This is a genomic window from Polyangium fumosum, assembly GCF_005144585.1.
Classification (GTDB): Bacteria; Myxococcota_A; Polyangia; order Polyangiales; family Polyangiaceae; genus Polyangium; species Polyangium fumosum.
The window spans coordinates 1-115,343 of the sequence record NZ_SSMQ01000035.1; the positions used below are offsets into that span (position 1 = coordinate 1).

87 protein-coding genes and 1 pseudogene (1 of these 88 running past the window's edge) are annotated in these 115,343 nt (G+C 69.6%); 47 read left to right on the plus strand and 41 right to left on the minus strand.

Annotation, left to right across the window (positions count from 1 at the left end; all coding sequences use genetic code 11):
• The 4 genes from E8A74_RS28875 to E8A74_RS28885 all read right to left on the minus strand — a co-directional run.
• A partial coding sequence (locus tag E8A74_RS28875; RefSeq protein WP_170229455.1) for an RNA polymerase sigma factor occupies window positions 1-324 on the minus strand: 324 nt, incomplete at its 3' end.
• Between the two features lie 242 nt (window positions 325-566).
• On the minus strand, window positions 567-899 hold the full coding sequence (locus tag E8A74_RS28880) for a four helix bundle protein (RefSeq protein WP_136932314.1): 333 nt from the start codon (window positions 897-899) through the stop codon (window positions 567-569).
• A 65-nt stretch (window positions 900-964) separates the two neighbouring features.
• Window positions 965-1,108 carry a hypothetical protein gene (locus E8A74_RS52825; RefSeq protein ID WP_170229456.1) on the minus strand — a complete coding sequence of 48 codons (144 nt, stop codon included), beginning with the start codon at window positions 1,106-1,108 and terminating at the stop codon, window positions 965-967.
• A gap of 162 nt (window positions 1,109-1,270) precedes the next feature.
• Entirely contained in the window at window positions 1,271-3,325 is a 2,055-nt protein-coding gene (locus tag E8A74_RS28885) for a glycosyltransferase family 39 protein (RefSeq protein WP_136932315.1), read from the minus strand.
• A gap of 150 nt (window positions 3,326-3,475) precedes the next feature.
• Between E8A74_RS28885 and E8A74_RS28890 the strand changes: the two genes are divergently transcribed.
• Window positions 3,476-4,477, plus strand: a complete 1,002-nt coding sequence (locus E8A74_RS28890; RefSeq protein WP_232379788.1) for a metallophosphoesterase — start codon at window positions 3,476-3,478, stop codon at window positions 4,475-4,477.
• A gap of 829 nt (window positions 4,478-5,306) precedes the next feature.
• Here E8A74_RS28890 and E8A74_RS28895 read toward each other — a convergent pair.
• From E8A74_RS28895 to E8A74_RS28905, 3 genes are all read right to left on the minus strand, one after another.
• Window positions 5,307-5,777, minus strand: a complete 471-nt coding sequence (locus E8A74_RS28895; protein ID WP_136932316.1) for a peroxiredoxin — start codon at window positions 5,775-5,777, stop codon at window positions 5,307-5,309.
• A 134-nt stretch (window positions 5,778-5,911) separates the two neighbouring features.
• Window positions 5,912-8,410, minus strand: coding sequence for a DUF5682 family protein (locus tag E8A74_RS28900; protein ID WP_136932317.1), 2,499 nt, complete (start codon window positions 8,408-8,410; stop codon window positions 5,912-5,914).
• A complete protein-coding gene (locus E8A74_RS28905) occupies window positions 8,407-9,540 on the minus strand; it encodes an ATP-binding protein (RefSeq protein ID WP_136932318.1) in 1,134 nt (377 codons plus the stop codon). Before E8A74_RS28905 ends, E8A74_RS28900 begins: the two co-directional genes overlap by 4 nt.
• 273 nt (window positions 9,541-9,813) lie before the next feature.
• On the opposite strand from E8A74_RS28905, the gene E8A74_RS28910 reads away from it, so the two are divergent.
• From E8A74_RS28910 to E8A74_RS28935, 5 genes are all read left to right on the plus strand, one after another.
• The gene (locus E8A74_RS28910; protein WP_136932319.1) at window positions 9,814-10,713 is read left to right on the plus strand and encodes a hypothetical protein; all 900 of its coding nucleotides are present in this window, start codon (window positions 9,814-9,816) and stop codon (window positions 10,711-10,713) included.
• A 109-nt stretch (window positions 10,714-10,822) separates the two neighbouring features.
• Window positions 10,823-11,860 (plus strand): hypothetical protein, encoded by a 1,038-nt coding sequence (locus E8A74_RS28920; RefSeq protein ID WP_170229457.1) that lies wholly within the window; start codon window positions 10,823-10,825, stop codon window positions 11,858-11,860.
• A 216-nt stretch (window positions 11,861-12,076) separates the two neighbouring features.
• On the plus strand, window positions 12,077-13,039 hold the full coding sequence (locus E8A74_RS28925) for a hypothetical protein (RefSeq protein ID WP_136932322.1): 963 nt from the start codon (window positions 12,077-12,079) through the stop codon (window positions 13,037-13,039).
• A 147-nt stretch (window positions 13,040-13,186) separates the two neighbouring features.
• On the plus strand, window positions 13,187-14,002 hold the full coding sequence (locus tag E8A74_RS28930) for a hypothetical protein (RefSeq protein WP_136932323.1): 816 nt from the start codon (window positions 13,187-13,189) through the stop codon (window positions 14,000-14,002).
• Between the two features lie 12 nt (window positions 14,003-14,014).
• Window positions 14,015-14,374, plus strand: a complete 360-nt coding sequence (locus E8A74_RS28935; RefSeq protein ID WP_136932324.1) for a YkgJ family cysteine cluster protein — start codon at window positions 14,015-14,017, stop codon at window positions 14,372-14,374.
• Here E8A74_RS28935 and E8A74_RS28940 read toward each other — a convergent pair.
• From E8A74_RS28940 to E8A74_RS28950, 3 genes are read right to left on the minus strand one after another with little or no spacing between them, the layout of a single operon-like run.
• Complete coding sequence (locus E8A74_RS28940) at window positions 14,371-15,711, minus strand: serine/threonine-protein kinase (protein ID WP_170229458.1); 1,341 nt, start codon at window positions 15,709-15,711, stop codon at window positions 14,371-14,373. The two genes, E8A74_RS28935 and E8A74_RS28940, sit on opposite strands and share 4 nt — an antisense overlap.
• A 9-nt stretch (window positions 15,712-15,720) precedes the next feature.
• A complete protein-coding gene (locus tag E8A74_RS28945) occupies window positions 15,721-17,274 on the minus strand; it encodes an alkaline phosphatase family protein (RefSeq protein ID WP_136932326.1) in 1,554 nt (517 codons plus the stop codon).
• A 9-nt stretch (window positions 17,275-17,283) separates the two neighbouring features.
• Window positions 17,284-18,042, minus strand: coding sequence for a ribonuclease HI (locus E8A74_RS28950; protein WP_136932327.1), 759 nt, complete (start codon window positions 18,040-18,042; stop codon window positions 17,284-17,286).
• A gap of 126 nt (window positions 18,043-18,168) precedes the next feature.
• Between E8A74_RS28950 and E8A74_RS28955 the strand changes: the two genes are divergently transcribed.
• Together E8A74_RS28955 and E8A74_RS28960 are read left to right on the plus strand one after the other, a co-directional pair.
• The gene (locus tag E8A74_RS28955; protein WP_136932328.1) at window positions 18,169-18,969 is read left to right on the plus strand and encodes an SDR family oxidoreductase; all 801 of its coding nucleotides are present in this window, start codon (window positions 18,169-18,171) and stop codon (window positions 18,967-18,969) included.
• Window position 18,970: 1 nt separating this feature from the next.
• The gene (locus E8A74_RS28960) at window positions 18,971-21,238 is read left to right on the plus strand and encodes a tetratricopeptide repeat protein (protein WP_232379789.1); all 2,268 of its coding nucleotides are present in this window, start codon (window positions 18,971-18,973) and stop codon (window positions 21,236-21,238) included.
• 86 nt (window positions 21,239-21,324) lie between these two features.
• Here E8A74_RS28960 and E8A74_RS28965 read toward each other — a convergent pair whose 3' ends face one another.
• The 4 genes and pseudogenes from E8A74_RS28965 to E8A74_RS28980 form a co-directional block, all read right to left on the minus strand.
• Window positions 21,325-22,254, minus strand: a complete 930-nt coding sequence (locus E8A74_RS28965; RefSeq protein WP_136932329.1) for a zinc metalloprotease — start codon at window positions 22,252-22,254, stop codon at window positions 21,325-21,327.
• A gap of 371 nt (window positions 22,255-22,625) precedes the next feature.
• Window positions 22,626-23,768: pseudogene (locus tag E8A74_RS28970) on the minus strand (formimidoylglutamate deiminase); the annotation flags it as partial.
• 28 nt (window positions 23,769-23,796) lie between these two features.
• Window positions 23,797-25,806 (minus strand): sulfatase-like hydrolase/transferase, encoded by a 2,010-nt coding sequence (locus E8A74_RS28975; RefSeq protein WP_232379790.1) that lies wholly within the window; start codon window positions 25,804-25,806, stop codon window positions 23,797-23,799.
• A gap of 13 nt (window positions 25,807-25,819) precedes the next feature.
• A complete protein-coding gene (locus E8A74_RS28980; protein WP_136932331.1) occupies window positions 25,820-27,781 on the minus strand; it encodes an LTA synthase family protein in 1,962 nt (653 codons plus the stop codon).
• Window positions 27,782-27,977: 196 nt separating this feature from the next.
• Here E8A74_RS28980 and E8A74_RS28985 point away from each other — a divergent pair, with 196 nt between their 5' ends.
• On the plus strand, window positions 27,978-29,075 hold the full coding sequence (locus tag E8A74_RS28985; protein ID WP_232379791.1) for a DUF2786 domain-containing protein: 1,098 nt from the start codon (window positions 27,978-27,980) through the stop codon (window positions 29,073-29,075).
• 10 nt (window positions 29,076-29,085) lie between these two features.
• Here the strand turns inward: E8A74_RS28985 and E8A74_RS28990 are convergent, their stop codons facing one another.
• From E8A74_RS28990 to E8A74_RS29005, 4 genes are all read right to left on the minus strand, one after another.
• On the minus strand, window positions 29,086-30,090 hold the full coding sequence (locus tag E8A74_RS28990) for a glycosyltransferase (RefSeq protein WP_136932332.1): 1,005 nt from the start codon (window positions 30,088-30,090) through the stop codon (window positions 29,086-29,088).
• A gap of 12 nt (window positions 30,091-30,102) precedes the next feature.
• Window positions 30,103-30,501, minus strand: coding sequence for an STAS/SEC14 domain-containing protein (locus E8A74_RS28995; RefSeq protein ID WP_232379792.1), 399 nt, complete (start codon window positions 30,499-30,501; stop codon window positions 30,103-30,105).
• A gap of 84 nt (window positions 30,502-30,585) precedes the next feature.
• A complete protein-coding gene (locus E8A74_RS29000) occupies window positions 30,586-31,275 on the minus strand; it encodes a hypothetical protein (RefSeq protein WP_136932333.1) in 690 nt (229 codons plus the stop codon).
• A gap of 19 nt (window positions 31,276-31,294) precedes the next feature.
• Window positions 31,295-34,000: an OmpA family protein gene (locus tag E8A74_RS29005; RefSeq protein WP_136932334.1), complete on the minus strand. Its 2,706-nt coding sequence runs from the start codon at window positions 33,998-34,000 to the stop codon at window positions 31,295-31,297.
• Window positions 34,001-34,169: 169 nt separating this feature from the next.
• Between E8A74_RS29005 and E8A74_RS29010 the strand changes: the two genes are divergently transcribed.
• Together E8A74_RS29010 and E8A74_RS29015 are read left to right on the plus strand one after the other, a co-directional pair.
• Window positions 34,170-35,561, plus strand: a complete 1,392-nt coding sequence (locus E8A74_RS29010) for a sigma-54-dependent transcriptional regulator (protein WP_136932335.1) — start codon at window positions 34,170-34,172, stop codon at window positions 35,559-35,561.
• Complete coding sequence (locus E8A74_RS29015) at window positions 35,558-36,592, plus strand: ABC transporter ATP-binding protein (protein ID WP_136932336.1); 1,035 nt, start codon at window positions 35,558-35,560, stop codon at window positions 36,590-36,592. Before E8A74_RS29010 ends, E8A74_RS29015 begins: the two co-directional genes overlap by 4 nt.
• Here the strand turns inward: E8A74_RS29015 and E8A74_RS29020 are convergent.
• The 5 genes from E8A74_RS29020 to E8A74_RS29040 form a co-directional block, all read right to left on the minus strand.
• Window positions 36,549-37,052, minus strand: coding sequence for a GFA family protein (locus tag E8A74_RS29020; RefSeq protein ID WP_136932337.1), 504 nt, complete (start codon window positions 37,050-37,052; stop codon window positions 36,549-36,551). The genes E8A74_RS29015 and E8A74_RS29020 overlap by 44 nt on opposite strands.
• A 132-nt stretch (window positions 37,053-37,184) precedes the next feature.
• Window positions 37,185-37,805 (minus strand): TetR/AcrR family transcriptional regulator, encoded by a 621-nt coding sequence (locus E8A74_RS29025; protein WP_170229459.1) that lies wholly within the window; start codon window positions 37,803-37,805, stop codon window positions 37,185-37,187.
• A gap of 38 nt (window positions 37,806-37,843) precedes the next feature.
• Entirely contained in the window at window positions 37,844-39,004 is a 1,161-nt protein-coding gene (locus E8A74_RS29030) for a hypothetical protein (protein WP_136932339.1), read from the minus strand.
• Window positions 39,001-39,921, minus strand: a complete 921-nt coding sequence (locus E8A74_RS29035) for a hypothetical protein (protein ID WP_136932340.1) — start codon at window positions 39,919-39,921, stop codon at window positions 39,001-39,003. The genes E8A74_RS29030 and E8A74_RS29035 overlap by 4 nt, the downstream gene beginning before the upstream one ends.
• Before the next feature lie 37 nt (window positions 39,922-39,958).
• Window positions 39,959-40,846, minus strand: a complete 888-nt coding sequence (locus E8A74_RS29040; protein WP_136932341.1) for a hypothetical protein — start codon at window positions 40,844-40,846, stop codon at window positions 39,959-39,961.
• Between the two features lie 562 nt (window positions 40,847-41,408).
• On the opposite strand from E8A74_RS29040, the gene E8A74_RS29045 reads away from it, so the two are divergent.
• Complete coding sequence (locus tag E8A74_RS29045) at window positions 41,409-42,017, plus strand: hypothetical protein (protein ID WP_136932342.1); 609 nt, start codon at window positions 41,409-41,411, stop codon at window positions 42,015-42,017.
• A 29-nt stretch (window positions 42,018-42,046) separates the two neighbouring features.
• Here the strand turns inward: E8A74_RS29045 and E8A74_RS29050 are convergent, their stop codons facing one another.
• The 5 genes from E8A74_RS29050 to E8A74_RS29070 form a co-directional block, all read right to left on the minus strand.
• Window positions 42,047-42,919 carry a fumarylacetoacetate hydrolase family protein gene (locus E8A74_RS29050; RefSeq protein ID WP_136932343.1) on the minus strand — a complete coding sequence of 291 codons (873 nt, stop codon included), beginning with the start codon at window positions 42,917-42,919 and terminating at the stop codon, window positions 42,047-42,049.
• 3 nt (window positions 42,920-42,922) lie between these two features.
• Complete coding sequence (locus E8A74_RS29055; protein ID WP_232379793.1) at window positions 42,923-43,621, minus strand: polysaccharide deacetylase family protein; 699 nt, start codon at window positions 43,619-43,621, stop codon at window positions 42,923-42,925.
• Window positions 43,621-44,157, minus strand: a complete 537-nt coding sequence (locus tag E8A74_RS29060; RefSeq protein WP_136932344.1) for a VOC family protein — start codon at window positions 44,155-44,157, stop codon at window positions 43,621-43,623. The genes E8A74_RS29055 and E8A74_RS29060 overlap by 1 nt, the downstream gene beginning before the upstream one ends.
• 422 nt (window positions 44,158-44,579) lie before the next feature.
• Complete coding sequence (locus E8A74_RS29065; protein WP_136932345.1) at window positions 44,580-45,308, minus strand: mechanosensitive ion channel family protein; 729 nt, start codon at window positions 45,306-45,308, stop codon at window positions 44,580-44,582.
• A gap of 120 nt (window positions 45,309-45,428) precedes the next feature.
• Window positions 45,429-46,025, minus strand: a complete 597-nt coding sequence (locus tag E8A74_RS29070) for a hypothetical protein (RefSeq protein WP_136932346.1) — start codon at window positions 46,023-46,025, stop codon at window positions 45,429-45,431.
• Window positions 46,026-46,418: 393 nt separating this feature from the next.
• Between E8A74_RS29070 and E8A74_RS29075 the strand changes: the two genes are divergently transcribed.
• The 5 genes from E8A74_RS29075 to E8A74_RS29090 all read left to right on the plus strand — a co-directional run bounded on the left by E8A74_RS29075 (window position 46,419) and on the right by E8A74_RS29090 (window position 54,908).
• Entirely contained in the window at window positions 46,419-49,568 is a 3,150-nt protein-coding gene (locus E8A74_RS29075; RefSeq protein WP_136932347.1) for a tetratricopeptide repeat protein, read from the plus strand.
• Window positions 49,569-49,718: 150 nt separating this feature from the next.
• Window positions 49,719-51,932 (plus strand): SLC26A/SulP transporter family protein, encoded by a 2,214-nt coding sequence (locus E8A74_RS29080; protein ID WP_136932348.1) that lies wholly within the window; start codon window positions 49,719-49,721, stop codon window positions 51,930-51,932.
• A gap of 19 nt (window positions 51,933-51,951) precedes the next feature.
• Entirely contained in the window at window positions 51,952-54,057 is a 2,106-nt protein-coding gene (locus tag E8A74_RS29085) for a vWA domain-containing protein (RefSeq protein WP_136932349.1), read from the plus strand.
• A complete protein-coding gene (locus E8A74_RS52835; protein ID WP_170229460.1) occupies window positions 54,042-54,212 on the plus strand; it encodes a hypothetical protein in 171 nt (56 codons plus the stop codon). The genes E8A74_RS29085 and E8A74_RS52835 overlap by 16 nt, the downstream gene beginning before the upstream one ends.
• Before the next feature lie 177 nt (window positions 54,213-54,389).
• Window positions 54,390-54,908: a tellurite resistance TerB family protein gene (locus E8A74_RS29090; protein ID WP_136932350.1), complete on the plus strand. Its 519-nt coding sequence runs from the start codon at window positions 54,390-54,392 to the stop codon at window positions 54,906-54,908.
• A gap of 625 nt (window positions 54,909-55,533) precedes the next feature.
• Here the strand turns inward: E8A74_RS29090 and E8A74_RS29095 are convergent.
• From E8A74_RS29095 to E8A74_RS29105, 3 genes are read right to left on the minus strand one after another with little or no spacing between them, the layout of a single operon-like run.
• On the minus strand, window positions 55,534-56,622 hold the full coding sequence (locus E8A74_RS29095) for a hypothetical protein (protein ID WP_136932351.1): 1,089 nt from the start codon (window positions 56,620-56,622) through the stop codon (window positions 55,534-55,536).
• Between the two features lie 16 nt (window positions 56,623-56,638).
• Complete coding sequence (locus E8A74_RS29100; protein WP_136932352.1) at window positions 56,639-57,073, minus strand: hypothetical protein; 435 nt, start codon at window positions 57,071-57,073, stop codon at window positions 56,639-56,641.
• The gene (locus E8A74_RS29105; RefSeq protein ID WP_136932353.1) at window positions 57,049-57,366 is read right to left on the minus strand and encodes a hypothetical protein; all 318 of its coding nucleotides are present in this window, start codon (window positions 57,364-57,366) and stop codon (window positions 57,049-57,051) included. The genes E8A74_RS29100 and E8A74_RS29105 overlap by 25 nt, the downstream gene beginning before the upstream one ends.
• Window positions 57,367-57,581: 215 nt before the next feature.
• On the opposite strand from E8A74_RS29105, the gene E8A74_RS29110 reads away from it, so the two are divergent.
• From E8A74_RS29110 to E8A74_RS29125, 4 genes are read left to right on the plus strand one after another with little or no spacing between them, the layout of a single operon-like run.
• On the plus strand, window positions 57,582-60,800 hold the full coding sequence (locus E8A74_RS29110) for a tubulin-like doman-containing protein (RefSeq protein WP_136932354.1): 3,219 nt from the start codon (window positions 57,582-57,584) through the stop codon (window positions 60,798-60,800).
• 15 nt (window positions 60,801-60,815) lie between these two features.
• Window positions 60,816-63,227 (plus strand): hypothetical protein, encoded by a 2,412-nt coding sequence (locus tag E8A74_RS29115; RefSeq protein WP_136932355.1) that lies wholly within the window; start codon window positions 60,816-60,818, stop codon window positions 63,225-63,227.
• The gene (locus E8A74_RS29120; RefSeq protein ID WP_136932356.1) at window positions 63,224-66,607 is read left to right on the plus strand and encodes a Zn-binding domain-containing protein; all 3,384 of its coding nucleotides are present in this window, start codon (window positions 63,224-63,226) and stop codon (window positions 66,605-66,607) included. The genes E8A74_RS29115 and E8A74_RS29120 overlap by 4 nt, the downstream gene beginning before the upstream one ends.
• Before the next feature lie 28 nt (window positions 66,608-66,635).
• Window positions 66,636-69,119: a CehA/McbA family metallohydrolase gene (locus E8A74_RS29125; protein WP_136932357.1), complete on the plus strand. Its 2,484-nt coding sequence runs from the start codon at window positions 66,636-66,638 to the stop codon at window positions 69,117-69,119.
• A gap of 10 nt (window positions 69,120-69,129) precedes the next feature.
• Here the strand turns inward: E8A74_RS29125 and E8A74_RS29130 are convergent, their stop codons facing one another.
• Window positions 69,130-69,573 carry a hypothetical protein gene (locus tag E8A74_RS29130; RefSeq protein ID WP_136932358.1) on the minus strand — a complete coding sequence of 148 codons (444 nt, stop codon included), beginning with the start codon at window positions 69,571-69,573 and terminating at the stop codon, window positions 69,130-69,132.
• 146 nt (window positions 69,574-69,719) lie between these two features.
• On the opposite strand from E8A74_RS29130, the gene E8A74_RS29135 reads away from it, so the two are divergent.
• The 3 genes from E8A74_RS29135 to E8A74_RS29145 are packed head-to-tail and all read left to right on the plus strand — an operon-like array spanning window position 69,720 to window position 71,517.
• Window positions 69,720-70,493, plus strand: a complete 774-nt coding sequence (locus E8A74_RS29135; protein WP_170229461.1) for an SDR family NAD(P)-dependent oxidoreductase — start codon at window positions 69,720-69,722, stop codon at window positions 70,491-70,493.
• A 9-nt stretch (window positions 70,494-70,502) separates the two neighbouring features.
• Window positions 70,503-71,054 (plus strand): hypothetical protein, encoded by a 552-nt coding sequence (locus tag E8A74_RS29140; protein WP_136932360.1) that lies wholly within the window; start codon window positions 70,503-70,505, stop codon window positions 71,052-71,054.
• A 52-nt stretch (window positions 71,055-71,106) separates the two neighbouring features.
• Window positions 71,107-71,517: a CBS domain-containing protein gene (locus E8A74_RS29145; protein ID WP_136932361.1), complete on the plus strand. Its 411-nt coding sequence runs from the start codon at window positions 71,107-71,109 to the stop codon at window positions 71,515-71,517.
• 3 nt (window positions 71,518-71,520) lie between these two features.
• Here the strand turns inward: E8A74_RS29145 and E8A74_RS29150 are convergent, their stop codons facing one another.
• The gene (locus E8A74_RS29150; RefSeq protein WP_136932362.1) at window positions 71,521-72,678 is read right to left on the minus strand and encodes a sialidase family protein; all 1,158 of its coding nucleotides are present in this window, start codon (window positions 72,676-72,678) and stop codon (window positions 71,521-71,523) included.
• A 64-nt stretch (window positions 72,679-72,742) separates the two neighbouring features.
• Entirely contained in the window at window positions 72,743-73,609 is an 867-nt protein-coding gene (locus E8A74_RS29155) for a PDDEXK family nuclease (protein WP_136932363.1), read from the minus strand.
• Window positions 73,610-73,719: 110 nt separating this feature from the next.
• On the opposite strand from E8A74_RS29155, the gene E8A74_RS29160 reads away from it, so the two are divergent.
• Together E8A74_RS29160 and E8A74_RS29165 are read left to right on the plus strand one after the other, a co-directional pair.
• Window positions 73,720-75,324, plus strand: coding sequence for a L,D-transpeptidase (locus tag E8A74_RS29160; RefSeq protein ID WP_232379794.1), 1,605 nt, complete (start codon window positions 73,720-73,722; stop codon window positions 75,322-75,324).
• A gap of 121 nt (window positions 75,325-75,445) precedes the next feature.
• The gene (locus tag E8A74_RS29165) at window positions 75,446-78,712 is read left to right on the plus strand and encodes a beta-propeller domain-containing protein (RefSeq protein WP_136932364.1); all 3,267 of its coding nucleotides are present in this window, start codon (window positions 75,446-75,448) and stop codon (window positions 78,710-78,712) included.
• Window positions 78,713-78,793: 81 nt separating this feature from the next.
• Here E8A74_RS29165 and E8A74_RS29170 read toward each other — a convergent pair whose 3' ends face one another.
• Window positions 78,794-82,075, minus strand: a complete 3,282-nt coding sequence (locus tag E8A74_RS29170) for a DUF2135 domain-containing protein (protein WP_136932365.1) — start codon at window positions 82,073-82,075, stop codon at window positions 78,794-78,796.
• A gap of 110 nt (window positions 82,076-82,185) precedes the next feature.
• Here E8A74_RS29170 and E8A74_RS29175 point away from each other — a divergent pair, with 110 nt between their 5' ends.
• Window positions 82,186-83,010: a TIGR02452 family protein gene (locus E8A74_RS29175; protein WP_136932366.1), complete on the plus strand. Its 825-nt coding sequence runs from the start codon at window positions 82,186-82,188 to the stop codon at window positions 83,008-83,010.
• A 49-nt stretch (window positions 83,011-83,059) separates the two neighbouring features.
• Window positions 83,060-85,333, plus strand: a complete 2,274-nt coding sequence (locus tag E8A74_RS29180) for a MopE-related protein (protein ID WP_136932367.1) — start codon at window positions 83,060-83,062, stop codon at window positions 85,331-85,333.
• Between the two features lie 19 nt (window positions 85,334-85,352).
• Here E8A74_RS29180 and E8A74_RS29185 read toward each other — a convergent pair whose 3' ends face one another.
• A complete protein-coding gene (locus tag E8A74_RS29185) occupies window positions 85,353-86,210 on the minus strand; it encodes a hypothetical protein (RefSeq protein ID WP_136932368.1) in 858 nt (285 codons plus the stop codon).
• A gap of 541 nt (window positions 86,211-86,751) precedes the next feature.
• Between E8A74_RS29185 and E8A74_RS29190 the strand changes: the two genes are divergently transcribed.
• The 7 genes from E8A74_RS29190 to E8A74_RS29220 all read left to right on the plus strand — a co-directional run bounded on the left by E8A74_RS29190 (window position 86,752) and on the right by E8A74_RS29220 (window position 96,439).
• Window positions 86,752-87,153, plus strand: a complete 402-nt coding sequence (locus tag E8A74_RS29190; RefSeq protein WP_136932369.1) for a hypothetical protein — start codon at window positions 86,752-86,754, stop codon at window positions 87,151-87,153.
• Between the two features lie 92 nt (window positions 87,154-87,245).
• Entirely contained in the window at window positions 87,246-87,548 is a 303-nt protein-coding gene (locus E8A74_RS29195) for a hypothetical protein (RefSeq protein WP_136932370.1), read from the plus strand.
• A gap of 170 nt (window positions 87,549-87,718) precedes the next feature.
• Complete coding sequence (locus E8A74_RS29200) at window positions 87,719-89,116, plus strand: 3' terminal RNA ribose 2'-O-methyltransferase Hen1 (protein ID WP_136932371.1); 1,398 nt, start codon at window positions 87,719-87,721, stop codon at window positions 89,114-89,116.
• Window positions 89,113-91,722, plus strand: a complete 2,610-nt coding sequence (locus E8A74_RS29205) for a polynucleotide kinase-phosphatase (protein ID WP_136932372.1) — start codon at window positions 89,113-89,115, stop codon at window positions 91,720-91,722. Before E8A74_RS29200 ends, E8A74_RS29205 begins: the two co-directional genes overlap by 4 nt.
• A 76-nt stretch (window positions 91,723-91,798) precedes the next feature.
• Complete coding sequence (locus tag E8A74_RS29210; protein WP_136932373.1) at window positions 91,799-93,232, plus strand: peptidoglycan-binding domain-containing protein; 1,434 nt, start codon at window positions 91,799-91,801, stop codon at window positions 93,230-93,232.
• Between the two features lie 527 nt (window positions 93,233-93,759).
• Window positions 93,760-95,340, plus strand: a complete 1,581-nt coding sequence (locus E8A74_RS29215) for a sigma 54-interacting transcriptional regulator (protein ID WP_170229462.1) — start codon at window positions 93,760-93,762, stop codon at window positions 95,338-95,340.
• 73 nt (window positions 95,341-95,413) lie between these two features.
• On the plus strand, window positions 95,414-96,439 hold the full coding sequence (locus E8A74_RS29220) for a LuxR C-terminal-related transcriptional regulator (RefSeq protein ID WP_136932375.1): 1,026 nt from the start codon (window positions 95,414-95,416) through the stop codon (window positions 96,437-96,439).
• Here E8A74_RS29220 and E8A74_RS29225 read toward each other — a convergent pair.
• The 3 genes from E8A74_RS29225 to E8A74_RS29235 all read right to left on the minus strand — a co-directional run bounded on the left by E8A74_RS29225 (window position 96,411) and on the right by E8A74_RS29235 (window position 99,208).
• Entirely contained in the window at window positions 96,411-97,103 is a 693-nt protein-coding gene (locus tag E8A74_RS29225; protein ID WP_136932376.1) for an iron-containing redox enzyme family protein, read from the minus strand. The two genes, E8A74_RS29220 and E8A74_RS29225, sit on opposite strands and share 29 nt — an antisense overlap.
• 19 nt (window positions 97,104-97,122) lie before the next feature.
• Complete coding sequence (locus E8A74_RS29230; protein WP_136932377.1) at window positions 97,123-97,926, minus strand: GNAT family N-acetyltransferase; 804 nt, start codon at window positions 97,924-97,926, stop codon at window positions 97,123-97,125.
• 337 nt (window positions 97,927-98,263) lie between these two features.
• Window positions 98,264-99,208 (minus strand): CE1 family esterase, encoded by a 945-nt coding sequence (locus E8A74_RS29235; protein ID WP_136932378.1) that lies wholly within the window; start codon window positions 99,206-99,208, stop codon window positions 98,264-98,266.
• Here E8A74_RS29235 and E8A74_RS29240 point away from each other — a divergent pair.
• The 4 genes from E8A74_RS29240 to E8A74_RS29255 are packed head-to-tail and all read left to right on the plus strand — an operon-like array spanning window position 99,207 to window position 105,522.
• Window positions 99,207-102,683 (plus strand): CHAT domain-containing tetratricopeptide repeat protein, encoded by a 3,477-nt coding sequence (locus E8A74_RS29240; protein ID WP_136932379.1) that lies wholly within the window; start codon window positions 99,207-99,209, stop codon window positions 102,681-102,683. The genes E8A74_RS29235 and E8A74_RS29240 overlap by 2 nt on opposite strands.
• Window positions 102,684-102,695: 12 nt before the next feature.
• Window positions 102,696-103,625 (plus strand): ABC transporter ATP-binding protein, encoded by a 930-nt coding sequence (locus E8A74_RS29245; protein ID WP_211365469.1) that lies wholly within the window; start codon window positions 102,696-102,698, stop codon window positions 103,623-103,625.
• Complete coding sequence (locus E8A74_RS29250) at window positions 103,622-104,455, plus strand: ABC transporter permease subunit (protein WP_136932380.1); 834 nt, start codon at window positions 103,622-103,624, stop codon at window positions 104,453-104,455. Before E8A74_RS29245 ends, E8A74_RS29250 begins: the two co-directional genes overlap by 4 nt.
• Complete coding sequence (locus tag E8A74_RS29255; RefSeq protein ID WP_136932381.1) at window positions 104,455-105,522, plus strand: hypothetical protein; 1,068 nt, start codon at window positions 104,455-104,457, stop codon at window positions 105,520-105,522. Before E8A74_RS29250 ends, E8A74_RS29255 begins: the two co-directional genes overlap by 1 nt.
• Here E8A74_RS29255 and E8A74_RS29260 read toward each other — a convergent pair.
• Window positions 105,514-107,175: a HEAT repeat domain-containing protein gene (locus E8A74_RS29260; RefSeq protein ID WP_170229463.1), complete on the minus strand. Its 1,662-nt coding sequence runs from the start codon at window positions 107,173-107,175 to the stop codon at window positions 105,514-105,516. The two genes, E8A74_RS29255 and E8A74_RS29260, sit on opposite strands and share 9 nt — an antisense overlap.
• Window positions 107,176-107,360: 185 nt before the next feature.
• Between E8A74_RS29260 and E8A74_RS29265 the strand changes: the two genes are divergently transcribed.
• Window positions 107,361-108,899, plus strand: a complete 1,539-nt coding sequence (locus E8A74_RS29265; protein WP_136932383.1) for an ATP-binding protein — start codon at window positions 107,361-107,363, stop codon at window positions 108,897-108,899.
• 9 nt (window positions 108,900-108,908) lie between these two features.
• Here E8A74_RS29265 and E8A74_RS29270 read toward each other — a convergent pair whose 3' ends face one another.
• Window positions 108,909-109,700 carry an alpha/beta fold hydrolase gene (locus E8A74_RS29270; RefSeq protein ID WP_136932384.1) on the minus strand — a complete coding sequence of 264 codons (792 nt, stop codon included), beginning with the start codon at window positions 109,698-109,700 and terminating at the stop codon, window positions 108,909-108,911.
• Window positions 109,701-110,004: 304 nt separating this feature from the next.
• On the opposite strand from E8A74_RS29270, the gene E8A74_RS29275 reads away from it, so the two are divergent.
• The 7 genes from E8A74_RS29275 to E8A74_RS29305 form a co-directional block, all read left to right on the plus strand.
• Window positions 110,005-110,439 carry a helix-turn-helix domain-containing protein gene (locus E8A74_RS29275; protein ID WP_136932385.1) on the plus strand — a complete coding sequence of 145 codons (435 nt, stop codon included), beginning with the start codon at window positions 110,005-110,007 and terminating at the stop codon, window positions 110,437-110,439.
• Window positions 110,440-110,693: 254 nt separating this feature from the next.
• Window positions 110,694-111,521, plus strand: a complete 828-nt coding sequence (gene pssA / locus E8A74_RS29280) for a CDP-diacylglycerol--serine O-phosphatidyltransferase (protein ID WP_136932386.1) — start codon at window positions 110,694-110,696, stop codon at window positions 111,519-111,521.
• Window positions 111,522-111,587: 66 nt separating this feature from the next.
• Window positions 111,588-111,983 carry a hypothetical protein gene (locus tag E8A74_RS29285; RefSeq protein WP_136932387.1) on the plus strand — a complete coding sequence of 132 codons (396 nt, stop codon included), beginning with the start codon at window positions 111,588-111,590 and terminating at the stop codon, window positions 111,981-111,983.
• 66 nt (window positions 111,984-112,049) lie between these two features.
• Window positions 112,050-112,922: a cytochrome C assembly family protein gene (locus E8A74_RS29290; RefSeq protein WP_136932388.1), complete on the plus strand. Its 873-nt coding sequence runs from the start codon at window positions 112,050-112,052 to the stop codon at window positions 112,920-112,922.
• 7 nt (window positions 112,923-112,929) lie between these two features.
• Complete coding sequence (hemA, locus tag E8A74_RS29295) at window positions 112,930-114,417, plus strand: glutamyl-tRNA reductase (RefSeq protein ID WP_232379795.1); 1,488 nt, start codon at window positions 112,930-112,932, stop codon at window positions 114,415-114,417.
• Window positions 114,414-115,310 carry a hydroxymethylbilane synthase gene (gene hemC, locus E8A74_RS29300; RefSeq protein WP_136932389.1) on the plus strand — a complete coding sequence of 299 codons (897 nt, stop codon included), beginning with the start codon at window positions 114,414-114,416 and terminating at the stop codon, window positions 115,308-115,310. Before hemA ends, hemC begins: the two co-directional genes overlap by 4 nt.
• Window positions 115,311-115,335: 25 nt before the next feature.
• Window positions 115,336-115,343, plus strand: the beginning of a protein-coding gene (locus tag E8A74_RS29305; RefSeq protein WP_136932390.1) for a glycoside hydrolase family 57 protein. Its footprint extends 1,618 nt past the window's final position; 8 of the gene's 1,626 nt are visible here — the first part of the coding sequence; the start codon lies at window positions 115,336-115,338; its stop codon lies beyond the right edge, outside the window.

Consider the following 115,343-nt stretch of genomic DNA (forward strand, 5'->3'; position numbering starts at 1 on the left):
CAGAGGTTCGGGGAGCTCGCCCGTGAGCGCTTCCCAGCGATTGCGCGCAAGCTTGCGATGGTTCGCCGCGCGATAAAGCGCGACCGTGAAGAGCCAAGACCGCGCTTGCTCGCCCCCCACGAGGCCGTCCCGCCGTTGCCAGGCAACGAGAAAGACCTCCTGCACGAGATCGTCCACCTCGCGCGGCTCCACGCGGCCATGCTTGAGGAGGACGGAACGAACGAAGGGGCGGTACTCGCGGTAAAACCGCGCGAAGAGCGCCTCCGGGGAGGGAACGCTTGTAGGTTTCTTGGCGGATGCAGGGCAGACGTCTACGTTGCTCACAGCTTGTGAACTCCACTTCGCTTGGGGTTTGCAGGTCAGACGCCGGTCGGTGTTACCAGCACCGGCTGGCGTCGCTTGCTTTTGTCTCATGAAGTGGGGGGAAAGGCAATCACGAAAGGCGTGGATTGGTTCGTCGCGGGAGAACCCGCGATCCATGCAGAATGCGGCGATGGCGCTCGCAATGGGCCTGCTGATCCACGCCGAACGGGCGGGCCGCCCTGGGGGGACGGCCCGCCCTCGAATCACGATGCGCGGCGGTAGACGAGGCGTCCCAGCGTGGCGATGACGTGGTCGATTCGATCGAGCACCCGTGCATCGACGGTGCCGATGTACCTCATGGCCTGGGCGACGTGGATGCAGGCCAGCACCTCTCGGGCCGACCCCAGGGCCGTCTGATAACGTTGCCGTTTATGCCCCGCCGTGTTCCCGGCCCCTTCCGCCGTATTGAGCGCGACGCTCTGCATGGCCCTGCGCAGTTGCCGAGCGAGATCCGAATCCCTCCGTTCGATCTGCTCCGCAATGCCAGCCGCGTCCCCCGCCATGACCAGGACGACCTCGTAAATCCTCAGCACCATGAAACCCTCCGCCCGACGACCCTTTCGCCGGGACCCCCGTCCCACACCGTCGCGCGCAGGCCTCTTCAAGGCTGCGCAGCACCGCGCGGAGCCGCGCGGAGCGCGAAGCGCGAGCACGGCGAGCACGGCATGGCCTTGAAGAGGCCGAGCACGACGGTACGCTTGCCGACCCCGAGCAGGATCCCCTGCGTCCCCGTCCCTCCTTGCATGTGCGCTTGACTTTCGCCCGCACATGCGCTCCCGCCCCCGCCCCCGCCCCCGCCCCCGCCCCCGCTCCCGCTCCCGCTCCCGCTCCCGCCCCCGCTCCCGCTCCCGCTCCCGCTCCCGCTCCCGCTCCCGCTCCCGCTCCCGCTCCCGCTCCCGCTCGCCCGTTATCGCGCTCCTCCCCCGCAAGAGACGAGCCGCGCCGACGGCGCCTCGCTCAGCACCTCGCACCGCGCGATCACGCCGTGCACCTGCGCGAGCACGAACGCGTCCCGCTCGATCACGAGCGTCGGACCTTCGTCGATCGCCGCGAGCAGGTGGTCCCGCGCTGCTTCCTTCGTGGCCTCGTCCATCCGATGCACCTGCACGAGCGGCAGGATCCGGCGGCCTGCTTGCTCCAGGACGAACTCGCCCGACACCTCGGTCCGTGGCCACGCAACGGGCGCGTTCGCCGCGCGCTGGAGGTAGTACACGAGCAGGGTCGCGTCGTAATGCGCGACCGTGACGATACGTCGCTCCGGCCGGCTCGCGGCGACCGCGGCGAAGCGAGGCATGAACGCGTCCGCGTCGGGCACGTAGGGGCGGTGCGCGCGAGGGGCGCCCATGGAAAACAGCACCGACAGCGACGCGCCGCCGAGCAGCGACCAGGCCCACGCCGGGACGCACCGGTGCCGCGCGACCGCGAGCGCGAACGCGAGCGCCGGGGCCACGGCGACGAAGTAATAGGTCTGCACGCGCGCCACCTTCGCGGCGAGCGTGATGCCGAGCGCGGTCACGAGCGCCGCGCCCACGGCCACCACGGGCCCCACGTTTCGCCGCGTCCGGAGCCCGAGCATCGCGGCGCATCCCACGAGGAACGGCACCCCGGGACCCACGCACGACACCGTCTCGCCGAGCAGACCGAGCAGCATCGGGATCGGCGCGTGGCTGCCCCACGCGAGGTCCGGGAATCGCTCGGCCACCTCACGCGCGCCGTGATCGCGCACGACCGTCACGCCGAGCAGGACGAGCGCCGGCGCGCCGAGCGCGGCCCCCACGCCGATCGGCAGGGCCACGCTCCGCAGCGGCTTGCGTGCCGCGACGAGCCCGAGGAGCACGCCCACGATCACCAGCGGCGCGAGGTAATACGTCCACGCGAGGAGCGCCGTCGACGCCGCGAGCCCGATCCGCGCCGCCCGCGAAGGCTTCTCCGCGAGCCGCGCCGCGAGCGCGCACGTCACCACGACGAGCAGCCCGAACAGCGGGATCTCGCTCACCTCCCGCGCGTGCACGACGAAACCGGGGCTCACGGCCACGAGGAGCGCCGCGATCGCCCCGAGCGGCCCTGCGCGCCCGCGCACGAGCCGCGCGCCCCACACGATCGCCGGCGCGACGAGCGCCCCCGCGATCGCCGCCGGCGCGCGCATGACCGCCTCGGAGTCCCCGAACGTTCTCGCGACGTGCAGCACGACGAACCAGAGCGGCGGGTGCCGATCTTCGAGCCCCTTGCCCGTCAGGATCTCGCCGAGCGGCAGGGATCCCGTGAAGACACGTTGCACGTCCTGGTCGTGCACGAACGGCATCTCGAGGTGCAGCGCCCGCAGCACGAGCCCGAGACCCAGGAGCGAACCTGCGACGAGCGCATCGCCACGCGGCAGGGATCCGAGCAGCGCCATCCCGAGCGCGAGCAGCGCCGGCACCACGATCCTGCGGAACCCCACGAGCCGCCCGAGCACGCGCCCCAGGAGCGGCAGCTCTGGCTCGGCCGCGAGTGGGATCGACGTGGGCGGGCCGAGCCCCGTGTCGTTCCGGTCGAGTGCGTCGCGGAGCGCCTGCGTCACGGCTTCCTGGTCCTCGGTCGGCGCCGTGGATCGCGGCGTCTCGTAGGCCACGCCGAAGCTCTTCGTCTCGCGCACGCCGGGCCATTGCCCCCGCTCCACGACGTGCAGCTCGATCCGCCCCGCAGGTCCTTCCGGCCCGGCCTCGCGCCGCGCCGTGAAGATGACGTCCTGCTCCTCGCCCCGCCGCGGCGGAGACAGGTGATACCCCCGCGCGATGACCACGCCCGGTGCGAGCGGGAGGAGCAGATCCTCCCACGTCGTCGTCCTCGGCGTTTCGACGCCGGGCCGAAGCAAAAACGAGGCCGCGAGGAGCAAAATCCCGACGAGGAACACGCGGAGCCACGGCTTCTCCGCGAACGCCCTCGCCCTCCGGAGGGCACCGCGCCATTCCCGCTCCGCCATCCGCAGCCTCGGGACGCTAAACGACGGCCCCCCGTGGGTAAAGTGGACACCACGAAAGGCCTGGAGGCCTCGGGATCCTCGCGCGAGCGAGCGGCGAATCCCGGGCAAAAGCAATAGCTTGTGTGCTCGCGCGCCTTATACTGATCCCTCGTGCCGAGCACCCCTCCCTCCGAAGGCTTGCTCCTCGAGCAGTACCGCGGCCACCTGCCCGGGGATGAGACCGTCGTCCCGCCTGCGGCCGTCGCCCGCGCCAAGACGCGCATCCAGGTCCGGCGCTTCGCGGGCCCCGCGCACTACACCGAACACCTCTCCCACCTGCGCATCGCGCACCTGACCGACCTCCACGTCGGCCGCGTGACCCCGTGGGCCGTGCAGCTCGCAGCCGTCGAGCTGACCAACGCGGAGAAGCCCGACCTCATCCTGCTCACGGGCGATTTCGTGTGCCACAGCCAGCAGTACCTCGACCGCCTGGAGGCCCTCGTGCGGCGCTTCGAGGCGCCCGTGATGGCGGTGCTCGGCAACCACGACTACTGGTCCGGCGCGGACGAGGTGCGAGGGGCCCTGCGGCGCGGCGGCGTCGAGGTCCTCGACAATCGCCACACCCTCATCGGCTTGCGCCACCAGATGCTCCAGGTCGTCGGCCTGGACGACGCGTACACCGGCCATGCGCGCAGGGACGAGGCCTTGAAGGGCCTGCGCCGGGATCTGCCGACGATCGCCATGTCCCACATCGCCGAGGAGGCCGACGGGCTCTGGGCCTTGGGCGACGTCCCGCTCGTCCTGTCCGGCCACACCCACGCGGGCCAGGTCACGCTCGCGCGCTTGCACGAGCTCTCGATCGGCAAGCTCGCGGGGCACCGCTACGTGCACGGCCTCTACGGCAGCCGCAGGAGCGGCGGCGCGCACCGCGGCGCGGTGTACGTCGGCGCGGGCATTGGCGCGTCCGTCATGCCGATTCGCCTCGGCGATCGAGGTCAACGCGAGGTCGCGATCTTCGAGCTCGGCTACGAGCCTGGTGCGATCGAAGAGCACCACGACGATCAGCCCCCGCTGCCCGGCCGTGCGCCTACGCCCGAGATCATGGCCAAGCGCGCCGCCGCGGTTGTCGCCAAGCGCGAGAAGCGCGAGCGCAAGAAGACCGGAACGGTCTAGCCCGCGCGCACGCCCCCTCGGAGCCACGCGCCCGTGGCCCGCTCGCAAAACACCTCCAGGGTCTTGCCGCCGGCCCCGTGGAAGAACCGTACACAGCGCCGTTCTTCCGCCCCAGGGTCTCGCTCGTGCGTGGTTCCAGGCGAGGGGCGAACAGCCTCCACGGCGTCCGGGGCCGTGACTCGCTGCGACGGCCCACGAGGAGATCCATGCTCCAGCCGAACATGTGCCCTCGGCTGTCGACGGCGCGTGTTCGGCGGCGTGATGGATGCCTCCGCTTGGCGAGGGCCTGAGGTCCGTGGTGCGCCCCCCTGGCGTTGGCCTGGCTCCTCGCCGGTCGTCCCCCGCGACAAGGCCCGGAGGCGTCTGACGGTGCGTGTTCGGCCGCTCGACAAGGCCCCTCGGGCGCCGCCGGACCGTGCCTTCACGCTCGACCTTCCACCGGGACCACGCCTCGCTCCGTGTCCGGCGGCGAGACGCTCGCCCTGTCGCGCCGACGCACCTTGTTCGGCTTCGTGCCCGAAGGTCTCGCGTGGCGACGTGACGCGTCACGGCGCCGAAACACACGAGGACGAGCTCCGACACCGCCTGTCGAGCTGTGTTCCAAGCCAATGGCACATACGTGGCCGCTTGAACCTGCAGCCCTGCCGCCTTGGTGGGCGTCGTCATCGCCTGTCTTGCTTGCGGCCGTTCGATGAACTGCGCATCGCGCAGTTCATCGACCCCGGGTCCAGCGCCTCGCTGGTCCGGGTCCAGGGGTGGACAACCCCTGGTGGGGCCTGGGGCGACGCCCCAGCTCCGCGCCTCCCGAAGGAGACCCATGGCTTTGGGGCTAGACGCGATGCGCTTCGAACTTTGCGTGGACGAAGCGCAGCACGTCGTCCCGGTGCTTCTGCGCGCTGAGTTCGTGGTGGAAGACGGCCTCGATGACCATCGTCGGGCTCACGACGAACGTGTATCGCTGCGCCACCCCCACGACCGGCCAGAGCACGTCGTAGGCGCGGGCGATCTGCTTGTCTGCGTCTCCGATGAGCGGGAAGGGCACGTGGAGGTCGCCGGCGAATTTGCACTGCGTGTTGGTGTCGTCCGTGCTCACGCCGACGAGGTTTGCGCCGGCCAGCAAGAGCTCGTTGTAGTTGTCCCGGAAGGCTGTGGTCTCGCCCGTGCAGACGGGCGTGAAGGCCTTCGGGAAGAAGTACACGACGGTGCATAGCCCCTCTTGTTTGGAGAGGACGAACCGGGTGCCGGCGCTCGTCTGTGCGTCGATCTCCGGCGCGTGATCTCCGACCTTGAGCGCGCTCATCGTAGAGAGGGGTAGCAAAGCGATAGGAGCGCGTCGAGCGGGGCCGGAAGGCCTGAGGGCGCGCGGCTCCTCACTCGCCGCGCGAGCCGCGCCGTCACCTCGGCCCGCATCGAATCCGCGCGCGAGGCGCCGCGTCAGCGATTCGGCTCCGGGACCGAACCTGCCCACGCCGCCTCGGCTTCGAGCCAGCGAAGCTCCCACGCCGAGAGCCGCGCCACTTCTTCGGGCGGCAAGGGCGAGACGATCCGCGCCTCCGCGGCGCCGAGGCCGAGCAGCTTCGCGGCGCGGGAAGAGATCTCTTCGAGTTCCCGAGGGCCGAGCCGCGTGAGGGCGCGGCGCAGGGACGGGAGCGACGCGAGGAAGCCCTCGAAGCTGCCCGAAGACACGTGCGCGATGAGCGCTTCGAGCAGCGATGGCTCGTCGAGCAACGCGCGCGGCGAGAGCGCGAGCAGGCCTTCGAGGTACGCGCCCTTCGCCTCGGGCCGCCCCCGCGCCGCCTCGAAATGCGCGCCGAGCTCCGCGCCGTGCCCCGCGCCGAGGCTCACGAGCAGCCCGTCGAGCGCCCCCAGCACGAGCGGCGACGTCGCCCGCGCGATCTCCCGCGCAGCGCGCGCCTTCGCCAGCACGAGCTCGCGCGCGGGGCCCATCCCGTCGTCCGCGAGCGTCGCGCCCCCGAGATCCATGAGCAGCGCCGGCACCTCCGAGGCCCGCGCCCCCGACGTCTGCGCGAGCCGCCCGAGCCCGCGCGCCCCCGCCTCGTACGCTGCGCGCCCGAGCGCGTCGAGCCACGCCGCTTTGGGGAGGCCGAGCCGCGCGCGTTGCGCCCGCACCCGCCGGAGCCTCCGCGCCGCTTCGAGGAGCGAGCGTGGATCCTCGTCTGCGTGGATCGCCGCCTTCAGCGCCGGCGCGAGCCGCTGGCAGATCGCTTCGAGGCCCATCCGCACGCCTCGACCCACGCACGCCGCGATCGCCCCCGCGCGGCCTTCGCCTTCCCGCGCCGCGCGCGCGAGCTGCCGCGCGGCCGCCTCCTCCACGCTCGCCCCCTCCGCCGCGAGCTCCAGGAGCCGCGCGTCCACCTCCGGCGCGTAGGCCACGGTCCAGCGCTCCGTCGTCGCCTCGAGCGTGGTAAACGCTTGGGGCTTTGGGTCGCCTTCGGCGCCCTTCGCCCCAAACCCCTCCGCGTCGCCTGCGCCGACCTGCGTCGCGAAGCCGAGCCCGAGCCACGCCGTGCGATGCAAGAACCACGAGCACCGCCGCGCCTTCCTCGACGTCGCGAGCGAGAGCTCGATCCCGCGCGGCGGCCCTGCCGAGGGCAAGAGCCCGAGCGCCTCGGCCGTCTCCCGGAAGTCCCGCGTGAGCGGGCTCGGACCTGCTTTCGGCCCGAGCTTGCCCATCCGGCTGCCGCGCAGCGCCTCGCCGAGCGCCGCGATCACCCGCCGCCCCGAGACCCGCAGCTCGCCTTTCACGAAGCAACTCGTCGCGGCCTCGATCACCTCGGCCCGCCCGATCTTCGGCCGTCCCCGCAGCGACGCGAGCTCCCGCGCGAACGCGAGCGCCGCGATCGCGTCGGCCGGGCCGAGCGCGTCGCCCTCGGCCCGCGCCCGCCGGATCGTCTCGAGCAGCACGCGCTCCGCCGCCTGCGCGAAGGGATCCGCCTCCGCCCGCGCTTCCCACACGTGCTGGTAGAACGCCGGCCCGCTCATCCCCGGCGCGTAGCCGAGCAGCGCGTCGAGCCGCGGGAACGTGTACGGCACGAGCCGCACCTCCGCGTCCACGTCTTCCCTCGGCGCCGGCCGCAGCTCGGCCAGCGTCTCGCGCGCGCTGCCGAGCGCGACCACGTGCAGCGCCCCCGCCACCACGAGCACGCGCTTGCCTCGTTGCGCCGCCGCCTCCGCGATCTTCGCCGCCATGAACCGCTCGCGAAAGAGCGTCCCGTCCGCTTCGAGCTCCTCCTGCCCGAACGTCCGCCGCGTCGCGAGCGCGTACGCGCCCACCGCGAGCGCCCAGCCCTCGGGGGTCTCGTCCCAGCCTCCCTGCTCGAAGAGCGCCTCCCACAGCTCGTCGAAGTCGCGCGCGCCTGCCCGCACGCAGAGCGCCGCCGTGAACCGGCTCCGCCCGAACCACGCGCCCGCGTCTTGCCCGAGCCGCTCGCCGAGCGCTCGCTCCGCCGAGGGGAGATCGTCCTCGCCCGCGTCCGTCTCCTCCTCGGGCAGCGGCGAGAGCCGATCGATGAAGCGCACCTCGGCGCCGCTCGCCTTCGCGTAGCGCAGCGCCACGAGCTCGGGCGAGTAGTCGCAGAACGGGTAATACGCCCGGGATCGCGGCGCCTCGGCGGCGCGGATCTCGTCGCGCCGCGCGACGAAGCGCGGGCTCTTGCCTTCGGTCATCGCGCAGAGCGCGAAGGGCGCGCGGCTCTCCGGATCGAGCAGCGCTTCGAGCTGCTCCTCGAACGGCGCGGGCAGCTCGACGAGGATCACGTCGGGCGCGAAGCGCGGCAGGAACGCTTCGAGCTTCGCCGCGCACGTCGGGCTCTGGTGGCGCACGGGAAAAAAGGCGAGCGAGGTCGACAACCCGAGCCGCTTCGCGACCTCGGCGCGCGTCTCCTTCGGCGCTCCGAGGTCTCCGAGGGTCATCGCTCGCGGCCGATCTTGCGCCACGCTTCGAGGAGCGCGCCCCAGGGGCCGCCGTGCCGCGCCGCCCGATCCCGCACGACCGTCTCGACGTACCGTTCGAGCTTCGCCGTGTCCTCGGCCGCGTCCAGGGTCGCCGCGCCGGCGAGGTGCGAGGCCACCTCCTCGGCGCCGAGCCTCCCCGTGCCGTAGTAGTGCGCGTGCAGCGCGGCGGCGTGGAGGGTCGCGATCGCCTCGGCCGTCGACAGGGGCGCCTCGGGCCTGTCGAGGTGCACGCCCTCGCGGCTCCGCCCTGCGCGGAGCTCCTGGAACGTCGTCACCACGAGCTCCACGGCGTCCTGCGGCACGGGCACGCTCGCCCCGGCCGCCGCGAGCTGCGTTTGCACCTCGCGCTCGACGAGCGCCATCTCCACGCGTGGATCGCGGATCGGCCGCACCGACTCGAAGTTGAACCTGCGCCGGAGCGCCGCGCTCATCTCGTTCACGCCGCGGTCGCGCGCGTTCGCCGTCGCGATCAGGTTGAAGCCTGCGCGCGCGAAGAGGATCCCGTCCTCGCCTTCGAGCTCGGGCACGCGGAGCACCTTGTCGGACAGGATGCCCACGAGGCTGTCCTGCACCTCCACGGGGCAACGCGTCAGCTCCTCGAAGCGCGCGATCCGGCCCTCGCGCATCGCGGCGAAGAGCGGCGAGGGCACGAGCGCCTCCCGCACCGGGCCCTTCGCCAGGAGCAGCGCGTAGTTCCAGGTGTACTTGATCTGATCCTCGGTCGTGGCGGCGCTGCCTTGGACCGTGAGCAGGCTCGTCCCGGTCGCGGCCGCGGCGAGCAGCTCCGAGAGCATCGACTTCGCCGTGCCCGGCTCGCCGACGAGCAGGAGCGCGCGCGGCGAGGCCAGGGTCACGATCGCGCGCTCGACCAGCGCGTCGTCCCCGAAGAATTTTTGGGTGACGGCGATCTCGCCTGCGCCGCCGGGCCTGGGGAGCTTCGCCTCGCCCGAGCCCAGGATGAACGTCCGGATCATGCGCGGCGAGAGCCGGAAGCCACGCGGCTTCGGGTGTGTGTCGGCGGCGGCGAGGGCGTCGAGCTCGTCGCGAAAGAGCACCTCTGCGGCGGGACGGAGGACGGATTCGGCCACGCGGTTCGCTTCTCGCCGCCCGGCGGGGGGCGGCTCTGGAAGGGCTACCTGGGCGATTTCTCCGCGTCAATCCGGCCCGTCCGCGCGTGGGCGCCGCGACGCGGTGAAACCCGGTGCCCTCGTGGGCCGCGCCGCCTCCGCGCCGGATCCCGGCTGGAAGTTCGCCGGAGGCTCGCGTTGCCGGGCACGATTCGCTAGCATCATCGGTGACGTGTCCCGACGAACTACCCGGGCGAGCCTGCGGGCGCCGGGCGGGGCAGGGAGAAGCCTTCGATGAACCGAATGTCTTGGCTCTTGGTCGTTCCGCTCGCTCTCGCGTCTGCCCTCTCCGTGCCGATGGGGTGCGTGGAGTTCGACACTTACTTCTTCGATAGTTCGCCTGACGGTGGGTCGGGCGGGAAGGACGGCGGGACGGACGGCACGGGCGGCACGGGCGGGATGCAGCCGCAGTGCACGACGGTCGACCAGTGCCCGGACACCCCCGAATGCCGCATCGGCGGCTCGTGCGATGAGGGGGCGTGCAGTTGGACGACGCAGAACCTGCCCGGCACGCCCGTCGGCGCGCAGATCTATGGCGACTGCAAGCGGCGGGAGTGCAATGCGGCGGGCGTCATCACGCAGGCCGACGACCCTGACGACAAGTACGACTGGAAGAGCCCCTGCTACGTGGATGATTGCAATGCATGGAATTCGCCGAAGGCTGATCCTGGTAAAGCATGCGAGACGGCATGGGGCAAGGCCGGTCTTTGTACCGATCAGTTCCAATGCAGAGAGTGCACGTTGGATGCGCATTGTCCCGGGGCCAAGTGCGCCTCCAATGGCCAATGCGTTCCGCTGCTTTGCGGGAACGGCATCCTCGATGCGGCCAACGGCGAGACGGACGTCGATTGCGGAGGCAACACCTGCGCCCCCTGCGCACTCGGCATGAACCTGAAATGCAACCAGCGGTCGGATTGTGAAATGGAAGGAAATTGCTCCGGGAACCCGAAAGTCTGCGTAGCGCCCCTTTGCAATGACTCCTTCCCGAACGGCAACGAGACCGACACGGACTGCGGCGGGAGCTGCGCGGAGGACGTAGCAAACCCGAAGAGGTGCTCCGTCGATCAGGGGTGCCTCGTTCCGAACGACTGCGCGGCGGGGTTGTCGTGCAAGGCCGGCAAATGCACGCCCTGATGGTCTGACTTTCGGGAAGGCCCCCGGGGTCCGCGAGGACGGGGTGGGGCCTCTCGTGGCCGAGTGAAGGAATCAAAAACGCCAAATCTGGCGTGGAGGAGCTTCGAGCATGCGAATCGGACGAGCTTGGATTTGGCCCCTCGTGATTGCGGGGCTCTCTTCTTTTGCGGTGGCTTGCGGGACCGACCCGAACCCGGGGAACCCGACCGGCACGGGCGGCACGGGCGGCACGGGCGGCACGGGCGGCACCGGCGGTGAGGCCGGCGAGGGCGGCGGCGGCAACGGCGGCAACGGCGGCGGCTCGAGCACGGGCGGCGGCAGCGGCGACACCTGCAAGCGCAGCGAGTGCCCCGGCGTCGACTCCCCGTGTGGCGTCCGCATCTGCGACGGGGGCGCTTGTGGAATGCTGGTCCTCCTGCAGGAGGGCACGGTCCTCGAGAGCCAGACGTACGGCGACTGCAAGCGCGCCGTGTGCGACGCGAACGGCGGCGTCATGCAGGTCGACGACACGAACGACCGGTTCGACGACGGCAACCCCTGCACGCTCGACACGTGCATGAACGGGGAGATGCTCCACATCAACCAGGATGCGGGCTTCGCCTGTGGCATGAACGGCAAGTGCAACGACGCCGCCCAGTGCGTGCGCTGCAACGTCAACGGCCCTGCCAACGAATGCCAGAACGGCACCTCCTGCGTCGCGTCGAAGAACTACAAGGACTCCGAGACGCTCGACATCGCCATCAACAAGTGCGTGCCGGGGACGTGCAAGGATGGCTCGAAGAACGGGAGCGAGACCGACATCGACTGCGGGGGCAGCGCCTGCGCGCCATGTGACGAGGGCAAGGCGTGCAACGGGCCGCTCGACTGCCTCGAAGCCGTCTGCGACGCCGCCACGAAGACGTGTGTTGCGCCCACGTGCAACGACGGCGCCTTGAACGGCACCGAGACCTTCCCCGACTTCGGCGGCCCGATGTGCCCGAAGAACACCGTCGTCGGGGCCGCGTGCCACGTCCCCGAGGACTGCGCCTCCGGCGTCTGCCAGGCCGCGAAGTGTGCGGCGCCCGCCTGCACCGACGCGACCCAGAACGGCAGCGAGGCCGGCGTCGACTGCGGCGGGACCTGCGCGACGACATGCATCGAGCCCTGAGCCGCGCGCGAATCTCCACCCCGCGCGCCGGCCTCTTGCGCTATCGTGCAGGCGTACACCTGTCACGGACGTAACGAAGGCCCGAGCCCTCACGCCCCCGCAGGCGGCCTCCGCCCGCGGGGGCGCGCTTTCTTTTCCGAAGGCGCGCGCCGGGGGGGCTCGCGCTTCGGCGTCGAGAGAGCCGCGGGCGACGCGGCCCGGGAGGAATGCTTTGCCATGAGAATCGAACGAGCTTGGATGATCGCTTGTATCCTCGGCGCGACGATTGCGGCGTCCGCGGTCGGCTGCGGGGACGACCCCAGCTCCAACACCACGACGTCGAGCTCGTCGAGCGGCGGGACGGCCGGCACGGGCGGCACGGGCGGCACGGGCGGCACGGGCGGCATGGGCGGCGACGGCGGTGGCGTGCCCCCCGAGTGCACGAAGGCGGCGGACTGCACGATGCAGGGCGAGGCGAACTATTGCGGCGAGCCGGCGTGCGAGGCGGGCAAGTGTGTCCGCAAGGCCCTGCAGCCGGCGGGCACGCCGCTGCCTTCGCAGGTCTACGGCGATTGCACCGAGGTGCAATGCGACGGCAGCGCCCAGCCTGCGCCCGTCTTCAAGGACGACGACGTCTACAACGACGGCAACGAGTGCACCGACGACGTCTGCGTGGACGGCGTCGCCTTGCACAACGTCCAGGCGCAGGGCTTCCTCTGCTCCGCGGCGGGCATTTGCAACGACATGGGCCAGTGCGTGCAATGCATCGAGGGCGTGCAGGGCTGCTTCAGCGGCAACCAGATGTGCATGGAGGGCGCCTGCGTCGGCATCAACTGCGCCAACGGCGTCAAGAACCCGGGCGAGGGCGACATCGATTGCGGCGGCAACTGCCTGCCCTGCGACGACGGCAAGACGTGCACGAACGGCTCGCAATGCAAGAGCGGCGTCTGCACGGGCGGCATGTGCGCCGTGCCGAGCTGCATGGACGCGGTGAAGAACGGGAACGAGAGCGGCTTCGATTGCGGCGGCGGCGAATGCCCGCCGTGCCCCACGGACGATAGCTGCCTGCTCCCGACGGACTGCCAGAGCGGCGTCTGCGTCGACGTCTTCTGCGCCGCGCCGAGCTGCACGGACGCCCTGCAGAACGGCGAGGAGTCCGGCATCGATTGCGGCGGCCCCTGTCCGAACGCCTGCCCCTGAGCGGCGCTCCTTGCGCCGGCGCGTGATTTTTCGTCACGCGCCGGCGTTTTTCTTCCGACCCCGAAGGACATCGCCTAGGATCCCGCCCCGGAGGCGGTGATGGTTCGGCATGTCTTTGGGTTTCTTGGGCTTTCGATTTCTCTTTTCGTGGCGGCATGTGCGCCGGAGCTTCAGACGGACGGCACGGGCGGGATGGGCGGCGCGGGCGGGACGGGCGGCACGGGCGGCACGGGCGGGATGCCGCCGCAGTGCACGACGGCCGACCAGTGCCCGGACACCCCCGAATGCCGCATCGGCGGCTCGTGCGACGAGGGGACGTGCAAATGGACGACGGAGAACCTGCCGGGTACGGCCGTCGGCGCGCAGGTCTATGGCGACTGCAAGCAGCGGGAGTGCGACGCGTCGGGCGTCATCACACAGGCCGACGACCCTGACGACGTGTATGAATGGGGGAACCTCTGCTACAAGAATGCTTGTAATGCGTGGGAAACGCCGGTGCCTGAGTCTGGCAAGCAATGTCCCACGAAATGGGGCAAGGCCGGCCTTTGTACCGACCAATTTGAATGCGATGAATGTACGTTGGACGCTCATTGTCCCGGGGGCAAGTGCACCCCCGATGGTCGATGTGTTCCGCTGCATTGTGCGAACGGCAGCCTCGATGCGGCCAACGGTGAGACGGACGTCGATTGTGGCGGTCCATGCGTGCCCTGCGCGGCCGGCCTGAAGTGCAACCAGCGGGCCGACTGCGAAGGCGAAGGATCGTGCGGAGGCAGCCCCAAAACCTGCCAGCCACCATCCTGCAACGACACCTTCAAGAACGGCAACGAGACCGACCTGGATTGCGGTGGCAGTTGCGCAGATGACGTGGCAAACCCCAAGAGGTGCACGCAGGGGCAGGGCTGCCTCTTCCCTGACGACTGCTCCGCCGGCCTTTCCTGCAAAGCCGGCACCTGCCAGCCCTGAACGATTTCCCCCATGCCTGCCCCCCGCCTCCCCGACGTCCCCTCCGATTGCCTGCTCTGCGGCACCTGCTGCTTCTCCGACCTCCCCGAGTACGTCCGCGTCTTCGGCGTCGATCACGACCGCATGGATGACGGCGCCCGCGCGCTCACCGAGTTCATCGGCAATCGCTGCTACATGCGCATCGAGGACGGCCATTGCGCCGCGCTCGTCCCCGACCCGGCGACGCGCCGCTTCGTCTGCTCCATCTATCCCATGCGCCCGGACGCCTGCCGCTCCCTCGACCGCGGCACCTCCGCGTGCCTCGGCGAGCTCAGCCTGAAACAAGAGCGCCCCCTGCTCGCGCTCGAAGCGATCGTCCGAAAGACGCGTTAGGGAGAATTTCCCGCGTCCGTCCCCGCGTCCGCTCCCACGGGCGCGGCGCGGCGCTCGATCCGCATCGTCACGTCCAAGAGGACGGTTTGTCCCGCAATGACCCGGATCTCCCGCTTCTCGTCCGGCGCGTTCGGGTGCTTGAACGTCACGTAATGCCGGCCCGACACGACCGGGATCGGACGCCCGATCGGCGTCACGTCCACGTACCGCCCGTCGACGAGCACCTCGGCCCACGGCCGCGCGAGCACCTTCACGTACCCCCGCTCCGACGCGTCCGCCTCGCTCGCCGGCTCAGCCGTCACGTCCTCCTCGCGGACGAACCCCTCCACCACGACCGCGCCCACCACGACGAGCCCGAACAACCCCACGAGCCGCTGCACGAGCGGCCCGAGCGGCAAGGGCGGCGGCCCCTTCTTCGGCTGCCTCCGCCCCTTCTCCTCGCCGATCTCCTCGCCCAAAAACGAGAGCGCGAGCGCCCGCGTCACGAGCTTCCGCGACGCATCCCGCGTCGCCTCGTCGAGCGCCTCGGCGAGCGCCTCGGCCAGCGCGTCTCCGTCCTCGAACCGATCCTCCGGCCGCTTCGCCAGGCAGCGCATCACGATCCGTGAGAGCCCTCGCGGCAGCACGATCCCGTGCCGATCGAGCGGCTTCGGCTCCTGGCTCCGCACCCGCCGCGCGAGCTCGTCGCGCCCCTCCGCGCCTTCGTCCCACGGCCGCGCCCCGGCGAGCATCTCGTAGAGCACGACCCCCAGAGAAAACACGTCCGATCGCGGGCTCGCCGGCTCCCCCACGATCTGCTCCGGCGCCGCGTACTCCGGCCCGGACAGCCGTTCGCTCCCGTCGAACGGCGAAGGCGCGGCGGGCGCCGACAGATCCATCGCCGCCCCGAAATCCACGAGCACGCTCCGCCCGTCCGGCGCGAGCGTGATCCCCTCCGGCCGCACGTCCCGATGCACGATCCCTCGCGTATGCGCGTGCCCGAGCCCCGACGCGACGCCGAGCGCGATCGCCGTCGCCACCTCGTGCGGCAGCCGCTTCGTCCGCGCGAGCACGGCCGCGAGCCGCGGCCCCGGCACGTCTTCGAGCGCCACCCACGTCGCGCCCGACCCCGGCGACACGTCGAGGCAACGCACCACGGACGCGTGCCCCATCTTCGCGAGGATCCGCGCCTCGCGCCCGAGCGCCGACCCGAGCGGCGACCCTTCCGCGAGCGTCCCCTTCAGCGCCTTGACGATCGCCACGCGCCCGAGCCGCTCGTGCTCGGCGCGGTAGAGCGTGGCGATCGCCCCTTCGGACAGCTTCTCCCGGACCCGGTACGGCCCTATCTGCGCCTGCAACACCAGCCCCTAACGCGGCGAGCGGCCACCCGTCATCCCGCTCGGCGCCTCGATCCCGAGCACCTCGAGCACCACCTTCGCCACGTCCGCGAGGCTCTGATCCTCTGCGAGTTTTCCGCGCGGGTGCGTCGAGACGTACGGCACCACGTTCGTCGTGTGACCGCCGCGCGGCTTGCCCTCCGCGTCGAGCATCTCCTCGCAGCCGCCGTGTGTCCCCACGACGAACAGCGCGCCGCCCTTCTCCTCCGTCGCCGCGGCGATCTGCGCGACCGCCGCGTCCACGGCCTCGACCGCCGCGATCGCCGCCGCGAGATCACCCCGGTGCGCCGCGTGATCCGTCGCCGCGAGGCTCACGATCACCACGTCGTGGCTCCCTTCGCGGATCGCGCGCATCGCCGCCTCTGCGATGTTCTCCGCCTCGACGACGCGGATCTCCTCGCCGTCCTTGCGGGTCCTGCGACCCCCGTCGAACCCTTGCGCGACGTGCCTCGCGCGGTCCGGCTCCGCGATCCGGAGCTGCGTCAACCCGGCCGCCGCGAGCACGTCGCCGAGCGTGCCCTCCGGGGGCTCGTCCGGGAACGCGCTCATCACTTCGAGCGCCGGTTCGAGCCCCACGAGCGAGAGCAGGCCAAACTCGTCGAACGCGTACACGGGCTTCTTCCGGTCCGTCAGGTACGCCTCGACCTCGGGGGGGATGCCGCGACGAACCATCATCGCCGCGAGCTGCTCCACGCGATCCGCGCGGTGCGTGAGGAAAAGCCCCGCCTCCTCGCCGAACCACGACCAGCCAGCGCTTTGCCCCGAGGCGAAGTCGGCCATGAACGACCCGACCATGCCCTCGTACTCGCCGATCCGCGTGGGCTCGACGTTCCCGTCCGTCAGCTTCGCCTGATACGCCGCCTGCAGCGCCTCGTACGGCGTCTCCTTCGTCTTCGCCTCGCCGCGTACGATCGCCGCGTAGGCCTTCTCCGTGCGGTCCCAGCGGCCGCTCCGATCCATCGCGTACGACTGCCCGGAGATCGTCCCGATCACGCCTTTGTCTTCGAGCTCGAAGGCGAGCGGCTCGAGCAGCTTCCACGCGCTCCGCGGCGCCGCAGCCTTCTCCTCCAGGAACGCGTGCACCACGACCTTCACGTCGTGCGCCTCGCACACCCGCACCATCATGCGCAGATGCTCCAGCGTCCCGTGCGCGCCGTCCGCCGAGATCGGCGCGAACAGGTGCAGGCGGCAGTTCCGGTCGTGGGCGATCCACATCGCCCGCTCGATGACCTTGTTCGACCAGAGCTTCTTCGCGGCGATCGCCTCATCGATGCGCGTGCGGCCAGGGCGCGGCGTCCGGCCCGTCCCGATCGCCTCGTACCCGAGCGCGCCCGCGCCGACCTTGCCCGCGCCGAGCCCCACGGCCTCGCCGCTCGCCCGCAGGCGCGTCTTTCCGAACTGCTCGCCGAGCCGCGTGAGCGCCTCGGTCTTCGCCAGCCGGACCGCGTTTCCCTCGCGCGCGTCGCGCTCCCCGAGCCCGTCGAGCAGGCACAACACCACGGGCTTCTGCCTCGCCACCACCATGCGTGTACTCTACTCGCTCTTCGGGCTCGCTTGCCGGGTCGTCCGCCGCGATCGCACGGCTTCCCGGGCCAGCGTGTCCGCGCGTTCGTTCCCGCGGACGCCCGAATGTCCAGGGACGTACTCGAGCCGCGTTTTGCTGCGCTTCAGGGCATCTTTGACCTCGGCCACGAGGTCCGTGTTGGCCTTCGCCTTCCAGCCCTTCTGGAGCACGCCGATCGCGTACTGGCTGTCCGTGCGGACGAGCAGGGATTTCCCCGTGTCCGCGACGGCTTCCACGGCCCGCAAGATCGCCGTCAGCTCCGCGATGTTGTTCGTTCCGTTGCCGAGATACTCGCTGATCTCGATCCGCCGATCTCCATCTTCCACCAGCACCCCGAGCCCCGCCGGCCCCGGATTGCCGGTGCAAGCGCCGTCCGCGTAGGCGACGACCTGCCCCTCCGCAGGTGGCGGCGCCGCGTCATGCGCGGCCTTCGCGGCGGCTTTGCGCTCCTCGGACGTCGTCGCCTTGGCCCGGCTCGTCCCCGCGGACTTCGTCGCGCCCTTGGCCTCGCCTTCTTTTTTCTCGACGGCTTCGGCCTCCCCACACGCGTCGTCCGGCAAGAGCTCGCCCGGGACCACCTTCAGGTTGTCCTCGCGTGCTCCGTACTTCCGCCCGTCGTTCGGCTTGTACCGGATCTCCACACGACCGCCGTCCGAGACCAGGCGGCCTGCCTCGTCGGCCTTCGCATACACCTTTTGCCCGCGCAGGAGCGCTCGTACCCACGGCACGCGCGCACCTTGGCACAGACCCCCGCCCTGACGAAAGCAATCGTCATCGGTTCCGTCACGCCGTCGCCCCCGTGACAGCCGGCCCGGCCCGTTGTACACGCCCCCTTCGTGAACGAGAACGAAGACGTGCGACCCTTTTTTGCGCCTGGCCTCTTCGAGGGGCAGGTGGCCATCGTCACCGGCGGTGGCAGCGGCATCGGGCTCTCCGTGGCGCGGGAGCTCGGCCGGCTCGGCGCGAGCATCGTGATCTGCGGGCGAAAACCCGAGAAGATCGAGGCCGCGCTCGGCACGTTGCGCGAGGCGGGCCTCGCCGAGAGCCGCCTCCTCGGCTTGCCTTGTGACATCCGTGAGCCTGCGCAGATCGAGGCGTTCGTCCGCGCCGCGATGGAGCGCTTCGGCCGCGTCGACATCCTCGTGAACAACGCGGGCGGCCAGTTCCCGAGCCCCGCCGAGCAGATCTCGCCGCGTGGCTTCGAGGCCGTCGTCCGCAACAACCTGAACGGCACGTTCTACATGACCCGCGAGGTCGCGAACGTGGCCATGATCCCGCAAAAGCGCGGCCGCATCGTCAACGTCACGGCGATGGTCGTCCGCGGGTTCCCGGGCATGGCGCACACCGGCGCCGCGCGCGCGGGCGTCGAGAACCTCACGCGCACGCTCGCGGTCGAGTGGTCCTCGCATGGAATCCGGGTCAATGCGGTCGCGCCGGGCACGATTCGTTCGAGCGGCACGGCGCAATATGGCGACGGGATGCTCGAGGTCGCGCGCAAGGCGACGCCCTTGAAGCGCCTCGGCGGCGTGGACGAGGTCGCGCGTGTGGTCGTGTTCCTCGCCAGCGAGCGCAACGATTTCATCACGGGCGCGGTGATCCCGATCGACGGGGGCGCCTCGCTCTGGGGCGACATCTGGCCGATCTCCGACCCCTAGCGTGAACGCCGGCGATCCCCATACCTCCCCGGGGGGAGGAGCTCCCGAGAGCCCGCGGCCCGCGCCCGAAGCGCTCCCGTCCGCGCCCGCGGCGCCCGTGCCCGCGGCGCCCGTGCCCGCGCCTGCACCCAGGACAAACTATTTTCGCGCCGCCTACGCGTGGTGCCGCGAATACGTCCTCGGGTACGACCCCGGGTTTTTCTGGGTCCTCGCGCCTTTCATCCTGCTCTGCATGGTGCTCTATACCCGGGCGCCCACGACGAACTACATCTTCGACGAGCAGGAAGCGCTCCTCGCGAACCCGTACGTCAACGCGACCGGGGGCTTGCGCTACATCGACGCCATCTTCCGCGATTTCTGGGGCTTGCCGCCCGATCGCAGCGTCGGCTCGTATCGCCCGGTCCCCAATTTCCTGTGGCGCGCGCTCTGGGCCATCTCCAAGCAGCCCTTCTTTCACCATTTCTACAACGTCCTCTTCCACGCCGTGAACGGCGCGCTCCTCTCGCTCGTGACCTTCCGGATCACGCGCAGGCGGGGCACGGCCTATCTCGCCGGCGCGATCTTCGTCTCCGCCGCCATTCTCACCGAGGCCGTGAGCGGCATCGTCGGCATCGCCGACGTCTTCGGCGGCATGGGCGCCCTCCTCGCCGTGCTCGCGCTCGCGCTCCCGGGCTGGCTCATGCCCGCGGGCGTCTTTTTCGCCCTCCTGTTTGGCCTCTTCAGCAAGGAGAGCGCGGTCGTCTGCGTCCCGCTCGTCCCCTTCGCCGCGCTCGTCTTCGCGCCGCACCTGCACCCCGAGCGCCCCGCGCGGATCCTCCGCACCACGGCCGCGCTCGTCGCCTCCGTCTTCGCGTTTGTCCTGTACGTCGAGCTGCGCAAACGCTGGTTCCCTTCGCCGACGCCGGCGGAGCTGCTCGAACCCTTGCCCGAGGGGGCCTCGCAGCTCTCGCGAGCCGCGCGCGCCTTCCTCCTCTGGTTCCACCAGGCGCCGCTCCCGCGCGACCCGCTGAACAACCCGCTCGCCGAGGTTGATCTCCCGCACCGCGTCGCCGGCGCCCTCCGCGTCTACTTTCGTGGCCTCGTGCAGGTCGTTTTTCCGCGCACCCTGAGCGGTGATTACTCGTTCCCGCAGGAGCCCGCGCCCGATCGCCTGGTGTTCCCCGAGAGCGTGCTCGGCGGCCTCTTCTTGATCGGGCCGCCCCTCGCGGGGATCGTCGCGTGGATCGTCGGCGTCGTCCGGGAGCGCGCGGCGCGCAAGGAGATCGTGCGGCTCGGGCTCGCCGGACCCACGGCGCCGGGCCGCCCTCGGCTCGCCGTCGTCGCGGCTGTCCTCTTTGCGCTCGCGCCCGCGCTCGTGGCCATCGAAGTCTTCGTCCTTCGGCCGCGCGGGATCTCGCTCACCTTGCGCGGGTTTTCCTGGGCCATCCTGGCCGTGCCCATCTTCGCGATCTCGCTCGGCCTCTTCGCCGAGGGCACGCGCGGCGTGGTCCCGCCCGACGCGCCCGAGGCCCCGCGTCCGCTCGGGCGCGCGGGGCTCGCGCTCGTGGCGGTGGGCCTCGTCTGGCTCGTCGGGAGTTATTTCCCGCACTCGAACATCCCGGTCGTCCTGCCGACCGTGCGGGCCGAGCGATTCTGGTATTTCCCGGTCATCGGCACCTCGCTCGTGCTCGCGGTCGCCTTCGCGGCGGTGCACGAGCGCCTGTCGAAGCGCCCGCGCCTCCGCTTCGTGGTCCCGGCCGTGTTCGTGGCGTTTTTCGTGTTCCAGTGCGTCAAGGCCTACACACACGCCATGGATTACCGCTCGGACCTCACGTTCTGGGAGGCGACGAAGGACGCGGTGCCGATGTCGGCGAAGGCGCACCTCAATTTTTCCGTCATGAAGGGCGCGCGCCAGGACATGGAGACGCGCCTCGCCGAGAGCCGGAAGGCGCTCGAGCTCGCGCCCGACTGGGCCATGGCGCACGTGTATACCGGCGACACGCTTTGCCGCATGGGCCGACCGGACGAGGCGTGGCCCCATTACGAGATCGGCTTTGGCAAGGGCGCGAACGAGATCGGGCTCCTCGCGCTCGGGCTTCAGTGCCTTTACGACGTGAAGAAGCTGAAGGAGCACGAGGACGCCCTGCGCGCGCTCGCGGAGGAGCACCCCGGGACCTGGCTCGCGTACCTCGCGATCGACACGCTCGACAACGGCGAGAAACACGGCGGCGTCGATCCGAAGCACCGCCCGCGCTCCTACAACGAAGGGCCGAAGGACAACGCCGAATAAGTCCCAGGGCCTTCGAAACGAGAAACCCCGCCTCGGCTGGACCGAGGCGGGGTTTTTCCTTTTATCCGACGATCAGACGGAGAGGATCACTTGTTCTTGCGGTACGTGGCCCACTGGGCCTGCATCCGCGAGCTCTGGCCCTCGGTGAAGGTGTTCATGCAGGCGTCGTCGGTGTAGTCCATGAAGTTCAGGATGGGATCGACGCCCGAAATGGCCGCGCAGCTGTCGCGGCCCGTCGGGCAGCCGTACGCGGCCGATTTCTCGGCCGGCGTGTCGGCGACGCCGTCGCCGCCGGTGCTGGCGTTCTTCGCGCAGCCACCCTGGAACGTGTGGTAGAGGCCCATCCAGTGGCCGACCTCGTGCGTGCCCGTGTCGCCGAGGTTGTACGGCACCGCGGAGCCGCCGGGGACCGACGAGAAGAGGAGGACGACGCCGTCATCCTTCGGGTTGCTCGTGTAGCTCGAGGGGAACGTCGCCCAGCCGAGCAGGCCGCCGCCCGGGTTCGAGCTGTAGACGTTGAGGTCGTCCGCCGAGCCCTGGCGGAGGGCCGTCTTCATGTTCTTCTCCGCCGTCGTGCCCGGGCCCGCCGTGTACCACGTGCTGTTCGTCGTGCGGTCGACGCTGACGAGGTTGAAGCTCACGCCCCAGGGCGCGTACGCGGCATTGAGGACCTTGATCTGGTCGTCGATCTGGCTCTGCGGGATATCGCCGTTCGAGATGCCCGTCCCCTTGTTGATGACGTGCCAGTAGACGGGGATGGTCGCGCCGACGCTGACGTTGAGGTTGTCCTTCCAGGGAGCGAGCTGCTCGAACTCGGCCTCGAGCTTGGCGAACTCCTCCGCTGTCAGCTCCTTCGTGCCGCAGGTGCGCACGACGGGCACGCCGGCGGCTTCCGTCTCGCCCCCGACATCCACGCCCTCGCCGATCTCGCTCGAGTCGGCGCTGCAGCCCGCGCCGAGCAGCGCGAAGGCGGAGAAGAGACCCCCGAGAATGACCGTGTACTGAAGATTGCGCATGCGGCTCTCCTTGTGCTGTCGGAAAAAAAGGACCCACGCAATGTACAGGGCGCGCACCGTTTTATTCAAGTGAAATCGATTCGAAATCGACGCCATGCCGGGGCGCGTAATGACGCGTCCGGTATCAAAAGCAATCAAATTGTAAAACAATTGGCCGCGGCGCTTGCGGAGGGGAGCCCACGTCCGCCTGGGGCGTGACGCGTAAATATCCGAAGCAGCGGATAATTTGGTCCAGCTTCGTCAATCGCGGCGCTGCTGGCATGGGCCGCGTCACACGCTCAACGGTGCAATTGCAAATGAATTACAACGGTCTGTTCGCCGCGGCGCCACTTCGGCCGGCATGTGGTCATTCCTATGACCACGGCATTCAATCAACGGTGGCAGAATATTCCAGTGTTGGCGCTGTATACGACGGCGTCGAGCCGATGCTCCGGACGCACGAGACCGAGCTCCGGCGCCCCGAGGTCGACCTCGATCTCGCCCCCGACATCCGAGAACCCGCACGCCCGCGCCCCGAGCTCGGATCCGATTCGCCAGAGCGCCTCGGCCGGCGTCCGCCCCGCCGCATCCTGGGTCCGCAAGGCGATGCGCTTGCCCGTGCGCAGCCGCTCGCCGAGATCCACGCACCGAAGATCCTCGAGCGGCGCCGTCATGACGTGGCTGTCGATCCCCGTGCAAAGCAAGGCACCCGCGTCCACGAGCGCCGTCACGTCCGGCAGTCCATCGCCGAGATCCCGCTCCGTCGTCGGGCACAAGCAAACGAATGCGCCCGCCTCGCCGAGGAGCCGCGCCTCGTGCGGCGCGAGGTGCGTCGCGTGCACCGCCACGAAGCGCGGCGAGAGCACGCCCCGGTCGGCGAGGAGCTCGACCGGTCGTTTCCCCGTCTCGGCGAGGCACGCCGTGATCTCCGCGGGCTGCTCGGCCACGTGCGCGTGCAGCATCATGCCGCGCGCCTCGGCGAACGCCGCGATCGGCCCGAGCCAATCGGGCGGGACCGCGCGCACGCTGTGCGGCGCGACGCCGATCCGCACATCGGGGTCCTGCGCCCATCGCGCGGCGAGTGTCTCGATGTCGGCGAGCGAGCGATCGAGGTCCGCATCGGAAAACCTGCGCTGCGCCCCCTCGGGCGGCTTCCCGGCGCCCGCGCGCGTGTAAATCACGCGGAGCAGCGCGATGCGGAGCCCCTCGGCCTTCGCCGCGCGGATCACCTGATCGGCGAGCACGACGCGATCGTCGTAGGGCACTCCGCCCGGCTGGTGATGCACGTAGTGGAACTCGCCCACCGTGCGCACGCCCGCGCGGTAGAGCTCGCGGTACGCGACGCGCGCGATCGCGTGGATGCTCTCCGGCGTGAGCGTGTCCGCGAGCGTGTACATCGAGGTCCGCCAGGACCAGAAGTCGTCCGTGCCCGTGGGGCCGGGCCGCTGCGCGTCGCCCCGCATCGCGCGCTGGAAGGCGTGGGAATGCGCGGTCGCAAGGGCGGGCAGGAGAAACCTCTCGTTCATGAGCGCCTCGTCGCGAGCGTCACGCGCGCACTGCGATTCATTTGCCCCAGTTGACCTTGGGGCGACCGGGCGGGGTGACGTTCGGCATCACATGGTAGAGCGAGCGCGCGAAGAGCGGCAGCGATCCACACGCGGCCTCGCCGAGGTTCTTCTCTTCGTCGGGATCGGTGCGCAGATCGAAGCAGTGGTACTCGGCGTCCCACTCGCGCGCCTGCACCTTGAGCGGCCCCTGCATCGCGCCCCAGTTGCGGAACGCGCACTCCCACACGCCCGTGCAGTTCGTGAGCGGCACGGGCTCGATCGTCCGCTCGGGCCGCGTGAGCGGGTGGCCGATCATGCGGCGCCGGAAGGGCACGAGCGCAGGGTCGTCCCATACGCCGAGGAGATCGAGGAACGTGGGCGCGAGGTCGAGGTGGTAGACGTACGCGTGCTCGGCCGCGCGGATGCTCGCCTCTTCCTCCGGCGCGAGCGTGCCCGCGGGCGCGTCGATCCACGTCGGCACGCGGATCTCCTCCTCGTAGAGCGAGCTCGTGTGCCCCATCTGCCAGTGCTCGCGGAACGACTCGCCGTGATCGGACGTGTACACGACGACCGTGCGCGCGCCTTTGTCGGTCTCGCGCACGTGCCGGAGCAGCTTGCCCACGGCCATGTCCGACAGGTACACGACGTTCTTGTAGTAGTTCAGGAACTGGTCGTTGAGCTCGGGCGCGTTCTTGAAGACCGCCGGCTGGAACGGCGCGTGTTTCTCATCGTAGACGTAGGGGTAGTGCACGTTCGAGTAGTGCACGACGGCGAAGAAGGGCTCTTCGAGCTCGCCGAACTCCTCGATCACGCGCTCGGTGAGCAGCGCGTCGTACGCGCCCGCGTCGAGATCCGCCATCGTGTCGAGGTGCGTCGCGACCGCGAAATGGCTCGCGGGGATGTCTTGCACGTAGAGCCGCGCGTTGCCGAAGATGAGGTTCTGGCTCGTCCAGTACGCCGTGTCCCAGCCCGCCGCGGCCGCGTACTCCCAGAGCAGCGGCACCGAATGCAAGACGGCGCGTGGCTCGGTCGGGCGCACGCCGGACCAGATGTTCGAGATGGAGATCGCCGTCGTCGAGTCGTGCGCGTGCATCTCGTGGAGGGGCATGCGGTTCGGCACGGCCTCGTTCGAGAAGGGCGTCGCGCAGTCGCCGGCAGGGTCGTAGGCGACGCAGGACACGTCGGCGCGCTGGCTCTCTTGCAGCACGAGCAGCACGTTGCGCGGCCGCTTCGGCTTCGCGGAGAGCTTCGGCACGGGCTCGGGGCGCCGGCGCTCGACGCGTAGATCGGGCGAGTCGTTCGTGAGGTCGAGGTTCTCCTTCACCGTCGCCGTGACGCCGTGGAAGTAGAGGAGATCCGGCGGCGACGACATGACGACGCGGTAACTGACGGGCGTCTTCACCGCGAGGACGAGCACGGCCGGGACGAGGATCGGCGCGACGAGCCGCGGGATCCGACGCGGTCGTACGAACCTCCGCGCGAAGACGAGCATGCCGATCGAGGCCGCGATCGCGAGCACGACCTCGAAGAGCAGGCTCGGTCGGGCGAGCGGGAGGTAGCCGTAGAGCGAGTGCGCGACCGACTTCGAATGGATCTGCCCGTCGAGCGTGAGGTACGTGTTCCACTGCCTGTGGAACGCGCCCTCGACGCCGAGCGCGACCGAGAAGAGCAGGACGAAGAGCCCGCCCACGGCGACGCGGAAGACCCCGCGGGCGCGCGAGGCCACGTAGAGCAAGACGGCCCAGAAGACGAAGCTCTCGCAGAGCCCCGCGAGGTAGCCGAGCCGATGCCACCGATCGAGCCGCAGCAGGTGATCGTGCCGGCGCAGGAGGTCCGTGGCGAGCACCCAGAGCATCGGCGTGAGCAGCGCGAGGAACCCGATCCACCTGCGCCGCCGCCTCCGCTGCTTGCGCCGCTGCCCCGCGGGTCCGAGCTGTTTCTTCGCCTTGCGCTTGCCGGGCTTCGTCGTCGCCGCCGTCGCCGTGGTCGCGGCGGGCCCAGGGCTCCCTTCGGTCACGTCCGTCACGTCTTTGATTCGTTCATTTCACGAGGCCCGGCAGCCCTCCGTGCAGGGCCTCCGCGCGCGCGGCCATGTCCCCGCACGCCGCCGCGCCGAGATCGTTCCGCTCCTTCGGATCCGCGAGCACGTCGTAGCAATGCCACGCCGTGTCCCACTCCCGGGCTTCGAGCTTCAAGTTCCCCCGCATCATGCCCCAGTTGCGGAACGCGCAGCCCCACACGCCCGAGCAGTTCGTGAGCGGCACCGGCTCCGTCCGCTCGATCGGGCCGAGCAGGCTCTTGCCGATCATCGCGCCGTACCAGCGCGAGAAGCCCGCCTCGCGCTCCAGGCCGAGCATGTCGAGGATCGTCGGCGTGAGATCCGTGTGGAACACGATCGACTCGCGGTGCGACGCGAGCGCGGCCGTCTCGGCCTCGGTGAGCGTGCCCTCGGGCGCGTCGATCCAGCCCGGCACGTGGATCTCCTCGTCGAGCACCGCGCCCGTGTGCCCGAGCTGCCCGTGCTCGCGGAACGACTCGCCGTGGTCCGACGTGAACACCACGATCGTGCGCTCGCCGAACGCCTGTTCCCGGACGAACCGCAGCATCTCGCCGATCGTCCGATCCTGCAGGTGGACCGCGTCGAGGTAGTAGTTGCGGTACGCCTCGTTGTCCTCGGGCGCCTTGCTGTCCATCGCGGGCTGGAACGGGGCGTGCTCGGCGTCGATGCGGTAGGGGATGTGCGTGTTGCCGTAGTGCGCGACCGCGAAAAACGGCTCGCGCATCTCGCGGATGTCCTTGCGGATGCGCTCGGTGAGCAGCTCGTCGCGCGCGCCGAGATCCATGTCCGCGAGCGGATCGAGATCGGTCGCGCCGGTCTGGTGCGAGGTCGGCAGGTCCTGCACGTAGAGGCGCGAGTTCGCGAACATCATGTGGTGGCTGGTCCAGTACGCCGTGTCGTACCCGGCCGCGTTCGCGTAGTCGAAGAGGAGCGGATGGCCGTGCAGGTCCTCGCGCGAGGACGTCGGCGGCAGGCCCGACCAGAGCACCGCGAGCGAGATCGCGGTGGTCGAGGCGTTCGATCGCATCTGGAGCAGCGGAAAGCGCTTCCTCGCCGCGGCGTTCGTCGCCGGCGAGAAGGGGCAGTCATCGGTCGGCGCGATGCAGTGCGCGTCGGCGCGCACGCTCTCGGTGATGACGAAGAGCACGTTCGGCCGCGTCACGCGCGCGCCGCTCGGGATCGCCGTGGCGCGTGGGAGCGTGGGCGGCGTGCGAACCCCGGGGCGGACGTGCTCGGGCGGCCGGAGCCCGGTGATCTGCTTGATCACGCCGCCCATCGCGTGGAGGTAGATCACGTCCGGCGTCGACGCCTGCACGGTGCGGTACGAGCAGGGGATCACGAAGCCGAAGAAGATCGCGATGGGCGCGAGGATCCGCGCCGCGCGTCCGCTCCGCGTCTGCCGCGGCCGCACGAACCTGCGCGCCGCGACGACCAGCGCCGCGGCGCAGACGAGCGGCGGCGCGACGGCCGAGACGAGGTTCCCGCCGTCCGCGCGCAGGTGCCCCAGGACGCTCTCCGAGAACGACGTCGCGAAGAGCAACGCGTCGAGGTTCACGTACGTCGAGTAGCAGCGCTGGAAGTAGATCTGGACGCCGAGCGTGACCGTCGCGAGCAGCACGAAGAGCGAGGCCGAGACCCAGCGGACGGCGCCGCGCCGCGAGGACGCGGAGTAGAGCAAAAGGCCCCACAGGACCGCGCTCTCGAGGATCGCGCCCGCGTAACTCACGACGTGCTTGCCGCGCAGATCGAGCAGCCTCCCGCCGCGGATGCCGATGTCGACGGCGAGCACGAGGACGGCCGGAGCGAGGAGCACGAGCCAGGCGAGGCGGCGCCGCGCCCGGGCCAGGCGCCGGAGCTTCTGGCTCTTCGGCGCGAGGGAGGCGGGATCGCTCGTCCGCGTGCCTTCCGCGCTGGGGTCGAGGGGGTAGTTCGTCGCGGACACGCTGCGCGCCCCATCCTAGCCCAAATCACGTCCCCGCGACGAATGGGTGACGTGATTGCAACGACCGTGCTGGAGGACCGGGGCCCCGCGTTGCCCCGGCCACGGGAGCAGGCGGCCACGAGGGCAGGGGGCCATGCTCCTCCGGACGGTTCGATTTATGCTCCGCCCCGGCCGAAGGGCCGTCCGGAGTCAGCCCATGTCGACGAACACCGAGCCCACGGAACACGCGCGCCTCACCCTGGAGCTCGAGACGGCGCTCCTGCGCGAGCTGCGCTCGACCTACCAGGACCTCAACGCCTCGTACTTCCGGCGCGCGTTGAAGATCCCGACGATCGAGCTCGGCGACGCGGAGCGTTACCTCGGCCGCTGGCACCGGGAGACGCGCTGCATCGAGATCGGCCGGCGGCTCGTGATCGAGCGACCGTGGGGGATCGTGGTCGAGGTGCTGAAGCACGAGATGGCGCATCAGTACGTGCACGAGGTGCTCGGTCAGACGAGCGAGCAAGCGCATGGCCCAGCCTTCCGCGGGGTCTGCCAGCGGCTCGGGATCGACGCCCACGCCTCGGGGCTGCCCGACGCGCGCGGCGAGGACCCGGGCGAGGCGCGTGTGCTCGAGCGGATCGCGAAGCTGCTCGCCCTCGCGGAGAGCGCGAACGTCAACGAAGCGCAAGCCGCGATGAACGCCGCCCAGCGCTTGATGCTGAAGTACAACATCGACAGTGTCGCGGAGCGGCAAGCGCGAGGCTACGGCTTCCGCCACCTCGGCAAGCCCACGGGCCGCGTGACCGAGGCCGAGCGGCGGCTCGCGTCGATCCTCGGCAAGCACTTCTTCGTGGACGTCATCTGGGTGCCGGTCTACCGGCCCCTCGAAGGCAAGCGCGGGAGCGTGCTCGAGATCTGCGGCACGCACGCGAACCTGGAGATGGCGAGCTACGTGCACGCGTTCCTGACGCGCACGGCCGAGCAACTCTGGACCGCGCACAAAAAGGCGAAGGCGCTCGGCGGCAACCGCGATCGGCGCACCTTCGTGGCAGGCGTGATGGCGGGGTTCGACGAGAAGCTCGGCACGCAACGCGAGATCAACACGAGCGACGGTCTCGTGTGGGTGAAGGACGCGGACCTCGGGCGCTACTACCGGCAGCGGCATCCGCGCATCCAGCACGTGAAATACGCGGGCGGGCCCCGCAGCGAGGCGCACGCCGAGGGGCGCGCAGCGGGCCGGCGCATCGTGCTGCACAAGCCGGTCGGGCAGGGGCCGAGCGGCGGAGTTCGGCTTCTGCCAGGCAAGTCCTGAGCGAGGCTCGTCAGGAACAACAGAAAAAATCGCGCTGCTCGACGAACCCGAGCGCGGCGAGATCCTTTCGGATGATGTCCCGCGCCCCGCGCGCGCCCACGGCCACGAGCACGAAGTGCCGCGCGGGATCGAGCGAAGCCGCGGGGACGATCGGCGCTCCGTACGCCGTGCGGCCGATCTTCCTCGGATCGATGTCCACGAACGCCGTGGCCTTCGCGCCCTCGGCCGCGAGCGCACGCGCGAGCTTGCGCCCCGTCGGCCCCGCGCCCCACACGACGAACGCGCGTGCGTCCTGCGCGAGCCGCGGCGCGAGGTAGTGCGCCTTTGCTTCGATGAAGCGCACGATCGCGTAACGACCGTCGCGGAACGTCGCGCGGCCGGGATGGTGACGCCAGCGCAGCAGCGTTCGATCCACCTTCGCGAGCCCGTAGCCCGCGGTGTGGAGCCGGAGCCAGAGGTCGTAGTCCTCGGGCCAGTGCACGTCGCGGAACGCGCCCACGGCCTCGAACGCCTCGCGCCGTAGCATCACGGAGGGATGGCAGAGCGGGGCCTCGACGAAGATCTCGCGGTCGTGATCTTCCGGCGTGACGATCGCGTTTTGCCACGCCACGTACCGCGCGAGCCCCTCGCCGACGGCCTCGGCCGGGAAGGGCTCCACGCGTGTCCCCACGACGCCGAGACGCTCGTCCTTGCGGAGCGCGTCGACCTGCCATCGGAGCCTCTCCGGCAGCGAGACGTCGTCCGCGTCCATGCGCGCGAGGAAGGGCGCGCGCGAGGCCGCATGTGCGCAGGCGAGCGCGCGCGCGATCCCCACGCCGCCGGTTTGTAGCGGCACGACGCGCGGATCCTCCGCGGCCCTACGCGCCACGATCGCCGGGCCGCCGTCCGTCGAGCCGTCGTCGACGACGAGGACCTCGATCGGCACCTCCCGCTCGGCGAGGATGCCCGCGAGCGCCTCCTCCAGCGTGCTCTCCGCGTTGCGATACGGGATCAGGACGGAGACGAGCGGCGACACGGAGAGGCAGAGCTATGGCAGCCTGCGGCTCTTCCGCAACGACTCGCCGGTCGCGAGCCACTCGCGCGCCTCTTGCTCGTCCGTGAAGCGGCGGATGAACTTATCTGCGCCCGTCTCGCGGGCGAGGCGGCTCATGTGCAGCGCGAGCACCTCGCTCTCGAGCACGGTCGCCATGCGCCGCACGCCCATGGTCTTCGCGAACTCCTGCACGTCGCGCACCACCTCGACCACGTCGGGCGACGCGGGCCGGAACTTCCGCAGATCCGCGAAGATCTTGAGCTCGGGGCCGGTCATCGTGACGGCCGAGCGGCGCAGCTCCACGACGAACTGCTTCATCTCGTCGACCTGCACGAGCCCTTCCATCGAGAACTCGATCGCCGTGTTCAGCTTGTCGAGCTTGATCTGGAACATGCGCGGAGCTCCGGGAGTAAGCGCGACCATACCACGCTCCCCCGCTCGTCGAGAACGCGCCGCGCGACCTCGCCGCGCGGCTCGCTACTTCTTGAACTTGCTCAGGTGCGTGATGAACCAGCGGCCTTGCCACGAGATGATCACGCGCACCTCGATCGACTCCGTCTTCTCGCCGATCCGGTAGCGGAGTTTTCCGCGGAAGGTGCGGTAGTAGCCGATCTTGTTGCCCTCGTCGCCGGGCGGCACCCACTTCGGCTTGGAGCCGAGCTCGAAGCCCTCGAACGTCGCGCCCTCCCAGGACTTGCGCTTCTTGTGCAGGGCGTGGATGTCGCGCGCGTAGGTCCGGTGAAGCTGGTCCCAGTACTTGTCGGGGCCCTTCACGTCCTTCAGCGAAACGAAGGGCTCCTTCGGGAACCAGAACGACTCGCCGCGCGCCGGATCATCGTTCACGATCGCGTCGAAGAGCGCGGCCGCGCGCTTCTGCAGCTCCTCGCTGCTCTCCGGCGGCAGGACCTTGTTGTCCGCCACGTACGGCGCCGCGACCTGGGCCGCGTCGCTGCCCGCGTCCGAGAGCTCGGCCGTGGGCGATGCATCCGCAGAAGGCGCCTCCGCGTCCGCCGCGCCGCCGTCCGCGACGAGGGGCGCAGGGGCGGGCGGCACGGGCGCGGCGGCGCTCGCTGGGGGGGCTACGGCTTCCTTTTTGGGAGGCCCCGAGGGCGCCTGCGCGCTCGTGCATGCGGTCAGCACGACGAGCGCGAAGGCGCGCGGGAGCACGAGGCCGTGGCGCAGGATGTTACTTGTCCCTCTCCAGGATGATGAGCTGCACGCGGCGGTTCTTCGCGCGCTGCGCGCTCGTCACGTTCGGCCCGAGCAGCTTGTCCTGCCCGTAGCCCTTCGCCACGAGGCGCGAGGCGTCGACGCCGGCCGAGACGAGCCACGTCCGCACGGCCTGGGCGCGCTGCTCGCTGAGCGTCTGGTTGCGCTCGCGCGTGCCCGTGTTGTCCGTGTGGCCCTGGATCTCGATGCGCCGGATCTTCGGGTTCTGCTGAAGCACGTCCGCGATCTCTTCGAGCAGCGTGTTCGAGTCGCCGAGGATCTTCGCCGAGTCGCTCTCGAAGTGCACCTGCCGCGAGATCTTGATCTCGTTGCCCTGCACCTTGACGCTCGCGGCCCGCGCGGCCGGGCGCTTGTTCATCCCGAGCGAGACCTTCGCCTCGTCGTTCAGGCGCACGTCCGCGTCGCTCACGTGGTTCATGAAGCCCGCGGCCTCGGCGCGGATCTTCGTCGCGCCCAGCGGCAGATCGCGGAACGACACCACGCCCTTGCCGTCGGCCGTCGCCGTGCGCTCCTTGCCCGTCGCGTCGACGATCCGCACGACCGCCGCGGGGATCACATCCCCCGTCTCGGCGTCACGCACGACCGCCGAGATCGCGCCGATCTTCGGCAGCGCTTCGAGCGCGCAGTCGACGTCCACGATCGTCGGCCCTTGTTGCGGCGGCGGCGTCGCGGGGGCTGGCGCCGCGGGCGGCGGCGGCGCTGCGCCGGGCTGACCAAAGGGCGCCGGCGGCGAGAACTGCCCCGGCGCGCCGAACTGACCCTGCGCGCCGAATTGCCCCGGCTGCGCGCCGAACTGGCCCTGCACGCCGAACTGCCCCTGCGGGTTGAACTGCCCCGGCGTGGGCTGCGCCGGCGGCGTCGGTTGCGCGGGCGCCTCCGCCTTCGGCAGCGTCGGCGGCGGCGGCGCGACCACGGTCGCCTGGCACGTCGTCGGCTTGTAGCCCGGCGCGCGCACCGAGAACGTGTACGTCCCCGGCTCCAGGTGACGCGTGAGGAACGTGCCGCCGGCGCTCGTCGCGAACGGCGGATCCTGGTTCCCCTCGATGGACACGATCGCGTCGGGGATCACGGCCTCGGGCTTGTTCGTCTCGTGCACCGTGCCGCGGACGAACGACTGCGGCGCCGGCAGGATCACCGGCTCCGGCGGCGGCGGCGGGGGCGGCGGCGGCGGCGGCGGAGGCGGCGGCGGGATCTCCTTCGTGTCGTACGCGTACGCGAGCCCGAGGTAGACGGTCCACGGCGCTTGTGGCGCGATCTCCTCGACGAACACCGAGGTCGCCGAGAGGCCGATGTCCACGGCCGCGTGCCCCGAGAGGCCACGGAACGCCTTGCTGAACGGCGTCACGCGCGTGCCGATCGTGAGGCGCGAGGGCAGACCCGCGTAGCCGGGGCCGCCGGCGGCCTGCGGATCCTCCGCGCTGAAATCGGCGAGCCCGAGGCAGACGTCGCCGCGCGACACGCGGCCCGTATGACACTCGTAGCCTTGCCGGTTCACGGGGACGTCGACCGTGTACTCGACGTACGGCTGCGCGTACCGGAAGGGCAGCTCCACGCCGATCCACGGCGTGAAGAAGTCGACGCGGTTGATCCCGAGGCCGAAGCGCTCGATGCGCGAGATCGGCTGCCGATCGCGGCCGTCGCGGTATTCGAGCGCGCGCCCCTCCTCCACCTCGCGCACGAGCTGGCCGGAGTTGTCGACCTTGTAGCCGAGGTTCACGTTCACGCGCAGCGGGAAGCCTTGCCCGCCGGGCTTGCGGAAATCGGCGCTCGCGAGGGCGCGGAAGAACGCGCTCGTGCCCGCGCCCGAGACGCCCACGCTGCCCGTGCCGTTCAGCAGCATGAGCTGCGCCTCGGCGCCGAACGAGAAGTACGAGCCGACGCGCGACGGCGTGAACAACTTCAGGCCGAAGTTCGTGTCGCCGAGGACCTGCAGGAGCTGCGGCTTGCCTTGATCGTTCGAGTTCGCGTACGTGCGGATCGCCGCGAACGCTTCGAGGAACGAGAACGGCGTCGCGCTGAGCGCGAAGAACGCGCCGACGTGGCTCGACGCGTCCGCGAGGTTGTCGCGCGTGCAGGTGATCCGCTGCCCGGCCGCTGTCGACAGGTTCGGATCGCAGAGGAAGTTCGAGGTCGAGAAGAAGTCGCTGAGGAACGAGACGCGGAACGTCCCGGCCGCGCCCGAGCCGGCGTACGACGTGCGCAAGAGGCCGGTCGAGCCGAACGAGTTCGGCTGCTCGAGGAGCGTCCGCGCGCGCTCCTCGAGCTCATCGACCTTCGGCGGCTCCACGGCCGTCTCGTTTGCGGGCGGCTGCTCGGGCGGAGCCGCGCCCTCTTGTCCTGGAGCCGGAGGTAGCTGTCCTGGAGCCGGAGGTAGCTGTCCTGGCTGCGGCTGGAACTGTCCTGGCTGCGGCTGGAACTGTCCTGGAGGGGGCTGGAACTGTCCTGGCGGCGGCTGGAACTGACCAGGCGGCGGCTGGAACTGTCCTGGTTGCGGCTGGAACTGCCCCGGTTGCGGCTGGAACTGCCCTGGCGGCGGCTGCGGGCCGAACGGCTGCTGCGCCTCCGCGTCCGCGGTGACCAGGAGGCAGAAGGCCATGGGAAGCGCGGTGAGCGCGACGAACCGCCGCGTCTCGGCAAAGGAGGCGTTCTCAAGCGTACGCATCGACCCTCGAAAGGCAGCAGGGGAGGGGTCTCTCCCCCCACGGGAGTGGACCGTCCTCGCTGCGCGGGCGGTTGTATCATTCCCATGAGAAAGCAGAAACTATCCGGTTGTGTCCCCGTACGGATCCGGCCCACCCGCGGGAAGAACCCCGTGCTAGGAAGGGGCCAGCATGGGTTCCCGCGGCCGAATCCTGATCGTCGACGACGAGGCCAACGCGCGGGCTGCGCTCGCCGAGATCCTGCGTGAAGAAGGGTACACGACCGAGACGGCAGCCGACGGGTTCAAGGCCCTCGGCAAGCTCGAAGAGTTCGCGCCCGACGTCGTCCTGACCGACCTCAAGATGCCGGGCCTCGACGGGATCGGCCTCATGGAGAAGGCGCAGGAGTCGCGCACGACGGCGACGTTCGTGGTGATGACCGCGTTCGGCACCATCTCGAACGCGGTCGAGGCCGTCAAAAAAGGCGCCTACAACTACCTCACGAAGCCGCTCGACTTTCAGGTCCTCGAGGTCGTCGTCGAGCGCGCGGTCGAGCAAGCGCGCCTGCTCCAGGAGAACTCCCGCCTCCGGCAGAAGCTCCGCGAGCGCAACGCCTTCGGGCACGTGATCGCCTCGCACCCGAGCATGGTCAAGCTCCTCCGGCTCGTGGAGCAGGTCGCGCCGAGCCGTGCCAGCGTGCTCATCGTCGGCGAGACGGGCACGGGCAAGGAGCTCATCGCCGAGATGATCCACCGCGGCAGCCCGCGCGCGAAGGCGCCGCTCGTGCGGCTCAACTGCGCGGCGCTCAGCGAGTCGCTCCTCGAGAGCGAGCTCTTCGGCCACGAAAAAGGCGCGTTCACGGGCGCCGTCGGCCGGCGTGAGGGCCGCTTCGAACAGGCCAGCGGCGGCACCTTGTTCCTCGACGAGGTCAGCGAGATCCCGCTCGCCACGCAGGTCAAGCTCCTGCGCTTCTTGCAGGAGCGCACGATCGAACGCGTCGGCGGCAACGAGACCTTGAAGGTCGACGTGCGCATCATCGCCGCGACGAACAAGGACCTCCGGCAGCGCATCACGGAGGGCCATTTCCGCGAGGACCTCTACTACCGGCTCAACGTGGTCACGCTGGAGATCCCGCCGCTCCGCGCGCGCACGAGCGACATCCCCGAGCTCGCGGCCTTTTTCCTCGGCCGTTACGCCGAGGAGAACGGCAAGCGCATCGAGGGGTTCACCGACGACGCGCTCGCGGCCCTCGCGGCGTACGCCTGGCCCGGCAACGTGCGCGAGCTCGAAAACGCGGTCGAGCGCGCCGTGGTCCTCTGCGAAGGCCCGCGCGTCGAGCGGCGCCACCTGCCGGGGTCGCTCGACGTGGGCGCCGGCGAGGGCGTGATCCCGCCGATCCCGGGCAGCACGATCTACGATCTGGAGAAGTACGCGATCCTCCGGACCCTGGAAGCGTGCAAGGGATCCACCTCGAAGGCCGCGACGATCCTCGGCATCAGCCCGCGCAAGATCCAGTACAAGCTCCACGAGTACACGAGCACCGTGCCCGGCGCGCGCCGGGAGGGCGGTGAGGAAGGCGCATGAGCGAGGCCGGGGCGATCGACGCGGGCGGCGGGGCGGACAGCGGCGGCGGGGCGGACAGCGGCGCGGCGAGCGAGAGCGCGGCCGCGGGCGAGACGTTGATCGAGGTGCGGGGCCTGCAAAAGACCTTCCGCGTGGGCTTCTACGGCCGGCGCGTCGAGGCGGTGAAGGGCGTCGACTTCGACGTCCGGCGTGGCGAGATCTTCGGCTTCCTCGGGCCGAACGGCGCGGGCAAGACCACGACGATCAAGATGCTGACGGGCCTCATCAAGCCCACGGGCGGCGAGGCGTTCCTCTTCGGCGCGCGTGTCCCGAGCGCGGAGGCGCGGCGCCGGATCGGGTTTTTGCCCGAGAACCCCTACGTCTACCCGTACTTGACCCCGCGCGAGTTCATCACGCTCTGCGGCCGCCTCTCGGGCCTCGCGGGCGCCGCGCTCGCGTCGCGCACGCAGGCGATGCTCGCGAAGGTGGGCATCGCGTACGCGGCCGACCGGCCGGTGCGCCGCCTCTCGAAGGGCATGCTCCAGCGGACGGGGCTCGCGGCGGCGCTCGTCTCGGATCCGGAGCTGCTCGTGCTCGACGAGCCGATGAGCGGCCTCGATCCGGTGGGGCGCAAGGAAGTACGTGACCTCATCCTCGAAGAGCGCGCGGCGGGCCGGACGATCTTCTTCTCGACGCACATCCTGAGCGACGTCGAGGCGATGTGTGATCGCGTGGCCATCCTGCGCGAGGGCCGGGTCGTCGTGCGCGGCGCGCTCCGCAAGCTCCTGCGCGGCGACGTGCTCCGGACCGACGTGACGCTCGCCGGCGCGAGCGAGGCGCTCTGCCGATCGTTCGAGCAGCAAGGACACGGCGTGCGGACGCGCGCGGACGTGGTCGTCGTGGAGATCGAGGGCGAGAAGCAGGTCGGCGACGTGCTGCGGGCGGCGCTCGACGGCGGCGCGCAGGTCCTCGAGGTCGTCCCGCGGCGCGAGACGCTCGAAGACCTCTTCATGCGCCGGGCGCTCTCGCAGGGGCTTTCCCGCGAGGATTGAATCCCTCCCGGAATCGCTCTGCGAACTCCTTCATCAACGGTTCATAGTCCGCGGGATCCGGAAACGCCTCGAAGCTGTGCACGGCGGGCGTGCTCGCCCAGGGCAGTTTTTCCCGGGTGCTCGTCTCGATAAAGGGCCAGAACCAGCTCGGATCGTCGAGCATCGTCGCGCGGACGATGACGAACGCATCCATGCCGGGGGGCCGGTTGAACATCCAGCTCTTGCAATGCGGGCAGTAGAAATGGCGGACCGGGCCGTGCAGCGCGCCGAGCACGGGGTCGCCTTGCGTCACCTGAAAACCGTCGCTCGGGAGCAGAATGCTGAGCGAAAAGGCGCTGCCGCTCATCCGCTGGCAGCCATTGCAGTGGCAGGCCACCGTGACCATCGGCGGGGCCGTGACCTTCAGCCGGACCTGACCACAACGGCATCCGCCTTCCCAGGGCAATTTCCAATCGTTCATCGCGCCTCCCGGTCGCGGATATGTGGCAGGTTTGCCTGGCAGTCAAGGCACGTGAACCTCGTGGTTTGGGCGGCGCGATTCAAGATCGCTGGGAGGGAGTCTTCTGCAACGATTGAGCGCCCACGCGCAGGCTCAGCTCGGGAACCACAGCCGCAATGCGACCCGGGCGACGTGATCTTCCACGAGCCGTCGCCCCGCTTCGCCTCCCACGCCCGCGATTTGCTCGAGGTCCGCGTCCGCGAGCAGCGCGAGGTGCATGATGAGGCCGGTCATCGTCTGGATCGTCAGCCGCGCCTCCGCGACGCCGAGCCCGCCCATGTTCCCGAGCAGCGACGCGAACGCGTCGAGCATGGGCCCGCGCACGTGCCGGGCCCGCTGGGGTTCGAGCTGCCCGAGCTCGGCGTTGAGCCGCGCGCGTAACTTGAGGCTGTGCCGCTCCGAGACCGCGAAGCCGTAGATCCGCCGCGCCGCCTGCTCGATCCCGAGACGTGCGTCCGGTTGGGTGGTGAGCGGCGCGAGCTCGACGACCAGCGCGCCGAACCGCGCGTAATACGTGTCGAGGCACGCTTCGAGCAGGCTCTCCTTGGTCGGAAAATAGTAGTGAATCGTCCCCAGGCTCACGCCCGCGCGCGTCGCGACCTGCCGGACCGACACATCGACCTCGCACGCGTCCGATTCGATCAGCTCCTGTCGCGCTGCGGCGACGATCCGGTTCCAGGTCTCCTCGGAGCAAGCATCCTTGGGGCGCACCATCGACGTGCGCGGTAGCATACCCGCGGCCGATTTCCCGCTCAGAGCAGGCAAATGTGGTCCGGCACGAAATCCTGAACGCCGAGGTGCACGATCGTCCCCTTGTCGCCCACGAGAAACCCATCGACCAGCTCGTAGGCGACGTCGTGGAAATCCACCTCGAAAGGCAATTTCACTTTTTCGAGGTGGTTTCTATCGGAGGCCAGGCCTCCCTGGAACCACACCGTGCCCCGCCGCCCCACGGCCAGCATTTCGCTGATCCCGCCCCAATGGTTGTGCTCCGTGGCGCGGATCTCTTCCCCCGCGACGAGGTCCTTCGCCGCGGACCAGGGCGCGAACGAGGCCGGCGGCCTGGGCTCGGTCTTCTCCGTCGGCACGTACGAGAGCCAAACCCCGTCGCCCATGATCTGAAGGTGCTCGTCCACGACACGCAGCGTCGCCTGCGTCGGGGGGGGACGCGGAATGCACACGAGCTCCCCGTCCGGGGCTTTGCAAACCACCATCGCCCCACCCGCGCCCACAGCGCACAGATATCCTCCGCAACTCCCGAGGGCATACAGATCCGCCGTCGTCCGCGTCTCGACGGTCCTCCAGACCCCCTCGAGCGACCGCTCCACCATCACCCCGCCCGCGCCCACGGCCACGGTCTTTGGGCCGAGGTGGCGCAACGCGAAGAGGTGCGCCGATGTCCCCGTCGATTCGGTCCGCCAAACCCCGGAGAGATCGCGGAAGACGGCCATCCCGTTCGACCCCACCGCGAGGGAGGGGTGGTTTTTCCTTCGATCCTCCGTGATGGTTTCGCCGTCCTTGTAATGGATCACCGGGACCAGGGCGTGGAGGTTCTCCGTCGTCCCCGTGGCCTCGGGTTGCCATCCCGCCTTTGGATCCCGCAGGAGCGCCGTCCCATGGTCGCCCACGACGAGGATCCGCCCCCCTCGGAACATGTGGACCGCGCGCAGCGACTCCGTCGTGCCGCTGTCCTCCCGCTCGAATCGATACAGGTAGCCGCCGGGTTTTCCCTGGAAGATCTTCTCCGGCGCGTGCCGCATCTCGAAGGGTTTCGGATCGTGGCCCAGCGACGCGAGCGGTTTTTCCATGGCGGGCGGCGGTCCGCACCGGTCGTCCGCGCTCGCGCTGGCGTACGAGGCGCAGGCCGGGAGCCCGAGCAGGATCGCGAGCAAGAGCGCGCGTTCCGTATTCATGGTCCCACCTCCTCGGCGTCGATCACGTAGGCCCCGGTGAGCCGGGCCTCGTCGAGGTGGCTCCCATTCGTGTTCGGAGGGCCGAGCCGCGTCGAATCCAGCACCACGTAATGGTCGCCCGCCGGCAGATCGGTCGTGACCTCCACCTCGTAGTGCCCCGCGTCCGCGCGGGTGCAGACGACCGGCTTCTCGTGACAACCGCTCCGGATCTCCAGCGCGAGCTGGAAATGCGCCGCCGCGCGCAGGCGGATGCGCGTGGGTGCGGCCAGGGAGAGCCGGTGCACGGATTCTCCCCCGAGGAGGCCACACGAGGCGCGCGCGCCCCCCGACTTCGATTCGAAGGTTCCGTACGTGCGTTCGCCCGGTCGGACGAGCGGGGCGCGCGCGCAGAGCGGCGCGACGAGCGCGGGCTCCTCGGGGCGGATCACCGCCGTCTTCGAGGTGTCGCGATCGACCCGCAGCGTGTACGTCCCCGCCTCGTCCCAGAGGTTTCCGTCGACGATGACCCAGTAGAAATCGGGTTCGAGCGGGAGCGACAGCGTCGCCTTGTTGCCGGCCCGCGCGGCCTTGCAGCCGATCCCGAAGTGACCCGGCCCGGCTTTGTGCTTTTTCTGGATCTGGATCACGCCCTCGAAGGACGCGGGGACGAATTCGAAGCGGTAGCTCGCCGTCTCGTGCACCTCGAAGCCGTAGAGATGATCGAGATCCTGCCCCGTGCGCCCGCCATTCTTGCAGGTCGAGCCGCCGCTATGGTCCGGCGAGCGCGTGTCGCCGCGCGAGACCTCGCCGAGCACGAGGGTCCTCTTCGGCTCGGTGAGGGTCGGCGTATCCGGCGACGTGTTGATCCGCGGAATGGTTGTGCAGGCCGAAAGGACGAGGAGCAACGTGGCGAGCAGGGGCGCAGGAGAGCTTCTCATGACGTTTACGTCGCCATGCGACCCGGGACGGGGGCGTTCATTGGCTCTCGCCCACCGCCTCCTCCAGCTCGGCCACGCGCGCGGCGAGCTCCGCGGCGGCCTTCTTGGCGGCCTGGAGCTCCGCCTTTTTTTGCGTCTTCTCCGCGTCGGCCCTGGCGCGCGCGACGGCCTCCTCCTGCGCGACCTTCTCGTCGCGTTGCTTCTTCATGGCGAGGAGCTCCACCTCGGCCGCCGCGATACGCCGGTCGAGCTCTTTCACGGTGAGCCGCTCCGCGCTCGATCCCGGACGGAAGAAAGAATCGGCCCATCCGGTCCCGAGCTCGGGCGTCTTGTGCTGGATTTCGCCGAGCTTGCCGTGGAGCGATTTGCGCAGGGCATTGAACTCGTCGACGAGCTGCTTGCGTGAGCCGAGGGTGCGGAAATCGGCGATCTTCTGGCTCACGGCCGCCTGTGTCGTGGTCTTTTGATCGGCGCGCTCGACGAGGTCCGCGAGCGCGGCGCCGATCGTCTGGAGTTGCTGGCTCGACGCCGTCTGAAGGGAAGGGGGCCAGTGGCGCATGGTATCGAGCTGCCCGCCGAGGATGGGGCGTTTGAGCTCGCTGGGCCTCTGGCTCCCGAAGTAATGGGCGTACGGCAGGGCGCCGCGGTCGTTCTTCGATTCGATGAGCGTCAGGGCGGCGATGGCGTCGGTCAGGCGATCGAGGTCGTCGTCCACGAACTCGACGGCGGCGTTCGCCGCGAAGCGCTCGCCGATCAGCGCGAGCTCCTCCGTCAAGGAGGCGTCGAGCTTGGGGCGGAAGGCGTCGAGCTCGGGCACGAGCGACGCCGTGAGCGGGTGTGAGAGGAGGCGCCCGCGTGTGTGAAAAAATTCTTCATAAAGCGTGAAAATGCCCGTTCGTACGACGAGCGTGATGATTCCAGCCATGGTTGGCACGCTAACGCGGCTGTTCCGCAGGGAGCAACACAAAAATCGGGGCCGAGAGCCTGCGTCGAGGGTCGACGTGGGAGGGGGGGTGGCTGGAGGGGCGTGGTGCGCGACGCGGGGTGGATCCGGGCGGCCGACTGGCTGCCGTCGAGGGTCGGCGGTGGGCGGTGGGCGCCGAACTGGCTTTCGTCGAGGGGCGACGCGGGGCGCGGAGGAGGGGACTTCGGTTCGTCGAGCGCACGCGGCGGGGGGGCGGGCGGGGATCGGGGACCGGCGGCGTTTTGCGGGCGGGTGAGGGGCGGCGCGTCGCGGGCCGTGAGGCGCGGCGCGGCGGGGGAGGTGGGCGAAGGAGGAGCGCGGACGTCGCCTCCACGATGCGGGGGGACGCAGGGGCGGGGGGAAGGTGCACGGGAGGCGGCGGGCCGAGCGAAAAGAAGCGTGGAGCGTCGGGACGGCGTCACGCCTCGTCGTGAGCGTCGGGCCTCACCCAACGCAGCAGGCGGCAGGCGGATTCGTGCTTACACTTGACACCCTATGCGGCCGTATGCGTACGGTCGGCAACATGTCGATGCGCAAGATTCGATACGGTCTGAGCAGGGGGGCGTGGCTGCTGGTCGCTCTCTCCGCCGCGCTGACCATCTCCTGCGGGAACGCCAACCCCGAGGTCGTGCGGGACACGACAGGCGCGACGTTCTCGTGGACGTGCGCGGAAGATGGCTCTTACAACGAGGGCTGCGCGATCAAGCCCCTCGATGCGCCGCCGCCGGCGGAGTGCGACAGCGGCAGCGGCGAGCGCGGCAGGGTTTTTTATTCGTATGCCTGGGGTAGGTTCATCGCGATCTGCTCGGTCGTCGGATTGGACGGCGGCGCGTGGTTCACCGATGCGTCGCTGTGCAGGTTCGTCGCGTGCGACACGGACGACGAGTGCCCGCAATTTCCGGACGCCGCCTACACGTGCTCCGCCGGCCTGTGCCAGGAACCCGAGCGGAAGGGAGAGATCCGCGATGCAGGGGACGTGGTCACGCTCTGCATGGCCGACGAGCCGCGCCCCCCGGATTGCCGAGCGCAGATCAACGACCCCGAGGTCACGGCGCAGTTCCAGCTCGCGCAGGCGAGCTGCGACAGCGCGACCGGCGTCTGCAAGGTCCCTGCGGATTGCTGGCAGCCCTGAGGAGGGATTCCGGTGCGTAGCGCCGGAGTTCAGGGACCTGCTTCCGCGATGACGTGATTGCGCAGCGTACCGACGCGCTCGATCTCGACCTCGAAGACGTCCCCCGGCTTCAGGAACACCGGCGGATTACGCACGAACCCTACCCCCCCGGGCGTGCCGGTCGCGATCATGTCGCCGGCTTCGAGCGTCATCACCTCGGACAGGATCGCGATGGCGTCGGCGACGCTGAAGATCATGTCCGAGGTGTTCGCCTCCTGCATGACCTTTCCGTTGAGGAGGCCGCGAAGCACGAGGCCCTTGGCGCCGAGCGGCAGCTCGTCGGCGGTGACGAGCTCGGGGCCGAGCGCGCCGGTGGCATCGAAGTTTTTTCCGATCGTCCACTGGTGCGTGCGCAATTGATAATCGCGAATCGAGCCATCGTTCAGCAAGGTATACCCAGCGACGTGATCGAGCGCCTGCGCGCGAGAAACGTTGCGGCAGGTCTTTCCGATCACGACGACGAGCTCGGCCTCGTAATCGAAGTGCGTCGACACCGAGGGCCGCACGAGCGGCTCGCCATGCCCCACGAGGCTCGTCGGATACCGACCGAAGACGACCGGGTACTCCGGCGGCTTGACCGCGTTCTCCGCGGCATGATCGACATAATTGAGCCCGAGGCAAAGCAGCTTGCCCGGCGCCGGGAGGACCGGGCGAAACCGGACCTCGTCGTCGCGGAGGAGCGCGCTCGCCGCCGTTCGTGCGACGACGTCCGCAAGCGCTCGCGCGTCATGAGCAGGCGATCGGAGGAGCGCGCCCACGTCCGTCGGCCATCCCGGGAGGGCCGCACTCACGTTGACGATCCCGTCCGCGCGGCGCGCGCCGAGGAAGGGGGTTTCGTTTGCGTAGAGCGATGACAGTTTCAAGGTCTACCTCCGAAAGGGCATCGAACCGTGCGCTGTTCGATCCTCTACACCAGCAGCGACGAGGGCGTCGAGATCACCGACGATCTCGCCCTCCAGGATCGGCGTGACGGAGACCGGAAGGTCGGTGACGAATTCGATTCCCTCACGCTCCGCCGTGTCGAGGAAACCTTCGAGCCCGGCCAGACATGCGCCGGGGATGTCGTGCAGGACGACGACCGCGTGCGGCTGGGCCAGGCAATCCGCGAGCGCGCGCGCGGCCCATCCCTCCGGGTCGACCCAGTCGCGCGGGACGGAGGTCCAGAGGACGCACGAAAAGCCCCGCTCGACGAGGTGCGTGACGGCGGCGCGGCTGAGCAGATGCGGCCCGAGGAGGCCCCCACCGCCGAACGGTCGAAATCGCTTGGGGCCCGGGACGAGCGGATCGAGCAGCTCGTCGGTCGCAGCGATCTCCGCCGCGACGGCGTCGGGCCGCGGATCGTCGCCGAGCGGGACCTCGTGGGTGAACGAGTGATTGCCGACGAAATGCCCTTCAGCGACCGCGCGAGCGACGAGCGCGCGGCCCTCGGGCGCGACGAGGTGCTTGCCGAGCACGAAGAAATGCGCGCGTACGTTCCTTCGGCGCAAGACGTCGAGCACCGCCTTCGTGATCCCAGGGTCGGGCCCGTTGTCGAACGTGAGCGTCGCGCGCTTCAAGCCCGGCATCACCGGTAGGTGTTGTTCGACGTGTGGTCGCCGGCAAGCCAGCGAGCGAGCTCGCGATGCGCGTCCTTCCGCCGCGCCTCGTCGACCTCCGGCGCGATCGCCTTCGGGGCGTCACACGTGAGCTCGACAATCATGTCGTTCGGGTCTTTCACGTAGACCGACCGGCAGTACCCGTGCTCGAGCACATACGTATCCGGCGCGCGATACCCCGCCCTCTCGATACGCGACTCGATCGCGCGCTGCGTCTCGGCATCCACCAACAACGCGATGTGGTGAAAGGGCGACGCGGGCATCGACGGACCAAAGAGGCTCTGATCGCGGTCATTCGCGAACTGGAAGAACGCGAGCGCGCTCCCGTCCTCGAGCCCAAAGAAACAGTGGCAATAGGTCCGCACCTCGCCAAAAAGCTCGTCGGCCTCGCACCACGTGGCGACCAGAGGCAACCCGATGATCTCCTCGTAGAACACGCGCGTCTTTTCGAGGTCCTTCGAGACGTACGCCGTATGATGGAGCCGGGTCGGCCGTCGTGCGCTCATGCAATTCCTCCCAAGCAAAAGGCTAGGTTTTCGGCGTTCCAGCGGTCAAGCCGTTTCGTCTCTTCCAGGGGGGCCACACAGCCCTCGCGAAGCCGCTTCGCTGGGGCGTTGCCCCAGGCCCCAGCAGGGGCTCTCCGCCCCTGCACCCGGACCAGCCAGGGGCTGGACCCAAGCTCGATGAACTGCGCGATGCGCAGTTCATCGAACAGGCCCGGGTCAAGACCAGCGACGGTGTTGCCGACCAAGACCGCCGCGCTGCGGGTTCTGCTGGCAAGCCGGCTTCTTCGTCGGCCTGTTTGAAAAACTGCGCTTCGCGCAGTTTTTCAACCCTGGGTCCAGCGCCTCGCTGGTCCGGGGTCGAGGGGGCGGACAGCCCCCCGCGGGGACCGGGGCGGCGCCCCGGTGCGGCGCTTCCGTTTGCTTCAGGGAGGCGTGATGATGTGGTGCTCGTCTTCGGACGATGCGTTCATGGTCGCCCGCTTGCCGAGGCGATCCTCGTACCAGCGACGTGCCACGCGGCCGGCCACGTCACGGCTGCCGAGGCCAAAGGCGAGCGCTGCGGCGAGCGCGATGGCCCCGAGCGTCAGCGAGAAGGCGAGCGTCACGATCTCCTCGGCGATCTGGAGTTCTCGCAGCGCCATGAACGCGCCGAGCGCCAGGATGCCCGCCCGGATCGCGCCTGCGACGAGCGGACGTTGCGACGTCGTCGGCGCCTCGCCTGGCACGCTTGCTCCGTTCGTCTCCAGCATCCGCGCGCGCACCCAGTTCGCGAACAGGAGCGCGGCGCCGAAGATCACCGCCGCTGCCAGCACGTGCGGCAGGTACGCGATGATCGCCGCGATCCCTGCGGCCACCGCGCCGAGCCGCCACACGTCGGCCGTGTACATCAGCACGATGAGCATCGTCACCCAGAAGACGATCGACGCGCCCCAGCGGGAACCTTGCTCCGTTCGGTCCGCTCGCACCGCGATGCCCAGCCTGTCGACCAGCCGGTCGAAGCCCACCCGGTGCAGGAGGGGCCTCGTGATCGAGGCGAGCAGCTTCGCGATGAAATAGCCGACCACCAGGATGGCGAGACCCCACAGGAGATCCGGCAGAAACGCGAGGAAATCGTTCCACGCAGCCCTGAGCCAAAACGTGCTCCGATCCATGTTCGGTCCTCCGACCCGGAGGCCAATGCAATGCGCGGACCGGCTCGACGGGGACGTTTTCTCCGCGCGCTCCACGCCGTTCGTCCGGCGCGCGCGGGAACATCATGCATCGACGTATCGTCAGGAGTGCGGCGCGGCGGGCGCGGGCGGAGGCGGCTCCTTCGCCGGCATGTTCCGGCGAATGTAGAGCGCGGCGCCGGCGCCGATGAGCGCGGCCAGCACGACCGCGAGAATCCAGATCGCCGTCGCCGGGTTGCTTGCGGGCTCGGGGCGCGAGGAGACCTTCGCCGACGAAGGCGCGCTGTGCGGCGCCGAATGCGGCACGAAGAGCGCGGACGGCGGGGCCGGGCGTGGGCTTGCCGGGCCGAACGGTGACATGAGCGCTTCGGGCGGCGCGGGGCGCTCGCCTGGAGCGAGCGGGGGTTTGGCGCGTCCGGGCGAGATGCGTACGGTGGGCATGCGCCGCGGGTCGACGCTGCTCGCGATGGCGACCTTGCCTGCGGTCTCCGCGGGGTCCGGCACGTGCGCCGCGGGGAGCGCCGTGGGCCCCACATAGGCCCGCGCCTCGCGCTCGCCGCCGCCGACGAGGACGTTCGCTTGGTTCGGAGGGGCCGAGGGCCTGAGGACGGGGGGCGGCTCGGGCGACCCCCCCGCTCCGAACGAGGGATCGACGAGATCGCCGTCGTGCTCCGAATCCGAGGGTCTTCTCGAGCTCATGCGTCTCTTCACGCACCCCCTCGTCGCCGCGCTCCGCGGCGGCGGCGCCGTCTCGACGACGGAAGCACGGGGGCACTTTTTGCGTATCCCAGGCCCGCGAGGCCGCCAAGGGGGTATCGCGCGGCATGCGCCACTTTCCGCCCGCGCCGCTCCCGGGCCTCGTTCGCAGGGCTTTCGCGCGTGCGCATGGGACGACAGCCAACGCCGGCGGGATCACGTGCGCCCTGTCGTCAAGCTTCCGTTGATTTTTGCTCGCGTCCCTTGCACTCTGCGCTCTGGCGTCGCGTGGCGCCCACGCCCGCATCGGGCCTCTTTGCTCGGTGCGTCGTGGGGGTCGCCGGAGCGCCGCGGCGGCGCGAGCTTGCCGCTTTCGGAGCGCCGGAATCCACGGACATGAACCCGCTCGTCCCCGACTTCATCCTGTACCAGGACACGAGGGGGAGGACCGAAGGCAACTTCGCGGCGGCGGCGCTCTTCATCGACATCCCGGGCTTCACGAACCTGACGGAGAAGCTCTTCCCGCACGGCCGCGAGGGCGCCGAGATCCTCGCCGGCACGTTGCGCTTCTACTTCGACCCGCTCATCGGCGCGGTGCACGAGCTCGGCGGGATCATCGTCGGCTTCGCGGGCGACGCGTTCACGGCCGTCTTCCCGCACTCGACGGGGCGCAACGTCGCCGAGCACGCGCTCGCCGCGGCGCTCAAGATGCGCCAGTTCTTCTTGAACCGCGCCGTCCGCGCGACGCGCTTCGGCACGTTCCCCTTCTCGTACAAGGTCGGCCTCTCGTGGGGCGCCGTCGAGTGGGGCATCGTCCGCACCTCGCCCGAGCGCGCGTACAGCTACTTCCGCGGCCCTGCGATCGACAAGTGCGCGTTGATCGAGCACCACGCCGAGAAGGGCGACATCCTCATGGATCTCGCCTTCCAGCAGCGCATCGCGGGCCGCGCCGTCACGCCCGTCGCCGAGGGCGTGCTCAAGCTCGCGGACACGTCCGACATGCCGCTACCGCCCGTGCCGCGCGTCCGCCCGCACGGCGAAGGCGCGCACTTCGTCCCGCCGGGCATCCGCGACATGCCGCCGCAGGGCGAGTTCCGCCACGTCACGAGCGTCTTCGTCTCGTTTGATCAGATCCCGAGCTTCGAGGACCTGATCAAGCTCGTCGACGTCGAGGCGAGCCGCTACGGAGGCACGTTCACGGGCGTCGACTCGGGCGACAAGGGCATCAACTGCTTGATCCACTTCGGCGCGCCGATCACGCACGAGAACGACACCGAGCGCGCGCTCGACTTCGCGCTCGGCCTCCGCAAGAACGCGCCGAAGGGGATGCAGATCCGCGCCGGCATCACCCACGGCCTCCGGTACGCGGGCTTCAACGGCGGCACCGAGCGGCAGGAGTTCGCGTGCCTCGGCCCCGCGACGAACCTCGCGGCGCGCCTCATGATGAGCGCGCCGTGGAAGGAGCTCTGGTGCGACGGCGAGGTCTCCGGGCGCGCCCAGGGCACGCACCACTTCAAGCCCGCGGGGGATCACCGCTTCAAGGGCTTCGAGCAGCCGATCAGCGTCTACACCCTCGATCGCAAGCGCGTCGCCGTGCAGCGCGAGTTCCTCGCCCGCGGCCTCGTCGGGCGCGAGCAGGAGCTCGGGGTCCTCACGACGCACCTCGCCCCGATCTTCGCCGGCCAGAACGCGGGCATCGTCTACGTCGACGGCGAGCCGGGCCTCGGCAAGAGCTTCCTCGTCGACACGTACCGCCGCAAGCTCGAGGACAACAAGAAAGAGCGCCCGATCCTCTGGATCGACGCGCGTTGTGATCAGACGCTCCGGTCGAGCTTGAACCCCTTCGAGTACGCGCTGAAGGAGTACTTCGTCCAGACGTCGGCGACGGGCCGCGAGGAGAAACACGTCAACTTCGACGACGCCCTCGATCGCTTGATCGACCGCCTCCCGGACAGCGAGGCCCTGCTCAAGCGCGAGCTCGAAAAGGCCCGCAGCGTCTTCGCCGCGATGATCGGCATCCGCTGGGACGGCTCGGTCTACGAGCGCATGGATCCCAAGCTCCGCTTCGCCGGCACGCTCGCCGCGCTCTCGCTCTGGCTCCGCGCCGAGAGCCTCCTCCAGCCCGTGATCTTCCACCTCGAAGACGCGCACTGGGCCGACGGCGACTCGCTCGAAGCGGTCAGCCACGTCGCGCAGGCCGTCAAGGATTGCCCCGTCGCGATCCTCTGCACCTGCCGCAACAACGACGACGGCAGCCCCTTCCGCATCGAGCTCGACGAGAATGTCCCGCAGCACGCCGTCACGCTCGGCCCGCTCTCGCGCGACAAGCTGCGCGAGCTCGCCGAGGGCCTCATGGGCGGCCCCGTCTCCGAGGTGCTCGCCATGTTCCTGAGCGAAAACGCGAACGGCAATCCGTTCTTCGCGCAGGAGATCATGACGTACTGGCTCGAAGCGAATCAGCTCGCGGGCAAGAAGAAAGAGAAGGAGGACACGGGCGTCTCGACGCCGAGCATTTTCCTCCTCCCGAACGACGTCAACAGCCTGCTCATCGCGCGGCTCGATCGCCTCGAACCCAAGGTCAAGCGTGTCGTCCAGGCCGCCGCCACGCTCGGCCGCGAGTTCGATCTGCGCATCCTCTCGCGCATGATGGACGACGACCCGCTCTTGCCCGAGCTCGTCCGTGTCGGCGAGGAGCAGTGCATCTGGTCGCCCATTCTTGCGCATGGGGGCTACGCGCAGGCGAGCGGAGCTACGCCCCCAAACCCCCCGTCGAAGGGCCGCTACCGCTTCAGCAACGTGCTCTTGCGGAACGCGGCCTACGAGATGCAGTCCCGCGCGCGCTTGCAGGAGCTGCACCGCCGCGCGGCCGAGGCCATCGAGGTCGCGCACGAGGACGACCTCACGGGGCAGCTCACCGCGCTCGGGCGCCACTGGCAACGCGCCGGACAACCGAAGCGCGCCCGCTGGTACTTCCTCGCCGGCGCGCGCAAGGCCGCCGAGCGATACGCCCACGGCGAGGCCAAGCGCCTTTACCGCGCCTACTTCAAGCTCACGACCGAGCCCACGCTGGAGAGCGTCGTCGTGCGTTACGAGTTCGGCCGCGACGTCCTCGAGCTCCAGGGCCGGCACGAGGAGGCCATGCAGGAGCACGTGCGTGTCCTCGACGAGGCGCAGAAGCTCGGCGATCGCGCCTCCGAGGCGCTCGGCCTGCTCGGCCTCGGCCGCGTCAACTGGGCGACGGGGCGCATCGAGAGCGCGCGCGCCTTCTACGAGCAGGCGCTCACGACGGCGCGCGAGGCGCAGAGCTTGTGGAACGAGGGGCTCGCGCTGAAGAGCCTCGCGGTCTTGCACAAGGAGCAAGGCCGGTTCGAGCTCGCGCGCACCTTCTTCGAGCAGGCCCTCGACATCGCGCGCAAGGTCGGAAATCGCCGCGACGAGGGCAAGATCCTGAGTGACCTCGCCAGCCTGCACCACCAGCAGGGCCACGTGAACGAGGCCGTCGCGCTCCAGGAGCAGGCGCAAGCCATCGCTCGCGAGCTTGGCTGAGTTCAAACGAACGCTGTCCCGGGGGCGGCGGCTGTGGGCTCGGGGGCGACCATGTGCGCTGCTCTTGCCAGGGGCGCCCCTGTTCGCAGAAGATGGCGGCCCCCCGAGCTTCTCCCGACGACGACGATGGAAGGGCAGCAGAGTCCGCCGATGCCTTCGACGCCCGCGCCCTCCCTCGGGCGTGGGCTCCGTGGATCGCGCGTCCTGTCCGGCCTCTTCGCGGGCGCCATGTCGGGCACCCTCGTCGCCACGTTCAGCATCACGCTCGCGGCGCTCATTTTCTCCGGCAATCTGACGAGGTACCTGCCGGCGGGCATCGGCATGGCCCTCGCGGGCTCGGCCATCATCGGCGCGATCGTCGCCCTCGGCAGCTCCTACCGCGCCGTCATCGCCGCGCCGCAGGAGAACACGGCCGTCGTCCTCGCCCTCGTCGCCTCGGGGATCGGCAGTCACATCACGGCCAAGGGCGGCGATCCTTTCCCCACGATCGTCGCGGTCTGCTCGCTCTCCGCGCTCGTCACGGGGGGCCTCTTCCTCGTCCTCGGCGGCCTTCGCCTCGGCACCCTCGTCCGCTTCATCCCGTACCCCGTCGTCGGCGGGTTTCTCGCGGGCACCGGATGGCTCCTCTTCACGGGATCCATCTCGGTCATGGTGGGCACCGAGTTCTCCCTCGCGTCCTTGCCGCTGCTGCTCCGCGCGGATGCGATCGTCAACTGGGTCCCGGGCCTCACGCTCGGGCTCTTCTTGACGATCCTGCTCCGGCGCTACCACCACTTCCTGCTCTTGCCGGGCCTGCTCGTCTTCGCCGTCGCCATGTTTTACGGCGTCCTGTACGCGGCGGGCGGCACCGTCGCCGAGGCCCTCGATCGCGGCATGCTCCTCGGCCCCTTCCCGAGCGGCGCCCTCTGGCCGCCGATGGCGCCATCCGAGGCGCTACGCATCGACTGGGCCGAGATCGGCGCGAACGCGGGCAACCTCTTCGCGATCACCATGCTCGCGACGATCTCGATCCTGCTCAACGCCTCGGGCCTGGAGATCGCGACCGAGCGCGAGATCGACCTCGATCGGGAGCTCCGCGCGACGGGCATCGCGAACCTCGCGGCGGGCCTCGGCTTCGGCATGGTCGGCTACCTCTCGCTCAGCGAGTCGACCTTGAACCACAAGGCCGGCGCCGAGAGCCGCATCGCGGGCATCCTCTCCGCGTGCATCTGCGCCGCGGCCCTCTTCTTCGGCGCCTCGGTCTTCTCGTACTTCCCGAAGCCCGTTCTCGGCGGCTTGCTCGTCTTCCTCGGCGCGGGTTTCCTCCTCGAAACCCTCTACGACTCCTGGTTCCGCCTCCCGCGCGTCGAGTACGGCCTCGTCGTCATCATCCTCGTCGTCATCGCCTGGATCGGCTTCCTCCCGGGGATCGGCGTCGGCATCGTCGTCTCCTCCGTTCTCTTCGCGGTCAACTACAGCCGCATCGACGTCATCAAGCGCGCGGCGGTCGGCTCCGACGTCCGCAGCAACGTCGAGCGCAGCGCCGGGGACGAGCTCACGCTGGAGGAGCGCGGCAGGGAGCTCTACATCCTCCAGCTCCAGGGCTACATCTTCTTCGGCACTTCGTACACGCTGCTCAAGCGCGTGCACCACCGCATGCTCAGCGAAGATCCCGCTCCCACGCGGTACGTCCTGCTCGACTTCCGTCACGTCGACGGCATCGACTCCTCCGCCGTCCTCTCCTTCGTCCGCCTGCGCAAGCTCGCCGTGTCGAACGGCGTCACGCTCGTGCTCACCGACCTCCCGAGCGCCGTCCGCAACCAGCTCGAACGGGGCGGGTTTGCCGACGGATCGAGGCGCGTCCGTTTCTTCCCCGACCTCGATCATGGCCTCGAGTGGTGCGAGAACGAGGTCTTGCGCGCGGCGCCGCCGAGCCTGCTCCCGCCGACGAAGCTCATCGACGAGCTTGATCGTGTCTTCCGCACCCGCGAGTTCGTCGCGGGCTTCCTCGAATACCTCGAACGTGTCGAGGCGCCCGCGGGCTACCAGATCTACCGCCAGGGCGACGTTTCGAAGGACCTCTACCTCATCGAGTCCGGCGAGCTCACGGCCTGGCTCGAGCTCGACGGCGGCAAGACCAAGCGCCTGCGCACGATGGGCCCGGGCACCGTCGTCGGTGAGTCGGGCCTCTACCTCGGCACGCGCCGCTCGGCCACGGTCGTCACCCTCCGGCCCACGGTCCTCTATCGCCTCTCGCTCGGCGCGCTCGAGCGCATGACGCGCGAAGCGCCGCACCTCGCGGCCGCGTTCCACCAGTTCGTCGCTTGCCTGCTCGCCGAGCGGATGGTCCTCGCGACGGGCGCATCAAAGACCCTCTTCAACTGAGGCGAAAGCCCCGGGCGCCATGAACATCCTCCCGAGGCTCCTCTGCACGGCGACGATGGCCGGGACGCTCCTCGCGCCGCGCCTCGCGTCGGCCGACGGCGCGCTCCGCACGGTCCTCGTCATCGACGCCTCCTCGTCGATGCGCGGCACCGATCCCAAGGAGCTCCGCAAGGTCGCGGCCGAGCTCTTCGTCGACCTCACGCGGAGCGGCGACGAGCTCGCGGTCGTTGGCTTCGACGGCGCCGCGCGCGACGCCATGGCCTCGCTCGTCGTCGTGCGGACCCCCGACGATCGCGCCGAGATCAAGCGCGCCGTCCGCGCCGTCGGCAACGACGGCAACTGGACCGATTTCACCGCCGGCCTCGAAGGCGCGCGCCGCCTCCTCGAGGCCAAGCCGCGCGCCCCGGGCGACCAGGACCTCATCGTTTTCCTCACGGACGGCCGCTGTGATCCCGACCCGCGTGGCCCGCTGGCAGACGCCGCGCGCGCGTCCGGCGGCAAGGCCCGGGTCGAACAAGTTTGTCAGGCCAAGGTTCTCGACGACCTCGTCCCCTCCCTCGGGAAAACCCGTATCTACGCCGTCGGGTTGTCCAAGAGCGCCCCCCGCGCCTTCCTCGACGACCTCGGCCGCCGCACGGGGGGCATTGGCGTCGCGACGGACCGCCCCGACGAGCTCCCGCGCCTCTTCGCCGACATCTACGCCCGCCTCTTTGGCAGCCGCCTCTCCGAGGGCGCGTCCGCGCCTTCGATCTCGGTCCCCGTCGACGAAGGGGCGAGCTCGCTCGACCTCGTCCTCGTCGGCCCCCCAAAGCTCGGCATGCGCCTCTTCGACCCGAAGGGCGCGGAGGTCTCCACCACGGGCGACCGTCCCGGCGTGTATTTCTCGGACAACCCTGCGTACCGCCTCCTGCGCCTCGACGCCCCCGAGCCCGGCGCGTATCGCCTCGACGTCGCCGGCGGCGGCACCGGCGGCCGGTATGCGGTCCTGCAAAACCTCGACTTGCATCTCGCATTCCCGGGTTTGCCTGAGGTCCTCGAAATCGGCAAGAGCGCCACCCTGAAGCTCCGCCTCGCCACCCCGGGCGGCAAAGCCCCCTCGAAGACCTTCCTCGACCGCCACGCGTTTTCCCTCGCGGCCGTGGAAGGCGTGAACGCCTGCGACGACGTGGCCCTCGCCGCGGCGGCCCCCATTCCCCTCCGCGCGCTCCCGGACGGCTCGTTCGAGGCCACGATCACGCCCTCGAAAAAGGGTGCCTTGTGCCTCCTCGGCCGCATGAGCCCGGGGGAATCCGGCGTCCTCACGCGCGAGACGCGCAGCGCCGCCGTCCGCGTCATTCCTCCGATTCACCTGAAGGCCACCCTCACCACGCCGTTTGGCGTGATGAAACAAGGCACCGTCAACACCGCGTCGATCTCCCTCGAAGGCAGTGAGGTCGGCGAGCTCATCTTCGCCGATATCGAAAAGGAAGGCCTCGCCCCGGGGATGTCCCTCTCGCGCCGCGACGTCGAGATTGGCCCTGCCACGGCCAAGCGCCTCGATATCGCCCTCGTCGTCGGCCGCGACGCGCCCCCGGGCCCGCGCGAGATCACGCTCCGCATCGTCCCCAAGAAGCCGCAGGGCTTCGAGGATCGCGCGGTCACCGTCCGCGTCCCGGTCACGATCGTCCCGCTCACGTTTTGGGAGCGATATGGCCGCACCCTTCAAGGCGGCCTCCTCTGCCTCTTTACCTTGTTCTTGGTCCTCGGCCTCATGCTCCCGGCGCGATTCCGGCGCACGGCGATCCTCCATTACGAAGATCGCCGCGACCCCGATCTCCCGCGCCAGGCCAAGTTCCCGCTCGGGGCCAAGGCGCGCGCGGGTCTTTATCGATCGGCGCGTGTCACCGTCGGCCCGATGGGCCCCGTGCTGCGCGGCGGCGTCGTCGAGCTCCGCGCCGGCCCCGGCGGCGCCGTCCTCGCCCGTCCTGCGGCGGGCAAACGCGCGACGGAGCTCCCGCGCGACGACGATTTCAGCGCGGGCGAGCCCCGCGAGCCCCGGCTCGTGAAAGGCTGGTTCCGCGTCTCTCCGGGGGTGAAATACGCGATCGAGGGGACGGGGCTCGTCTTCTGGTGGAATCCGCGGTAGGTGGCACCGACGAGAACGGCGACTACGACCTCTACGCGTTCCTACCGGCAACGCAGTATACGCTGAGGGCGGGGTGGTTCTGCGTGATCGACGGCGGCGCGAGTCAGAAGGACTACCCGCTCGCCACGTCCAGCTTCACCACAGCCGCGCCCTGAGCGCGGAGCCTGGAAAGATCCGCTTTTCACGAGCCTTCCGTCTCTGGTACGGTCGGCGCCCCCCGCGGTGAGACCCTCCTCCACTGTGACGGAAACGACGCCCCGTCCCGCGACGATCGTGGCCCGGGGCGGCGGCACAGAATCATCACACCCAACGACGATACCATCGAGGTGAATATGACGACGAATCGAGAACTGGGGTATTTGTGGTCGCTCAAGCAGAAGTGCAACGTTGACAAATTGCCGACGCTCGAGGCGTATGATGGCTATCTGAAGGCGATTCTCACGTGCGCCAATGGAGATGGCAACCTGACGCCCGCAGAAAGAGAGTGGGTGATCGGGCATGGGTCTGCGGTGGGCGCGCTCGACTCGTTGCTGGACGAGCTCAAGACCTACAAGGCCGACGAAGACATCGAGAAGCTGCTCGCCATGAGCCCGCAGGCGGATGCTTCACGGCGCGTCCTCATTTACGACGCGGTTCGAGCTTGCAGCGCCGATGGGGAATACAACGACCGGGAAAAGGCCACGGTGCGCAAGATGGGCGCGAAGCTCGGGATTTCCGAGGATTTGATCCGCCAGATCGAAGACGTCGCCCTCGAAGAAGCCCGACTGTGGGAGCGACGGGTGAAGCTCGTGTATCCGGCGGGGACGCCTCCGACGCTGCGCGTGGACACCCCCTCGTCCGACCCGGCCTGAAACCCCCGGCGTGACACCGAGGGACCCCCCCGCGGCGCCTCCCCGGTGAGACCCGCATCCACTGTGACGGAAACGACGCCCCGACCTGCCTGGCGACGATCCTGAAAGCTCGAACCGGCGGACGACCCATCCTCGCCGAAAAAACGGCTCCGTTTTTTGTCGTCGGACCCATCCCTTTCGAAAAAATGGAAGCCGAAACGGCGACCTGTTCCTTCCTTTCCAGGCCGCGCCTCTCCTCGGCGGGCCGCGGACCGGTCGAGCGCCCGTTCGTGTCGTCGTTTTCTTGAAAACGACCCTCCCGCGGCGGACCGTGGGGAGGCGCGTCCGGCGACGGATGCGTCGCTCGGCGACGGGGGGAGAGGTTTTTTCGGCGAGGAAGGTCTCCGGCGTGATGGGACGTCCGGGGAACGCCGGACGGTGCGTCGAGAGCCTTTCCCCGGTTCCGCCGCCGCCGTTGCCCTTCTTGCCGGCGCTCGCGTCGGGAATGATCTCGTGGATCTGCGCCTCGGTGAGGCCGAGGGTCTTGAGGTCGCTCACGCGAGGGACTCGGCCTTCTTGGCCGCATCGAGGATCTCCTTCGCATTTCCGAGCGCCTTGACCCCCGGCCCGGGCCTCATCGTGATCCTCACGTCGACGGCGCGCTGCCGGTGCGCATGGCCATGAACTTGTCGCGGAGCTCGTGGAGCTCCTCGAGCTGGTGGTTGAGCTCCACGCTCGTTTCCCCCGGGGGCCGCAAGGGTTCCTTGCTCGCTTGGAGCTTTCGCTCGATGTCGGCGATCCACGGCTCGACCACGGCGAGCCCCGCCTCGGGTTCGTTGCTCCTCAGGCAGACCTTCACGTACATCTCTGGATACATCCAGCTCTCGTCTTGGCCCACGCGGACGAACTCTTCCCAGGCGTCTCGGCAGGCCTGGAATGGCGCGCGAAGACTGCAAGCTGCCATGAGGATCGCCTCGGCGGTCTTTGCCCCTATATCGAGCACACACGCCTCGAACGCCTCGCCCTCGCCCGCGCGCGCCACGAATTCCGCCTCGACCCGTCGGTAGTCGGCCTCGACATCGGCGAAGCTCCGATCGAGCGATTTTCCGTAGGTCTTGAAGACGGCATGGTGCGCCTTCCGGAACTCGTCGTAGAGCGCGTCGGCCTGCTCTTCCTCCGGGGTGATCGGGGGGGCTGCCTCGTCCTCGCGGCGGGTGTCTTGCCACGGGACGACCTCGCCCCGTTTCTGGGCCTCGAGCACGTCCCGGAGGTTCCCCAGGTCCTCGAGCTCGTGTTCGTAAAAGCGCGCCGGGTACTCCGTCCCCGTCCCCCTGGCGTCCTCGAGCAAGCGCTCGAGCTTTGTGATGAGCGGGTCGAGCACCACGAGCCCCTCGTCTGGCCGCTCGTCGTACGCACAGCAGTCTCCATAAGCCCGTGTCTTCCAGCACTCTGTTTCGATGCTCGAAAAGCCGAGACGAACCAGATCGTTCCACGCCTCGCGGCAGACCTCGAAGGGCGGATGCTTCTCATGGGCTAGCAACAGGATGTGTTCTGCGATGCGTCGTGGGATCTCCCGCACAGCGACATCGTCGTCGCCGACGCGCGCCAAAAACTCCACTTCGAGCTTGCGGAAGTCTTCCACGCCCTCGGCGAAGCTCCGGGTTCGCTCTAGCGACTTGACCAACAGAGCGCCGCACGCCCTGGCAAACGCCTCCGCCTCATCTTCCGTGGTCATCGATTCCAACCCTTGGCTACCAATCTGTGCAAGAAGCTTTGCCGTCTATCAGGTCGACATGAGCAGGCCACTTCTTGTTTTGGGGATTCGTGCACTTTTGCCAGCACGCAGTGCATCTCGTTTCATGCCACGAACGCGACCACCGGCCCCCGAGAGGTGTGCCCAGACAATTTTTCAAAGTCTCATCACACTCGTCTCTCCACTTCTGCCTCCTCGTGATCGCCTCCGCCGCCCCCACCGCGACCGTGGCCGTGACCGTCACGCCGACGGCGATCGCGAAGGCTTCGATGATGACCTCGGTGAAGACGACCGTGACGACCACGATCGTCACCACCTCCCCGATCGGCCCCCGCTCCGGCATCCCCTGCCCGTTCGCCGCTGCGGGCCTACGCAACAGGCCCTTCGCGAGGACATCCTCGGGCAACGTCATGCCGCGCAGGGCGATCCGCATGCAACCCCGACGTCCGGATTGGGCTGGCCCGTCGTCTCCACCTCCACGACACGGCCTTCCTGGTCGACCTTTATCGAGGCGTCGAGCGTGTAGTATCCGGGCTCGATGGTGCTTTTGAGCTCATCCACGCATGCCCTGAGGCGCTCTGCGGTGGCTTCAGGCACGCGCGGCCGGTCCTCGGGCGCCGAAGGACGGTAAATCCTCACCGACGAGCAGCCAAGCGGCAGGAGCGAGAGCGTCAGGCAACCGAGGAGGCCCAGGGCGAGGAGGGGGCGCCAGCGCGGACGTCGCATTTCCTGGATCGGAACAGAAGCGCCGAACGCCTGTCAATGCAGCGGTCGGGATCAGGCTGCGCCCCTTCGCCTTTGTCGGAGCCCTGACCGCCCCAGGACCAGGCCGACGTTCACGACTGCGCCACGCGCCGCCGCCGCCTGGAAAGATCCGCTTTCCACGGCCCTTCTGTCTCTGGTACGCTCTGCGCCCCCCGCTCTCGGGGAGGGGAAATCGCATGCCGCTCAGCGAAAAGAAGATCGCCCCCGCGTTTTTCATTGGCCTCGGGGGCGCGGGAGGCGCCATCGTCGACGAGCTCGCCCGCAAGGTGAAGCAGGAAGACTCGTTCGAGCGATACAAGGACCTCGTTCACTTCTTCGCGTTCGACACCGACGCCGACGACCTCGCGCGGCTCGTCTGGATCGACGCGGCCCACAAGTTCGTCCTGTCGGACTTCGACAAGCCCGAGTACGTCGAGCTCAAGCGTGGAAAGCTCCACGCCAAGCCCGATCCCCTCTTCGAGCAGTGGTGGCCCGCGTGGTATCAGCCCCGCGCGCACCGCGGCAAGGGCGCCGGCCAGATTCGCATCGAGAGCCGCCTCTCGCTCTACCACCACCTCGAAAACGATCGCGCCAAGATCCTCGAGACCCTGGAGAAGGCGATCCGGCGCGCCTACGACGTCCACAACCCCTTCCGCGCCAACAAGGCCGCCAAGATCCACATTTATGCCTCCCTCGCCGGCGGCACCGGCTCCGGCGGCTTCGCCACGATGGCGCTCACGGTCCGGCGCCTCCTCGGCGGCCAGCGTGGGCATCGCATCATCGGCACGTTCGTCCTGCCGAACGTCTTCCGCGGCAAGGGCCTGCCGCCGAACCAGTTCGACAAGATCATGTCGAACGGTTATGCGGCCCTGCAGGAGCTCGAGCTGCTCCAGAGCGCCAGCCCCGCCGCGCCCGCCCGTTTCCACTACGACCCGGACAACCCCGAGCGTGTCCTCGTCGACCGGCCGCCGTTCGATCAGGTCTATCTCGTCGAAGAGAAGACCGAGAGCGGCGTCGTTCTCGCCGACTCGCAGGAGGTCTACCCTGCGATTTCCGACGCCGCGCACGCGCAGATCTTTACTTCCATCCTCGATCGCGAGGGCTCGACGCTCGACAACGACACGCGCGAGCTCATGCAGCTCGACGAGCAGGCCTTCACGAAGTCGTTTGGCTCCTTCGGCATCGGCGCGCTCGTCCTGCCCGTGGAGGACGTCCTCGAACACGCGGCCTTGAAGCTCGGCGCGGAGCTCTTGCTCGCGGCCGTGCCCGGGGGCAGCGCGGCCCTCGGCGACGGCGCCGATCTCGACGCGGCCGATCAGGCCTTCGTTCGCGGCCTCGAGAGCAAGGCCGAAGGCAAGGGCGAAGAGTCCGAGCCGTATCGCCGCGCCGTCGAGTGGGCGCGCGGCGGCGGCAGCGGCGGCGAGGGCACGATCGGCGCGTTCCTCCGCCGCACGCGCGAGGACGTCGCCAAGCGCATCGACGAGGCCATCAAGCTGCGCGGCTGGGACGAGGCCGAGCTCTCGGCGTTCGAGCGCGACCCCGAGCGCGTCCGCTCCGAGACCGCGCAGGCCTTCGCCGCGCTCAAGGTCCAGGTCGGCAAAAGCGAGGACGCCGCGCGCGAGCGTGCGCGCGAGGCGGCGTTGCGCGTCGCGGCCGAGTCCGGCGAGCTCTCGCTCACCGAGCTCGCGAAGGACAAGGGCCCGACCGAGGCGCGCTACTTCCACGCCTTGCTCCGGCAGGCCGTCGCGGCCGAGCAGGAGACGGCGCGCAAGGCCTACGAGCGTGGCCTCGTCCTCACGGACGGCCGCCTCGGCGAGGACTTCAAGCGCCGCGTCGACGAGCTCGCCGCGGCCGCGCCCGAGACGCTGCTCGAAAAACTCCCGGGCCGGGAAAACGATTACTTCGAGGTCGCCGCCTCCTTCGCCGGCTGGTATCGCGACGTGCTCGACGGCCTGCGCGCCCGTATCCGCGCGAATGCCTTGATCGAATACTTCTCGGCTGTCCTGCGCGAGCTCGATCGCCGCCGTTTGTCGAGCTTCCATTTCTTCGCGCGGGTCGATCGCATTCAGCGCCGCCTCGAAGAGCGCGCGGCTCGTATCGTCGCCGCGGGCGGCCGGCGGCACGAGGGCGGCGACGCGAATCGTTACGTCCTCGATGTCGAGGTCCTCCAGGATCACCGCACCGGCCGTCGCTTGTGGGATCACCTTTATGCGCGCCTCGTGCGCCCGAGTGATCTCCAGCTCTCCGGCGCGCTCTCGCGCCTCGCGACGGTCGCGAGCCAGGGCGGTGCGGAACAGGACATCGAGCGCCGCATCATCGACGACCTCGTGCAGCTCGCCTCGGCCGCGCTGCGCGCCCGCATCGCGGGCGGCCTCGAAGAGCGCGGTTTGCGTATCGACGAAGAGCTTCGTTTCGAGGCCCAGCTCGTCTCGGCCACGCGCAGGCTCGAGCGCCGCGGCGGCCCGCTCCCGCCCGCGTCCGATCCGCAGTGGATCGAGGAAGCGCGCCGCACGCCCGAGGATGAAATCCAGAAATACGTCAAGGACAAGCTCGAATTCGCGGCTGCGAAATGCGCGCCTTTCCTGACGCTCGGCGCGGGCGCGCCGCTCCTGCCCGACAAGGCGTACGTCGTCATGCACGGCGATTACGAGCGCACGCTCGGGCCCATGCTCGCGCACCTCGCCACGCACCGCGTCGATCGTGGCCAGATCGTCGCTTCGGACCACCCGTACGAGATCATCTTCTACCTCGCGCGGCTCGGCTGCCCGCTGCACGCCGTGAAGAGTTTGTCCGATTATGAGCGCCGGTACCGCGCCGTGAAGGACAAGGAACTCGCCGAGGGCGCGAAGGTGCCGGGGTTGCCCAAGGGCGTCCCGCAGATCCCGCTGCACATCGATCGCAACTGGGAGGGCGCGCCGGACACGGAGACGCGCCTCTTCCGCATCTCGATCGACGGCGTGCGCGAGAACGACTCCAAGCTCGCCTGGACCGAGCGGCTCTCGCATGTCCAGAAGAAGGCCAGCGAGGAGCAGGTCCGCACGGACGACATCCGGGATTTCACGCTCGCCATTGCGTTTGGTATCATCCGCCGCACCGAGGGCGTCTACCTGATCGAGGACCCGGACCTCCCGGAGGAGCGCCGCAAGCTCGGCAAATTCCGCGACCAGGCCTTTACGAGTTACAGCGGCCGTATCGACGCGCAAAAGACCTGGGTGCGTCGCGCGTATGCCGCAGCGCTCCTCCGGATCGAGGAAGACCGCAACCTCGCCGCGCTCGTCTCGCTCGTCGCGGCGCACGTCGCCGACATCGAGCGCCTGGTCAAGCTCGCCGACGGTGCGGGCGGCAAACCCGAGCTCGACCACCTCGCCCGCGAGCTCGAATGCCTCGCGGGGTTCCGCCGGGAAAAAGGGCTCTGAGGCCCCGGGGGGCGCGTGCGCGGAATCGACGATCGAACGAGGCGCCCCACGCTGCTCGTCGGCGTGGGCGCCTTCGGCCGTGACGTCGCGCGCGCGGCCCGCGGCGCCTCGCTCGTCGCGCTCGACGTCGCCCTCGGCGCGGACGGCAAAACGGACGGCGCCGCGCTCGATCCTTCCGCGAAAGATCCATATACGCCCGTCGTGAAGCGCGCCGAGGACGCCCTCGCCGCGCTGCTCGACGTCGGCCATTACCTCGGCTCCTCGTCCCCCACGGACCCGCGTGGCCCGCTCTGCGACGTCCTCGTCGTCGCCGACCTCGGCGAGTCGTCCGTCGCGCCCCTCGTCGCGCCCCTCGCCGCCGCGCTCGCCTCGGGCCTGCGCCGCGCCTTTTCGGCCATCCTCCGCTCCGGCGACGGCGCGCTCGTCGTTTGCCCCCTCCTGGTTTGCCCCCGCGCCGGCGATCGAGCCGTCATGGCGCGCGCCGCCTCGTCCCTCGCCGAGCTGTCCCGCCAAACCTCCTCCTCGGCGCGCGCGCGCCTCGGCGGCCGCGTGTATCTCGTCGAGGACCAGAGCGGCAAATACCTCCTCTCCCGCGCCGAGATGGTCCGCTCCTTTGCCGCGTTCCTCTCGACCTTGTGCTTGCCGCCCGTGCGCGACGACGATCGCGGCGTTCGTCGCCTCGTCGAGGACGACGGGCCGCCGGGCACCTTCGCCACCTTTGCCTGCGCGAGCCTCGTCTTTGATCACGCGGCGCTCTCACGGATCGCTGCTGCGCGCCTCGGCCGCGAAATCCTCGCGCTCCTCCGCGCGCCCGTGGATCCGGCCGCGCTCGACATTGCCTCGCTCGCCGCGCCGCTCGTCCCCACGCAGAGCCGCCTCGACACCGAGCTCGGCGAGGCCGAGCCGCTCGCCGAATGGCTCGCGCCGCCGACGATCGACGTCCCCCCGATCGAATGGGACGACGATCCCGAGACGCTCCTCGAACGCAAATTCGGCTCCCTCTACCGGGCGCGCGCCGAGGCCACGATCGCCGCGTTCCGGGACGAGGTCGAGCGGTTCCGCATGGACAAACTCGCGGCCGCGCTCGAACAACGCGGCAAGGTCCGCCTCGAAGGCGGCGCGCGCGCCATCGAGACGCGTGTCGCCGAGCTCGTCGCCGAGCGCCCCACGGGCCACGCGCGGGCGCTCTTGGTTTTACGGGACGCACGCACCCGGGCCAAGGGGTACCTCGACGAGGTCGTCCGCGCGATCGAGGCGCCCGAGCTCTCGCCGCTCCCGGCCTCGCCGCTCGCGGAAAAACTCGCGGCCCTGGAGGAGGCCATCTCCTACCGCCCGCGCCCGCGCCGCATGGTCGTCCTCGGCGCGGCCCTCGGCCTCGTCTCCGCGCTCCTCCTCTCGGGCGTGCTCGTCTCTTCCTATCGCGCCCTGCTCGCGCCTTTCCCACCTTTTTTCGACGCCGTCTCGCCTTTGCCGGCCGGCCGCCTCCGCCCTTTTTTCACCCCGCCCGTCCCGCTCCTCGCCGGCGTCGCCCTCTCGGCCTATTCGACGGGCTATCGGCTCTGGAAGCACCGCAAACGCCACCACAACTGGGCCTGCGAAGCCAGGGACGACCTCGCGCAGTCGATCGCGCGGCACATCCGCGAAGACCTCGTCGGCCATTACGAGCGCCGCTTGCATTACGCGCGCCTCCTCTGGGTCCAGCGCGTCCTCGCCCACCTCCTCGGCCGCATCGAGCAGGCCCTCGCCGCCCTCGAAGCCACGCGCGCAGCCCTCGCCGCCGCCGACCGCGCCTTGCACCGCGAAGAACACGAGGGCGAGCGAAACCTCTTTTCCGGGGGCATGCTCGCCTCCTCGGTCTTGCACGCCTCCATCGTCGGCCCCGACGACGTCGACGCCATTTACGCTGAAATTCGCCCGCCCGAGCCGAGCGCCGCGGCCGAACGCTGGCTCCGCGAGAGCCTCGCCGAGCGCCCCTGGACCGAGGCACCGTTCGCGGCGCACGACGACCTCCTCGCCTTTTGCCGCGCCGAGCTCGAATCCTTCGAGAAGACCTCGCCCTTCGAGGAAGGCAAATCCGCGCTGCACAAGGCTGCCGAAGCCTCGGCCAAGGGCTTCCTCCGCCGCCTCTTCCTCAAGCTCTCGCCCGGCCTCGAGCTCGCCCCGAAATATGCGGCCGAGGCACCCGCTCCGCTCCGTCTCCTCTTCGCGCCGCCCGAGGCGCGCAAGCTCGTCGACGCCACGCTCGCCGAGGGCGGCTTCGAGGGCGCCTGGGACGTGCGCGCGCTCTCTCCGGATCCCGGTTCGATCCTGCTCGTCGTCGCGCGCACCGGCCTGCCGCTCGAAGCGCTCGCCCTCGCGCAGCCAGACGATGGGGGTTCCGCTCGGACGAACCGAGCTGCGCCCCCAAATCCCCCGGAGGAATCGTGATCGACGCGCTCCTCACGCTCCTCGGCGAATTGTCGCGCCTCGCCCAGGCCAAACCCATTCGCACGAGCCTCGGCGGCATGGCCGTCGCCCTCGCGATCCTCCTTTACCTCGGTGCCCTCGCCAAAGCTCGCTTCGAGCTCCGCGCCGTCCGCGTCTCCACCGGCCCTCTTTTTGCGCTCGCCGGCCTCGTCGTCCTCGCGCTCTCGCTCGTCGTGGCGCTCGTCGACGCCCTGCTCGCCCATTACGACATGCTCCTCATCGAGGAGCGCGTGCTTTTGCTCCTCGCGCCGGGGGAGGGGTGGGAAGCTTATGAGGCCTTGCGCCGGATCCTCGCCCTCGCCGCGGGTGGGCGATTCATGCTCCCCGGCCCCGTGCATGTGCCGCTCGCCTTGCTCCTCGGCGCCGTGGTGTACCTCGGCCTCGTGTTCTGGGCCGCGCGCACGCTCGAAGAGCTCGGCTCGCTCGAACAGAAGCCCGACGACGTCCTCGCGCGCGAGCGGCTCGAACAGCAAAAAGCCATCGCCAAGGCCCTGGCCGAGGGGCGGCCGCTCCCGGTCAAACCCGTCGAGAGCGCGCCGCTCGCCGACGATCGCTTCGGCCGCGTCTTCAAGCTCCTCGGCCACTGGACGAGCGTCGAATACGTCGAGGCGCGTTTCGTGCGCTGGCAAGGCCCGCTCGTGTGGGCCCTTTCCGGCCTCGCCGCGCTCGCCCTCCCGGCTGCGCTCGCGGGGCATTTCCCAGCCCCGCTCTGGGTCGGCGCTGCGATTGCGCTCGACGGCCTGCGCAGAAACCTCGCGACCCGCACGAAGAGCCCCGACCCGCCCGAGGCGGAGAAAAAGGAAGAACCGCCCGCGCCGAAGCCCGAGCTCCGCCCGCTCGTCGAGGCCATTCATGCGGCCCAGGGCCCCTTGCTCCTTCCCCCCGAGACGCCCGGCGTCGAGCCCGCCCGTATCTCGCCCGGGACCGATTTACGCGCCAAACGTCTGCTCGACGATCTCTCGCGCGAGCTCGGCGCCGCAAAGGGGCTTTACGTCCACCAGGGCCTCGCGTGCGACGCCTTCGAGGATCGGAAGAACATCCTCCTCTGCACGCCGCCGCTCTCGGGAAAAACCACGACCCTCGACCTGCTCCTGTTTTACGCGCTCCTCGTCGAGGCCGAGAACGTCCTTTGGCTCGCGCCCTCCGCCGCCGCCGCGCGCGTGGCCGAGCGGCGTGTCCTCGCGCGGGCCGAGGCCTTGCGCTGGAAATGGAACGTCCACGCCGCGAACATCGCGTCCGGCGCGGGCGCGGCCGATCCCACGCACGCATCACCGTCGCTCGTCTTCGCCGACCCCGAGGGCGTGCACCGCGAGCTTTGCGGCCGACAGAAGGAATGGTCCGCGTTCCTCGGCGGCCTCGGCCTCGTCATCCTTCCGGACCTCGAAGAATGGCACGGCGCCCCCGGCGCGCACCTCGCCTTGCTCCTCCGCCGCCTCCGCCGCGCCGCCTCGCGCGCCTCCTCTCGCACCTTCGAGCGAGGCGAGCGGATTCGTTTCCTTTGCACGGCCGATCCATCCTTTCGCGACCTCGGCCAGCTCGGCGAGCGCCTCGTCGGCCGCCCCATGCTCGTGCTCGGCCCCGAGGTCGACGGCGCGCCGCGTCCGCCGATCGTCTCGTATTTCCTCCCCCCGCGCCCGCGCGCCCAGGCCGATGTCCATCCCGCCGTGCGCGCGCTCGGCGAATCCCTCGCGCAGGGTTTTTCCGCGGAGCTCTTCGGGTATGACGACGTCCTCTCGCGGGCCGACGTCGCGCGGGCAAACGAATGGACCCTCGGCCGCGACGTCGCGACCCGCGGCCGCGCCTTCGCCGAAGAACGCCACGAGCTCTCGCGCGCCCTCTCCGAGGCCGAAGTCGTCATCGCCCGCGTCCGCGCCGCGACCTACGGAAAGAGCCCGATCCTCGCCGCCCACGTCGGCTTTCGCGCCGCCACCGTGCCCGAAGCGCGCGTCGCCGCCCTCGGCGCCGGCGAGCGTGTCGGCAAGGCCATCGCGCCTCCGAAGCCCGAGCCCAAAGAGGTTTCGCCGGCAGAGCCGGAAACCCAGCAATCACCTGGCGAGCTTCAGGCCGACGCCATCGCGCAGGCGGATCTCGAACGGAAAGTCCTCGTCCTCTGGCAGCCCGATCCCGACCCGTTCTCCTCGCTCCTCGCGGCCGAGCGCCCGCTCTTCCGCCACCCCGACCTCGACCTCGGCTGCGCGCTCGTCGTGGATCCGCTCGCTGAGGCCATTCAACGCGCGCACCTCCGGGCGGCGCTCGTCGAGGCCTCGTGGACCGAAGACGAGCTCGCCGCGGACTTCTCGCGCCCCCTCGTGCAACATGAGCTTTCCCCCGCGGAAGGCACCTCCATGGAGGCCACGCGCCTCGCGCGGACCGCGCATACCGTCCTCGATCCGGAGACCGGCGAGCGCCGCGAGGTCCTCCGGATCTCCGCGGCCGGCGAGGCGCACCCGGCCCTTTGCTTCGACGTCGCGGCCGAGCCTGCGCGGCTCGTCGATCGCCACACGGGCGAGGTCCTCTACGGCGTCGAGCGCGCGCGTATGCTCTCGGCCGCGTATCCCGGCCGTATCTTCGTTTTTCGCGGCGGCCGGTACGTGGTCAAACCCGCCTCCGAGCAGGACGGCCTCGCTGCCGGCCGCGTCGCGTGCGAGCGCGAAGAGCGTTTGCTCGTCACGAGCCCCATTCGTGAGGTCTCCGTCACGCCGATCGAGCGCCGCAAAGAAGCGTCGTCGAAGGAGGGTAGGGAAGGGGAGCGCGCCGAGCGCCGCGCCGAGCCGCTCCGATCGCTCGGCGGCGCGCAATTCGTCTTCGAGCGCAGGCTCGTCGAGGTCGAGGAGCAGAGCCTCGGCCTGCGCCGCCACGGCCCCGACGGAAAGCCGCGCGACGTGACCCTCTACGCCGAGCCGCTCGTGCATCGTTATGCCACGAAGGCCGCGGTCCTCGCCCTGCCCGAGACCTCGTTCGGTGCGATCGGCGAGGGCACGCTCCACGCGCTCGTGCACCTCTTCCGCGTCACCTTGCCCGCGTTCGTGTGGTGCCGCGAGGAGGACCTGCTCATCGTGCGCGCTGCGCGTTTCGGCGCCGCCGCGACCCCTGCGATCGCATTCGTCGACGCGCATCCGGGCGGCGTGGGTTTCTCCGAGGCGGTGACGCTCGATGTCCTGCGCGTGGTCGCCGGGTTTTCCCTGGCGATCGTCGAGCGATGCCCCGCGCGCTGCGCCGCGCCGGAAGGGTGCCCCTCGTGCCTGCAAATCCCGCAATGCCACGCGGCGCCGGGGGACGAGACGAAGCTCGACAAGCGGGGGGTGCGGGAGCTGCTCGGAAAGATCCTCGGCCGGGGCTAGCGCCTTTCGGGTATCCTCGCGCCCCTCGATGCGTTTCTCCTCCCCGTTCGTCCTCGCGTTCACTGCGCTCGCCGCCTCCTGCGCCGCCGCGCCCACCGGCCCCACGGGCGGCGCTGCCTCGGATCCTCCCGAGGAGCCGCCCGCGCCCGTCGTCCCGCGCGAGGTCCCCGTCGAACCGCCGAGCGGCGCGCTCGGCACAGCCGCGCCCGTCGTGTCGCGCGAAGCCGTCCCGCTCAAAGGGTTGCGGGTCGACGCCCGCCCGGGCGATTTCGTCCTCTCGCACGCGGGCCGCGTCGCCGTCGTCTCCGCGCGCGGCCACCTCGTCGATTATGGCCCCGAAGGCGGCGCGGATGGAATGGTCTCCCTGCAATCCATTCTCCAGATCGGCCTCGGCGTCGCGGCCACCGACGTCGTCCGCGTGGAGCTCGTCGGCGAAAAGAAAAATGTCGTCCGCGTCGATCGCGCTGTGCGTGGACAGCCCCTCTCGCACGTGAGTTTTTATTTCTTCGGCCCGGGGGATGCGCTCTGGATCGAGAGCGTCGCCGTCGCCGCGCCCGAGATCGAGCCCGTCGATCCGGGCCCCGTCGGCGCCGCCAAGCGTCTCCCCGCGCTCGCCGTCACCCTCGGCGAGAACATTCATTGGGGCAACGTGCCCACCTGGGTCGAGGGCGCCGGCCCCGTCGCCAGCGCCCTGCATCTGCGGACCGAGTTCGTCGCCCGCCACAGCCTCGGCACCGCGTACGCCTTGTGCTCCGCGGAGGGCCCGCTCCTCGCCCGCTTCGGCTCGCCCGAATACGGGTTTTTCGAGGCCGCCTTCACCGGCGAGCGGGTCGTCCCCGTCGTCCACGCCGGCGCCTCCGAGCGACGCCGCGTCGCCGTCACCCTGAGCGACCGCTCCTCCGGCGACGCCGCGCTCGCTTTGCCCTGCCGCGCGCCCGCCGCCCGCCGCCGCGTCTCCCTTCCCACGATCCCCGTGCGCGGCGCCCGCGTCGAGCTCGCCCGCTGCGACGCGGCCGGTCGCCGCCGCGTGTATGCCGAGCTCGCCGCCGACGAGCGCATGTTTGGCAAGACAGACCGCGCGGTCGACCTGCCCGAGGGCTGCATCGACGCCCGCCTCGTCGCGCCGGGCCACGCTCCGGGCCCGTGGATTCGCGTCGAATCCATCGCCGCCGAGGTGGCTCGCGCCAAACCCTCCGCCGGGCGTCTCCGGATTGCCGCGACCGAAGGGGGTAAACCCATCCCTGCGCGGCTCCTCGTGCGCGGAAAGGAAGGCACCCCCGATCCCGACTGGGGCGACGAGCCCCTCGCCGGCGCGGCCCTCAACGTCGTGTACCTCGACCGCGGCGAGCGTGACCTCTTCCTCCCGCCCGGCAAATACCACGTCGCCCTCACGCGCGGCTTTTCGTACACGGCCCACGAGGAGGACATCGAGGTGGCCGCGGGCCGCGACGTCTCCGTCCGCGCGAAGCTCGAACGTGTCGTTGATACAAAGGGGTTCGTCTCGGCGGACCTGCACCTCCACGCCGAGCCTTCCCCCGACGCCCCCGCGCCGCTCGCCGAGCGCGTGCGCAGCCTCGTCTCCGTGGGCGTCGACGTCGCGGTGGCGACCGATCACAACGCCGTCACCGATTACGGCCCCACGATCCGCGAGATGGGCCTCGCCGGGGATCTCATGAGCATCGTCGGCGACGAGGTCACCTCATCCGCCTGGGGTCATTTCAACGTCTTCCCGCTCCTCCCCGCATCCATGCCGCTCCCTTGGATCGGCGTCCTGCCGGCCGAGATCTTCGCCGCCGCGCGGGCGCAAAAACCGTATGGCACGAGCACGCTCCTCCAGGTGAACCACCCGCGCTGGGGCGGCATCGGTTATTTCGAGCTCCTCCGCCTCGACACGGACGACCTCAAGGGCTCACTCGACCGCTCCCCGATCGCCGACATGGGCTTTGATCTGCTCGAAGTCTACAACGGCGACCATTCTCGTTACATCGCCGGCGTGGAGCCGGTCCTGCGCGACTGGTATGTGCTGCTCGACGCCGGCTTCCGCGTCGTCGGCACGGGCAACTCCGATTCGCACAAGCTCGTCTATCACGAGGCGGGTTTGCCCCGGAACATGGTGTTCGTCGGGAACGACGGAAAAGCCCCGGTCTCGGAGGCGGCCTTCGTGGACGCGCTGCGGAAGGGAAATGTCAGCGTCTCGGGAGGGCCCTTCGTCCGGATCGAGGTCGGCGGAAAAGCAATGGGCGAGACGATCGCGCCGGGCGAGGCCGAGGTCGTCGTACGCGTCGACGCGCCGCCGTGGATCGAGGTCGATCGGATCGAGCTCGTCAAGCGCGGAAAAACCCTGCGGACCTTCCCGGTCGCCGGCCGCAAGGGCCCGATCGAGCAACGCAGCCGCGAGACGTTCGAGAAGGGCGACTGGATCCTCGCCATCGCGCGCGGCAACAAGCCCATGGACGCCTACGTGCCCGGCGTCCCGCCGCTCTCGTTCACGAACCCCGTCTTCGTGCGTTGAGGAAAAACCCTCAGCGCGCGGGCGCGCTCGGGCACGCGAGGGCGGCCTTCGCTTGCCGCGCGTAACGCTCCTCCACCGCGCGCTTCAGGATGGGCTCGTCGACGAACGGGAGCTCGCCGTCCTTGCGCCACCCTTCGAGCACGCGCGTCGTGGCCGCCTGGCAGGGCATCTCCTGCCGGATCGCCCGGCAGATCAGCGCCTCCAGGCTCCTCGCGTCGCGCACCGTGCAGGCCTTCGTGTCCTCGCAGTCCTTCGCCGCGTCCTCGCCGCAGGGCCGGCAGTCAAAGGCGTCGAGGTGCTCCTTGGAGGTCAAAGGACACGCCGCGAGATCCTCGCAGGCCTCCGTGGTGCAGGCGGGCAGCTCGGGGACGGCCGGCGTCTTCGGCGTCTCGCGCGGGGCGCTCGCTCCGCTGCCCCCGCACGAGACGGCGAGCCCCGCGAGAGCCAAACCCATGACGCACCACGCACCCAACCGCCCGAACGCTCGTTTGCCGCCGCGCCGCATCGCCGCGAGGCTATCGCAGGGCCGGGCTCGAAGGGAAGGCTCGGCTCGTGTTTGTCGGCTTGTCGTCGGGCCGCGTTCGTTTTATGCGGAAGACCGTGGATCTGGAACTACAGGGCTCCGTCGTCTTCGTGACCGGCGCCTCCGGCGGCATCGGCAACGAGATATGCCGCGCGTTCCTCGAAGAGGGCGCCTCCGTCGTCGCCTTCTCGCGCCACGGCATGCCCGATGGAGACCCCGCGCGCGCCGTCTCGCTCATGGGCGACGTGCGTGATCCCGCCGCCATGGACCAGGCCATGCGCGACGCCGAGGCGAGGTTCGGCCGGGTCGACGTCTGCGTCGCGTGCGCCGGCATCTGGCCGCCCGACGCGACGCCGCTGCACGAGATGGATCCCGCGCGCGCCCGCGACGTGGTCGAGACGAACCTGCTCGGCGCCCTTTGGACCGCGCGCGCATTCCTCGCCTCCCTCGCGCGAAAAGGCCCCCGTGAAGGCGAACGCGGCGCGAGCCTCGTCTTCGTCGGCTCCACCGCCGGCCGTTTCGGCGAACGCGGGCACAGCGAGTATGCGGCCAGCAAGGCCGGGCTCCGGGGCCTCATGCTTTCGCTGAAGAACGAGATCGTATCGCTCGATCCGCGCGGCCGCGTGAACCTGGTCGAGCCGGGCTGGACCGTGACGCCGATGGTCGAGGCGTGCCTCGCGCAGCACGGCGCGCTCGAGACCACGCTGCGGACGATGCCGCTCCAAAAGCTCGCGACCCCGACGGACGTCGCGCGGGCGGTCCTGTTTCTTTCGTCTCCCGCGATGGCGGGGCACCTCTCGGGCGAGGCGCTCCTCGTCGCCGGCGGAATGGAGGGGCGCGTGCTCTGGTGAGCCCGGCGCGTGCCGATGCAAGACCTCGTCCAGACGTTCCACGACCGGTTCGGCATCCTCCCGCCGGAGGGCATGCTGCCCACGGGTCCGCTCCGTCCTTTTGACGGGACGGCGACGCTCGTCGGCTCCGAGGTCGCGCACGCGCACGGCGTCGCCCTCGCGCAGGACGAAATCGGCCCGTTTCTCCGGACGGCCCCCGAGGGATACTTGCTCGTCGGCTTCTGGGGGCACGGCGTGCAGAGCCACGCCTTTTATTACGTCCGCGTCGACGCGCAAAGCCGCGTCTATTTCCGCCTCCCGCACGGCGGCGTGTACATGGACAACGAGCGCGCGGCGCAGCGCATTCGCGTGTTTTTGACCCGGTATTTTGCGATCGAGCCCGTCCTTCGCACCCGGACGACCTCGTTCGTCGCGGTCGACGCCATGGGCGAGGCGCGATACCGGCTCGTCGGCAAGGACGGAACGAAGGTCGAGCTCGATCGCAGCCTGCTCGTCGACGCCTCGTTCGAGGAGCGATTCGCCCCCGTCCTGCCTCCCCCCGCGCCACGTGACGTCTCGTGATACGTTGCTCCGTGCTTGCGAAGCGCGTCGCGTCGCGGTACCGCGTTACCGCATGGGAACGCGCCGCATCGTCCGCACGTACATGACCCGGAGCCCGCTGACCGTCCCGCGCACGACCACCATGGCGCGCGCGATGAAGCTGCTCGACGAGCACAACTTCCGGCACCTGCCGATCGTCGACGAGGCCGGCAAGCTCATCGGCCTTTTGTCGGAGCGCGAGCTCAAGATCGTGGAGAACATGCGCGTCGTCGACGCGGGCATGGCCTGCGTCGAGGACTTCATCCTGGGCCCGCCCTACAGCGTCTCGCCCGAGACCCCGCTCGCCGAGGTCACGCGCACCATGGCCGAGAAGAAATACGGCTCGGCCGTGGTCGTCGAGGGCGATACGGTCGTGGGCCTTTTCACGACGGTGGACGCGCTCCGGGCCCTGACCACGATGCTCGACGAGGTCGAGGGCGGCTAGTCCTCATTGCACCACGCCCGGCAAGGTGCCCGGGCCATACCGCGCGACGACGCCCTTGCGGCGCACGCCCGCGGCCTTCGGTGCATAAAAATCGCCCCCCACGGTCCAGAACGAGCCTTTCCCGTCCGACCAGGCCGCGTGCAGGTCGTCGTACGGCTCGATCACGAACTCGTCGATCCACGCCCCATCCACGAGCCGCTGCTTTTGCCCGCCGTCGCCCACGAGGAGCGCCGAGCCCGAGGGGCCGCAGGCGACGCCGCTCACGAGGTTCGTCAGGGAAACGTTCACTTCGGAAAAATCGTCCCCGTCCGAGCGGAGCACGACGGCGCCGCCGACGGCGTACACCTCCTTTGCCCCGCACCCGGACACGGTGAGCAGCTTGCCCTGCGTGGGCGCAGGTTCGACGAGCGACCACGCCGCGCCTTTTTTGCGCCAGATCGTTCCTTTCTCGCCCACGGCATACAGATCCTCCGGCGTGTTGCCCCAGATCTTGTAGAGCGTGCGGCCGAGGGGCGCGCCGGGCAGCGGCTCGGGCTTCCAGGTCGCGCCGTCCCAGCGGAGGACGATGTCGTTTGGCGCGCCAATCCCCCCGCCGGGCGTGCCGCCGACGGCGAAGGCCTCGGTCTTCGAGAAGGCCATGACGCCCCAAAGCGTCGCCTCCACGCCAGACGTGTGCTCCGTGAACGACGCGCCGTCCCAGTGCGTGATGCGCCCTCGTTCTCCGACGAACCACACGTCGTCGGGGCCCGTGCCGTGCACCCACCAGTACGTCTCGGCGCCGCCCGGGGAGAGCCGCTTCCACGCGGCGCCGTCGAAATGCACGACGAGCGTCTCGAATCCGTCATTGCCGAGCGGCCCTCCGACGGCGAACACGTGCGAGGGGCTCGCGCCCCAGATCGAGAGCACCGCGCCGTCGAGGTCCTGCGCATCGAGCACGGTTTGCCAGGCCGAGGGCCCCGGATCTCCGCCGCTTCCGCCCATCCCGCCCGCACCACCGTCGCCGCCCGCGCCTCCGCTGCCCGCGTCGCCGCCCTGGCCGCCTGCGCCGCTGCTTTGCTGGGCTCCGCTCGACGCCGCGCCGCCGGAGGCCTCGGAGGGGCCGCAGGCGGGCAGGACGAACAACGTGGCGAGGGTCAGGGGCAGGGCGAGGGCGCGAGGCATGGGGAGCCATCGTGCCTCATCGAGGTTGCGAGCGTAAAGAGCCGCGCCCGCGCGTGGAAAATGCTCAAGGCTCCGCGAAGACCTCGTCGATCATCGTCGCGGAGAGCAGGCGCAGGATCCACGCGTCGAGCATGGCGCGGCTGGCCCCGGTGATGCGCGCGTCGGCGTCCGCTGAAATCTCGCCGAAGCGAGCCCGGAGCAAGGTCCGGAGCGCTTCGCGGCGGCCTTCGTCGCGGCCTTCATCGCGGCCTTCGTCGCGTGCGCTTTCCTTCAGCTTTGCGAGCTCCGTGTTTCCTTTTCGTTCGAGCGCGCGCACCACCTCGAGCTCCGCGTTTTGCGCGTCGAGCAGCGCGCGCACCGCAATGGGCCGCACGAAGCACGGATCTTCGAGCATGCCGTCCAAGAGGAGCGGCACGAACGCGTGTTTCTCCGTCGACCACTCGCAGACCTCGCGGCGCTTGACGAAGATCGCGAATACTCGACGAACGCCGCGCTCCGCGAGATCCTCGGCCTTCTCGACCACGTCGCGCACGCTCTGCTCGTTCACGATCTCGAACGAGATCTCCTCCAGGAAACGCCGCCCGGTGGCCGGATCCTGCCCTTCCCGCCGGATCGACAGGTCGGTCGCGAAGTTCGAGCCTTCGGACACGCGGGTGAGCAGCTCCGTCGAGGGCCGGTAGCCCGGTCGGACGTGCGGGAGGATCAAAAAATCCAGGCTCGTCTGCAGGTCCGCGTGAGGTTCGAGCGCCGGCTGCGCGACGACCTTGCGGCCGCGGATCATCTCGTCCCGCGTCGTCTCGGGCATGACGATGTGCTCGTCGACCGGCGGAAAACGCCCCGGGCGGGAGCCTGACGGAGGGAACGACAGCGCCGCGCCGCCGCCGCGCGACGGCGCGAGGAGGACCGTCGACCGATCCGGCTTGGGATCCATGCCCCTCAACCTAGCAGATGCGAACCCCCTCCGGGAGCCCCAAAACGCGCTTCTCGCCCTCCGCGGGCAAACCCCTCGCGTCCGCCGAGGATCGGCTATAGTCCCCCGCCGTGGACGCGCGCCGAACGCCCCCGAACGAGGTGCCGCGAGCGCGTTTCTTCGCGTTCGTCCTGGCCCTTGCCGTGTTCGTCGGGTGTGGCGCGCCCGACGAGCCGCCGGGACGCTCTGTCGAGGGGCCGGAGCCGGCCGTGCCTGTGGCGTCGCTCGCTTCGGGCGGCGCGCTCCCGCTCCCGCCCGAGCCCTCGGCCGCGAGCGAGCCCGAGCCCGAGGGCCCCGCGCCGGCGGACCTCGAGCCGGGCCAGGGCCACGAGCTCGCCAGCATCGCGATGCGCAACTTCGTGTACATCGCGCCCGATTACCAGTCCACGCGGCTCGGATACCTGCGCGCAGGCGCCATCGTCCCGCGCGCCGCCGAGCCAGCCGGGTTCAAGCGGTGCAAGGGCGGCTTTTATCGGATCGACCCGCGTGGCTACGTCTGCGTGGGCACGGGCGCGACGCTCGACACGAAGCACCCGATCGCCCTCGCGGCCGTCCGCGGCCCGCGCCGGGGCGAGCCTTTCCCGTACCATTACGTCGTTTCGCGCAGCCCCCCGCCGCACCTCTACGTCCACCTCCCCACGCCCGAGGAGCAACGCACCGTCGAGGGCCGCCCCCTCGGCGCCCGCGGCATGAATGCCTGGATCGTGCAGGAGATTGGCAGGACGATCGGCGACGCCGATCCGATCTCCGCGTTCCTCGAATCCGGTCGTGATTTGCCGAAGCCCGCGGGCGCCGAGGAGAAGGTCCGGTTCCACGCGCACCGCGGCCGCGCGAAGGCGCGATCGGCCTTCGGGCTGATGGCCTCCTTCGATTGGACGGGCCGCCGCTTCGGCCTCACGACCGAGCTCGACCTCGTGCCGATCGATCGCACGCGGCCCGCGCACGTCTCCGAGCTGCGCGGCGTCGTCTTCAAGGCCCCGGGCGTGCCGGCATTCGTCATGCACCAGGGACTCCGGGCGCTCCGGCCCGACGAAGAGGGCAAGCTCCGGCCCGCGGAGTACGTCCCTTTCCGGAGCGGCTGGGTGCTCACGGGGCGCGCGTCGAGCGGCGGCGCGCACCGCGCCGAGGGCAAACCGGGCGAGGCGCTCGCGGCCTACCTGGAGACCACCGAGGGCGTGTGGCTCGCGGCGAGCAGCCTGCGGGTCGGACGGCTCGGGCAGGATCTCTGGGGCCACGCGAAGCGCGGTAAGCGCTGGATCGATATCTCGATCGAGCTGCAGATGCTCGTCGCGTATGAGGGAAATACGCCGGTGTTCGCCACGCTCGTCTCCACGGGCAAGGGCGGGCTCTCGGACCCGGAGATCACGGGCGCCACGGTCCAGGGCACGTTTTTCGTGCAATCGAAGCACGTCACGGCGACGATGGACGGCGATCCGGCGAGCGAGGCCGCCTTCGAACTCCACGACGTGCCTTACGTCCAGTACTTCCACCAGAATTACGCCATTCACGGCGCTTACTGGCACGACGAATTCGGCAAGGCGCGCAGCAATGGCTGCGTGAACGTCTCGCCCGCAGACGCGGCCTGGCTCTTCGAGTTCACCGATCCGCCCGTCCCGGCCGCGTGGCACGGCGCGATGACGCCCGCGGGCGGTACGCTCGTGTACGTCCATCCTTGAACAGGCGCTCCCTGGAGAGCACGATTGGTACCCGCGCTTCCCACTTGATCCTTCTTCCCAGCATGGGTTAGATCTTCGAGATTTCGTGTCTCATTTTTCGCTGACGGAAAGGACGAAGGTCATGCGGGCTCTCCGGGCCGGATTCTCCCTGTCACGTGCTGGGCTTTGTGGTTCCCTCCTCGTGCTCTTGTGCGCCGGTTGCGGGGCCGAGCCGACGGGCGGTCCGCTCGGCGGAGGCAGCGGTATCGACCTCGACCCGGTGCCCCCGGACGTCGACGATCCGCAGGATGTCCGGCCGCTCCCGCCCCTCCCGACGGGCCCTGAGGCGCGCCCCGACCCGCCGCCGCTGCCGTCGCAAGGCGCCACGTCGTTCCTCTCCGCCGACGAGCCTTGGCTCCAATGGGGCGAAGAAGAGGAAGAAGAGGAAGAGGAAGAAGAGGAGGAAGAGGAAGAACGCGAGCTCGAGGAGGGCGATATCTATCGTGTCCTCAGCGACGGCATGCTCCTCAACCTGAACCTCTATCGGGGCCTTCAGGTCATCGACATCGGCGACCTCTCGGACACCGAGATCGTCGGCCGTTTGCCCATTCAGGGCACGCCCGTCGAGATGTACGTCGACGGCGATCGCGCCGTCATCCTGCTGAACGAGTGGTCCGGCTACGAGGGGCACCCCGAGAAGCTCGTCGTGCAGAACCGAACGGGCGGGACGATTTTGCTCGTCGACGTCGCCGATCGGCACCACCCGAAGCTCCTCTCGCAGCGATACATCCCGGGCAGCATCCAGACGAGCCGTTATGCGAACGGCCAGTCCAAGGATTCGCTGTACGTCGCCGCCAGCGAATGGAAGTACAAGAAGGTCGACGACGAGTGGCAATACGTGCTCACGAGCACCGTGAAGAGCTTCGACGTCGCCCCCACGAAGCTCATCTCGAAATCGGAGATCACGCTCGGCGGCGACGTGACGGACGTGCACGCCGAGGGCGACGTCCTGCTCGTGGCCCGCGGCAACTCCGCGTGGTCGGACCAGAGCAGCAATGTCGCGGTCGTGGACATCTCGAACATCAACGGCTCGATGACCCTGCGCGACGAGATCACCGTCCCGGGCTTCGTGCGCTCACAGTTCCACATGGATATGCGCGGCGACGTCCTGCGCGTCTTCTCCGGCCCGCGGTGGGGCGTCGGCAAGCAGAGCCACCTCACGACGTTCGACGCGTCGAACCTCGACACGCTCGTCCCTATCGATCATGTCGCCTTCGGGACGGATCAGGCGATGTTCGGCGCGATCTTCCTCGACGATCGGGCGTTTGCCGTGACGTACATGCAGACGGATCCGTTCCACGCCTTCTCGGTCGGGGCGGACGGCAGCGTCGAGGAGAAGAGCGAGTTCATCGTCTCCGGGTGGAATGATTTCTTCCGGCCTGCGTTCTCCGCGTCGCGCCTCATCGGCATCGGGGTGAACGACGAGAATGGCTCGCGCAAGCTCGCGGTGAGCCTCTACGACATTACGAACCTCGAGAACCCGAACCCGCTCGTGACGCGGTCGGAGGTCGGCGGGCAGGGCGGCGGATGGAATTGGTCCGAGGCGAGCTGGGATCACCGCGCGTTCACGGTATCGGACAATGCGGTGAACGTACTCTCTCCGAGCGGCGAGACGGAGACGGGCCTCGTCCTCCTGCCATTTTATGGGTATCAGTACGGAGCGGGCGGGGCGTGGGAGGCGAAATCGGCGGTCCAGATCTTCACGTTCTCGAACCATACGGTGACGCGGCGCGGGGTCATGTTGCACTCGGATCCCGTGCGCCGCACCTTCCGCTTGCCGAACCAGAATGGCGCGAACCTGTCGGAGCGCGAGCTCCGCGTCTACGACCAGACGAACCCGGACAGCCCCGTCCTGCGGGATCAGCTCGAGCTCGCGCCGGAGTTCAGCGAGGTGTTCCCGGTCGGCAATTCCCACATCGCGAGGGTGAAGGAGCCGAACTGGTTTTACTGGTGGTGGGATCCGAACAGCCCCAAGGTCGTGGAGATCGTCCCCAAGGGCCAGGATGTCGAGCTCGCCACGCCCGTCGCGAGCTTCGGGGTGCCCCAGAATGCGTCGCTCTTCCCGGTGGGCGACAAACTCGTCGCGGTGACGTCAATCCCGAACAACTGGCCGAACTACCAGACCACGGCGCGTGTCTTCGACCTCTCCGACCCCACGAATCCCACGGAGGTCGGCTCGCTCGTCACGGACGACCTGCCCGGCGTGCAGACCTTGTACGAGGGCAACCAATACGCCTCGTCCGTCCGCGTGCTCGGCGATTCGCTCGTCTTCACGAACGCCGAAGTCGTGTGGCACGAGCCGATCCACGTGAGCCAGTGCTGGGAGTACATCCTCACGAACGCCGATTGCTTCGGCGAAGAGGGCTGCACGTACCTCGCGGGCCAGCGTGATTGTTACGAGATCAATGGCAACCCCGAGGTGTGCGTCGGCGGTTTCGCCACCTGCACGGACCACCCGGACGCCGAGCCGTCGTGCGTGCCGCTCCCGGAGGGCGCGACGCCGGAGCAGCTCTCCGGTTATTGCTACAGCACCGAACAATCCCCCACCACCTCGCGATACTCGTTCAAGGTGCTCGACCTCTCGGATCCCACGGATCCGAAGGTCAGCGGCGTCGTCCAGACGCCCGTCGACGAGGATGGGGTTCGTTTGCTCGACGACGGCAATTCGCTCTACGTCACGGTCAAGAAGTCCGTGGATGTGCCGCTCGATGCACGGCCCTACGCGCAATACTTCGTTCGTCGCCTCGACGTCACGAACCCCGCGTCGCCCGTCCTCGGCCCGGCGATCAACGTCCCGGGCGAGCTTGTTGCCAAGCAGGGCTCGGTCCTCTTCACGCAGGACAAGCTGTGGGGCCAGCAGTTCGTGGATTCGGGCATCGCCAAGCTCGAGCTCTCGGGCGGCCTCGCGCACCTGCAGAACTACGAGCACCTGCCCTTCCGCCGGGTGAACTCCTTCGGCGTGGACGAGGGCGGCCTGCCCGTCGCCGTGCACGGGCTGCAATGGCAGCCGCACGCGTACTATTACGCGAACATCTCCCCCTCGTTCTCCGTCTTCGCGCCGCGCCCGAACGGCGACGATTTCGTCGCGCTCTCGACCACGCCCCTGCCGTCCTACCTCTGGCTGCAGCACGTCGAGCGCAACCGCGCGTTCCTCTCGACGTACGACGGGGTCCTGATGGTGAACCTCGACGCGCCGGAGACGCCGTTCGCCCAGGCCTTCTTCAAGACCTGGTATTATGGCGGCTCGGCCGCCCCGCGGATCCTCGACGATGAGGTCTACCTCCCCGCGGGGCCGTCCGGCATTCAGCAGCTCGGGATCAACGCGTCGAACCTGCTGCAAACGCCCTGATTCAGGGTACCTCGAAGGCGCCGATGCCCGTCGGCGCCTTCACGCACACCCCCGCCCAAGCACACACGGACGCGGCGCGGCTCAGGGCGCCGCCATCTCCAGCGTGGGCTTGGGCTTCTGGCCCGGCTTCGCCTTGCGCACGATTTCGAGGAGGTCGTGCTTCTGTTTGCCGTATTCGAGCGTGATGACCTTCTCGGTCGCCTTCTGCGCGCTCGTGCCGAAGTCCTCGAACACGATCACCTGCACCTTCGTCCGCGTCGAGGCGCGGTTCCGGTCCGACGCGAAGTAATGGGCCTGGATCTTGTACCTGCCGTCCGTCGCGTTTTTCAGGACGTACATCTCCGGGCCGTAGCCCTGCGTGACGTCGAGGGTGAGCATGCCGCCGATCTGCGTCTGGCGATTGCCGAAATAACAGACGTCGCCGTTCGGCTCGGTCACGTGCAGGTCGATGTCGGTCGCATCCGTGTTCCAGGTGATCATCACGACCAGATCGGCGCTCTGGAGCTGGGTCTCGCGGGCCACCTGGGGCAGGCGACCTTTGACGTATTCGGGGACGTGGGTCTTGAGGTCGCCGCGGGCCGCGCGCTGGAGCAGGTCGAAGTATTCGAGCGCGAGGATCTTGCGGAACTCGCCGAACCGCGCTTCCCATTGCCCCGCGAGGCCGACCTCGAAATACGCCATCGCGAGGTCCGTGCGGCCGAGCCGCGCGAGGGTCTGCGCCATGGCGCGGTAGGTCTGCGGCTCGTAGGGGCGCGCCACCGCGACGCGGCGGAAGAGGTGGAAGGCGTCCGCGGGCAGGCCGAAGCTCATCGCCGTGACGCCGATGTCGCGCGCGAGCACGGCGTCGCCGGGGTTCTCCTCGACGAGCGAGCTCAGCGCTTTGAGGGCGTCCGCGGGCCCGAGCGAGGCGCGCCGGCGCTCGGCCTCGGTCGTCGTGCGATCGTAATCGAGCTTGTGCGTGGCGAGGTCGGCGAGCACGGGGGCCGGGATCGATTTCTTGTCGCGTGATTTCACGGCGAGCGGAGCTGCGTCGACCCGGAAGCTCTCCTCGGGCATCTGGTTCAACGCCTGGCGGAACGAGGGCGGCACGGTGAGGCTCACGCCGGGCGTCGTGGGCAAACCATCGATCCAGCGCAGGAACGTGGCCTTGGGATTGCCGAGCGCGGAGGCCGAGAGGGCCAGCGTGTCCTCGACGATCCGCGACGCCGCCGCGGATTGGATGGACCGCGCGAAGTCCTCGGGCACGATGCCGAAGCGCTGGTAATCGGCCTCGGACTCCAGCATGAGCAGCGACGAAGTTTTGCCAGGGACGCGGAAGTGGATCGAATACGCCTTCGCCATGGTCTCGGTGGCCGGGGCGAGCTCCTCGATCTGCGCGACCGCGATCTGGCCATACCCACGGATGGCGAGCGGCGAGGGGATCGCTTGGCCGAGGGGCGCCTTCACGACCTGCGTGCCGCTGCCGGATTCGAGCGTGAGCTCGACGGCCGCGTCCTTCTCGGGCGCGCCGCGGCCAGCGACGCGCAGGGTTTGTCCGGGGAAGACGAAGCGGGGACGGCCGGCGAAGAGCACATCGCTGCCGCCGGCGACGCGCGCCGAGACCAGGCGGAAGGGGCGGCTCTTGTGCGCGGTCGAGGCCTTCTGGACCTCGGCGTCGCCGGTGACGGAGAAGAGCGCGCCGCCGGTCTCGCGCGTCAGCAGCGTGAGCGCGTCGACGTCCGTGCCCGCGAGGCCCGTTTGGTAGGCGTAAATCGCGCGGACCGGGGTTTTCTGCAGGCGCCGCGTGATCATCTGCGCGTCGGGCTCGCCCCAGGTCGCGGCGCCGTCGCTGAGGAGGAAGACGTCGAACTGCGGGGCGCCCGGCGCCGTCGCGGCCCGGCCGAGCGCGGCGCCGAGATCGGTCGCGCCTTCGAGCGCGAGGCCCTGGGCGAACGTCTGGAGCTCGCGGCGCGAGGCGGCGTCGTTCGCGACGAAGCGCGGCTTCCAGAGGGTCTGCTCGATGTTGAAGAAGAGGACGTTGTAATGCTTGATCGCATCCTCGTTGTTCGCGAGGATCGCGTCGAGCAGCTTCAGCCATACGTTGAAGCGGTCGGGGTTCGACGAGAGCGAGGTGTCGACGAGGAAAAGCGCGTTCTCCTCGCCCTTCGCCGCCGCCGCCGCGGGGAATTGCGGCGCGATGTCGGCCGCGAAATACGGCCCCGTCGCGGCGTCCGTGGCGACGACGTGCGCGGCCCCCGGCTTTTTGATGCGGACCGTGACCGTTTTTCCGGACGGATCGTCGAAGCGATAGAACCGTTTGTCCGGGCCCGAGAAGGCCGGCACGGCCGGCGTGACGTCGACGGACGCGCCCTGCGGGGCTGCGACGGCGAAATCGATCGCCTTGCTGCCGACGTTCTCCGGCAGATCGAAGCTGTATTCGAGGTCCTCGCCGATCCGCGTGAGCGGCACGTCGTAGCCGAGGACGATGCGGTGGGATTTGCCCCCGACGAGGGGGAAGACGCGCGTGTTGAAGACGTTCGGGCCGGCCCATTCGAGCAGCGCCGGATCCACGTTGCGGCGCACGGTCTGCGTGTAGGCGAGCGCGGCCTTCTCCTTCGGCACCATGCGCGCCTCTTTCACGCCTTGCCATGCGGACTCGCGCGCGCGGCGGATCTCGGCCGGCTCGCCGCCCATGCCGCGTGCTCGGTCGGCCGGGAAAAACGCCGGCACGGCGTCGCCCGCGATGGCCATCGCGTCCTGCCCGAACGCGAAATAATACGGCGACGCGCCCACGGGCAGGCGGAGCTTGAGCGTGCCTTCGTAGGTCTCCGGGCGGTTGTTCTTGACGACGATGTCGAGCACGACGCGGGCCATGAAGCCGTCGATCGCGACCTTGGCCTGCACGCTGCGCACCGGCAGCGCCTCGCGATCGCCGATCTCGACGCGCACCGCGTGCGCTCCGCTCTGCGCGCGTTTCCACGTCGTCGCCTCGTCCGAGCCCGCGACGGCCTTGGGCTTCGCCGCGGCCGCGCCTTTTTCGCTCGACTTTTGCTCGACCGCGAAACGCGGCGCAGCGCCGCCGCCCGGCGCTTGCTGCGGCGCCGAGGTGGGCATGGGCGCCGCGGCGCTGGGCTCCATGGGGGCCGCCGGGGCCATCGACGGAGGCGGAGGCGGCGCTTCGGTTTTTGCTTGGTCGGCGTCGTAGGGGGCCTCCGGCGCCTCCGCCGAATCCATGGATTCGAGGGAGGGGGCGGCCTCCCCAGCGGCCGCGGGGGCTCCCGCCATCGAGGCCGGGGGCGAGCCGCCGCCGCAGCCGCCCGCGGTCGAGGCGAGGGTGGCGAACAGCGCGAGGAGGACGAGGAAAGCACGCGCGCGCGAGGTCATGGCCCGAGCATAACGGAGGTCGATGTCGGGACTTACAGGAAGATCGACGGATCGAGCCGCGCGTGGCGTATCCTCGCGTTAGGACTTTGGTTTGGCGTTTCGGAGGAGACATGAAGCTCGGCAGCGTGGCGACCGAGACCCTCGACATCGTGGCGCGGGGCAAATACGAGAGCGCCGGGGGCTTGCACGTCCGGATCGGCGCCCTCGTCGAAGCCGCCGCAGCGGGGACCGTGCTCTACGCGCCGGGTGATCTCGCAGGTGCCGAGCCTCGCGAGCGGCGTCCTGGAGCGATCCGCGTCGAGGTGACGGACGAGACGACCGCGGCCGCGGGGCAGAGGCTTTGCCGCGAGGGAGAGGCGCGCGTCGCCGCGTTGAATTTCGCATCGGCGAAAAACCCGGGTGGCGGATTCTTGGGGGGCGCCAAGGCCCAGGAAGAGGACCTCGCCCGGTGCTCGGCGCTTTATACCTGCCTGCTCCGGCAGCCGAAGTATTACGAGGCAAACCGCGCGACGGCGTCGATGATCTACACCGATCACCTCATCTACTCGCCCGACGTGCCGTTTTTCCGGGACGACCGGCTCGTGCTCCTCGACGAACCCTTCACGTTGTCGATCGTGACGGCGCCGGCCCCGAACGCGGGCGAGGCGCTCCGCCGCGACAAGAAGGCGGGCCCTGCGATTCGTGAAGCCCTCGAGCGGCGTGCGGCATATGTCCTCGCCGCCATGGCCTTCCACGGGCACCGCACCCTCGTGCTCGGCGCGTGGGGCTGCGGCGTGTTCCGCAACGACCCGCGCGAGGTCGCGGACGTACTTGCGAACGGGATCGCGCACCCGCGCTTCGAGGGCGCCTTCGATCGTGTGGTTTTCGGCATCTACGATCGCAGCGCGGGCCGGCAGACGTTGCGCGCGTTCGAGGAGCGGATGGCGAACCTGTGATCGGCCTCTTGTGCCGCGACGCGCTTCCCGGCACGATCGGCCGACGCCCATGGCTTCGATCTTCCGCCCTCGTCGCTCCGCTGGATCCGCGCTCCTCGCCGCGGCGCTCGGGCTCGCCTCGTTCGCCCTGCCCGCGTCGGCGGACGCCCAGAATTTCCCCGCGGCTGCGTGGAAGCCGCTCGTCCGGGGTGGCGTGCGGCTCGCGGATCCACCGGGGGATGCGGGGTCTGCGCCCGACGTCGTCAGCGACCCCATGACGGGCGGCGCCGCGGCCTACTTCGCGGGCGACGCCAATTTTCTCTACCTCCGGCTGCGGATCAACGACGCGGTGCTCCAGGCGCCCGCGGATTTCAAGGCGTTCGGCTGGGTTTGTCTCATCGATACCGACGGCAACCTCGCGAGCCACGAGCTCTCCATCGGGGTCCTCGGAAGCACGGACGTCGTCGAGCTCCGGCGAAACACGAGTCCGCAGAACGATGGATCACCCGCGGACATCTCCGAGCTCCTCGTGAAGAGTTACCCAGCGTCGACGCACGCGCGCGCTGTTGCGGCTTCCTCGATGGTGAGCGGAGACGCCGACTCCTTCATCGATTGGGCCGTCGCGCGCGTGGATCTCGGTATCGCCAACCAGACGCCGTTCCGGCTCGCGTGTGGCTCGTCGAGCGACGCGCAGAGTCTCGCGGGCGACCTGATCTCGGACAAGGGCGCCCTCACGCTCGCCGGGCTCGTGGCTGATCCGATCGCCCTTTATGGTGGGACCTGCCTGTACGACTGTCTCGATTCCGGGGCGCCCTGCGACGTCGGCGTCGGGGCCTGCCTCGCCACGGGCTTAATCCAGTGCGACGGGCTCACGAGGTCCTGCGACGCGTTCCCCGGCGAACCCGGCACCGAGACGTGCAACGGGATCGACGACGATTGCAACGGCGAGACCGACGAGAATTTTGGTCTCGGCATGCCGTGCGACGTGGGCATCGGCGCGTGCGTGGCGTCGGGCGTCCTCGTGTGCACCGGCGACGAGACTACGAGCGAGTGCAACGTCACACCCGGGACCCCCGTGCCGGAGATGTGCAACGGGATCGACGACGATTGCGACGGCGAGACCGACGAGGATTTTGATGTCGGCGTGGCTTGCACGTCCGGGCTCGGCGCGTGCGAGGCGGCGGGCGTGAAGGTGTGCTCGGGACCCAACACGACGCAATGCGACGCCCAGCCCGGGATACCCGAGGCGGAGGCGTGCAATGGCATCGACGACGACTGCGACGGCGTCGTGGACAATGGGCTCGGGCTCGGCGATCTGTGCATGGTGGGCGTGGGCGCGTGCCTCGCGCAGGGCGTCGTCGTCTGCGACGCGTCTTTCGGCACGACATGCAACGCGATGCCGGGTTTGCCAGCGAACGAGACGTGCAACGGCGTGGACGACGACTGCAACGGCGTGACGGACGAGGGCTGCGCGGACACGGACGGCGATGGGCTGACCGACGCGGAGGAGGCCCTGCTCGGCACGGATCCGAATGACGCCGACACGGACGACGACGGCGTGCCGGACGGCGCCGAGCCGTCGATGGCCGAGGATACGGACGGCGACGGGCTCATCAACGCGCTCGATCCGGACAGCGACGCCGACGGCCTCTTCGACGGCACCGAGATGGGCTACGGCTGCGACGATCCCGCGACGAACCCCGCTGCGATGACCTGCGTGCCCGACGGTGATCTCGGGGCCACGACGACGGATCCGACGAAGGCCGACACCGACGGCGGCGGCAAACTGGATGGGCTCGAAGACGCGGATCACGACGGCGTCCTCGATCCGGGCGAGACGAACCCGAACGATCCTTCCGACGACGCGTACGCCTGTTTCAAGGACGTCGATTGCGGCAATCCCGTGAGCGGCTCCGTCTGCGAGGCGGGCGCATGTGTGCCCGGCTGCCGTGGGGAGGGGGGCAATGGTTGTCCTTATGGCGAGGTCTGCTCGTCCTCGGACGTGTCGCGCGGCGTTTGCGCGCCCGCGCCGAACGAGTGCGCGAAGGACGCCGATTGCGGCGCGGCGGACAGCGGGCGCGTCTGCGACATCCCCGCGCGCCTCTGCCAGGCGGGTTGCCGCGGCGCGGCGGGCAACGGTTGTCCCGCGGGATCGTTCTGCACCTCGGAGACCTCGACGCCCGGCGTCTGCGCCCCCGAGCCGACCGTGGGTTTCGAGGGGAATGGCGTGTTCTGCGAGGCCGCGGGTGCGGGCAGGGGACGAAGGACCGGGGGCGTGCCTTTCGCGCTCGTCCTCGGGCTCGCCGCGTTCGTCGTGAGGCGCCTTTCGAGGCGTGCCTCGTGAATGCAGGCCGGCTCGACGATTACCCCTGCGCCGCTTCGCCGCTCCCAACCTCGCTCCCCGTGCCCTCCTCACCACCTTTGCCCCGCGCGCCCGGCGCGGACCGCACCTTGCTGAACAGCGACGGGAACAGCCGCTCGCCGTCCGCGTAATGGAAGAGGAATCGCCCCACGCGCCGCGCCTCTTCGTAATGGGTGAGCAGCAGCGTGAACGCGCGCGCTTGATGACCCTTCCAGAGCGTCTGCTCGGGCGTCGTCACCGCCCCGAGGAGCGTCAGGATACGGGCGGAGAGCTTGCGCGCCTCGGCTTCGTCGCTCGGCCGGTAGTTCTTCTTGTCCTGCGCGAGGGTCGCCTCGTATTCTCGATAGAGGTCGGCCGCTCCGAGCAGGTCGTTGCCGAGATCGATGTGCCCGCTGCCGGCGCGGATGGCGGTGAGCCGGCCCATGGCGCTCGCGTCGTCGTCGAGGTTGTATTCGAGCGTCTTCAACATCCGGGCGCGCAACACGAAAGCCTCCTCGACGAGGGAGACGGGCAGGGTCGCTTCGGAGTGGGTCGCGCTCACCTGCAGGAGTCGATAACGGGCATACCAGGCGGCGCGGGCCACGTCGGCGAGGCCGTCGAGCAGCTCGCCGCTGGCGAGCTTGGCCGCGCCGAGCGCCTCGACCTTGGGGCGCGTCTCGGCCGCGCGGAGCAAGCCGTCCACGCCGAGGGCCGCAGCCGCCGCTTGCTGGACATCGATGTTCGGGATCCGGACCGTGCTCTCGTCGAGCGCGACGAGGCGCGGCTTGATGAGCTCGAAGGACGCCTCCGCCGAATGCACGGGGTCCTGGCCGGCGGGCTCGTTCACCGGTTTCTTGTTCTTGGACTGGGCCTTGGGCATGCGGCGGAGCATACGCACGAACGAGCGCGCGAGGCGAGGGGGCCGGGCCGTCCAAGGCAGAGAAAGGCGCCTCGGGAGAGGCGTCCGCAGGCGCCGAGGGCAGGAGCGGCTGCTTGTGGGGAGGAGGGAGGCACCTTTGGAGGCAGGGGGGAGTGCCTCGGGAAGGGGGAGCGTCGTCCTCCCGGGCACCCGATTCTGCCTGGATAGGCGTTTCATCCCCGCCGGAGGCACAGGGGGGTGCTCTGATAGCACGATTCCAACGGTACTTTGGTCTGGACACGCCGCCGCCGGTACCGGGGCGGCCTTCCCGTCGAGGGGGAGCAAGGTCCTTGGAGCGTGACCGGCCGTAGAAGCGCCGGACACGGATGTCACGAATTCGGAACTGGATCCGAGTTCAACCGGATCAAGAAGTGGGCAGATCGATCTTTCCAGGATCCTCAATGAGCGCTCCGATACTTGAACGAGAATTCTACTCTTGTCCCATCCGTTTGGACGGGAAGGAGTGGTATCTCCTGTGGTTTTCTGGGACCACGGATGGGGTATGGATGGTAATGCCGTATCTAGTTGGCTTTCTGAACGCGCGCTTCGTGACTATGCAGGCCAACGAGGGTTGAACATATCAAGTGAACACTCGCGCCTCTGCGATCTCGATCGAGTCGATGCATTCGCTCGCTCACGTATCGAAATTGGAGCAAAGGAGATGCTTGACGCTTGGAACCTCCTTGTGGACGTTGCCTCGTCCGTCGGCGCTGCGGAATTCCTCAGAGCAGAACGTCAGCGGCTCGATGTGTACAACCACCTGTTCTATCTCACTGATTCCGCGCCAGTGAAAGATACTCGTCCCGAGTGTCTGACCCCCGCCGAGAACGATGTCGTACGTCACGTCCTGTCGCTTGGTCTCGCGGTTCTGAGGCATTACATCCGCGAAGAGGAGATTGGGTGACCGCAATCAAGATGTGGATGCTGTCGCAATGCAGGGGGAGGGAGTGGTAGCGTTCCAGCAAAGCGGGCGATACTTGACCAAAGGAGCAAACCGTGGGCCATCGCGTACTGAGCAGATTGGTTTTCGAAGGTGGCTTCGATGCGCGTGATGCGCACGAATCACTGCTACGGGGGTATCGCAGTCACGTATGGGCTGAGTTGCAGGACGGCTCTCGTCACCGGCTGACGTTTTATGACCTCACCCGGCTCACTCAGTCGCTCGAGGACGAATGCAGCGCTGGAAGGCGGTTCTTCACGGAACCCGGCCTCGTGATCGTGCCAGAAGTGACGCTGGCGAACATGGAGGCAGCCGCTCGAGAACTCGCAAGGGAAGGCTTCTTTGATGAGGTTTCCTAACGCTATGGCACGGCACAGCGCCTCACCGTCCGTTTGAAGGGCTGGCTGTCCCGTCCTCTCTTTGGATGGACAGGACAGCCAACCCACAGCCTCCCGGAGCATCCTGCCTCACGGACGAGACGCGTGACCCCGGCCCCGGCCTTTGATAGCCTCGGCCGAACGGTCTTCGCATGCTCTTCACCCTTCGCGCCACGGGCCCCCACGCGTCGGGGCTCGGGTACTTGCTGCACAAGCACCCCGACAAACTCCAGACGTTCCCCCTCGCGTTCGGGCGCGCGCACGTCTTTTATCCCGAGGCCTCGGCCGAGGCGGTGACGGCCGCGCTGCTCGTCGACCTCGACCCGGTCGCCCTCGTGCGCGGCCGGCCCGGTTCGTCCGAGGGCGGGCTCGTGGATCAGTACGTGAACGACCGGCCTTACGCGGCGTCGTCGTTCCTCAGCGTGGCGATCGCGCAGGTGCTCGGCTCGGCGCTCGCGGGGCGCTGCAAGGATCGGCCGGAGCTCGTGCAGACGTCGATCGCGCTCGAAGCGACGCTCTCGGCCGTTCCGTGCCGCGGCGGCGCGACGCTGCTCCGCGCCCTGTTCGAGCCGCTCGGGTACGAGGTCACCGCGTCGCGTTTGCCTCTCGACGAGCGTTTCCCCGCGTGGGGCGAGGGCGCGCACCACGACGTCCGCCTGCGCAAGGCGTGCCCGCTCTCGGAGCTGCTCTCGCACGTGTACGTGCTCGTCCCCGTGCTCGACGACGACAAGCATTACTGGGTCGGCGAGGACGAGGTGGAGAAGCTCGTCTACCACGGCGAGGGGTGGCTCGCGACGCACCCCGAAAAGGAGCTCATCGCGCGGCGGTACCTGAAGCACCGCGCCCGGCTCGCGCGCGCGGCGCTCGATCGGCTCGTCTCGGGCGAGGCCAAGGATCCCGACGCGGAGGCCGAGGCGCACGCCGAGGAGGAGGCCGCGATCGAGGCGCCCGTGCGCCTCGACGAGGCGCGGATCGAGGCCGTGGCGCGGGCGCTTTCGGACGAGGGCGCGAAGACGGTGGTCGATCTCGGCTGCGGGGAGGGCAAGCTCCTCGCGAAGCTCGTGCGGAACCGGGCGATGACGCAGCTCGTGGGGGTCGATGTCTCGCAACGCGCGCTCGACGTGGCCTCGGAGCGGCTGAAGCTCGATCGGCACGGCGGCCGGAAATCCGAGCGGATCGAGCTGCTGCACGGCTCCTTGCTCTACCGCGACGCGCGCCTTTCGGGCTTCGACGCGGCGACGCTCGTGGAGGTCATCGAGCACCTGGAGCCCTCGCGCCTCGGCGCGCTCGAACGTTCGGTCTTTGCGCACGCCCGTCCCCGCGTCGTCGTCGTGACCACGCCGAACGCCGAATACAACGTCGTGTTCACCTCGCTGCCCGCGGGCCACATGCGCCACAAGGATCACCGCTTCGAATGGACGCGCGCCGAATTCGAGGCGTGGGCGCGCGGCGTCGCGGAGCGAAATGCATATACGGTTCGGTTGGCCCCCATCGGGCCGGCTGATGATACCCTCGGTTCTCCCACGCAAATGGCGGTGTTCTCCCGATGAGCACGGAAGCCCCGGGCGCGGAGGCGGCTGCCGCGAAAGGCCTCATGATTCCCCTGCCGACGCCGAGCCTCGTCCTGCTCGTCGGCGCGTCAGGCTCGGGGAAGAGCACGTTCGCGCGGAGGCATTTCGCGCCGACCGAGGTCGTCTCGTCCGACATGTTCCGCGCGATGGTCTCGGACGACGAGAACGATCAGAGCGCGTCGGCTTCGGCGTTCGAGGTGCTGCACCTGGTCGTGGACAAACGCCTGGAGGCGGGCAAGCTCGTGGTCGTCGACGCGACGAACGTGCGGCCCGAGTTCCGCAAGCCGCTCGTGGCGATCGCGCGCAAGCACCACGTCTTCGCGACCGCGATCGCGTTCGACGTGGGCGAGCGGGTCTGCGCCGAGCGGAACGAATCCCGCACGGATCGCAACGTGGCGGCCCACGTGGTGCGGCGCCAATCGCAGGATCTGCGGACGTCGTTGCGCGGGATCGAGCGCGAGGGCATCCGCGTGGTGCACGTGCTGCGCAAGCCCGAGGAGATCGAGGACGTCCGCATCGAGCGCACGCGCCTCTGGACCGATCGCCGCGATGAGCACGGGCCCTTCGACATCATCGGCGACGTGCACGGCTGCTGCGACGAGCTCGAAGCGCTGCTGGAGGATCTCGGCTACACGGTCGAATGGGATCCGGCCGCGGGCCCGCATGGCGTGCGCGTGACGCCGCCGCCGGGGCGGCGCCTCGTGTTCCTCGGGGATCTCGTCGATCGAGGTCCGCGGATCGTGGACGTCCTGCGGCTCGTCATGACGGCCGTGCAGAGCGGGGCCGCGCTCTGCGTGCCGGGCAACCACGAGGTGAAGCTGCTCAAGGTGCTCCGCGGTCGGCAGGTCACGATCATGCACGGCCTCGCCGAGACGCTCGCCGAGCTCGCCTCGACGACGGAGGCATTTCAGGCGGAGCTCGCGCAGTTCATCGACGATCTCGTCAGCCATTACGTGCTCGATGACGGCCGGCTCTGCGTCGCGCACGCCGGCATGAAGGCGTCGATGCAGGGGCGCTCCTCGGGCGGGGTGCGCGAGTTCGGGCTGTACGGCGACACGACGGGCGAGACGGACGCGTATGGTTTGCCCGTGCGGCACAACTGGGCGTCCGAGTATCGCGGCCGCGCGACGGTTGTGTATGGCCACACGCCGGTCCCGACGGCGGATTGGCTCAACAATACCATTTGTGTCGATACGGGCTGCGTTTTCGGCGGCGCGCTCACGGCGCTCCGGTATCCCGAGCGCGAGATCGTCAGCGTGCCGGCGGCGCGTCAATATTGCGAGCCGAAGAAGCCGCTGATCCCCGTGGCGCCCGAGGAGGGGCGCACGGCGCAGCAGGCGTACGACGACACGCTCGATATCGACGACGTGATCGGCAAACGGCCCGTGAGCACGCGCCTCGCGCGGTGGGTCACGGTGCGCGAGGAGAACGCGGCGGCGGCGCTGGAGGCGATGAGCCGGTTCGCGGTCGATCCGCGCTGGCTCGTCTACTTGCCGCCGACGATGTCCCCGACCGAGACGAGCGAGCTGCCGGGCACGCTGGAGCACCCGGCCGAGGCCTTCGCGTATTTCCGGCGGAACGAGGTCCCGCGCGTCATCTGCGAAGAAAAACACATGGGCTCGCGGGCCGTGATCGTCGTTTGTCGGGACGAAGCGACGGCGAAGAAGCGGTTTGGCACGACGGACGGTCGCGCGGGCATCGTGTACACGCGCACGGGCCGGCCGTTTTTCGACGATCCAGCGCTCGAAGAGGCCCTCCTTTCGCGGGTGCGGCGCGCGGCCGAGGCGAGCGGGCTCTTCGACGAGCTCGGCGGATGGTTCGTGCTCGACGCCGAGATCATGCCGTGGTCGGCGAAGGCGCAGGCGCTCGTCCGGGTGCAATACGCGCCCGTGGGCAGCGCCAGCCGGTCGGCGCTCGGGGCCGGCATCGAGGCGCTCGTGCAGGCGAACGAGCGCGGGATCGAGGCGGGCGAGCTGCTCGCGCGCATGCGCGATCGGGCGCGGGCCGCGTCGCGTTACGTCGACGCGTATCGGCGTTACTGCTGGCCGGTCGCGCGTATCGAGGATGTTCGTGTCGCGCCGTTTCACTTGCTCGCGGCCGAGGGGCGCGTGTTCGTCGATCGGGACCATCCTTTCCACCTGGCCATGGCCGCGCGGCTCGCCGAGGCGGACGGGCAGGTGCTCGTGGCGACGCGGCACGTGGAGGTCACGCTCGGGGACGAGGCGAGCGAGCGGGTGGGCGCGGCGTGGTGGGAGGAGCTCACCGCGGCCGGCGGCGAGGGGATGGTCGTGAAGCCCATTTCCTTCCTCGCGCGGGGCAAACGCGGGCTCGTGCAGCCGGCCGTGAAATGCCGCGGCCGCGAGTATCTCCGGATCATTTACGGGCCGGAGTACGATTTGCCCGAGAACCTCGCGCGGCTCCGCAATCGTGGCCTCGGCGCGAAACGTTCGCTCGCTCTCCGGGAGCTCGCGCTCGGCGTCGAGGCGCTCGAGCGTTTTGTCCGGGGCGAGCCCTTACGTCGTGTACACGAATGCGTCTTTGCGATCCTGGCGCTGGAGAGCGAGCCGGTGGATCCGCGACTTTGATGCCATATCGAGACGGGATGCTCCACGTTTGCTAGTCTCTTCGCACGGCCGCAAGCGCGCCGGATGGAGGATGCGGATGAACGAGAACGAGTCGAACGAAGGGGGCGGGGCACTTCTGTCGCCCGAGCTCGCGGAGGATGCGATGCTCTCGGCCGTTGCCATGGGCGAGGCGACGCTCGCGCGTGGGGCGAAGAGCGGGAGCGTGATCGTGCTCCAGAAGGCGCTCGTCGAGCTCGGCGCGTCTCTCACTCCGGATGGCTCGTTCGGACCCAAGACCCACGCTGCGATCGCCGCCGAGCAAGCCGCGGCGGGGATGCCGGAGACAGGCGTGCTCGATGCGGCGACGCTCGGGGTCGTCGATCGGCGCCTCGCGGCCCGGCGCAAGGGTCGGCTGCACGACGCCATGGCCGCGGCGGTCGGGGGCGCGCCTCCGAAGCCCGCGGGCGCGGCGCAGGTGGCGGCGGGCGGGCCTTCGCGGCAGGATCAGGGCTATTTCGACGACGCGGCCGCGCTCCGGGGGCCGGGCGCGGGGGCGGTGGCGGATCCGGATTCACCGCCGCCAGGTCAGGATCGCGCCGGCATGAAGGCGAAGGGGCCGCTGCCTGCGGATCGGGCCGGGCAGTTCGATGCCGTTCGCCGGTCGATCGGCGACGACGCGCCGGCGAACGCGGCGCTCGAACGGCTGCTCGCGGCGGGGCGCCTGCACGAGGGGTCGCTCTTGCCGAACCTCGCCACGTTCGCGCAGACGCCGCGCAACCCGGCGCTTTTGCTGGAGGCGGGGATCGAGCCGGAGCTCTTGCTCGGGCAGGTGGTCCGTCACGTGGACAACCCCCTCCGGGTGCAGCAGGGGCGCGGGCACGGGACGTGTGGCGCCGGCGTGATGGAGTATGTGGTGCTCCGGGGGGATCCGGCCGAGTTCGTGCGGCTCGTCGACGGAATCACCCGCGAGGTGCGCGCGGTCACGCTTCGATCCGGCAAGAAGCTCGAGATGCCGCGCAGCGCGATCGCGCGGGACGACTCGGGGCGCGTGGACCTCGACCGGCTGTTCCAGTCGGCGATCATGAACCACGCCTCGGCGATGAGCTGGCTCTTCGATTACGACAACCCCGAGGACAACGACACGTTCTGGGCGGCCGTACGAGGCAACAGCCAGATGGCCGTGTATGGCTTCACCAGTTTGTATCAAGCCATCCAGGGCGGGACCTATACGAGCGTGTCCAAGCTCTCGCGTCCCAAGGACGAGATCGCGGGGCTCGTGGCGACGTCGGCGGCGCGCGGCGAGCGGGTGCCGGTGATCCTGGAGTTCAAGACGTACCACTGGCTCTCGGTCGAGTGGCTCGAAGCGGGCAAGGACGGCAAACCCGCGTCCATCGTCCTTCGAAACCCGTGGGGCAAAGACGAGGGCGGTGACAAACCGCCCCGCGTGGCGATGCCTGAAGGCGGAGGCCGTGTCCGGATGAAGTACGCCGACTTCCTCGAAAACGTATTCGGTGCCACGGTCCGCGGCTGACCGGCGCAGGTCTCGACGCCCCCGTCGACCTCTCATCAAGGGGTACGACTCACCCGCGGCGCAGCTTCATACCACTTTGGTAGTAGCCGTCTGGTGATCCGTATTGCCGTATCCCCCAGCCCGGTCGGAGCGTTGCTCCTCGCTCACCCCACAAGGGATTACGGACCGTACATCCTTCGGCTTCATACCACTTTGGTAGTAGCCGTCTGGTGATCCGTATTGCCGTGTCCTCGGCTACGGTCGGAGCGTTGCTCCTCGCTCACCCCACAAGGGATTACGGACCGTGCATCCTTCGGCTTCATACCACTTTGGTAGTAGCCGTCTGGTGATCCGTATTGCCGTATCCGCGGCCACGCTCAGCGCGTCGTCCCTCGCTCGGCCCACAAGGGATTACGGCTCGTACGCCCTTCGTCTTCGTACTACTTTCGTCGTAGTGATTGGGTAATCCAACTTGCTATGTTAGCAAGACGGACGCCGGCTCGCTCTATATTTGTCCCATTTTGACGGCCCGGCTACAAATGGTCCTCATGAAGGATTGGAATACCTGGACCATGGAAGCCGATCGGGGGCTCGAGCTCCGGACGCACAAGATTCGCGTCGAGGTGAGCCGAGGGCCCATGGCAGGGATCGTCACCGAAGTCATGGGGCCGGAGGTGCGGGTCGGGAGCGGGAAAGATTGTGAGCTCGTTCTCGAAGATCCGACCGTGAGCAGGCATCACCTGCTCCTTCGTATCGAGGGAGACCTCCTGCGCGTGCTCGACACGAGCAGCCGCAATGGCACGACCGTCGACGGCGTGCGGATCCGCGACGCCTACGCCCGGCCCGACTCGACGATCGGGCTCGGCGCCTCGGCCCTGCGGCTGCAAATGATCCGCGACGTCGTGACGTTGCCGCTCTCGTCCAGCACGCACTTCGGGGGCCTCGTCGGCGCGAGCGTGCCGATGCGGCGGCTCTTCGCGCTGCTCGAGAAGATCGCGGGGACCCACGCGACGGTGCTGGTCGAAGGGGAGACCGGGACGGGCAAGGAGCTCGTGGCCGCGGCGATTCACACCAAGAGCAAGCGGGCGAGTGGTCCGTTCATGGTCTTCGATTGTTCGTCGGTTGGCGCAGGCGTGCTGGAGAGCGAGCTCTTCGGGCACCGGCGCGGAGGGTTCACGGGCGCGACCGAGCACCGCGTGGGGAGGTTCGAGGCGGCGCACGGCGGGACGCTTTTCCTCGACGAGATCGGAGAGCTGCCCCTGGAGCTGCAGCCGAAGCTGCTCCGAGCCCTGGAGACGCGCACGATCACGCGGATCGGCGAGAACGAGCCGCGGCGTGCCGACGTGCGGATCGTGGCCGCGACGAACCGATCGCTGGCGGCCGAGGTCGAGCGGGGCAGGTTCCGCGAGGATCTCTATTACCGGCTCGCCGTCGTGCCGGTGCGGATGCCGCCGCTGCGGGAGAGGCTCGACGACATCCCCCTGCTCGTGCGCCATTTCGAGAAGGAATGGCAGGGGCGAAAGGACGCGCCGGCGCTGCTCCCGAACGAGGTGCTCGAGCGGATGAAGGCGCACCCGCGCCCCTGGCCGGGGAACGTGCGGGAGCTTCGAAACAAGGTGGAGATGATGCTCTCGCTCGGGCTCGCCGAGCCGCCTTGGGCCGCAGAGGAGCCGGAGACCGCGGGGCCGATGTCGGTGCCGTCGGTGCTGCCGGTGAACCTCGAGCTGCCTTTGCACGTGGGGCTGGCGCACGTGGAAACGGCCTACAAACGAGCCTATGTGGAGCGCGCGCTGCGAGAGACGGGATTCAACGTATCGCAGGCTGCAAAGATCGCGGGCGTGGGGCGAGCGTTCGTGCAGCGGGTGATGCGAAAGCACGGGATCCGATTGAGCGAGGAGGGAGGCGGGCCCGAGGGCGGCGGGGGCGGGGCCTCGCCTGCGCCCGCGCTCGCGCCGCCGCCGGTCTCCGCGCCTTCGCCTGCGCCTGCATCTGCGTCGGCGGCGGGGCACGGGCTCTACCAATGGTATCGAAAACATCCGCTGGCATCGTCGGAAGCGCGTGGCTGGACCGAGGGGTTCGGCCCGCGAAACGGGCACGGACCGAAGCGCCGGGACGAAGGCGGGCGTTGAACGGCGGTCCGTTCGGGTTCATCATGACCGCATGAGGGGGCGTTCCAGTCTCACCGAGCATGAGCAGGGCCTCATGCTGGATCTCGTCGCCGAGCTCGGCGGATCGCTCGATTTGCACGAGGTGCTCGGCCACGCGTACGGCCTGCTCTCGCAGCTCGTGCCCGCGGATCACGGGGCGCTCTGCGTGAGCCGGCCCGAGGGGCACGCCGTCTACGACTGGGCGGTCGCCGAGATGCCCGAGAGGTTTTTCCAGGGATACGCGGAGATGGTCCCGCACGACTTCGTCCGGATCGCCGTGGCCGAGCGGCCCAACGAGGTGCTGCGCGACACCGAGATGCTCTCGCGCGCGTCGATGGAGCGCAGCTTCCTCTACAACCACTGCCGCGACATCGGCATGCAGCTCGAGCACGTGATGGCCGTCATGCTCCGCGACGATCCTTCCTGGCACGGGGGGCTCATCCTTTACCGGGACAAGCGGATCGCATTCTCCGATCACGAGCGCGAGATCCTGCAGAAGCTCTCCCGGCATTTCACGAACGCCGTGAAAAACTGCCGCCTCTTCGGGTCGATGGCCCAGCGCGCGTCGCTGCTCGACGGGGTGCTCGCCGGCATCGGGCACGAGGCCATCGTTTTCAACGCGTCGGGGGCGGAGGTCGCGCGGACGTCGAGCGCGGAGAAGATGCTGCGGGCCTGGTTCAAGCCGACCGAGCTCGACCCGGGCGGGCTCCCCACGCAGCTCGCCGACCGCGTCACGTGGATGGTGAAGGATCCGTACACGCCGCGCGAGCCTTACTGGCGGGGCGGCGCGCTCGCCGACCTGAAGGTCTCGATCCAGAGGCTCCCGGGCGGCGTGGGCGCCTCCTTCGTGATGCTGCTCGAGGAGGTCCCGCAGCTCGTGCCCATCCCCCTGCCGTGGCTGCGGATCCTGAGCAGCGCGGAGATCAAGGTGGCGGAGCGCGTGTGCTGGGACAACGCGCTCATCGCCTCCGAGCTCTCCATCACGGAGCTCACGGTGAAGAAGCATTTTTCACGCATCTTCGACAAACTCGGCATCCCGAACCGCGCCGCGCTCATTCATATGGCGTGGCGGCAGCGTTGATCGCCGACGTGTCCCCCGCGAACATCCCCAGATAAAGCGCCGCCGTCACTGCCGCGGACAACGTGATGGCGCGGCGGTCGCCTTCGACTTCGAGGCGCGCGAAGAGGCCACGCAGGACGCAGGTGTGCTCCTCGTCGGCGTCGGCGTGGCCGCGGAGGAAACGGACGCCGCGCTCGATGCCGGGGATGCGTCGCCGCGCGACGAGGTGCGCGGCCGTGGTGCCGGCGCGGGCCTGGGAGAGGGCTTCGAGGATGTAGGCCGTGCCGAGGAAGGCGAGGGGCGAGCCGGCCTCGACCTGAAACTGGTTCCACGCGATGTAGGCGGCGACGGCCGAGCAGGGGCGCGGCGCGGCGGCGGGGCTCTGCGCGCGGCCGATGGCGGCGAGGTCTTCGAGCACCCAGAGATCGTGCCCCTGCTCCTCGTCGGCCTTTTGCAAGAAGAGCCGCCCCAAATCGAGGGCCTTGCCCGCGCGCACGAGCCGCTCGCCGGCGCGGCGCAGCAAGGGGCGGGTTTGGCGGACGTAGAGATAGGTTTGTCCGAGGAAGCCGGCGTATTCGTCCGTGTCGAGGTCACCTGCGAGCAGGCGGCGTGCGGCGGGGTGCGCGTCGAGGGCCGAGAGCAGGTCTGCGACGGTGGTATCGAGGGTTTCGACGAGGGTGTTCATGGTCCGCGGCTCCTTTCGTTCAGGCGGCGATCGAGCCCGGCGTGGGGAAGACGGGGGGTTTCGCGCGCCGGACGGTGCGTTGCTCGGCGACGTCGGCGAGGAGGGGGAGGGCGCACATGTGGAAGCGCGTGTCGTAGACGGGCGGACCCACGAAGCGGGCGCGCATGCGGCGCGTGTACAGGTCGAGGGTGCGGGGGAGGCGGGATCGCGCGGGGGCGGTGGTCGCTGCCGTGCGGCCGTGGTCGTCGTAGAAGGGCCGCTTCGGCGGGGTGGGGGCGGGCGGCGGGAAGCGCGGGGCGAGGGATAGGTCGTTCCGGACGAACCCGCGCTCGCGGGCGACGTGCTCGATCAGGCGGGCGTCTTCGATACCGTCGGTCTCGGTGTTTGCCGTGGCAATCCAGTGGCCAATGCCGAGGAGCCGGCTCAGGTGGACGGCGGCCGCGTGGAGCTCGGCGACGGCCATGGAGTGTCTGTGGGTGGCGAGGACGCAATAACGCGAGGTTTCGGCGAGGCGGAGCCCGGCGGCGGCGAGGGGCGCGAGGTCGAATTGCGACTCGACGGAGAGGCCAAACGAGGTGCCGTTCGTGGTGGCGATCTCGGGGTTCGGCAGGAGGAGGCGGAGGGTGCCGACGGCGAGGTCGCCGTCGTAGGTGATGAGGTGGAGGGTCGTGGGGAGGGTATCGAAGGGATCGAGCTCGCGGGGGACCGCGTGGTTTTGCGTGTCGAGGTAACCGAGCTCGCGGGCGAAAACGTCGAAACGAACGCGGACGGCGTCGTCGAGGTGTCTTTGGGTTTCGGCGATGATGCAACGGATGTCTGGCATGATGTCCTCCGGCGGCGCGAGCGAATCTCGGCTCGGTCGTCGAGAGGGGCCTGATTGCAGGCGACGTGCCCGACGGCGGTGGGTCGATTTTCAGGCCGAACCGCAGGGAAGACGCGCGCGGTGGATCCGGATGGATGCAGTGAGCGTCGAGAAATGTGGGCGGGGTGGATCCTGGCGCATGCAGCACCCTGGGGGCCGCAGCTTGCACGCGGCTTGCTCAACTTGTGCAGACGCGCGCTGCGCGATCGCGCAACGAAACGCGGAGCGATCGGAAGGCTCGACCGAGACGGACGCTTGATGCGCGGCGCGACCGGGGCTGCCCGTCGGCCCTGGGCGATCACGGCTTCGGGTGCGAGAGGAGCCACTCCACGACCTTCGGCGCGAAATTCGCCCCGAGGCCCGGGACGTGGGTCCCGCCGTCGATCGTCCAGAGCTCCGCCGCGCCGCCTGCCTTGCAGCCCGTCGTGTATTGTGAGACGCTCGTTTCGGCGCCGTCGATCGTGGCGTCGAGGTCGAGCGCTTCGCCCATGGACGGCGTGAGCGCGCAGCCGTTCTTCTGGGCCCATTGCTCGGTCGTCGCCACGGCGCCCGGGATACTTACGCCCATGATCGACTCGCCGTCGTAGGGGACGGTGTCGTCCGCCGTGCCGTGGATTTGCAGCACCGCGACGGGTTTTTCGGCCGCGCATTTCGCCGGATCGTTCCACGTCGCGCCCGCGAGGCTCGCGATGCCGGCGACGAGGTCCGAGCGGTCGCAGGCCATCCGGTGCGACATGAAGCCGCCATTGGAATGACCCACGAAATACACGCGCTTTGGATCGACCTTGTAATGCTCACCGATCTCGGTGACGAGGCCCGAGAGGTAGGCGACGTCGTCGACGCCCACGCCGCCGAAATCGCAACAGGCGTCGGTCGCGTTCCAGAAGCGCTTCGAGCTCGTGTCGAACGTGCCGTCCGGGTGCGCGTACAAAAAGCCGTGTTTGTCGGCCTGGGGTTTCAATTGAAACAGGAGCTCCTGGACGAGGCCGGAGGCGCTGTATCCGTGCAGCAGGATCACGAGCGGGGAAGGTTTGGCCGGGTCGAGGCCAGGCGGGACGTGGACGGTGACGGGGCGATCGCCGCCGACCACGAGCTCGCCGGGATCCTCGCCGCCGGTGCCCCCGGCGCCGCCGGTGCCTCCCGAGCCCGCGGTGCCGCTCGACGCCGGGGGATTCGAGGAGCAAGCCAGGGCGAATGCGAACGGTATGGATGCGAAGACGAGGGAGCTGTAGAAGCGCGTCATGGCGCGAGCTTACCGCACGTTCCGTCGGATCTCCTCGGTGTTCCTCCTCGCAGGGGTGACGCTCGCCGCGGCGCCGGCCCTGGGCGCGCCGCCGCCGGCGCCGAGCGCGGCGCCCGCGAAAGGCCCGCTGACGAGCGCGCAGCAGGCGGCGCTGAAGGAGTCGCAGGAGCTCGCCGTCGAGGCCCAGAAGCTGCTCGAAAAGAAGCAATACGACGCGGCGCTCGTGCCGGCACAGAAGGCCCTCGTGATCCGGGAGAAGATCGAGCCGGAGAGCGTCTGGACGAAGATGAGCGTGCGCCAGATGGCGGAGATTCACGAGGGGAAGAAGCAGTACGCGCGCGCCGTGCCGTACCGGGAGCGCGCCCTCGCCCTCGTCGAGAAGAATCCGAGCAACGACGCGGATATCCGTTATCGGATGCGCGAGCTCGCGGTGACGTTGCACGCCGCGGGGGAGCACGCGCGGGCCATCACGCTGTTCGAGCGCGAGGTCGCCCTCGCCGTGAAGGGCAGCCGCGGCGTGGAGGGGGAAGACGCGATCGGGCCGATCGCGGCGATGGCGGAGCCGCTGAAGGCGCTCCGGCGTTACGACGAGGCCGAGGCCGCGCTGCTCCGCGCGATCAAGATCTGCGAGAACGTCACGCGGAATCGACAACCGTATCCGTATCTGCTCGTGAACCTCGGCCGGTTGTACCACGACACCGGCCGGTACACGCGGGCCGAGCCGGTGCGCGCGCAAGCCGTCGAGCGCGTGGCGGACGTGGGGGGATTTCGATCGAACGCCACGGACGAGATGGCCGAGCTCGCGCAGACGCGGATGGCGCTGCAGGACTATCCGGGCGCGCAGCTCGTCCTCGACGAGATCGTGGCCATCACGAAGGAAAACGCGGGGGAAGCGAGCCTCGCGTACGCCGGCGTGCTCGTGCTGCGCGCCGTGCTCGACGTGGAGACGGGCGCCTACGACCAGGCCGAGCCGCGGCTCTCCCGCGCGCAGGCGATCCTCGACAAGAACGCCGAAAAAGGAAGCGACGCGCCGGACTTGCGGGTCGTCTTGCAGTGGATCCTCGGGCGTATCGCGACGCAGAAGGGAGACTTTTCACGTGGCGACGTGCTGCTTTCGCGCACGCTCTCCCATTACGAGAAGACGAACGGGCCGAAAAACAAGTCCGTGGCAGAGGTCGCGGCGGACCTCGCCGATCTCTACCGGCGCGCGCAGAAGCTCGACAAGGCCGAGGCCCACGCGGCGCGCGCGCTCGCGATCCACGACGAGCTGCTCCCGCCCATGCACCCGGATCGCGCCGAGGCGCGGGCGATCCTCGGGCGCATCCGCGAGATGCGCGGAGATGCAGCGGGCGCAAAGAAGCTCCACGAGGAGGCGCTCGCGGCGCGCGAAAAGACGTTCGGCAAGGAGCACCCGTTCGTCGCGTCGTCGCTGCTCGATCTCGCGGATCTGGCGCGGCGGCAGAAGAACGCGGGCGAGGCCGAAGGGCTCTCCAAAAGGGCGATCGGGATTTTCGAGAAGGCGTTCGGCGCCGAGCACGAAAAGGTCGCCGCGGGGCTCGAAGGGCTCGCCGCATTGTACGTGGAATCGGGCAAGCTCGATCTGGCCCTGCGCGCCGCGACGCGGGCGGCCGAGATCCGCGAGCGGCAGGCGGCGCTCGTGATCGCCGGCGGATCCGAGGCGCAAAAGCGCGCGTTCGTGGCGACGATGCGCGTGGGGACCGATTTCCTGACGAGCCTGCACGCGCGGACGATGCCCGCGGACGCGGACGCGCGGAAGCTCGCGCTGACCACGATCTTCCAGCGCAAAGGGCGCGTGCTCGACGTCATGGCGAGCTCGCTCGCGGCGCTCCGGCGCAAGCTCGGGCCCGAGGAGGCGAAGCTCGCGGACGAGCTCGCGGCGGCGCGCAGCGAGGTCGCGCGGCTCGCCATGCGAGGGCCCGCAGGCGCGCCGCTCGACGATTTCAAAGCGGAGCTCGCGCAGCGTGAGGAGAAGGCGCGGTCGATCGAGGAGAAGATGGGCGGGCGGAGCGACGTGTTCCGCGCCGAGGAGACGCCCGTCACGATCGAGCGCGTGCAAGCGCTTGTGCCCGCGGGAACGGCGCTCGTGGAGCTCTCGGTGTACGTGCCGCGGCGCTCGGCCGACGTGGACATGCCGAGCCGCGAGGGGCCGCCGCGCGTCGCGGCGTACGTGCTCGACGCCGCGGGGAAGGTGGCGTTCGTCGATCTCGGCGAGAGCGCGCCGATCGAGGCGGCGACGAAGGCGCTGCGCGAGACGCTCACGTCGTCGCTCGACCAGGATCCGAAGCCGCCCGCGCGTGCGCTCGACGAGCTCGTCATGCGCAAGATCCGGCCGCTCCTCGGGGGAAAAACCAAGCTCATGATCGCGGCGGACGGCGCGCTTTCGCTCGTGCCGTTCGCGGCGCTCGTCGACGAGGACGGGCGGTACCTGGTCGAGCGGTACGAGATCTCGTACCTCACGAGCGGGCGGGATCTCCTGCGGCTCGCGCGCACCGCGCCGTCGCGGCAAGGCGCGCTCGTGGTGGCGAACCCGGCGTTCGGGCGGCGCGAGCAAGGGGAGAGCGCGCTCGCTGCGCTCGAGGACAAACCCGACGCGAAATCGCGGGGCCTCGACAAGGCGTTTTTCGAGCCGCTGCCGGCGACGGCGGCCGAGGCGCGCGCGCTCGCCCCGATCCTGCCCGGCGCCGTGGTGCACGTGGACCTGGAGGCGACGGAGTCGATCCTGAAGAAAGCGCAGGCCCCGCGGATCGTGCACGTGGCGACGCACGGGTTTTTCCTGTCGGCGAAGGGCACCGCCGCGCGCGCGGCCGAGCCAGGCGAGCGTGGGCTCGAGCTCGAAGCGTCGCCAGACTGGCTGCCGGACGATCCGCTGCTGCGATCGGGGCTCGCGCTCGCGGGGGCGAACGCGAGGAAGGGCGGGGGCGGCGAGGACGGGATCCTCACGGCGCTCGAGGCGAGCTCGCTCGATCTTTGGGGCACCAAGCTCGTCGTGCTCTCGGCGTGCGAGACGGGCCTCGGCGACGTGCAGCGCGGCGAGGGCGTGTACGGCTTGCGGCGCGCGCTTTTCGTGGCCGGCGTCGAGTCGCTCGTCGCGAGCTTGTGGAAGGTCGCGGACGAGGAGACGCAGCGGCTCATGGTGGCCTATTACCAGCGCGTCACGAAGGGCAGCGGTCGGAGCCCCGCGCTCCGGGACGTGCAGCTCGCGATGCTCGCCGACGCGCCCACGTCGCATCCATACTTCTGGGCGAGCTTCGGCGTGTTCGGCGAGCCCTCGCCGATGGGCGTCGACGTCGTGGGCGACCGGCGAACGCCACACGAAGCGCCGCGGGTCATGCCCGTGCAGCCCGGTCCGCGGGGGTGCTCGTGCACGTTGCCTGCATCGACGGGGGAGGAGCCGCTCGGGCTCGTGGGGATGTTCGGGCTCCTCGCGCTCGTCGCGCGGCGCCGGCATCGGTGATAGGGTCTCGCCATGCTGGCCATCGAGGCCCGGGGGCTGCGCAAGACGTACGGCGGGGGATGGCCACGGGGCGCGGGACGGGAGGCGCTCGCGGGGCTCGATCTCTCGGTGGACGAGGGCGCGGCGTTTGGGCTGATCGGGCTCAATGGCGCGGGAAAGACCACGTTCATCAAGTCGCTGCTCGGCGTCGTGCGGCCGAGCGCGGGCGTCGTGCGGGTTCTCGGCAAGGATCCAGAGGATCCGACGGCGCGCGCGCAGGTCGGATATCTGCCCGAGCGCCTCTTTTTGCCGCACGCGTTCACGCCCGTGCAATTCTTGGCGAGCGTGGCGCGGCTGAAAGGGCTCCCGCGGGCCGACGACGAGGTGCGGCGGCAGATCGGGCGGGTGGGTTTGTCGGGGGAAGAGGGGCGGCGCATCGGGGGGTTTTCCAAGGGAATGCGGCAGCGGCTCGGGCTCGCGGCGGCGCTGCTCGGCGGGCCGATGCTCCTCGTGCTCGACGAGCCGACGGACGGCGTCGATCCGCTCGGCCGGGCCGAGATCCGGCGGATCCTCGCGGAGGAGCGGGCGCGGGGCGCGACGTTGTTTCTGAATTCGCATCTCCTCTCGGAGACGGAGCGCGTCTGCGATCGGATCGGCATTCTCTCGGGCGGGCGGCTCCTCCGGGAAGGGCCGATCGAGACGCTTTGCGGGAGCGAGACGCGGTATCGCGTGCGGTTGGCCCCTCCCTTCGATAGCGCGGCGCTCGCGGCGCTCGGCTTTCGGGCGGGGGACGGCGAGGGCGCGTTCGTCGTGGATGCGCCGGATCCTACGGCATTGAACGATCTCTTGGATCAAGCCCGGCGCACGGGGGCGCGGCTCGTGGGGCTCACGCACGACGTGCGGGATCTCGAGGACGTGCTGGCGGAGGCGCTCGGCCAGGGACGGGAGCAGGGACACGCGTGAAATCGTTTGTCGTGGCCAGGGATCTCCTGCGTGAGGCGGCGTCGCGGCGCTGGTTCCTCGCGCTCGGCCTGGGGATCACCCTGATGCTCGTGGTGATGGGTTTGTCCTTGCGGATGGACGTCGTGGACGGGGCGCTCGCGGCGACGCGGCTCTTCGGCAAATCCATGAACACGCAGATCCGCGCGGCGGACGTGGCGCTCCGGCCGGCGTTCGTGGCGTCGTCGTACCTCATCTTTTACGGCGGCCTCCTGTTCGGCGTGGTCGCGTGCGCCGATTTCGGCCCGAGCTTGCTCGCGCCGGGGCGGATCGAGCACCTTCTATCGCTCCCGGTGCGGCGCTTCGAGCTCGTCGTGGGCACGTTCCTCGGCGTGCTCGCGCTCGCGTTGCTCGGGGCGCTGTATGGCGCGGGCGGGCTCGTCTTGATCTTCGGGGTGAAGACGGGCGTGTTTTCGGGGCGGCTCATCGTCTCGGCGTTGCTCGCCAGCGTGACGTTTTCCGCGATTTACGGCGCGATGCTGACGGTGGCGATCGCGGCCCGGAGCGCGGCGCTCTCGGCGGCGTCCGGGGGCGCGCTCGTGCTGCTCGGGATCGTGGCCGGGGAGCGGGAGCGGATTGCGGAGTTTTTCGATTCGGGGATCTCGCGCACGATATTTCGAGGGCTGACCCTGTTCCTGCCGCGGGTCTCGTCGCTCGCGCGTTCGGCCGGGGAGATCGCGGGCTCCGAGCCCGTGGACCCCGCCGCGCTGACGAGCATGCTCTTGGGGCTCGTGGTCTTTGGCCTCGCGGCGCTCTCGCTCGGCATTCACCTCTTCGAACGGAAGGATTTCTGATGAGACGGGTGGCCTGGCTCGTCGCGTTCGCCGCCCTCCTCGGGCTCTCGGCGTTCTTGATGTCGCGGGGGGACAAACCCAAAAAGCCGGAGCGTGTGCTCAAGGCCGAGTTCCCGCGGCACCCGAGGGACTGGGAGGAAGAGCGCAACCGGAAACGAAGGACCTTGCCGCCGGCGGCCCCGCGTCCGGGGGAGGACGAGGGCATCCAGCGAAAACGAGACCCGCTGCTCGTGGCGCTGCCGGTCGAGAAGGGAAAGAGCTCGGTGGTGTTCGAGGTCGCGGCGCTGAAGGAGTCGCCGATCGGGCAGATCTGGCTCGATTGCATGCTGGAGGAGCAAGCCGAGAACAAGCGCCGCGGGCGAGGGCGGGACGATTTCAAGGAGCGTTTCGGGATCGACCTCTTGCAGGACGTCGAACGAATCGCGATGTCGTCGAGCAAGGTGGCGGTCTTGTCGGTCGCGCAGGGCGCGGGGCGGTTCGACAAGTCCGGCTGGCCGAAGCGCACGTTCGGTGAAAAGGGCGCGATCTGGGAGGACACGGAGGGCCGCTCGGTGTTCGCGACGTGGGGGGACGAGCTCGTCCTCGCCGGGGTGGACGTGAAGGAGATCGAAGCGGCGATCGCGCGGCTCGAATCGAAGTCGCCGCCGCAGGCGCCGCCGATCCCGGATTGGTCGGCCTACGGCGACATTTACGGGGTGCTCTCGCCCGAGGAGCTCGCGGACATGTTGCCGGAGGAGCAGGGCGAGATCGCGGCGCGGATCCGGGCCGCGATCGATCGCGTGGATCTGCACGTGGATACGTCGGAGGATGTGGCCATCGTGGCGGACGTGAATGGTTCGAACATGGACGACGTGACGGACCTGGCGAAATCGATGGGCGCGGCCCTGAGCCTGGCCCGTGCGGGCGCCGAGGACCAGGGCGACGATCGGCTGCGGGAGCTGCTCGATTACGCGACGATCAAGCCGCGGGACGGGCGATTCACGGTGGACGTGGCGCTGCCGCTCGAGGTGCTCAAGCAAATGGGGCCGTGCCGGAAGCGGGACGCGGCGCCGTCATCCTCACAGTGAAGGGAAGGGCGACCAGGAGGTGCACCGTTCGCCGCCGCGGATGGTGATTTCCTGGCGTCGCACGGAGGCCGTCAGGGGCGCGCCTTCCATTTCGGCGAGCGCCACGGAGAGCGCAGCCTCGACGGCGCCCCGCGCGGCGTCGTTCGGGGCGAGCAGGTGGCCGCGAAGGAGCGCCGTCGCGGCATCCGGGCCGAAGACGCAGCCGAGGGCGATGGCGGCTTGCTCGGCGGCCGGCGTGTGGTCGAGCTCTTCCCCGGCGTGATCTTCGAGGAGCGCTCGCTCGAAAAGGGCACCATGCTCCCGGGCCTCGTCGATTCTTCCGAGGAGCTGGAGCGCTTCGGCGCGCAGTTTTACGTCGGCGGAGGATTGCGCGGCTTCGGCGAGGGCTTGTACCTGCGAGGCGTGGCCGCGGCGCGCGCGTGCGCCGATCACGCGGAGGCGAACGAAGGGATCGGGATCCTCGGCGAGGCTTTCGAGCGCGGTTTGAAGGGTGGGGCCGTCCTCGGCGACGGCGTCGAGCACGTCGAGGGCGAGGAAGCGGGCCTCGGGATCCGGGAAATGGAGCGCGGCGAGGAGCGCGGACCTGTCGCGCGTGTCGGGGTTTTTCGCGATATCGCGGAGGAGCACGCGGGCGAGGTCGAGGTTTTCAGGGGCGGAGCCGCGCCGTTCGAGATACGCGACCGAGATGCGCCTCTTTCGTCGATGAAGGACGAGGCCGAGGTCGGCGCGTATCGTTTCGTGGAGGCGCGCGTGGGCGAGCAGATCGGCCGCGAGCGCGGGGCCCTCTTCGTCCTCCTCCAGGAAAGCGAGGGCTCCACGATAGCGGTGATGGACCCGCGGTTTTTCGATGGGGCAGCGGAGGGTGAAGTTATGGTCGAGGACGGCTTTTCGCGCAGCCTTGCGGATCTCCGCGGCGCTCGAGAATCGCAACAGCTCCCGTCGCGGAAGGACGAGGGCCGCGGCCGCTTCGGCGCGGATTTCGTCGCCGAGGAGATCAGCGAGATCCGGCAAGCGGCGAATGTCCTCGAAAAGCTCGGCGTCCCGGGGACCTGTGCGCCGGTACGCCGCGAGCACGTCGAGCGCGTCCGGGTGCGTGTCGGCCAAGGAAAACGCGAGGGCGGCGTCGTCCTCGTCGGGGGACCGCCGCGCGACGTCTTCGCGCCAGCGCGCGACGAGCCAGGCTTCGAGCTCCTCGCAAGGTTTGTCCACGAGGAAGCTCATCGACCTGAGCCACCCGCGCCGCGCCTCGGGGCTCGCCCGTTCGAGGCGCGCGCGCAGGTCCGCCCTGCGTGGGCCGCTCTTCGCAAAGGGGAGGAGCTCGATGAGTGACGGCGTCGTGACGTAGTCAGCGCCGCACGCGAGCGGCGTCTCGGGTTCGTCCGCGAAGACCTCGTCGAGCAAGCGCGAGAGGGTTTCGTCGGGCAAACCGACCGAGGCCCGCGCGAGGGCGCGGAGCGCGTAGATGCGATGCCCGCAGGGACGCGCGGGATCGGTCGCGATTCGCATCAACGCGGGGGCGAGCGACCGCGGCGCGAGGAACGAGAGGAGACGCGCGGCGCGGAGGCCTGCGCAACCCGGGAGGTCGAGCCAGGGGAGGAGACGTTCGCCGACCTCGTCAAGGGAGGTCCAGCACAGGGAGGAGACGTCGAACACAGGAGGCGCGTGTGGTCACCGGAGCGCCATGCCGGGAGCACCTGGGCCTCGGGCCGGGCTCGACGTTCATGCGTACCACGGTGCGCGACGACACGCGAACCCATCCCGCGCGTATGCGAGGTGCACGACACGCGCTCGACCTGGGTTCGCTTGACGCCCCATGCTCGCCCTGGGATCCTCTGCGCATGTCCCGCCGCTTCAACACGGCTGGCCCGAACGATCCGGCGCGCCACCACACGGTCCCCGCGCTGTCCCGTGTCCCCGGCGTCCGGGAAATCATCGAGCAGGGCAGTTATTTCATCCTTCACGCTTCCAGGCAGACCGGCAAAACGACCGCGCTGCTCGACCTCGCCGCCGCGCTGAACCGGGAGGGCAAGTACGTCGCTGCGGTGCTCTCGCTGGAGCCCGGCGCCGCGCTGACGAGCATCGACGCGGCCGAGCTCGCGATGCTCGACTCGTGGCGGTACGACCTCGCCGCCTACCTGCCCGCCGACGTCTCGGTCCCGCGATGGCCCGACGCGCCCCAGGGAAATCGCATCGGTGCAGCGCTCTCGGCGTTCGCCCAGGAGGCGCCGCGGCCGCTCGTCATCCTGCTCGACGGCCTCGACTCCTTGTCACGTGATGTGCGGAGCTCGCTCGTCCGGCAGATCCGCGCCGGCAAGCTACGCCGTCCGCGCGCCTTCCCCTGGTCGATCGGCTTCGCCTCGGTGCGCGAGCCCCGCGAGCTCGAGGCAGGCCAGGCGCCTCCGAGCTCCCGCGCACCCGCGAGCTCGACCGGCCTCGACGCCGAAGTGCTCACGCTTCAGGGTTTTTCGCGCAGCGAGGTGGCGACGCTCCTCCAAGGGCTGGAAGAGCGGACCGGGCTCGAGCTCTTGCCCGGCGCCGTCGAGCGCGCCCACGAGCTCACCCAGGGACATCCGTTTCTCGTGAACGCGCTCGCGCAGCGGATCGTTGACGGCGCCGATGGTCGCAAGGGCCCGCTGACGGCGGTGGACATCGAGCGAGCGAAGGATCTCCTCCTCGATCGCCGCGGCGGCCTGCTCGACGAGATCAGCGATCGCATGCGCGACGGAAAGCTTCGGGCGGCGCTCGAGCAGATCCTCGCCGAGTCGCAACGCGAGCCGCCGGCCGAGGACCTGCGGGGCGGCATCGATCTCGGTCTCGTCCGGCGCATGCCCGACGGGACGATCGCGCTGGCGAACCCGATCTTCCACGCGCTCGTCGCGAGGCTCTTGCCGGGCGCCGTGCGATCGGTGTTCCCGGTCGGACAGCCGGCGTGGGTCGGCCCCGATGGACGACTCGACACGGACCGGCTGCTCGAAGCGTTCCTCGACTTCTGGCGGCGGCACGGCGACGCGCTCTTCTCCAGCGCGCCCTATGGCGAGCTCTCGCCGCTCGTGCTCACGGCGTTCTTGAATCGCGTCGTGAAGAGCGGCGGCCTCATCGAGCGGGTCTACGCCATCGGACGCGGTCGCATGGATGTGTGCATTCGGCAGGGCGGAGCCGCGGTCGCGCTCGTCGTGAAGGTGCGTCGCGACCGCGATCCGGATCCGATCCCCGAGGGGCTCTCGCAGGTCGACGAGGCGCTCGCGCGGCTCGGGATCGAGAACGGCTGGCTCGTGGTGTTCGACCGGCGCAAGGGCGTCTCGCCCGTCTCGCAGCGGCTCGGCGCCGCGAAGGAGAAGACGCCGGCCGGGCGTGAGGTCGTGCTCGTCCGGGCGTGAGCCGCGTCGTCACGATCGGAAGCGCAGGAAGTCGCTGAGGATCGCGGCGAACTCGTGCGGTCGTTCCAGGAAGGGCGAGGGGCCCGCGTTGGGCATCTCCGCGACGACGACGCGCGCGTCGGCGAGGCGCGAGAGCGAGCGCGGCGAGATCCCGCCGCGGCTGCCCGTGACGAAGAGCGCGGGCACGGACAAACGGGCGAGCTTCCACGCGAGCGAGCCTTCTTCGGCGAGCGACACGAGCTCGCGGCCCCAGGCGTGAAGCAAGCGCGCGTCGCAGGGGACGCGGCCCGGGTCTTCGGCCGTCGTCGCTCCACGCGCTGCACGCCTCACCGCGTCGCGCAGCGCGTTGATGCCCGGGCCTCCGAGATCGGTGAGGGTCAGCTCCGCGGCGGGGCGGAGGCTCGTGCAGTCGTCCACGGTCTTCGGGCCGTCGATGTCCACGAGGGCGCGGACGAGGCCTGGGTGGCGCTCGGCGATGAGCGCGGCGAGCGTCCCGCCGAGGCCGTGCCCGACGAGGGCCACGCGCTCGCCGAAGCGGCCTGCGAGCCACCGCGCGAAGTGATCGGCGAACGCCGTGAGCGGCGCGGGCCGCGGGGCTGGGACGCTGCGCCCGTGCCCCGGCAGATCGGGCACGACGTGCCGGTGCGCGGCGAGCCGCGCGTGCAGCGCGACCGCCTCGAACACGAGCCCGTGTCCTGCGAGCCCGTGCAGGTACACGAGCGGGGTGCCTCGCGCGGACGGGTGATAATCCCGGACGAACATCCCTGCATCGACCCCGTGCGCCACATCGACCGACAGCATCCGTCCCCCTCCTCGATCGCCGCGATCCGGACCCGAGCCCTCCTCGGGAAGAGCCTGAACCGGTCCGTCCGAAACCACCGACTTCGCGTCGTGTCCGATCCCTGTCTGGCCGGAAGCCTCACGGTCCTCCGGCTCGTTCGCGCTTTCCCAATCGATGCGCGAGGCCGGTCCTCGGGCGCGCCTTCGCCGTCAAAAGGCGCGGAAAAGGGCGGGCGGATCGTCACGTACGGGGCGGCTTTCGGGGCCTCTGCGGAAGTTTGTCTAGGAAAACCAGTCCGTGCACGACTTTGGGTACCGTGCCCACATGCCGCGACGACGCGAGCCCGATCCGTTCGCCCTCCAGGTTGGAATCCGCATCAGGCAGCTCCGCGAGGAGCAGGGCCTCACGATGGAGAAGCTCGCCTTCGAGAGCGAGCTCGGATCGAAGGGGCATCTGTCGAACCTGGAGCGAGGGCTCGCGAGGCCCACGATCCACACGCTGAGGGTCCTCGCGGAGCGGCTGGAGGTCGACGTGCTCGATCTCCTCACGTTCCCCGAGCAGGGCGATCGCCAGAAGCTCGTCGACCTGACGCGTTACCTTGGGCGTGGGACGATCCGCAAGCTGCTCAAGGACATCCTCAAGGACATGGCGCCGCTCGAGTCCGCGAAGGAGCCCGCGGCTGCGGTGCCTCCGCCGAAGAAGGCCGCCAAGCGGAAGAGCGCGCCCGCGAAGGCGCGCAAGAAGAAGCGCTCGTCGTAGGTCGGCATTTCGTTGCTGGTCAAACGGATCGGTTCGCCCACGGACGATCCGGCGGCGCAGCTCTTCGTCAAGCGATCGACCTTCGTGTCGTCCGGGTGCGAAGCGCCGTATCCACTTCCATCCACGCGCGAGCGCGGGGTGCGTAACGCGCTTCCAAGGATCGGACGATCTGCGTCCGATCCTTGGGCTTTGCTTGCGTCTTCACGCGTTGCGTCGTTACGCTCGACGTCCTCATGCGCTGGAGGAGAAGGACGATGGGGAAGGGCATCCGGCTGCGGAAATTCGAGCTCAAGAAGACGCTCTTCTTGCTGCCGAACCTGATCACGCTGACGAGCATCTTCTGCGGCTTCGACAGCATCCGGACCTCGGCGACGGCGCAAGGCGAGGCGGACTTCTACCGCGCCGCGTTGCTCATCGTCTTCGCGATGTTCTTCGACACGCTCGACGGCCGCGTCGCGCGCGCGACGAAGACGCAGAGCGCGTTTGGTCTTCAGATCGACTCGCTCGCGGACGTGGTGTCGTTCGGCGTGGCGCCGTCGCTCCTGCTCTACCAGTGGACGCTGCACCGGCTCGGCACGCTCGGGCTCGTGGCGTCGTTCCTGTTCACGGCGTGCGGGGCGATCCGGCTCGCGCGGTTTAACGTGCTCTCGACCGGCGACGACGGCAAACCCTCGAAGCCGTCGAAGTACATCGTGGGCCTGCCGATCCCGGGCGCCGCGGGCATCCTCGTCTCGCTCGTCGTGGCGAGCCACGCGGCCGGCGGGATGCTCGGGCGCGCCGAGTACACCGTGCTGATGCTCGGCGTGACGATCGGTTTGTCGACGCTGATGGTGTCGACGATCCGGTTTCGCTCCTTCAAGGACGTGAAGCTCAACGCGGGGACGGCCCTGCTCGCCGCGTTCATGGTGGGTTCGTCCGTGGCCGTGTCCCTGAAGATGCAGCCGGCGTTCGTGCTGGTGTGGCTGCTCGGCTGTTACGTGACGATGGGGATCCTGGAGTCCTTGTGGCACCTGCCCCGGCGGCTCCGCGCGAGTCTGCTCGCCGGTGACTCGAACCAGCCCCCGCCCGCGGCGTCGGCCTGAACCTGGGCTGTTCGGAACGGCTTTGACTTTGCGGCAGGGCCGAACCATGTAGACTGCGCGCCGTCCATGAAGAATCGCGTATTTTTCCCGCAGGTCGCGCTCGACGAGTGGCTGGTCGAGGACAGAGTCGACCTCAGGAACGACGAGCTGACGATCAAGAGCGAGGGGCGAAAATACCGCATCATCGAGGCGATTCGTGTCATGAGCGAGGTCAGCGGCTCGCCCGACAGCCACGAGCTGCTCGGCAAGGTGAAGTCGAAGGCCTTCCTCGCCGAGCTCGGCGCCGAGATCCTGGAGACCTCGATGATCCTCGGAGACAACGCGTACGACGTCGTGCCGGGGTTCGTGGGCGCGCCGATCGGGACGTTCGCCGATCACCAGCGCGTCGGGCCTCCATCGCAGACCCGGAACCTGACGACCGACGAGGATCTGCTCGCGGCCTTCCTCGCGACGAAGCTCTGACGATTCGATAGGTCCCCGCGCGCATCGGCCTGCCGCCGCACCCAAGACGCGCTACCTTCTCCCGCCATGACGCGCGCTCTCTCCACGGGGACCTTCTTCGTGGCCGTGTTGCTCTACGGAGCCGCGAGCGCCCTCTTTTTCCTCGACATCGCCCGCAAGGAGACGCGGATCTCCGCATCGATCGGCTCCGTGCCGCCGCCGCGGCGCACCTCGTTTGCTGCGACGAGCCTCGGCGTGGCCGCGGCGTTTCACCTCGCGTACGTGACGTTCGCGAGCCTCGTCGCGCGCGTGTGCCCGGTCAACTCGGTGCATTTCTCGCTCTCCATGGCGTCCATCCTGGCGATCGCGGTGTACCTGCCGGCGCGGCGCTGGGTCCGCATCGACGCGATCGGCGTCTTGCTCGCGCCGCTCGGGCTCGTCTTCGTGCTCGGCACGTATTTCCTCGGGCAGCCGGGGCCGGCGCACTCGCTGAGCCCCGTCTTCCTCGCGCTGCACGTGCTCGCGAACCTCGCAGGGACGGCGCTGTTCCTGCTCGCGGGCGGCGCGGCGATGCTCTACCTCGTCCAGGAAAAGCGCCTGAAAAGGAAGCGCACGGACCGCCTGCGGATCGGCAACCTGCCGCCGCTCGAGGTCCTCGATCAGGCCGTGCACCGCTTCCTCGTCGCAGGCTTCCCGCTGCTCACGCTTGGCGTGCTGACGGGCACGATCTGGGCGAAGGGCCTGGAGACCGGCTCCTTCGAGGAGATCCTGCGGGCCGTGCTGGGGTACACGACGTGGCTCGTGATCGCGGCTGTGCTGCTCCTGCGCGCGGCGGCGGGGTGGCGTGGCAGGCGGGCGGCGTACGGGACGATCGCGGGGTTCTGCTGCGTGGCCGCGGTGCTCGTGATCTACCTCGTGCGGCCCGTGGTCGAGCTCGGCTCGCCGAGGCTCGGAGGCTAGGGCGGGCGTGATCGTCGTCGTTGGCCTCTCCCACAAGACAGCGCCGATCGCGGTGCGCGAGCGGCTCGCCGTGCAGCGCGACGCGCTCCCCGCGCTCTACACGCGGCTCCTCGCGGATCGGTCGATCGGGGAAGCCGTGGTGCTCTCCACATGCAACCGCGTCGAGGTGTATGCCGCTCCGCCGCGTGGAGGTTCGCTCGAAGCGACGAGCCGCGCGACGATCGGCGCGCTCGCGGCGATCGGCGGGGATGCGGTCACGATGCACCTCGGGCGCAAGGAGGGCGGCGACGCGGTGCGGCACCTGTTCCGCGTGGCCTCGTCGCTCGACTCGCTCGTCGTGGGCGAGCCGCAGATCCTCGGACAACTCAAGGACGCGATCGAGCTCGCGCGGGAAGGCAAGGCGCTCGGGCGGACGCTCGGCAAGGCGATGCTGCGGGCGGTTCGCGTGGGCAAACGCGCGCGGAGCGAGACGGCGATCGGCGAAGGGCAAGTGTCGGTCTCGAGCGTGGCCGTGGATCTCGCGCAGGAGATCTTCGGCGATCTTACGGGGCGTAAGGCCGCGCTCGTGGGCGCGGGCGAGATGGCCGAGGCCGCGGCGAAGCTCCTCGCGAAGGCGGGCGCGAAGATCATCGTGCTGAACCGGAGCCCGGCGCGCGCGAAGGTGCTTGCGTACGAGGTGTCCGGCGAGCCGCGTGGGATGCAGGAGCTCGAACGGACGCTCGGCGAGGTCGACATCGCGATCGGCTCGACGTCGAGCCCGACGCCCGTGATCACGGTGGATCTCGTCAAGCGCGTGCGGAAGGTGCGGCGCGGCAAGAGCCTGTTCTTGATCGACATCGCCGTGCCGCGTGATGTGGAGCCCGCCGTGAACGACCTCGACGGCGTGTACCTTTACGACGTCGACGATCTCTCGCAGATCGTGGCGCAGTCGCTCGAAGGTCGGGCGGCGGAGGCGGCGCGCGCCGAGGCGATCGTCGAGGAGGAGGCGCGCGCGTTCGAGCACTGGACGCTCGAACGAGAGCTCACGCCGACGATCGTGGGGCTCTTCAACCGGACGCGCGCTGTGCTACTCGCCGAGCTCGAACGGAGTTTTGCCGGGCGCCTCAAGCACCTCGGCGCCGCGGAGAAGGAAGCGCTGCTCGTGATGGTCGACGCCGCGACGAACAAGCTGCTCCACGCGCCGGTGACGCGCCTCAAGGAGCTCGCGGGCGATGCGCGCGCCGAGGGGTACGTCGAGGCCGTGCACGATCTCTTCGACCTGTCGGCGATCGCCCTGGATGCGATCACCTTGGGGGGCAGCGACGGCAGCGCGATCGACGGAGCGATCACGCTGCCGACTCCGGGCACGAACGGCAAGGCACAGAGCCCGTCTTCGACCATCCCGCGCGCGACGGTGCAGGCTTCGTCTGCGGGTACGCCTGCCGCGGCGACGCTCGCTTCGACCTCGGCCTCGGCCTCCCCGCGCGAGGTCGCGGGCGCAAAGGATCTCGGATGACTCGCCTGACACTCGCCACCCGACGTTCGGCCCTCGCGCTCGCCCAGTCTCGCGCCTTCGCGCGCGCCCTCGTCGAAGCCTCGCCCGGTCTCGAGGTCGGCGAGCTCGAGGTCGTCACGTCGGGCGACAAGATCACCGATCGTCCGCTCCAGGAAGTCGGCGGCAAAGGGCTCTTCGTGAAGGAGCTCGAAGAGGCGCTCCTCGACGGCCGCGCTCACTTCGCGGTGCACTCGTACAAGGACGTGCCTGCCGTGATCCCCGACGGGCTCGTGATCACGTGTGTCCCGCGGCGCGAGGATCCGCGCGACGTGTTCATCACGCGGACGGGCGCGACGCTCGCGGAGCTGCCCGCGGGCGCGCGCGTGGGGACGTCGAGCCTCCGGCGCGCCGCGGCGATCGGCGTGGCGCGGCCCGATCTCGGGATCTTGCCGCTGCGCGGGAACGTGGACACGCGGCTGCGCAAGCTCGAAGAGGGGCAGGTGGACGCGATCGTGCTCGCGCTCGCGGGGCTCAAGCGTCTCGGGCTCGAACGACGAGCGACCGAGATCCTCGATCCCACCGTGATGCTGCCCGCGATCGGGCAAGGCGCGCTCGGGATCGAGTGCCGCGAGGCCGACGAGGAGACGCGGCGCGCGCTCGCGCCGCTCGACGATCCCGAGACGAGCGTGCGCGTGGCCGCCGAGCGCGGGGTGATGGTCGCGCTCGGCGCCGATTGTCGGACACCCGTGGCGGCGCACGCGGTGCGCACGGACGAAGGGCTCTGGATTCGGGCGATGATCGCCGAGGTGGACGGGACGCGGTTGCGAACGGGCGAGCGGCGCGTCGCGTGGCCCTCGGCGGCGGAGGCGACGCGTGTCGGCCTGGATCTCGGGCAGGAGCTCCTCCGCGCCTGAGGGCGCCCGCTCTATTCTGCGGCCGATGCTGGG

Bases quoted from the DNA above. Each gene is read 5' to 3' on its own strand.
- E8A74_RS28880 (WP_136932314.1), bottom strand. From the start codon at position 899: ATGGTGCTGAGGATTTACGAGGTCGTCCTGGTCATGGCGGGGGACGCG.
- E8A74_RS52825 (WP_170229456.1), bottom strand. From the start codon at position 1,108: ATGCAAGGAGGGACGGGGACGCAGGGGATCCTGCTCGGGGTCGGCAAG.
- E8A74_RS28885 (WP_136932315.1), bottom strand. From the start codon at position 3,325: ATGGCGGAGCGGGAATGGCGCGGTGCCCTCCGGAGGGCGAGGGCGTTC.
- E8A74_RS28895 (WP_136932316.1), bottom strand. From the start codon at position 5,777: ATGAGCGCGCTCAAGGTCGGAGATCACGCGCCGGAGATCGACGCACAG.
- E8A74_RS28900 (WP_136932317.1), bottom strand. From the start codon at position 8,410: ATGACCCTCGGAGACCTCGGAGCGCCGAAGGAGACGCGCGCCGAGGTC.
- E8A74_RS28910 (WP_136932319.1), top strand. From the start codon at position 9,814: ATGAACCGAATGTCTTGGCTCTTGGTCGTTCCGCTCGCTCTCGCGTCT.
- E8A74_RS28920 (WP_170229457.1), top strand. From the start codon at position 10,823: ATGCGAATCGGACGAGCTTGGATTTGGCCCCTCGTGATTGCGGGGCTC.
- E8A74_RS28925 (WP_136932322.1), top strand. From the start codon at position 12,077: ATGAGAATCGAACGAGCTTGGATGATCGCTTGTATCCTCGGCGCGACG.
- E8A74_RS28935 (WP_136932324.1), top strand. From the start codon at position 14,015: ATGCCTGCCCCCCGCCTCCCCGACGTCCCCTCCGATTGCCTGCTCTGC.
- E8A74_RS28945 (WP_136932326.1), bottom strand. From the start codon at position 17,274: ATGGTGGTGGCGAGGCAGAAGCCCGTGGTGTTGTGCCTGCTCGACGGG.
- E8A74_RS28965 (WP_136932329.1), bottom strand. From the start codon at position 22,254: ATGCGCAATCTTCAGTACACGGTCATTCTCGGGGGTCTCTTCTCCGCC.
- E8A74_RS28985 (WP_232379791.1), top strand. From the start codon at position 27,978: ATGTCGACGAACACCGAGCCCACGGAACACGCGCGCCTCACCCTGGAG.
- E8A74_RS28995 (WP_232379792.1), bottom strand. From the start codon at position 30,501: ATGTTCCAGATCAAGCTCGACAAGCTGAACACGGCGATCGAGTTCTCG.
- E8A74_RS29005 (WP_136932334.1), bottom strand. From the start codon at position 34,000: ATGCGTACGCTTGAGAACGCCTCCTTTGCCGAGACGCGGCGGTTCGTC.
- E8A74_RS29010 (WP_136932335.1), top strand. From the start codon at position 34,170: ATGGGTTCCCGCGGCCGAATCCTGATCGTCGACGACGAGGCCAACGCG.
- E8A74_RS29015 (WP_136932336.1), top strand. From the start codon at position 35,558: ATGAGCGAGGCCGGGGCGATCGACGCGGGCGGCGGGGCGGACAGCGGC.
- E8A74_RS29020 (WP_136932337.1), bottom strand. From the start codon at position 37,052: ATGAACGATTGGAAATTGCCCTGGGAAGGCGGATGCCGTTGTGGTCAG.
- E8A74_RS29025 (WP_170229459.1), bottom strand. From the start codon at position 37,805: ATGGTGCGCCCCAAGGATGCTTGCTCCGAGGAGACCTGGAACCGGATC.
- E8A74_RS29030 (WP_136932339.1), bottom strand. From the start codon at position 39,004: ATGAATACGGAACGCGCGCTCTTGCTCGCGATCCTGCTCGGGCTCCCG.
- E8A74_RS29035 (WP_136932340.1), bottom strand. From the start codon at position 39,921: ATGAGAAGCTCTCCTGCGCCCCTGCTCGCCACGTTGCTCCTCGTCCTT.
- E8A74_RS29040 (WP_136932341.1), bottom strand. From the start codon at position 40,846: ATGGCTGGAATCATCACGCTCGTCGTACGAACGGGCATTTTCACGCTT.
- E8A74_RS29045 (WP_136932342.1), top strand. From the start codon at position 41,409: ATGTCGATGCGCAAGATTCGATACGGTCTGAGCAGGGGGGCGTGGCTG.
- E8A74_RS29055 (WP_232379793.1), bottom strand. From the start codon at position 43,621: ATGCCGGGCTTGAAGCGCGCGACGCTCACGTTCGACAACGGGCCCGAC.
- E8A74_RS29060 (WP_136932344.1), bottom strand. From the start codon at position 44,157: ATGAGCGCACGACGGCCGACCCGGCTCCATCATACGGCGTACGTCTCG.
- E8A74_RS29065 (WP_136932345.1), bottom strand. From the start codon at position 45,308: ATGGATCGGAGCACGTTTTGGCTCAGGGCTGCGTGGAACGATTTCCTC.
- E8A74_RS29070 (WP_136932346.1), bottom strand. From the start codon at position 46,025: ATGAGCTCGAGAAGACCCTCGGATTCGGAGCACGACGGCGATCTCGTC.
- E8A74_RS29075 (WP_136932347.1), top strand. From the start codon at position 46,419: ATGAACCCGCTCGTCCCCGACTTCATCCTGTACCAGGACACGAGGGGG.
- E8A74_RS29080 (WP_136932348.1), top strand. From the start codon at position 49,719: ATGCCTTCGACGCCCGCGCCCTCCCTCGGGCGTGGGCTCCGTGGATCG.
- E8A74_RS29085 (WP_136932349.1), top strand. From the start codon at position 51,952: ATGAACATCCTCCCGAGGCTCCTCTGCACGGCGACGATGGCCGGGACG.
- E8A74_RS29090 (WP_136932350.1), top strand. From the start codon at position 54,390: ATGACGACGAATCGAGAACTGGGGTATTTGTGGTCGCTCAAGCAGAAG.
- E8A74_RS29095 (WP_136932351.1), bottom strand. From the start codon at position 56,622: ATGACCACGGAAGATGAGGCGGAGGCGTTTGCCAGGGCGTGCGGCGCT.
- E8A74_RS29100 (WP_136932352.1), bottom strand. From the start codon at position 57,073: ATGCGGATCGCCCTGCGCGGCATGACGTTGCCCGAGGATGTCCTCGCG.
- E8A74_RS29105 (WP_136932353.1), bottom strand. From the start codon at position 57,366: ATGCGACGTCCGCGCTGGCGCCCCCTCCTCGCCCTGGGCCTCCTCGGT.
- E8A74_RS29110 (WP_136932354.1), top strand. From the start codon at position 57,582: ATGCCGCTCAGCGAAAAGAAGATCGCCCCCGCGTTTTTCATTGGCCTC.
- E8A74_RS29125 (WP_136932357.1), top strand. From the start codon at position 66,636: ATGCGTTTCTCCTCCCCGTTCGTCCTCGCGTTCACTGCGCTCGCCGCC.
- E8A74_RS29130 (WP_136932358.1), bottom strand. From the start codon at position 69,573: ATGGGTTTGGCTCTCGCGGGGCTCGCCGTCTCGTGCGGGGGCAGCGGA.
- E8A74_RS29145 (WP_136932361.1), top strand. From the start codon at position 71,107: ATGGGAACGCGCCGCATCGTCCGCACGTACATGACCCGGAGCCCGCTG.
- E8A74_RS29150 (WP_136932362.1), bottom strand. From the start codon at position 72,678: ATGCCTCGCGCCCTCGCCCTGCCCCTGACCCTCGCCACGTTGTTCGTC.
- E8A74_RS29155 (WP_136932363.1), bottom strand. From the start codon at position 73,609: ATGGATCCCAAGCCGGATCGGTCGACGGTCCTCCTCGCGCCGTCGCGC.
- E8A74_RS29165 (WP_136932364.1), top strand. From the start codon at position 75,446: ATGCGGGCTCTCCGGGCCGGATTCTCCCTGTCACGTGCTGGGCTTTGT.
- E8A74_RS29170 (WP_136932365.1), bottom strand. From the start codon at position 82,075: ATGACCTCGCGCGCGCGTGCTTTCCTCGTCCTCCTCGCGCTGTTCGCC.
- E8A74_RS29175 (WP_136932366.1), top strand. From the start codon at position 82,186: ATGAAGCTCGGCAGCGTGGCGACCGAGACCCTCGACATCGTGGCGCGG.
- E8A74_RS29180 (WP_136932367.1), top strand. From the start codon at position 83,060: ATGGCTTCGATCTTCCGCCCTCGTCGCTCCGCTGGATCCGCGCTCCTC.
- E8A74_RS29185 (WP_136932368.1), bottom strand. From the start codon at position 86,210: ATGCCCAAGGCCCAGTCCAAGAACAAGAAACCGGTGAACGAGCCCGCC.
- E8A74_RS29190 (WP_136932369.1), top strand. From the start codon at position 86,752: ATGGATGGTAATGCCGTATCTAGTTGGCTTTCTGAACGCGCGCTTCGT.
- E8A74_RS29200 (WP_136932371.1), top strand. From the start codon at position 87,719: ATGCTCTTCACCCTTCGCGCCACGGGCCCCCACGCGTCGGGGCTCGGG.
- E8A74_RS29205 (WP_136932372.1), top strand. From the start codon at position 89,113: ATGAGCACGGAAGCCCCGGGCGCGGAGGCGGCTGCCGCGAAAGGCCTC.
- E8A74_RS29210 (WP_136932373.1), top strand. From the start codon at position 91,799: ATGAACGAGAACGAGTCGAACGAAGGGGGCGGGGCACTTCTGTCGCCC.
- E8A74_RS29215 (WP_170229462.1), top strand. From the start codon at position 93,760: ATGAAGGATTGGAATACCTGGACCATGGAAGCCGATCGGGGGCTCGAG.
- E8A74_RS29220 (WP_136932375.1), top strand. From the start codon at position 95,414: ATGCTGGATCTCGTCGCCGAGCTCGGCGGATCGCTCGATTTGCACGAG.
- E8A74_RS29225 (WP_136932376.1), bottom strand. From the start codon at position 97,103: ATGAACACCCTCGTCGAAACCCTCGATACCACCGTCGCAGACCTGCTC.
- E8A74_RS29230 (WP_136932377.1), bottom strand. From the start codon at position 97,926: ATGCCAGACATCCGTTGCATCATCGCCGAAACCCAAAGACACCTCGAC.
- E8A74_RS29240 (WP_136932379.1), top strand. From the start codon at position 99,207: ATGGCGCGAGCTTACCGCACGTTCCGTCGGATCTCCTCGGTGTTCCTC.
- E8A74_RS29235 (WP_136932378.1), bottom strand. From the start codon at position 99,208: ATGACGCGCTTCTACAGCTCCCTCGTCTTCGCATCCATACCGTTCGCA.
- E8A74_RS29245 (WP_211365469.1), top strand. From the start codon at position 102,696: ATGCTGGCCATCGAGGCCCGGGGGCTGCGCAAGACGTACGGCGGGGGA.
- E8A74_RS29255 (WP_136932381.1), top strand. From the start codon at position 104,455: ATGAGACGGGTGGCCTGGCTCGTCGCGTTCGCCGCCCTCCTCGGGCTC.
- E8A74_RS29265 (WP_136932383.1), top strand. From the start codon at position 107,361: ATGTCCCGCCGCTTCAACACGGCTGGCCCGAACGATCCGGCGCGCCAC.
- E8A74_RS29270 (WP_136932384.1), bottom strand. From the start codon at position 109,700: ATGCTGTCGGTCGATGTGGCGCACGGGGTCGATGCAGGGATGTTCGTC.
- E8A74_RS29275 (WP_136932385.1), top strand. From the start codon at position 110,005: ATGCCGCGACGACGCGAGCCCGATCCGTTCGCCCTCCAGGTTGGAATC.
- pssA (WP_136932386.1), top strand. From the start codon at position 110,694: ATGGGGAAGGGCATCCGGCTGCGGAAATTCGAGCTCAAGAAGACGCTC.
- E8A74_RS29285 (WP_136932387.1), top strand. From the start codon at position 111,588: ATGAAGAATCGCGTATTTTTCCCGCAGGTCGCGCTCGACGAGTGGCTG.
- E8A74_RS29290 (WP_136932388.1), top strand. From the start codon at position 112,050: ATGACGCGCGCTCTCTCCACGGGGACCTTCTTCGTGGCCGTGTTGCTC.
- hemC (WP_136932389.1), top strand. From the start codon at position 114,414: ATGACTCGCCTGACACTCGCCACCCGACGTTCGGCCCTCGCGCTCGCC.